Source organism: Mesorhizobium sp. WSM4848 (assembly GCF_055811375.1).
Window position 1 is genome coordinate 1 of sequence record NZ_JBVVPX010000033.1, and the last position, 88579, is coordinate 88579.

Sequence of the window (88579 nt, forward strand, 5' to 3'; positions counted from 1 at the left end):
AACCGGATGGCCATCTGGTTCGAGGCTCAGTCGCTTACATCGCACAAAAAACCTTCCGTGCAGATACAAGGGGTGCTCCAGCTTGGCACCGACGCACTCCGTCCAACACCCCTCTTCCGTCTCGGCGCTGCGCGCCGATCCACCTTCTCCCACAGGGGGAGAAGGGGAGGCGCGCGTCCGCAGAAATCAGTCTGTAACTATCCGACTTTGCAGTCGAACGGTGACCGCGGCTCTAGTCATCGGGATCGTTTGCACCGCGACTACATTGTTGTTTGAATTAGCTTTTCCATTTCTTGAAAAGCTTGTTGCTTTCCTACATACTTCGGCGAGCAGGCAAGCGATGCGCAAACATGGTCAAGTTCCACGAACGGCAGGGGAATGATCCATGACCGAAGCTGACGGCCAAGGACGGCCGACCTCGGACGGCGACCCGGATGGGCGCGATCATGTCAGGCGCATCCCCGACATCATTTCGCTGGTCAAGGACTCCTACAAAGAATTGCGCCCGGCGGAGCGGCGCGTCGCCGATGTCGTGCTCGACGACGTCAGGTTCGCCGTCGACGCCTCCAATGCCGTGCTCGCCCAGCGCGCCCAGGTCAGCGAGCCGACGGTGACCCGGTTCTGCCGCGCCATCGGCTGCGAGGGGGTGCGCGATTTCAAGCTGAAGCTGGCGCAGAGCCTGGTCGTCGGCGCGCTCTATCTGAGCAAGCCGCCGCCGGTGAGCAGCGACAATGGCATGCCGTTCTGGAATGCCGTGTTCGGCGAGGCACGCCGGGCGCTGCAGGAGGCCGAACGGCAGCTTGATCCGGCGCAGCTGGTGAAAGCCGCCGATCTCATCGCCAAGGCGCGCCAGGTCACGGTGTTCGGCCTCGGCGGCAGCTCTTCGGCGCTGGCACAGGAGACCCAGTACCGGCTATTCCGCTACGGCATCACCGTCAGCGCCCAGTGCGACCCCTACCTGATGCGGATGACCGCCTCGACCCTGAAGCCCGGCGACCTGGTGATCGCCATTTCGGCGACCGGACGCACCCGCGAAGTGATCGAGGCCGTCGAGCTGGCCAGGGATTACCGCGCCAACGCGATCGGCGTGACCGCGCCCGACACCGAGCTTGCCCGCGCCTGCGACGTCAGGCTGACGGTGGCGGTGCCCGAATATCCCGACACACTGAAGCCGACCGCCTCGCGCTTCGCCTTTCTGGCCGCGATCGACCTGATGGCGGTGGCGGCCGCCTACAAGCTCGACGGCTCGGCCCGCGAAACGGTCCGCCGCATCAAATACAACGCCCAGATCCACAGGACGGGCAAGGAGATGGAGCCGCTGGGAGATTGAAGGCCCCCTCATCCGGCCGCTTCGCGGCCACCTTCTCCCCGTTGGGGAGAAGAGGGTTGGCGCCGGCGTCGACAGCCTCCTCTCCCCTCGGGGAGAGGTCAGCCGAGCGAAGCGGAGGCTGGGTGAGGGGGCAGCGCCGACTTGGAAAGGTAGAAGGACCACAAATGCTCGACATGGCACCCTCAAAACAGGCGGCCAGCTGGCTTTCCTCGCTCTCCCGCGCCCTCGAGGCGGGCGACGCCGCGGCCGCGACCATTCTGTTCGCCGAGGACTGCTACTGGCGCGATCTGCTGACCTTCACCTGGAACATCAAGACGATGGAAGGCCGCGCGGCGATCCGCGACATGCTGGAAGCCACGCTGGCGGCGACCAAGCCGACTGCCTGGCAGCTCACTGGCGAAGCAAGCTCGCACGAAGGCACGATAGAAGCCTGGTTCAGCTTCGAGACGTCGGCGGCGTGGGGCCAAGGCATCATGCGCTTGGCAGAAGGCAGATGCCGGACGCTGTTCACGGCGATGAGCGACCTCAAGGGTTTTGAGGAGCGCAAGGGACCGGCGCGGCCGCTGGGTGTTCGCCACCAGGCCGACCCGGACCGCGAGACCTGGGCTGAGGCGAGGGCGCGCGAGGCGCGTGATCTCGGTGCCCTTGAGCAGCCCTATTGCCTGGTCATCGGCGGCGGCCAGGGCGGCATCATGCTGGGCGCACGGCTACGGCAGCTCGGTGTGCCGGCCATCGTCATCGAGAAGAATGCGCAGGCCGGCGATTCCTGGCGCAACCGCTATCGCTCGCTCGTGCTGCACGATCCGGTCTGGTACGACCATCTGCCCTACATCCCGTTTCCGGAAAACTGGCCGGTGTTCACGCCCAAGGACAAGATGGGCGACTGGCTGGAAATGTATACGCGCGTCATGGAGCTCAATTGCTGGACCTCCACGCGATGCGTCAGCGCGTCCTATGACGCGGCGGAAAAAATCTGGACGGTTGAGGTCGATCGCGCCGGCGAGCGCATCACGCTGATGCCAAAACACATCGTCTTTGCGACCGGCGCCTATGGCCCGCCGCGGCAGATCGACCTGCCCGGCGCCGAGGCGTTCCACGGCGAGATCCTGCATTCCAGCCAGTATTTTAGCGGCGAGAAATTCCGCGGCAGACGCGTCGCGGTCATCGGTGCAGCGAGTTCGGGGCACGATGTCGCCGTCGACCTCTGGGAGAGCGGCGCTGCGGTGACCATGATCCAGCGCTCGCCGACGACCGTGGTCAAGTCAGACACGCTGATGGAGGTCGGCTTCGAGATCTTTTCGGAAAAGGCGCTGGCCCGCGGCATCACCACCGAAAAAGCCGACATGATCGTCGCCTCGACGCCGTTCGCACTGCTGCCGCAAGGCCAGCGGGCGCTCTACGACATCATCAAGGCACGCGACGCGGCCTTCTACGACCGCTTGTGCGGCGCTGGCTTCGCCATCGATTTCGGCGACGACGAGACCGGGCTGCTGATGAAGGCCTACCGCACCGGCTCGGGCTACTACATCGACGTCGGCGCTTCCGATCTGATCATCGACGGCGAGATCGGCATCCGCAGCGGTCTCGAGATCAAATCGCTGACGCCGACCGGAATCCTGTTCGACGACGGCAGCGAACTGGCGGCCGACGCGATCATCTCCTGCACCGGCTATCAGTCGATGAACGAAACCGTGGCGGCGATCGTCTCGCGCGAGGTCGCCGACAAGGTCGGACCGTGCTGGGGACTCGGCTCTGGTACCAGGGGCGACCCGGGACCATGGCAAGGCGAATTGCGCAACATGTGGAAGCCGACGGCACAGGAAGCGCTATGGTTCCACGGCGGCAATCTGGCGCTGTCGCGTTTTTACTCGAAATATGTGGCGTTGCAGATCAAGGCAAGAATGGAAGGGGTTGCGACGCCGGTCTATGGTGCGCCTCTTCCTTCTCCCCATGTGGGAGAAGGTGGCCGAGCGAAGCTCGGTTGGATGAGGGGTGCTCCAGCTTGACACTGCGGCATTCCGTCCAACACCCCTCAACCGTCTTGGCGCTGCGCGCCAATCCACCTTCTCCCACAAGGGGAGAAGGGTAGCCGCCCAGCCTTCACCCACGCCCGAAATGCCGGCTCACCACATCGACATGCGTCTCATGCGCATGCGCTTCGAAGCGTTCGGTATCGCCAAAATCGTTAGCCGCTTCGTTCGGCCACCAGGTGCCGCCAATCACGATGCCGTCCGAGACCAGCCGCTGCTCGGCGACCAGCGAGGCGCCGACCGCATCGACAAAGGTAAAACGGCCCGGACGCAGCCGCAGCACCGCGATGTCGCCGACGGCCCCGACCTTAAGCGTGCCAAGCTCTGGCCTTGCGATCGCCTCGGCCGGCCGTTGTGTCGCCGCGCGCAGCACCTCGACCAGCGGCATGCCGAGTGCCAGCAATTTCGACATGCAGACCAGAATGTCGAAGGCCGGACCGTCGACGCAGTAGAGATGCACGTCGCTGCTGATCACGTCAGGCGCCAACCCTTCGCTGAGCATCGCCCTGGCGACCGCGAAATCGAACGAGCCCATGCCGTGGCCGATGTCGAAGATGACGCCGCGCTCGCGCGCCAGCCGCATGTCGGGCCGCACTGCGCCCGAGGCGAAGACCGGCGCGTTGGGAAACGGCCGGAAGCAGTGGGTCAGGACATCGCCCTTGCGCAGCCGCGGCAGCACTTCCGAGCGGCCCGGCGGCGGCTCGTCGATATGCGCCATCAGCGGCAGGCCGGCCTGGTCGGCGGCCTCGAGCGCCAGATCGACCGGCGCGATGCCGCTGCTGCCGCCGGCATGGCGACCCGAGCGTACTTTTACGCCGACGACCACGTCTGCGTGCTCGCGCACCGCCGCCACCGTCTCGCGCGGTTCGCAGAGGCGCAGATCGCTGCACTCGCCGACCGAAACGGTCTGCGAGAAGCCGAAAATGCCGGCAAAGGAAATGTTGACATAGGCCAGGATGCGGACTTTCGAGCGCTCGATGACGTGGCGGCGAAAGCCGAGGAAGTTGCCGGCGCCAGCACTTCCGGCGTCGATGAAGGATGTGGTGCCGCTTTTTGCGGCGAGGCGGTCGGCATCGACGCCGAGCGAGGTGCCGCCCCAATAGACGTGGCTGTGCAGGTCGATGAGGCCGGGCGCGACGATGGACCCGGTCGCATCGATGACGCGCGCGGCGCGCTCGAAGGGAATGTCGGCATCGATCGCGGCGATGCGGCCGTTGGCGATGGCCAGATCGCGTCGCGCGTCGAGGCCGGACCCCGGATCGATGAGGCGGCCGCCCTTCAGCAGGAGGTCAAATTGCATCGGCGTCCGGCTCCTGTCTGTTCTCGTTCAAACCGGCCTGTCCGAGCAATTCTCATACAGCCCGTGTTGGAAAGCAACATTTTTCGGATTTCATGTTGCTTTATTACAGGAGCACCAGCATCCTATTCGTGAGCGGTGCGTGGGGATCCCACAAACAGGCAATTCATATAGGCCGGCGATCCTTCGCGCCCCCCTCTGTCCTGCCGGACATCTCCCCCACACGGGGGGAGATCGGCCGTCATCACTGATTTCGCCAACCACCAACCTTGCAAGACGGGCGCTGTCGGCGAAACTGCCGATGTCCCGCCGACTTCCCGCAAGGTTCTGCCCGGCAGCAGCATTTTGGAAGGAGGGAAGCGGGCGCCATGCTCCGCCCGAACCACTCACCGATCAATCCGCGTCGACAGGATGATCGACGACGATGTCCGCTCGACCCCGTCCATCGCGCCGATCTCATCGAGGAGCGTGTCGAGGTCCTTGATCGACGGCGCGTCGACGATGACGATCATGTCGAAATTGCCGCTCACCGAATGCAGCGTGCGCACTGGCGGCAGCGCCTGCAGGCTGCGCACCACCTTGTCGGCAAGTTTTGGCGTGACGGTGAGCAGGACATGCGCCCGCACCAGTCCCTGTTCGTAGTCGGGTGAAAGCCGGACGCCATAGCCGGTGATGATGCCGCGCTGTTCCAGCCGCTCGATCCGGCTTTGCACCGTTGTCCGCGACACGCCGAGTCGCCGCGCCAGCTCGGCCGTCGAGGCGCGCGCATTCGCGCGCAGCAGGGAGAGCAGGGCCTGTTCGGCGTTGCTAAGCACTTTCGACGAGCCTCTTCGGCATATCGTTCAATTTGGCACTTCGTTTCGAACAGTTCAACGCTTCCTTTCGACAGGCAGGCTGCGATTCTATCGCTCTGAGAAGGCAAGGGCGAGGGAACTGTCATGAAGAACATCATCGTTGTCGGCGCCGGCAAGATCGGCTCGACCATCGCCGAGATGTTGGCTTCCACCGGCGACTATCACGTCACCCTCGTCGATCGCTCGGCGGCACAGCTCGGCGCGGCCGAACTGCCTGAAACGGTCGAGACGCTGCAACTCGACATCGAAGCACCAGGCACGCTCGAAACGGCCCTGGCCGGCAAGTTCGCGGTGCTCAGCGCCGCGCCCTTTCACCTGACCACGCGCATCGCCGAAGCGGCGGCCAGCGCCGGTGTGCATTATCTCGACCTGACCGAGGACGTCGTCGCGACCCGGCGCGTCAGGCAATTGGCGCGTACCGCCAGCAGCGCCTTCATCCCGCAATGCGGGCTGGCGCCGGGCTTCATCTCGATCGTCGCCGCCGATCTCGCCAGCCGCTTCGACACGCTGGAAAGCGTGCGCATGCGGGTCGGCGCGCTGCCGCAATACCCGTCGAATGCGCTGAACTACAATCTGACCTGGAGCACGGACGGCGTCATCAACGAATATTGCGAGCCTTGCGAGGCGATCGTCGAAGGCGAGCTGATCGAGGTGCCACCGCTGGAGGAGCGCGAGGAATTCTCGCTCGACGGCGTCACTTACGAGGCGTTCAACACATCCGGAGGGCTCGGCACGCTGGCCGAAACGCTGAAGGGCAAGGTGCGCACGCTGAACTATCGCACCATTCGCTACCCCGGCCACGCCTCGATCATGAAGGCGCTGCTCAACGACCTCGGCCTGCGCCACCGCCGCGACGTGCTGAAGGACATTTTTGAGAGCGCCCTGCCGGCGACGCTGCAGGACGTGGTCATCGTCTTCGTCACCGTCAGCGGCCGCAAGAACGGCCGCCTGCTGCAGGAGACCTACGCCAACAAGATCTACGCCAAGCGCGTCGGCGACAAGGTGCGCAGCGCCATCCAGATCACCACCGCCTCCGCCATCTGCGCGGTGCTCGACATGCTGGCCGACGGCACCTTGCCGGCGAAGGGTTTTGTCAAGCAGGAAGACATCGCGCTCGACGCCTTCCTCGCCAACCGCTTCGGCCGCGCCTACGCGCAGCACGAGATGGTTAGCCGGCTTGCGGGATGAGCTGTTTAATCTCCCCTCGAGGGGGAGATGTCGCCGAAGGCGACAGAGGGGGTCGCCTCGCGTAGAGCGCTAACCTCCATCTGTCGCAAGGGAGGTCGCATCCAGTCGAACCGACCCCCTCTGGCCTGCCCTCTTTGCCCACCACTTGGCATCTCCCCCTCAAGGGGGGAGATCACCTGCCCTCAAACATGCAGCGCGTGCCCAAGCGCCTTCAGCGCCGCTTCCTGAAAACCCTCGCCCTGCGTCGGGTGGGCATGGATGGTGCCGGCGATGTCCTCCAGCCGCGCGCCCATCTCCAGCGCCAGGCCGAACGCCGTCGACAGTTCCGACACGCCCTGGCCGACCGCCTGGATGCCGAGCACCAGATGGTTGTCGGCGCGGGCGACGACCCGGACGAAGCCATCCTCACTCATCTTGGTCATCGCCCGGCCGTTGGCGGCGAACGGAAACAGGCCGACCTTGACCTCGCCGCCAAGCCTCTTGGCCTCGTCCGGCGACAGGCCTGCGGTGACCAGCTCCGGATCGGTGAAGCAGATGGCGGGAATTGAGCGCTTGTCCCAGCTGCGCTTGTGGCCGGCGACGATCTCGGCGACCATTTCGCCTTGCGCCATCGCCCGGTGCGCCAGCATCGGCTCGCCGGTGACGTCGCCAATGGCAAAGATGCCGCGCATCGAGGTGCGGCAGTGGTCGTCGATGCGGATGAATTTACCCGCCATATCGAGGTCGATCTGCTCCAGCCCCCAGTCTTCGACCACCGGCTTGCGCCCGACGGTGACCAGGATCCTGTCGGCGGCGATCTTGACATTCTTGCCGCTCGCCGTTTCTACCAGCAGCGCATCGCCCTTGGTCGACAGGCCCTTGGCCTTGGCGTTCACGAGCACCTCGATGCCGAGCTCGGTGAGCCGCTTCACCACCGGCCGGGTCAGCTCGGCATCATATAGCGCCAGCACGCGCGGCAAGGCCTCGACCACGCTCACTTTGGCGCCCAGCTTGGCGAAGGCGATGCCGAGCTCAAGCCCGATATAGCCGCCGCCGACGACGGCAAGCCTTTCCGGCACTTCGCTCAGCGCCAGCGCTTCGGTCGACGAGATCACCGCGCCGCCAAACGGCAGGAACGGCAGCTCGACCGGCGCCGAGCCGGTGGCGATCACCACCGTCTCGGCGCGGACGACCTGCATGCCGGTCTCGGTTTGGACCTCGACGGTCTTGCCGTCGCGGAATTTCGCCCAGCCATGCACGGTCTTGACCCCGGCCTTCTTGAGCAGGCCGGCAACGCCGCTGTTCAGCCGGCTAACGATACTATCCTTCCAGGCGATGGTCGCTTCGAGGTCAATCGACGGCGTGGCGCCTGAAATGCCAAGCGGGCTCTTGCCGCCGGCCATGTGCGAGATTTTCTCGAACTCCTCGGCCGCATGGATCAGCGCCTTGGACGGGATGCAGCCGACATTGAGACAAGTGCCGCCCGGCTTGCCGAACTCGACGATCACCGTGTCGATGCCGAGCTGGCCGGCGCGGATGGCGCAGACATAGCCGCCCGGACCGGCGCCGATGACGAGCAGCTTGCAGGATATTTCCTTCATCATGGCTGTCCTTGCGCCGATGGCCGTTGCGCGCCTTTCCTTCTCCCCTTGTGGGAGAAGGTGGATCGGCGCGCAGCGCCGAGACGGATGAGGGGTGTTGGACGGAGTGCGGTCGGTGCCAAGCTGGAGCGCCCCTCATCCGTCGCCTTCGGCGACACCTTCTCCCACAAGGGGAGAAGGGGGAGCCAGCGTCCTGACGCCCCGAACGGCCTCCGATTGAGGGCGCGCTTTAACCTCATATCATCAATCCACAAAAATCAGCGCCGGGGTCTCCAGCAGCGTCTTGATCCGTTGAATAAACACCGCTGCGTCCCAGCCGTCGATGACGCGGTGGTCGAAGCTGGAGGACAGGTTCATCATCTTGCGCGGCATGAACTGGGTGCCGTCCCACACCGGCCGCACCATCATCTTGTTGACGCCGAGGATCGCCACTTCCGGATGATTGATCACCGGCGTCGTCGCCACGCCGCCCATGGCGCCGAGCGAGGTGATGGTGATCGTCGATCCCGACAGCTCGTCGCGCGTCGCCGTGCCTGACCTGGCCGCCTCGGCGAGCCTGAAAACCTCGGCGGCGCAGTCCCAGATGTCGCGTGCCTCGGCGTGCCTGACCACTGGCACCACCAGCCCGGAAGGTGTCTGCGCGGCAATGCCGATATGGACGCCGCCATGCTGGTGGACGATGCCGGCCTCGTCGTCGAACAGCGCGTTGATATTGGGCTGGTCGGCGATCGCCTTGACCATCGCCCGCATCAGGAACGGCAGCAGCGTCAGCTTCGGCCTCTCGACGCCGCTGCGCTTCTCCTTGTTGAGCGCCGCGCGCAAATCCTCCAGTGCCGTAACGTCGATCTCCTCGACATAGGTGATGTGCGGGATGCGCGACTTGGCCAGCGCCATCTTCTCGGCGATCTTGCGCCTGAGCCCGATGATCTTGATGTCCTCGACAGCCTCGTTGCGGGCGAGGCTGGAGACCTTCGCAAGCTGCGGTCCGCGCGCCAGGAAGCCGTCGATGTCCTCGTGGAGAATGCGGCCGGCCGGGCCGCTTCCCCTGAGCTGTCGGAGATCGACGCCGGCCTCTTTTGCCCTGAGGCGGACGGCCGGCGAGGCCAGCGGCTTTTCACCTTCGGGGCGCGGCGCGGCGGATAAAGCCGAACGGGGAGAATGGGTACCCCCACCCCTGGGGGAGGGGGATTCCCTCGCCGTGGCAGATTCATCCTCACGCGCGGGGGCTTTTGCGGACGGGTGCGAGACAGGTTTGGCTTCAGTGGCCGAACCGCGTCCCCCTCCCCCTTGTGGGGAGGGGTTAAGGGTGGGGGTAGCGCCGGTAGAGATTACCTCGCCGCCCAACTCCGCAGCTGCCTTCACATTGCCCTCGCCGGCCACTTTCAACCTGACAATGGGCGAGCCGATCGCCACCGTGTCGCCGATCTCGGCACCGAGCCAGACGATCTCGCCGTCGACTGGCGAAGGAATCTCGACCGTCGCCTTGTCGGTCATGACGGCGGCAAGCACCGCGTCCTCGCGCACGAGATCGCCGACCTTGACCTGCCACTCGACCAGCTCGGCCTCGGCGACGCCTTCGCCGACATCGGGCAGCTTGATCACATATTCGCCCATCGTCGTCTGGCCTCCCTCCTACAGCGCCGCGCGTCCTTTTGGACGCGCAAAGGACGCTGTAGCACTTTTGAATCTGCGCATGATCCTTTCCGAAAATCGATCTGATTTTTCGGGGTCATGCGCTAGGCTTCCATCGTTTCGACGAGCGCGCGGCCGAGCCTGGCCGGACCGGGAAAATAGTCCCACTCCTGCGCATGCGGATAGGGCGTGTCCCAGCCGGCGACCCGCACCACGGGCGCTTCCAGATGATAGAAGCAGTTTTCCTGCACCAGCGCCGACAACTCGGCGCCGAAGCCGGATGTCAGCGTCGCCTCGTGCACGATCACGCAGCGGCCTGTCCTGTTGACCGAGTCGACGATCGTCTCGAGATCGAGCGGCAGCAGCGTCCTCAGATCGATGATCTCGGCGTCGATGCCGGTCTCCTCTGCCGCCGCCTGCGCGACATAGACCATCGTGCCGTAGGCCAGCACGGTGACCGCGGCGCCCGGCCGACGAATCACCGCCCTGCCGAGCGGGACCGTGTAATGCCCGTCGGCGACCTCGCCGAGCTCATGCTTCGACCACGGCGTCACCGGGCGCTCGTGATGGCCATCGAACGGGCCGTTGTAGAGCCGCTTCGGCTCCAGGAATATCACCGGATCGGGATCCTCTATCGCCGCGATCAGAAGACCCTTGGCGTCATGCGGATTGGATGGCACGACGACCTTCAGGCCGGAGACATGCGTGAACAGCGCCTCCGGGCTCTGGCTGTGGGTCTGGCCGCCAAAAATGCCGCCGCCGGTCGGCATCCGCACCACGATCGGGCAGGTGAAATCGCCGTTCGAGCGGTAGCGTAGCCGCGCCGCCTCCGAGACGATCTGGTCATAGGCCGGATAAACATAGTCGGCAAACTGCACCTCGACGCAAGGTTTCAGGCCGTAGGCGGCCATGCCGATGGCCGAGCCGACGATGCCCGCTTCGCTGATCGGCGTGTCGAAGCAGCGGCTCTTGCCGTATTTCGCCTGCAGGCCTTGCGTGCAGCGAAACACGCCGCCGAAAAAACCGACATCCTCGCCGAACACGATGACGCGTTCGTCTCGCCCCATCGACACGTCCATGGCGTCGCGGATCGCCTCGATCATGGTCCGTCTTGGCATGGTCAGACCCCCGCCTGCTGGCGCTGGCGTCTGAGATGCGGCGGCATCTCGCCATAGACGCCCTCGAACATGTCGCGCGTCGAGGGCTTGCCGCCGGCATGCAGCGTGCCGTGGCGCTCGGCCTCCCTTTGCGCCGCGATCACCGTTTCGAGGATTTCCGCCTCGGCCTGGGTGTGGCGCTCGTCCGACCAGACACCGCGCTGGATGAGATGGTTCTTCAACCTTACTATCGGGTCGCCGAGCGGCCAGGCGTCGGATTCGGCCTTCGGCCGGTAGGCTGACGGGTCGTCGGAACTCGAATGCGCGCCGACCCGATAGGTGACATATTCGACCAGCGTCGGCCCGAGGTTTTTCCGCGCGCGCTCGGCGGCCCATTTGGCCACCGCATGGACGGCCAGATAATCGTTACCGTCGACCCGCAACGATGGAATGCCGAAGCCGAGGCCGCGGGCGGCAAATGTGCCGGAGCCGCCGCGGGCGATGCCCTGGAAGGTCGAGATCGCCCACTGGTTGTTGACGACGTTGAGCACGACCGGCGCCTTGTAGGTCGAGGCGAAGACCAGCGCCGAATGGAAGTCGGACTCAGCGGTTGAGCCGTCGCCGATCCAGGCGGCGGCGATCTTCGAATCATTGCTGATCGCCGAAGCCATCGCCCAGCCGACCGCCTGGATATATTGCGTCGCCAGATTGCCGGAGATCGAGAAGAAGCCGTGCTCCTTCGACGAATACATGATCGGCAGCTGGCGGCCCTTCAGCGGGTCGGCCTCGTTCGAATAGATCTGGTTCATCATCGTGACCATCGGATAGCCGTCGGCGATGAGCAGGCCGGCCTGCCGATAGGTCGGAAAGTTCATGTCGCCCGGCGCCAGCGCCTTGCGAAAGGCGCAGCTCACCGCCTCTTCGCCCAGATGCTGCATGTAAAAGGAGGTCTTGCCCTGGCGCTGCGCCATCTGCATGCGCGTGTCGAAGCTGCGCAGCGTCATCATGTGGCGCAGCCCTTCCAGCAACTCGTCGTCGGAAAGCAGCCCGGCCCACGGCCCGACGGCTTCGCCGGCGCGATTGAGCACGCGGATGATCGAAAACGCCAGATCGCGGATATCACGCGGATCGACATCGATCTCGGGACGCGGCACCGAGCCGGCCTTGGGAATGGTCACATCGGAGAAATCCGGCGTCCCGCCCGGCCGCACCTCGGGCTCCGGCACATGGAAGCGCAACATTCCCGCATCAGCCATGACCTTCGTCTCTCCCATGTTGCCCGACGCGATACTTGCACACCGGCAGACCAGTGCCAATTGGTCGGGCAAGGCTTCCGGCCAACCACCGCGCCGCCAGCAGCACGCGTCAGGATGAAGATATGTCAGCGAAATTTCTTGTCGATCTTCCGGCTCTGCGCGCAATTTGGCGCATGATTGCGCCGGGTTTCCCGCCAGATTGGACAAATGCGCGGCGTCTCCTTCTCCCCTTGTGGGAGAAGGTGTCGCCGAAGGCGACGGATGAGGGGTGTTCCAGCTTGGCACCGACGGCACTCCGTCCAACACCCCTCTTCCGTCTTGGCGCTGCGCGCCAATCCGCCTTCTCCCACAAGGGGAGAAGGAAGAAGCCGTTCACCCGGCGCTCGCATCATGCTAACCCGTAGCCCATGGCACAGAAGAAAGGTTACGAGGTCGATTCGTGGTTGGCGCGGCCGGACCCGCGTGTCTCGATCGTCCTGCTCTACGGGCCCGACCGCGGGCTGGTCGCCGAGCGCGCCCGCGCCTTTGCCGGCAAAACCGGCCTGCCGCTCGACGATCCGTTCTCGGTGGTCAGGCTGGACGGTTCGGAAGTCGATCGCGACGAGGGCCGCCTGCTCGACGAGGCACGCACCGTGCCGATGTTTTCGGACCGGCGCCTGCTCTGGGTGCGCAATGCCTCCGGACAGAAGGCGCTTGCCGACGACGTCAAGGCGCTGACCGCGGAGCCGCCGCGTGACGCCATCATCCTGATCGAGGCCGGCGACCTGAAGAAGGGCGTCGGGTTGCGCGCCATCGTCGAGGCGGCGGACATTGCCATGGCGCTGCCATGCTACGCCGACGAGGCGCGGGACATCGATACGGTCATCGACGACGAATTGCGCAAGGCCGGCATGTCGATGACGCTGGAGGCCCGCCAGGCGCTGCGCCGCAACCTCGGTGGTGACCGGCTGGCCTCGCGCGGCGAGATCGAAAAGCTGGTGCTCTATGCCCACGGCCAGGCCGAGATCGGCCTCGACGACGTCAAGGCGACGTCGGGCGACGTCTCCGGCCTGTCCTTCGACGACGCCGTCGATGCCTTGCTCGACGGCAAGGTCGGCGACTTCGACATCGCCTTCACCCGTCACTGCCAGTCCGGCGGTCAGCCTTTTCTGGTGCTGTCGTCGGCGATGCGGCAGCTGCAGGTGCTCCAGGCGATGCGCGGCCTGATGGATACCGGCGGCCGCAACGCCGCTTCGGTCGTCGCCGCGGCGCGGCCACCGGTTTTTTTCGCACGGCGCAAGCTGGTGGAAAAAGCCCTCGAACGCTGGAGCAGCGAGGCGCTCGGCCGCGCGCTCAACCGCTTGCAGACGGCGGTCCTGCAGACCCGCCGGCGGCCGGACCTCGCGGTCGCGCTGGCCCGGCAGGCGCTGCTCGGCATTGCCGTGGAGAGTGCAAGGTTGGCGCAGCGCACCTGATCTCCCCCCTTGAGGGGGAGATGTCGCCGAAGGCGACAGAGGGGGTCGCGGCGCGTGGAGCGCCGACATCTTCTTCGCTTCAGCAAGGTGCCGGCGCTTGATGTGAGACGACCCCTTCTGGCCTGCCGGCCATCTCCCCCTCGAGGGGGGAGATCAGCAGCCTCGGCGATTTCGCCAATCACCAGTGCTGAAAAAGGGAAGGGCGGCGGAAACGCTACAGCAGGTAGGCTGTAAGAACGCCTATCCGCGCCTAAAACAAGCAGGACCCTGAGGTCCCTTTGCCGGCTAATCAACCCTCCTGCTTCAGCCGCCGGCAAAGCTCATCGAGTTGCTCCAGCGTCCGATAGGCGACGCTGATCACGCCGCCGCGCTCGTTGTGCTCGATGGTGACGAACATGCCGAGCGTGTCGGTCATAAACTTTTCCAGCGCCCGCGTATCAGCATCCTTTTGCACCGGGGCTGCAGGCTGTCGCTTCACGGTCGGCGCACCCGCCGGCATCTGCGCCAATGCTTCAGCCTGGCGCACCGAAAGCCCGTCCTCGACGATGCGCTTGGCCAGACCCGCCGGATCCTGCGCCGTCACCAATGTACGGGCATGGCCGGCCGACAGCGCGCCGTCGACCAGCATGTCGCGGATCACCTCCGGCAGCTTCAACAGCCGCAGCGTGTTGGCGACATGGCTGCGGCTCTTGCCGATCACCTGGCCGAGATCGGCCTGGGTGTAGCCGTGATCGTCGATCAGCTGCTGGTAGCCCATCGCCTCCTCGACCGGATTGAGGTCGGTGCGCTGGACGTTTTCGATGATCGCCAGTTCGAGCGCGGTGCGATCGTTGACATCGCGCACGATGATAGGGATCTCGCTCAGTCCGGCGCGCTGCGCCGCGCGCCAGCGCCGCTCGCCGGCGATGATCTCGTAGCGGCCAGCCTGCGTCGGCGATGGCCGCGCCACCACCGGCTGCACCACGCCATGTTCGCGGATCGACTGGGCAAGATCGGTCAGGTCGGCGTCGCCAAAATGCCGGCGCGGATTCTTTGGGTTCGGGCTCAGGAACTCGATCGGCACATTGCCGTCGGCATTCATGCCCGGCTTTTCCGGCACTGCCGGACGATCGATTTCGCCGATCAGCGCTGCCAGTCCCCGGCCCAGTCTTTTTCTTGAAAGGTCTTCGCTCATCGTCTGTCCAGATCGTTTCAATTCGGCTTCTAGGCGGCGCGCAGTTTGCGCTCGCGGCGGATCACCTCGGAGGCAAGCTGCAGATAGGCCTGGCTGCCGGAGCATTTGAGGTCGTAGAGGATCGCCGGCTTGCCGTAGGACGGCGCCTCGGAGACGCGCACATTGCGCGGGATGACGGTTTCATAGACCTTGTCGCCCATGTGTGCCCGCACATCCTGCACCACCTGGTTGGCGAGGTTGTTGCGCCCGTCGAACATGGTCAGCACGATGCCCTGGATGGTCAGCTCGGGATTGATCGAGCGGCGGACCTGCTCGACCGTCTCAAGCAACTGGCTCAAGCCTTCGAGCGCGAAGAACTCGCATTGCAGCGGCACCAGCACCGAATCGGCTGCCGCCATCGAGTTCAGCGTCAGCAGGTTGAGCGACGGCGGGCAATCGATCAGCACATAGCCAAAATTCGCCGAGCGCTCCGCCGAGGCGCGCAAGGCGTTGCGCAGCCGCAGCACCCGGTCCGGCGCCGAGGCGATCTCCATCTCGATGCCGAGCAGGTCGAGCGTCGACGGCACGATCGACAGGCCCGGCACCGCCGTCGGGATCGCCGCCGCCTCCAGATCGAGTTCGCCGGTCAGCACGTCATAGGAGGAAACGGTGCGGTCGCGCCGGTCGATGCCGAGACCGGTGCTGGCATTGCCTTGCGGATCGAGATCGACGATCAGCACCCGCTCGCCGATCGCCGCCAGTGCCGTCGCCAGATTGATGGCCGTCGTCGTCTTGCCGACGCCGCCCTTCTGGTTGGCTACGGTGATGATTCGGGGGCCGTTCTTCATCATGGGTCTATGCCAGAAATTCATGCCGAGGTCGCCGATCTAAGTCAGTTGGCGCAAATCAGACAGTTCGAGGATGACGCCATGAGCGTCGGTCGCGCTGGCATGTTCTACCAGATCGAACGACCATCGTTGAGCGCTTTCTGCCACCTCGGTGCGGTAATCCCGGCCTTTGTGGAACAGGCCGAAGGCGCCCGTCGTCAGCCATGGCGCCGACAGTTCGAGCAACACCGGAAGCGCCGCCAGCGCTCTGGCAGTGACGATTTGGGGTGTCGAAACAAACGCATAGGCGTCATCAATGCGCCGCGCGACGACCCTGGCCGGCAGGTTGAACTGGCCGACGACCGCTTGCAGGAACGATGCTTTTTTCCGGTTGCTTTCAACCAGATCGATGCTGGCGCCGTCGCGCTCGGCAAGCAGGAAGGCCAGCACCAGGCCGGGAAAACCGCCACCGGAGCCGAGATCGAGCCAGCGCTTCGCGCTTGGCTTGATTCGCGCCAGCTGCGCGCTGTCGAGGATGTGGCGGCGCCAGACATCGTCCTGCGTCGACTGCGCCGCCAGGTTTATCCGGCGGTTCCATTTCTGAAAAACCGTCTCGAACTCTGCCAAGCGTTCGAATGTTTCACGTGAAACCGGACCGGCAGCCGCTTGCAGGCTCGCCCATGAGGCAGCGCTCACGCAACATTCCTTCGCGCAGCGGCTTCGGCGTTGCGGACATGCGCAACGATGATCGCCAGCGCCGCCGGCGTCATGCCTTCCATACGCTGTGCGTCGGCGATCGAGCGTGGCTGGCGCGCCAGCATCTTTTGCTTCAGCTCGTTGGACAGCCCCGGAACAGAAGCAAAATCGAGTGAAGCCGGGATCAATCGGCTCTCCTCATGCCTGATCTGCGTGACGTCAGCTTGCTGGCGATCGAGATAGACCGAATATTTCGCTTCCGTTTCAAGGCGTTCAGCCGTTTTGCTGTCAATACCCGCAAACTGCGGGGCGATTCTGGCCAGCCAGGCGACGTCGACACCGGGATAGGCCAGCAACTCATAGGCCGAGCGGCGCACCCCGTCCCGGTTGATCTCCAGCCCATGACGCGCCGCTTGGTTAGGGGTCATGGTAAAGCCAAGCGCAAGGTCCCTCGCCTTTTCAAGGTTCTGCACGACATCGCTAAACCGTTGCATCCGCTCCTGTGAGGCAATCCCGAGCTTCATCGCCAGCGGCGTCAGCCGCTCATCGGCATTGTCGGCCCGCAGCGACAGCCGGAACTCGGCGCGCGAAGTGAACATCCGATACGGTTCGGCGATGCCACGGCTGGTCAGGTCGTCGACCATCACCCCGATATAGGCCTCGGTGCGACTGAGCACGATTTGATCGCTTGCCGACGTTTTGCGCGCGGCGTTGAGGCCGGCCAACAACCCTTGCGCCCCGGCCTCCTCGTAACCTGTAGTGCCGTTGATCTGCCCGGCCAGAAAAAGACCGGCGATCCGCTTGGTTTCGAGCGTCGGCTTGAGCTCGCGCGGATCGACATGGTCGTACTCGATGGCATAGCCAGGCTGCAGCATGGTTGCGCGTCCAAGGCCCGGAATGGTTTTTAGAATGTCGAGCTGCACGTCCTGCGGCAGCGAGGTCGAAATGCCGTTCGGGTATACGGTATCGTCGTCCAGCCCTTCCGGCTCGAGAAAAATCTGGTGGCCTTCGCGGTCGCCGAACTTGACGATCTTGTCCTCGATCGACGGGCAGTAACGCGGTCCCACCCCTTCGATCGATCCGGAATACATCGCGGAACGGCCAAGATTGGCGCGGATCAGCTCGTGCGTCGCTCCAGTTGTGCGCGTGATGCCGCAATGGATCTGCGGATTGTCGATGCGGTCGGTCATCAGCGAGAACGGCACCGGGCGGTCGTCCGCCGCCTGGCTCTCCAGCGAGGCCCAATCGATCGTTCGTCCGTCCAGCCGCGGCGGCGTGCCGGTCTTCAGCCGTCCGAGCTTGAAGCCGGCGCGGCTCATCGTCGCCGACAGGCCAAGACTGGCCTGTTCGTTCATGCGGCCGGCAACGATTTTCTTCTCGCCGATATGGATCAGCCCGCGCAGGAAAGTGCCGGTGGTCAGCACCACGGCGCCGCAGGCAAGCCGGCGGCCCTCCGCCAGCAGCACCGCCGCCAGGCGCCCATTGGCGATTTCGAAATCCAGGACCTCGCCCTCGACCACGTCGAGACCGGCCTGTTCGCGAATCGCCGCTTGCATGGCGAGCCGATAGAGTTTTCTGTCGGCTTGCGTGCGCGGCCCGCGAACTGCCGGGCCCTTGCGGCGGTTGAGCAGGCGGAACTGGATGCCGGCCGCATCGGCGACGCGCCCCATCAGCCCGTCCATGGCGTCGATCTCGCGAACCAGATGGCCCTTGCCGAGCCCGCCGATCGCCGGATTGCACGACATGACGCCGATCGTCTCGAAGCGCAGCGTCACCAGCGCGGTCTTCGCGCCAGCGCGCCCGGCAGCACTGGCCGCCTCGCAACCAGCATGGCCGCCTCCCACCACAACCACATCATAGTGATCGGTCATTTCAGTGTTCCAGGTTCAGGTTGACCGACACATGTCCCCGCCAGGACGTGCTGTCAAGAACACGAAGTAGAGTCGTGTCAAGTGAGACTATGCGATGAAGCTATTGCGGCGCTGCCTCACGTGAGCAACGCTTGGTGAGTTTCCCTTCCTGTTAGACGCCGCCCCTCATCCGCCTGCCGGCACCTTCTCCCCGTATAGTGACGGGGAGAAGGGGGCTGTATCGATGGTTTCGCCAATGTCCAACGTTGCAGAATGTGCGCCGAGGCTGCGGCCAGCTTCTTTCTCCCCGTCGCTATACGGGGAGAAATGCCCGGCAGGGCAATGAGGGGCAGCGCTAAGTCAGAAATCGATCCCGCCTCGGGACCGCACCTCGACAGCCGGCGGATCGTTTCACGTGAAACAGTGCTTTTCGAGCAAACGCCTGGTGTTTCACGTGAATCATCCACATCTCCGTTTCCCAAGTGTTTCACGTGAGTCACTTGCCAATGCAGAACTGTGAGAAAATAACGTCCAGCATGTCCTCGACATCGACGGCGCCGACGATCCGGCCAAGCCTGTCCGCTGCCAGCCGCAATTCCTCGGCCCGCAGCTCCTGCCCACGCTCCTCCCCCTTCACCGCTGCACGCAGGAAACCTATCGTCTCGTTGAGCAGTTCGACGTGCCGGAGCCGCGACGGCAGGATATCGCCGGCCTGGCCGACTTGTGCTGCGGCGCGACGGCCGATCTCGGCCAGCAACTCCGCCAGCCCGGTGCCGTCCTTGGTCGAGATTACCGCGTCGTAGCGCGCCGTAAACGCCGGCGATTTATCCTGCAACAGATCGGCCTTCGTCCCAACCCGCAACACCGGAACATCGGGTGGTATTGCGCCGATCGGGACCGGCTCCACCATATCGCCCAGCACCAGCAACAGATCGGCAGTCCCGGCCTTGCTCCTCGCCCTTTCAATGCCGATCGCCTCGATCCTGCCGGGCGTCTCGCGCAAGCCGGCGGTATCGGTCACTCTTATGCGCATCCCCTCCAGGTCAAGCACCACTTCAAGCAGATCGCGGGTGGTGCCGGGCTCTTCGGTGACGATCGCCGCCTCGCGCCGGGCCAGAGCGTTGAACAGGCTCGATTTGCCGGCATTCGGCGCACCAAGAATGACGACCTCAAAGCCGTCACGGATGATTTCGGCGGCCCGGAACCCTTGGACATGACGCTCGATCTCGCCGATCATCGCGCCGACGTCCGACCAGACCGTCTCTGCAACGGAACCGGGCACATCGTCTTCGTCGGCAAAATCGATTTCGGCCTCGATCATCGCCCGCGCATGAATCAGCCGACGGCGCCAGTTGAGGTAGAGCTCGCTCTGCACGCCTTCGGCATTCTGCACGGCAAAGCGCCGTTGCGCCTCGGTCTCGGCATTGACGAGATCGGCCAGCGCCTCGGTCTCGACCAGATCGACCTTGCCGTTGAGAAAAGCGCGGCGGGTGAACTCGCCCGGCTCGGCATGTCTGACGCCGTCAAAGCCGGCGATCACATCCAGCATCTTCGCCACCACGGCCCGCCCGCCATGGACGTGGAACTCGGCGATATCCTCGCCGGTAAAGCTGTTTGGGCCGGCAAAGAAAACGACCAGGCCGCTGTCGAGCACCGATCCGTCGGGCGCCCTGAACTGGCGATAGGTGGCAACACGGTTCTGAACCATGGAACCGGCAATCGATTCTACGACGAATCGACTTTGCGGGCCGGAAATGCGGATCACGGCAACCCCGGCGGGCAGGCGGCCGCTCGACAGGGCAACAATGGAATTACCTGAAATCATTTGCCGGCCCAGCACAACCGCCCTAGCTTCGCTTATTCACCGACAGATTGCCGAGTTATCGACAGTGACGTTTCCCGCGAAAAATCTGCTTGCCGAAGAGGCCAGCCCCTACCTGCAGCAGCACAGTGGCAACCCTGTGCATTGGCGGGCGTGGTCGCCGGCATCGCTCGCCGAAGCAAGGGCGCTCGAGCGGCCGATCCTGCTCTCGGTCGGCTACGCCGCCTGCCACTGGTGCCATGTCATGGCGCACGAAAGTTTTGAGAACGACGACGTCGCCGCCGTCATGAACCGTCTGTTCGTCAATATCAAGGTCGATCGCGAAGAGCGGCCGGACATCGACCAGATCTATATGGCCGCATTGTCGGCGATGGGCGAGCAGGGTGGTTGGCCTCTGACGATGTTTTTGACGCCGGACGGCAAGCCTTTCTGGGGTGGCACCTATTTTCCGCGCGAAGCCCGCTACGGCCGCCCGGGCTTCGTCCAGGTGCTTGAGGCGGTCGACAAGGCGTGGCGGGAGAAGAAACAAAGCGTTAGCCAAAGCGCCGACGGCCTGACCACGCATGTCGAGGCGCGGCTGGCGGGCAGCCATGCCAAGGCGGTGCTCGACCGCGACACGCTGGCGACCCTCGCCAACGGCATCGACGGCATGATCGACAGGGACCTGGGCGGCCTGCGCGGCGCGCCCAAATTCCCCAACGCACCATTCATGCAGACGCTGTGGCTGTCCTGGCTGCGCGACGGCGCCACAGCCCATCGCGACGCTGTCCTGCTCAGCCTCGAAAAGATGCTGGCGGGCGGCATCTATGACCATATCGGCGGCGGCCTCAGCCGCTACTCGACCGATGCCGAGTGGCTGGTGCCGCATTTCGAAAAAATGCTCTACGACAACGCGCAGCTCATCCGGCTGTGCAACTGGGCTTATGCGGCAACCCGCAATGAATTGTTCCGGATACGAATCGAAGAGACGATCGACTGGCTGTTGCGCGAGATGCGCGTCGAAGGCAGCGCATTCGCTGCCAGCCTGGACGCCGACAGCGAGGGCGAGGAGGGGTTATTCTACACCTGGAGCCGGGATGAGATCGAAACCGCTCTCGGCGACGAATCAGCCTTGTTTTTCCAATACTTCACGCTTTCCAGCCCGCATGGCTGGGAAGGCAAGCCGATCATCCACCAGACTGCGGCCCAGCAAAGACAAAGCGTCGCCGATCGCGCCCGGCTCATTCCCCTCAGAGAAACACTGCTGGCAGCCAGGGAGCAGCGCGTCAGGCCCGGGCGTGACGGAAAAGTCCTGACCGACTGGAACGGACTGGTGATCGCGGCTCTCGCCGAAGCCGGGCGCGCCCTGAAACGGATTGACTGGATCGAGGCGGCGGAACAGGCGTTTGCTGCCATTGCCAGTGCCGGCCGAGACGGCCGCCTGCCGCATTCGATGCTTGGCGCAAAGAAGCTGTTTCCGGCGCTGTCGAGCGACTACGCCGCCATGGCCAGCGCCGCGATCTCCTTGTTCGAGGCCACCGGCACATCGACTTATGCCGAACTGGCCGGCCAATTCATTGCGCAACTCGATCAATGGCATAGCGATGAGGATAACACCGGCTACTATCTGACCGCGTCGGACAGCAGCGACGTGCCGATCCGCATCAGGGGCGATGCCGACGAGGCCATTCCTTCAGCCACCGGCCAGATCATCGAGGCCATGGTTCGATTGTCCTCGCTTTCGGGCGATCTCGAATTGCAGGAAAAGACCTGGAAGATCGCCGAACACGCTGCCGGCCGCGCGGCGCAGCAGGCCTATGGCCAGGCCGGCATCGTCAACGCCTGTGCCTTGGCAATCGAGCCGTTGAAACTGGTGCTGGTGGATAGTCCAGACAATCCCAGGCTTGTTCCGGTTGCGAATCGAAATCCCGACCCCCGCCGGATCGACACTATCGTGCCGGTCGGCTCGGCAACAAACCTGCCAACGCTGCCAGGCGGCGTCTTGCCGCCAACGACAGAGCCCGGCGCCTGGCTGTGCACCGGGCAAGTCTGCCTGCCGGTGATAACGGACGCCGAGGAGTTGGAGCGCCTGTTACATCGTCAGTAGGCGCAAAGGTGCGTAGAGCCGGGAACGCTGGAGGGACAGCGCCCCCCTCTGTCCTGCCGAACATCTCCCCCACTTGGGGGGAGATCGGCAGCTTCGCCAACAGTGTCCCTCTTTGCAACGTTGACGGTTGGCGAAATCAGTCATGACAGCCAATCTCCCTCCTTGTGGGGGAGATGTCCGGCAGGACAGAGGGGGGCGCGAAGGATCGCCGCGCCTTTGCCCTTACGTATTCATCGAATCGAAGAAATCCGCGTTGGTCTTGGTCTGCTTGAGCTTGTCGATGAGGAACTCGATGGCGTCGGTCGTTCCCATCGGCGCCAGGATGCGGCGCAGCACGAAGATTTTTTGCAGGTCCTGGCGGGCGACCAAAAGATCTTCCTTGCGGGTGCCGGACTTGAGGATGTCCATGGCCGGATAGATTCGCTTGTCCGCCACCTTGCGGTCGAGCACGATTTCCGAGTTGCCGGTGCCCTTGAACTCTTCGAAGATGACCTCGTCCATGCGGCTGCCGGTATCGATCAGCGCGGTGGCGATGATGGTCAGCGAGCCGCCTTCCTCGATGTTGCGGGCGGCGCCGAAGAAGCGCTTCGGCCGCTGCAGCGCATTCGCGTCAACACCGCCGGTCAGCACCTTGCCGGATGACGGCACCACAGTGTTGTAGGCGCGGCCGAGGCGGGTGATCGAATCCAGCAGGATGACGACGTCGCGCCCGTGCTCGACCAAGCGCTTGGCCTTCTCGATCACCATTTCGGCGACCTGGACGTGGCGCACCGCAGGCTCGTCGAAGGTCGACGAGACGACCTCGCCCTTCACAGAGCGCTGCATGTCGGTGACTTCTTCCGGCCGCTCGTCGATCAAGAGCACTATCAGGTAGCATTCGGGATGATTGGTGGTGATCGAATGGGCGATGTTCTGCAACAGCACCGTCTTGCCGGTGCGCGGCTGCGCCACGATCAGGGCGCGCTGGCCTTTGCCGAGCGGCGCCACCAGGTCGATGACGCGGGCCGAAATGTCCTTCGAGGTCGGAACGTCCATTTCCATCTTCAGCCGCGAGGTCGGGTAAAGCGGCGTCAGATTGTCGAAATGGATCTTGTGGCGGATCTTTTCCGGGTCGTCGAAATTGATCGTGTTGACCTTGAGCAGGGCGAAATAGCGCTCGCCCTCCTTCGGGCTGCGGATCGGGCCTTCGACGGTGTCGCCGGTCTTCAGCGAGAACCGGCGGATCTGCGATGGCGAGATATAGATATCGTCCGGACCCGGCAGATAATTGGCGTTGGCCGAACGCAGGAAGCCAAAACCGTCCTGCAGCACTTCGACGACGCCGTCACCGATGATCTCGATATCCTGGGTCGCCAGCCGCTTCAGGATCGCGAACATCAGCTCCTGCTTGCGCATCACGCTTGCGTTCTCGACCTCGAGCGATTCGGCATAAGCGATCAGCTCTGGCGGTTTCTTGTTCTTGAACTCTGTGAGTTTCATTTCTTGCATCATTAGACGGACTCTGAGTGAGTAAGTATGGGGAAAATAATCGGCGGGATGCGACAAATGCCGGGCGCGGCCGAAGCGATGAATGGGGCGGCGCATGACGGGAAGGAAGACCCGTCTTTTATCGTTGGTCGACTGAAAGAGCAAGCCGCCTTTTGTGGCCGCCAATCGCATCAGGTTTGCGCTACCCCTCACCTGCCTGCCGGCATCCTCTCCCGGTATAGTGACGGAGAGAGGGGGCGCTCTCATTGATGGATTCGCCAATCATCGGCGTTACAGAAAATCCGTCAAGCACGAGGCTCAAAACGGCTTCACGATGACCAGCACGACGATGACGATCATCAGCAATGTGGGGATCTCATTGACGATCCGCCAGTGCTTCGCGGGCTTTTCATTGCGGTCCTGGGCGAATTTGCGTACCGCGCCGGCCAGATAACCATGAACGGCCGAGAGCCCGAGCACCGCGGCGATCTTGGCATGCAGCCAGCCGCCCTGAAAGCCAAAACCTTTCCAGGCCAGCCAGAGGCCGAACGCCCAGGTGATGATCATGGCTGGATTGATGATGCCGCGCAGCAGGCGGCGCTCCATCACCTTAAAAGTCTCCGACTGGACGGAGCCTTTTTCGGAGTCGGCATGATAGACCAGCAGCCGCGGCAGATAGAGCATGCCCGCCATCCACGAGATGACGGCGACGACATGGATCGCCTTTGCCCAGGGATAGAAATCATCCGGCCCAAACAGGAACAGAAGCGCCGCCAGGACGAGGAAGATGACGATGGCGATCGCCGCTCGACGCATTGCGCCCGCCCCGCTGCTGCCCGCACCACTGTTGGCGTTGTTCGTGTCGGTCATCGATGTGCCCGTACCAGTTTCACCATCGCCTCGACATGCGCGATCGGCGTCTCCGGCGTGATGCCGTGGCCGAGATTGAAGACCAGCGGCCCATCGCCCAGTGCTTTCAGGATCGCGTCGACACCGTCGGAAAGCGGCTTGCCGCCGGCCACCAGCCGCAACGGATCGAGATTGCCCTGCACGGCGCCGTCGCGCTGCAGTTCCTTCGCCGTCGTCAACGGCACGGTCCAGTCGAGCCCCAGCCCGGTCACGCCGGTTTTTTGGCGATAGCTGTGGTAGTGGGCGCCGGCGCCCTTGGGAAAGCCGATGATCGGAATGTTGGGATGGACGGCCCGGACCTGCCTGACGATCTCCGCCACCGGCCTGACGCAAAACGCCTCGAAAGAAACTTCGTCGAGCACGCCGGACCACGAGTCAAAGATCTGCACCACATCGGCGCCGGCTTCGATCTGGCGGATCAGATAGGCAGCAGAGTGATCGGCAAGCACGTTCAGCAATTGTAAAAAAGCCGCCGGCTCCCGATAGGCAAAAAGCCGCGCTGGCGCCTGGTCCGAGGTGCCGTGGCCGGCGATCATATAGGTCGCCACCGTCCACGGCGCGCCGCAGAAGCCGATCAGTGTCGTTGCATCAGGCAGTTTCGTCCGCAATCGCCTGACCGTCTCGTAGACCGGTTCGAGATTCACGTGAAACGTTTCGCCGTCGAGAGCCGCAATCTCCGTCGCCGAGATCGGCGTCAACAGCGGTCCGCGGCCCTCCTCGAAGCGCACGTCGCGGCCCAGCGCATGCGGCACGACCAGGATATCGGAAAACAGGATCGATGCATCGAAGCCAAAACGCTCGATCGGCTGCAGCGTCACTTCCACGGCAAGATCGGGATTATAGCAAAGGTCGAGGAACGATCCGGCTCGCCTGCGTGTCTCGCGATATTCCGGCAGATAGCGGCCGGCCTGCCGCATCATCCAGAGCGGCGGCGGGGATACCGTCTTGCCTCTGAGCACGTCCAGCATGATGCGGTTTTCAGGCATTCAGCGCTCGCCTCTCCAGGCTTCTCTATAATTAAATATTCTATTTCTAGGAATCTTATGATTCTAAGAGTCTGTTGGTATCGGTGGTTGTCTCCTGTCCCGCCTTGCCCCGGAAAAGGCCAGCCAGCATATTGTCGCGTGCTTCTTCTGCCGGATAGGAGGAGTTTGGGGACAGTTGGAAATTTCCAACTGGGAACAATACGTTACCGCCCACCTGGAGAAAATGGTCCTGTGGATGGGGCCGAGTCGAAAAAGCCCGTCCCCGGACTTGTCCCCAGCCGCCCGACGAAGTCGGCAGCGCAGCGAATTGTGGACAAACTGGCATCTGATACAGTCGCCCCGAACCGGCCGATCTTTCCGACCGACCTTATCCACATCGGCCCACAGCTTGGAACGAACCCCTGTGAACAAACCCCAGAGCTTCTTTCACCTACACCTGATTTCCGATGCCACCGGTGAAACGCTGCTGGCGGCCGGGCGCGCGGCTTCGGCGCAATACAAGGATGCGCGCGCCATCGAGCACATCTACCCGCTGATCCGCACCGAAAAGCAGGTGACGAAAGTGTTCGAGGACATCGAGGAGGAGCCGGGCATCATCCTTTATACGGTCGTCGACCAGAAGCTCGCCCGCGGCATCGACGAGCGCTGCGCTGCCATGGGCCTGCCTTGCGTCTCCGTGCTGGAACCGGTGCTGACCGTGTTCCAGTCCTATCTCGGCACGCCGGCCGGCCGCCGCGTCGGCGCCCAGCATGTGTTGGACGCCGAATATTTCCGCCGCATCGACGCGCTCAACTTCACCATGGAGCATGATGACGGCCAGCTGCCTGCCAATATGGACGACGCCGACATTGTGCTCGTCGGCATTTCGCGCACCTCGAAGACGCCGACCAGCATCTATCTCGCCAATCGCGGTATCAAGACCGCCAACATCCCGATCGTCATCGGCGTGCCGGTGCCGGAAAGCCTGGTCAACGCCACGAAGCCGCTGATTGTCGGGCTGATCGCCACCGCCGAGCGCATCTCGCAGGTTCGCCAGAATCGCATCCTCGGCAACACCAGCGCCTACGAGCCGACCGACTATGTCGACCGCGCCGCGATCAGCGAGGAACTCGCCTACGCCCGCCAGATCTGCACGCGGCATGGCTGGCCGATGATCGACGTCAGCCGCCGCTCGATCGAGGAGACGGCGGCGGCCATCGTTGCCCTGCGCGGCAAGACGCGCTAGGGCGTGTGATATTCAGGTGATGCCGGCCTGCAAACGGCGGCTTCCTGCGCTTCCGGTGCTCACGTACGAAAAGTACGCTCCGCTCCGGTTCTCGGAAGCCACCATTTTCGGCGCGGCCTGACCTGAATCTCGACACACCCTAGTGGGCGTCAGAAATCGGGCGATAAAAATGGCCGAAAAAATCATCCTTGCCTCGGGCAGCCCGTTCCGCAAGGCGCTGCTTGTCAATGCCGGCGTGGCGGTCGAGGCGGTTCCGGCGGAAGTCGACGAGCGCGCGCTCGAAGCACCCTTGCAGGGCAGCGGTATCTCGCCCGAGGACGTTGCCCTGGTGCTGGCCGAGGCCAAGGCCACCGAGGTCAGCGAGCGAAAGCCGGGCGCCCTGGTGCTCGGCTGCGACCAGACGCTGTCGCTCGGCGACGAAGTGTTTCATAAGCCGGCCGACATGGAAGCCGCGCGCCGCCATCTCCTGGCGCTGTCGGGCAAGACCCATCAGCTCAACAGCGCCGTGGTGCTGGCCCGCGACGGAGCGGTCCTGTGGCGGCATGTCGGTGTCGCCAGCCTGACCATGCGAAAGCTCGATCCGGCCTTTATCGGCCGCCATCTGGCACGGGTCGGCGCCAAGGCGCTGTCCAGCGTCGGCGCCTACCAGATCGAAGGCGAGGGCATCCAGCTGTTCGAAAGAGTAGAGGGCGACTATTTCACCATTGTCGGCCTGCCGCTTCTGGCCGTTCTGGCCAAGCTGCGCGAGCTCGGAGCCATCGATGGCTGAGGCCGCGAAAAAGGCCTTCGTCACCGGCCACCCGGTCGCGCATTCGCGGTCGCCGAAGATCCACGCCTATTGGCTGGCGAAATACGGTATCGACGGCAGCTACCGGGCGATCGACGTTGCGCCGGAGGCTTTTGCCGAATTCGTCGAAACGCTCGAGGCGAATGGCTATCGTGGCGGCAACGTCACCATCCCGCACAAGGAGGCCGCCTTCGCGCTGGCGACGTGCCGCGACGACGCGGCCGAACAGATCGGCGCCGTCAACACGCTGTGGTTCGAGGGCGGAAAACTGTGCGGCGGCAACACCGACGCCCATGGCTTTGCCGCCAATCTCGACGAGCATGCGCCGGGCTGGGCCACAAACGGCCCGGCGGTGGTGCTCGGCGCCGGCGGCGCCGCCCGCGCGGTCATCCAGGCGCTGAAGCGGCGCGGGATTGGCGACATCCGCATCGTCAACCGGACGCTCGCCCGAGCCGAGGAACTGCGCCACCGCTTCGGCGCCGGGGTCTCGGCCCACGGCACGGCGGCGACCGGCGAGTTGCTTGCCGATGCCGGCCTGCTGGTCAACACGTCAGCGCTTGGCATGCATGGCAATGAAGGCCTGTCCGCCGATCCGGCCAGGCTGCCGGACCATGCCATCGTCACCGACATTGTCTATGTACCGTTGGAAACGCCATTACTGGCCGCAGCCACAGCACGGGGCCTGAAGACCGTCGACGGGCTCGGCATGCTGCTGCACCAGGCGGTGCCCGGCTTCGAACGCTGGTTCGGCATCAGGGCTGAGGTCACTGCCGAATTGCGGCAGATGATCGTCGCCGATCTCGGCGCCAAGGAGTAAAAAGAATGATCGTGCTGGGCCTCACCGGATCGATCGGCATGGGCAAGTCGACGACGGCCAGGATGTTTGCCGAGGCCGGCGTGCCTGTCCACGATTCGGACGAGGCGGTGCATCGCCTCTACGCAGGCAAGGCGGCTCCACTGGTCGAGGCGGCGTTTCCCGGAACGACAAAATCCGGCTCGGTCGATCGCACCAAGCTGGCCGAGCGGGTGCTCGGCGATGCAGCCGCACTGAAACGGCTGGAAGCAATCATCCACCCGCTGGTCCGCGCCGACGCCGACGCTTTCCTGGCCAGGAATCGGGCTGCCGGCGCGCCGCTTGTCGTTCTCGATATCCCGCTGCTATTCGAAACCGGCGGCCGCGACCGCGTCGACAAGGTCGTGGTCGTCAGCGCGTCGCCCGACATCCAGCGCGCCCGGGTGCTGGCGCGGCCGGGCATGAGCGAGGAGAAACTGGCGTCGATCCTGGCCAGGCAGGTTCCCGACGCCGAAAAGCGCGAGGCCGCCGATTTCATCATCGACAGCGGACAGGGTTTTGATGCGGCGCGCGCGGCGGTCAATGCGATCGTCGCGAAACTGGTCGGGGATAAAGCCGGCAAGCTTGGTTAACGGCGCTTGCGCCCGGCGTAATATGTTGCCAATTTGTTCCCATCATGATTCGGCTGGATTAACGCCGGACCCAACGGACTGATTCGATGCGTGAGATCATCTTCGATACGGAAACCACCGGCCTCGATTTCCGCGATGACCGCGTCATCGAGCTCGGCTGCATCGAGCTGGTCAATCGCTTCCCGACCGGCCGCAGCTTCCACCACTACCTCAATCCGCAGGGACGACCGATTCATGCCGAGGCGCAGGCGGTTCATGGCATCAGCGCCGCCGACCTGATGGGCAAGCCGACCTTCAGCGACATCGCGGAGGAGTTTCTTGCCTTCATCGACGGCGCCAAGCTGGTCGCCCACAATGCGACTTTCGATATCGCTTTCCTCAATGTCGAATTCGGCCGGCTTGGCCACCCGGTCGTTGACCCCGGACTTGTCGTCGACACGCTGGCGCTGGCGCGCCGCAAGCATCCGATGGGGCCCAATTCGCTGGACGCATTGTGCCGGCGCTATGGCATCGACAATGCCCGCCGCACCAAGCACGGCGCGCTGCTCGATTCGGAATTGCTGGCCGAGGTCTATATCGAGCTCATCGGCGGCAAGCAGGCGGCGCTCATCCTCGACAGCGCTACGGCGCCGGCCGGCGGCAGGAGAAACGTCGACGATATTGACATCAGCATCGGCGCGCGGCCAATAGCGCTGCCGTCTCGCCTGACCGAAGCAGAGCGCGCCGCGCATGCGAGCATGGTCGGCACATTGGGCGAAAAAGCGCTCTGGCTACGCGTCGCCCGGGAAGCGAGTTCCGCGGCATAGTGATTTTTGACGGGTGCGGCAGGGGCGTTCAGGACCAGCCGACCCGCAGCGATCCTTCGCGCCCCCCTCTGTCCTGCCGGCTTCTCAACAAAAAGCCCGGCTTCGCGCCGGGCTTTTCAAACCTACCGAGATAGCCTTCTCAGCTCACCTTGACCTTGCTGGCGGCCTGGTCCTCGGCCAGCTTCTGCTGGAACATCTGCGCAAAATCGATCGGATCGAGCATCAGCGGCGGAAAGCCGCCATTGCGCGTCGCCTCGGCGATGATCTGCCTGGCGAACGGGAACAGCAGCCGCGGGCATTCGATGAACAGCAGCGGCAGCATGTGCTCCTGCGGGAAGCCGCTGATGGCGAACACGCCGCCATAGACCAGCTCGACGTTGAACAGCACTTCCTTGTCGAAGGACGCCTTGGCGTTCAGCGTCAGATTGACGTCGAACTGCTTGTCCGAAAGCGGGTTGGCGTTGACATTAACGTTGATGGCGATGCCGGGAGCCTTGTCGCGGCCGCGCAGCGAGTTCGGCGCGCCGGGGCTTTCGAAGGAAAGGTCCTTCACATATTGGGCAAGCACGTTGAGCGAAGGCTGCGTCGCGTCGCCGTTGCCACTGGCCGCACCGGTTGGCGCGTCGTCTTTGCTGGCCATAAGCCTTTGTCCTTTTGCCTCGGCAGCGTTGCTGACCGGATTGAAATCGGGCGTTCGCTACCATGGCCGGCATGACAAGACAAGGTTTGCCCGCTTTGCGGGGCAGGAGCCTCCTTCTCCCCTTGGCGCGTAGCGCCCAGACGGTTGAGGGGTGTTGGACGGATCGCCGTCGGTGCCAAGCTGGAACACCCCTCATCCGTCCGAGCTTCGCTCGGCCACCTTCTCCCACAAGGGAGAAGTGAGAGCCGCGCCGAGCTGCTCGTGCTTAAAGGCGATCTACTCGTCCTTGAGGCGGCGCCAGGGGGAATTGCGATCGGGGCCGCGCTCGTCGCCGCGCGAATAGTCGCTGTCGTCGAGGTCGATGGTCTTGTCGCGTTGCCGCGCCCGGAATCCGCCGGTGCCGAAACTGGTCGCCATCACGATGCGGCCTTTCAGCCGGCGCCAGGCGAGGTCGCGGACCGGCGGCAGCAGCAGCAGAATGCCGAGAATGTCGGTGATGAAGCCGGGAATGATGAGCAGGATCGCCGCCAGCACGATCATGGCGCCATGCGCGAGCTGACGGCTTGGATCACGTCCGGCGTCCATTTCGGCGCGGACCCGGGTCATCACTCCAAATCCCTGGTATCGCAACAACAGCGCGCCGGCGATGCTCGAAGCCAGCACCAGGCCGACCGTCGCCAGGGCGCCGACCTGGCGGCCGACAACGACGAAACCAGCGATCTCCAGCAGCGGAAGCGCGAGGATGAACAGGGGAAGCAGCGAAATGCGCAAATCTTGACCGATCGTTTCGACGTTTTACCAGCCGGCGGGCAATCGCCGCTGGCACTGAAGCTTTTAGATAGGTATGGCTGCCTTTAATTTGAATGATTGCAGCTTGCGTTCTATATGCTTTGGATGTTGAACGCTATGCGACCGCAGCCATTGCCTGGCCGGGCGGTCCGGCCGGAGTAGGGATTGATTGGCGGAAGATATGGGATTCTTCGACTTCGGCACGATTTTTTTTCTGGTTGCGGCGGTTGTGATCTTTTTCCAGCTGCGCAATGTGCTCGGCCGCCGCACCGGCAGTGAGCGCCCGCCCTTCGATCCCTATACGGCGGGCCGCAGCCGCGACGACGCCCAGAAGCCCGAGAATGTGGTCTCGCTGCCGCGCAAGCGAGCGCCGGGAGAGCCGGCAATCGACGCCTATGCGGCGATCGACGCCTTCGCCAAGCCTGACACCGATCTCAACAAGGGCCTGCGCGCAATCAAGGACAATGATCCGGCATTCGACCCCAAGACCTTCGTCGACGGCGCCAAGATGGCCTATGAGATGATCGTCATGGCCTATGCCGATGGCGACCGCAAGACGCTGAAGAACCTGTTGTCGCGCGAGGTCTATGACGGCTTCGTCGCGGCGATCGGCGACCGCGAGGCGAAGTCGGAAAAGATCCAGTCCTCCTTCGTCGGCATAGACAAGGCCGACATCGTTTCCGCCGAGATGAAGGGGAGCGAGGCGCATATCACGCTGCGCATTGTCAGCGAACTGATTTCGGCAACGCGCGACAAGGCCGGCGCCGTCATCGATGGCGACCCCGAAACCGTCGCCGAGGTCAAGGATGTCTGGACTTTTGCCCGCGATACGCGCTCGCGCGACCCGAACTGGAAGCTCGTCGCCACCGAAGAAGAAGACTGAGCCCGGACCAAGGCGGGGTCTGTCGTGTCGCTTTCTCAGGCGTTCCGTGAAAAATCCTTTGACGATCTGCCCGGCTGGGACGAGGACGACCATCTGGCTGCGTTCGCCGCTTTCCGGCGTTCGGCTTTTCAGGTCCTGGCGAAACCCTATCGCTCCGGCGGGCTCGGTGTCGACTTCAATGCCTTCACCGAGGCCTATGCTGCAGCCCGCACCGTGTCGCCAACCGACCGGCGCGAAGCCCGCGCCTTCTTCGAGCGACATTTCATGCCGGCGCACATTGCAGCGGAAAGCGGCGCCGGCCTCGTCACCGGCTTCTATGAACCGGTGGTCGACGCTTCGCCGGTGCGAACCGAACGATTTACGGTGCCGCTGCTGTCGCGTCCGGCCGATCTCGTCGACATCGGGGTCGCCAACCGGCCCGTCGGCATGGATCCCTATCTCGCCTTCGGCCGTGCCACGCCGGACGGACCGGTCGAGTATTTCGACCGTAGTGAGATCGAGCGCGGCGCGCTCGTCGGCAAGGGGTTGGCGGGCAGGGGATTGGAAATCGCCTGGCTCGCCGACAAGGTCGATGCCTTCTTCATCCACGTACAGGGTTCCGCGCGGCTCACCATGACCGACGGCCGGCTTTGCCGCGTCACCTATGCCGCCAAATCCGGCCAGCGCTTTACCGGACCGGGCAAGATCCTGAGTGAGCTTGGCGAAATCCCGCTGGAAGCGGTAACCATGCAGTCGGTCCGCGCCTGGTTCAAGGCGCATCCTGAGCGCGTCGACGAGCTCCTGTGGCGCAACCGCTCCTATATTTTTTTCCGCGAGATTTCCGCCAGCGAGGCGGCTGCGATCGACGACCCGGAACTCGGGCCGATCGCCGCCGCAAAGGTGCCGCTGACGCCGGGCCGCTCCGTCGCTGTCGACCATCTGCTGCATACATTCGGCACGCCGTTCTACATCGACGGGCCGTCGCTGACCGCCTTCGACAACAAGTCGTTCCGGCGGCTGATGATCGCGCAGGACACCGGCTCGGCCATCACCGGCCCGGCCCGCGGCGACCTGTTCATTGGTACGGGAGATGCGGCCGGCGAGATCGCCGGCGTTGTCCGCAATCCTGCCGATTTCTACGCGCTGATCCCGCGTCGGCTTGTGCCGGGAGCGGGGCGATGACCCGGCGCATCGACAGGCTGAGCGAGGACGACCGGGTGCTGTGGAACCTGGTGGCGCGCACCGCCAGGCCGCTAAAGGGCAAGTCCGCCATCGACATCCCGGCGGACATCGCTGATGACACCAAGCCACCGCTGCGTGACCAGGCGATGGCTCCTGCTGCGGCCACGAAAGCCAGGACGCAGCATGTTTCGCATGCGCTCGACGAGCCGACGCTGGAAAAACTGTCGAAGGGCCGGCTGCCGATCGAAGGCCGCGTCGATCTGCACGGCCTGAGCCAGGACGAAGCCTATTCGCTGCTGTTTTCCTTCCTGCACCGGGCGCATGCCGGCGGCATCCACTATGTGCTGGTGATCACCGGCAAGGGCTCCTCGTCGGGCGGCGACGGCATCTTGCGGCGCGCCGTGCCGGCCTGGCTGTCGACACCCGCATTCAGGCCGCTGGTCTCCAGCCACGACCACGCCGCCCGCAAGCATGGCGGCTCGGGCGCGCTCTATGTCCGCCTGCGGCGCGCGCGCTGATGCGGATGCACCCCACGAGGATGGCCTTGTGACCCCGTTCGGCGAAAAGCTTCGCGCCCTGCGGAGCGAACGCGGCGTCAGCCAAAAGGCCATGGCCAGGGCGATCGGCGTCAGCGCCGCCTATCTGTCGGCGCTGGAGCACGGCCGCCGCGGCGCGCCGACCTGGACGCTGATCCAGAAGATCATCGGCTATTTCAATGTCATCTGGGACGATGCCGAAGAACTGGCGCGGTTGGCCGAGACCTCGCACCCGCGGGTAAAACTCGACACGTCGGGCCTCAGCCCCGCCGCCACCGAGCTTGCCAATGTCCTGGCCGAAAACATCGAAAAACTAGACGAGGCGGAGCTTCGCCGCATCACCGCATCGATCCGCGCCGCGCTGGGGCGGACGTAGTGTTTGTCCGACTCGTGTGGTGGCGATCAATTGTCGATTTTGGCGCCGCCCCTCATTGCCCTGCCGGGCCTTTCTCCCCGTAAACGGGGAGAAAGAGGCTGGCCGTAGCCTCGGCATCCCTCCGGCAACGCCGGATATTGGCGAAACCTTCGATGACAGCACCCCTCTCCCCGTCCCTATACGGGGAGAGGATGCCGGCAGGCAGGTGAGGGGCAGCGCAAACGCCTGGAACAGGTAGCGCGAAAACCAGCGATCCAGTGGTCGCTTGCAAAAACCCTACTGGACCGCGCCGACCAGAACCGGCTGGCCATCACGGATCGACACCCAGCGACCGGTATTGTCGATCGCCTGCCGCTTGAGGAAGCGGTAGCCGGTCCGGTCCCATGAGCGGACCTTTCCGTCCAGATTGTCGAGGACGTAGTCGCCCTTGCTTGTGCGCACGGTCAGCACGGCATGGCCCTCGCCGTCCGGCTTGCGCACGACGGTCATCAGAAGATTGGCGTAGGACACGCCCAAGCGGTTCAATTCGCGGCGCTTTTCCAGGACATAGTCCTCACAGTCGCCAACACCCCTGACGGGGTAGGCCCAGACCTCGTCCTTGCCATAAATGTCGATGTCGCTTATCGGCTTGACGGCGTTGTTAACCCTGGCGTTGACGCTGAGAATCTTGCGCCAGAGCGCGCCGGTCATGGTGGCGGGGGTGAGATTGCCCGGGTGGATCGAGCATTCGGCCGGACTGGTCTTGCAGAAATCGTAATGGCCGATCGGCTGCGATGTCGGGCCGCCGGTCGCCATTGGTCCGGCCGCCGAAGCCGCCGTAGACCAGCCTGTCGCAAGAGCCAGCCCTAACAGGGCGCACACGCGCAGCCCTCTCGCCATTGGTGAGGAAATCATTGTCCCCCTCGTCCCTTGTTGTTAACGAAACGTTAAGGGCGATCTACAGTCCCTGTCAATTATACCAACGGCCAGTTTTGCGATATGGTTACCCGCGCGGCCGAAAGCGCGGCTATTGTGCAACAGGTCGACTTGAACGGCGGCTGCCATCCGGGACATCTTTATTTTTTGGCGGTGCGAACCAGCTTCGGCCTCACCGCAACGCGGGTCTGGCGGCCATAGCTGGTGATGAAGTCGACGATGCGCGGCACGATTTCGGAGCGAAAGCGCGAGCCGTTGAAGACGCCGTAATGGCCGACCGCCGGCTGCATGTAGTGAGCCTGCCTGTCCGCGGGGATGTTGATGCAGAGGTCGTGCGCGGCCCGCGTCTGGCCGAGGCCTGAAATGTCGTCGTTTTCGCCCTCGACCGTGAACAGCGCGACATTGCGGATATCGGCGGGATCGATGGCGACGCCGCGATGCATCATTTCGCCCTTGGGCAGAGCATGGCGCACGAACACGGTGTCGACCGTCTGCAGGTAGAACTCCGCTGTCAGATCCATCACCGCCATATATTCGTCGTAGAAGTCGCGGTGCTTCTCGGCACTGTCGCCGTCATTCTTCACCAGATGCATGAAGAAGTCCTTGTGGGCGATGATGTGGCGGTCGAGATTCATGCTCATGAAGCCCGAAAGCTGCAGGAAGCCGGGATAGACCTCGCGGCCGAAGCCCGGCACCGGCCACGGCGCCTGCATGGTGACGTTGTCGCGGAACCAGTCGGTGCCCTTTTCCTCGGCCAGAAGGTTGACCGCGGTCGGATTGCGGCGGGTGTCGATCGGCCCGCCCATCAGCGTCATCGTCGAGGGAACGAACGGGTCGCCCCGCGTTTCCATCAGCGCCACCGCCGCCAGCACCGGGACCGACGGCTGGCACACCGCCATAACATGGGTGTCGGGGCCTAGCGCATGCAGCATGTCGACGATGTAGTCGATATAGTCGTCGAGGTCGAAGCTGCCCTCGCTGATCGGCACCATGCGGGCGTCGACCCAGTCGGTGATATGAACGTCGGCATGCGGCAGCATCGCCTCGACCGTGCCGCGCAGCAGCGTCGCGTAGTGGCCGGACATCGGCGCCACGATCAGCAGCTTCGGATCAGGCCGGCGGCCGGCGGGAACCGCCCGCTCGAAACGGAGCAGATTGCAGAACGGCCGCGACCACACCGTCTTTTCGGTGACATCGACGCTTTTCCAGTCGACGACGGTCTTGGTCAGGCCGAACTGCGGCTTGCTGTAGCGGCGCGTCGTGCGCTCGAACAATTCGGCCGTCGCCGCGACTGAGCGGCCCCAGGACGTGTGCGCAAACGGATTGAGCGGATTGGTGTAGAACATCCGCACCGCATCGGCATAGACGCGGGCCGGCTGCACGGCGGCTTGGTTCAATTCGTAGAGCTGGTAGAACATTGAGAACTCCGCTGCTGCGACCGAAGGGACGACAGCAGTGCCGAGCCTTGAATCTCTCGCGCGAAGGTTAACAACAAACTGCTGCGATGCAATAGTTCAAGTGAATTGATTAATCCTGATACTTTCGTCTAAGGCGTTGAAAACCGGTTTTGAACGGCGGCAGCCGGCTTATTGTGCAACTGCGAAAGGTGCCGGAGAGAGCATGGGCAATCGCTTCAGGTTTGCGCTGCCCTCATCCGCCTGCCGGCACCTTCTCCCCGTATAGTGACGGGGAGAAGGGAAGCTGGCCGCAACCTCGGCACCCTTCTGCAACGCTGGAGATTGGCGAAATCCTTGGCGAAGGCGTCCTTCTCCCCGTCACTATACGGGAGAGTGCCCGGCCGGGCGATGAGGGGCAGCCCGGCCATTCGGCCGTGAAGACCGCATCTCAGACGCGTGGCATCACACGCGGTCGGTGCACACAGCAGTATGGCCCGAGCTGATGAAGCCGAGCCGCCCTGCGGCGCCCTTCGACAGGTCGATCACGCGCCCCTTGATGAACGGGCCGCGGTCGTTGATGCGCACGACGACGCTGCGGCCGTTCTTGCGGTTGGTGACCCTGAGCTTGGTGCCAAAAGGCAAGGTGCGGTGCGCGGCCGTCAGCGCCGACGGGTTCATGCGTTCGCCGGAAGCGGTCTTCGAGGTCAGCGCGTACCAGGAGGCGCGGCCGCATTGCGCGGCGGCAGGGGAGGTGGATACGCCGACCATCAGGCCAGCCGCAATCGTCGCCGCGACAAGCGCGGTCTGGTTGGGTTTCTTCATCTGCGCCTAGCGGCTCCGTTTGACAGACCCGGCCGTTACGGATGGAATGAGGCACCAAATGCGGCAGTCGTCTGGCGGTTCCATGACTACAGTACACGTTTGGAGTCGGCGGGAAACAGTCTGTCATGGAATGTCTGGATTGCGCCGATGTATGTCTGGTGGTCTTCGCACCAGCACCGGGTTTTTTCCGGCAAGACCCGGCCCTGTCATGCAAGTAGATGTGAGAGCGATCGGGTCATGTCCTTTCGCTTTGCCATCGCGGTCATGGCTGAATTGAAGATCGACTTGGGAAGGGAATTCCGACGATGAGATTGATCAAAAATCTGCTGGCGTTGATTGTGTTCGCCATCGGTGCGCTGTGGTCGCTGCAGGGCATCGGCCTCGTCGGCGGCAGCTTCATGACCGGCCAGTCGCAATGGCTCTATATCGGCATCGTCACTGCGCTGGTCGGCCTGGGCGGACTGGTGTGGGCGAACCGTTCGCTCCCCTGACACTCGAACTACCTCTGGCGGCGTTTCGGTCGACTGGCGAATCCGCGCCCGCCGCAAACAAGCATTTCCTGTTTTGCGCGCAGCTTCGGCAAATGAATGCTGCGAATGGCCGACGTTTTAAAAACCGGTCCCTGTAATAGGGCTTAGTATAGTAGTCTTATCGACATTGCAGGAATTTCGAGAACGAAGAGCGATGCCCATATCGCGGCAATCGCGCATGAAGATAGTGCGCAGGCTGTCCCCTTTGGCGTGCCTCGCGGCTTCAGGAGGAAAGAACGTCCGGCAAGTAGTCGCAGCGGCTTGAAAATCAAGCAAAATCAATGGTGCCCGTCTTGTATATCATGTCACTAGAATTTATGTGTCTTGAAAGCCTGGACGCGGACGCGGTGGGGACGCACGCTAGGCGGTTCGCACCCGGTGGCCCTGCGCCATCGCATGACAGAGAAACGTTCGGTCCATGCTCACAAAAAAGGGCAAGTACGGCCTCAAGGCGCTCATCCATCTGGCGCGGCTGCCGGTTGGTCAGCTCGCCTTCGTTGGTGATATCGCCACCGGAAACAACATCCCGAAGAAATTTCTCGACGCCATCCTCGGCGAACTGCGCAATGCCGGTTTTGTCCAGAGCCGCAAGGGCAAGGAGGGCGGTTACCGCCTGGCGCGGCCGGCGGATGAAATCAAGATCGGCCACGTCGTGCGCGTGCTCGACGGTCCGCTTGCCCCCATTCCCTGCGCCAGCCGCACCCGGTATCAGCGCTGTGAAGACTGCAACGAGGCGACATGCCAAGTCCGACATCTGATGCTGGAGGTCCGGCAAGCGATCGCCGAGGTGCTGGATCAGCGCAGCCTCGCCGAGATGCGCGATATGGCCGGCGACGACGAGCTTTCGGCTGCGTTGAAAATCCAGGCCTGAGCCGGAACCGACGGCTCCTCAGGCACTTGGTGCGCGCATGACCGGCCGCGCAAATTCAATCGTCCCAGGTTCGATCATTATCATCGGCGGCGGCGCCAGCGGCGTCGTCCTTGCCGCGCATCTGTTGAAGTCCCCCAATCCCGATCTCCGTGTCACGCTGATCGAAAAGCGCCCGCATTTCGGCCAGGGCATCGCCTATTCCACGCTGCTGTCGGCGCATGTGCTGAATGTCAGCGCGGCCGGCATGAGCGCGTATGCCGACGACCCCGGCAATTTCTGGCGCTGGCTGCTTGAGCGCGGCCTGGCAACCCCAGAGCAGGCGCCGGTCTACGCACCGCGCAGCGTCTATGCCCGCTATCTGAAGGAACTGCTGGACGACCTCGAGGCGCGCGAGACGGGGCGTCTTCGCCTGATCCGCGAGGAGAGCCTGTCGATCTCGCCGACCGGATCCGGGGTCGAGGTGGCGCTGGCCAACGGCACCAGCGTCGTAGCCCACCTTGCCGTGCTGGCGACCGGGCATGACGAGGAGCCGGGCGCCGGCCACGGCCATGCGATCAGGATGGGATCCGAGGCCGACACCGTGCTCGACGGGGAAGCCCGAGTCCTGGTGCTGGGCACGGGGTTGAGCATGGTCGATGCCTTCCTGTCGCTCGAACAACGCGGCCATCGCGGCGAGATTATTGCGGTGTCGCGGCGCGGCCTGCTGCCTTCGCCGCACCGCAAGGGCAATCCGATCAGGCTCGACGTCGCCGACATTCCGCTCGGCACCCAGCTCTCCTATTTCGTCGGCTGGTTCCGCGACCTGATCCGGGAAAACCAGAAGGCCGGCATCGACTGGCGCGACGTCGTCGACGGTCTCAGGCCGTTCAACCAGAAGATCTGGCAAAACTGGCCGTCTTCGGCCAAGCGCCGCTTCGTCGAGCACACCAAGGCGTGGTGGGACATCCACCGCCATCGCATGGCGCCGGAAGTCTATGGCCGTGTCACCGAGGCGGTGCAGTCGGGCCGCATCCGGCTTGTCGCCGGACGCGTCGTCGGCATCACGGCGGGCGACGAATTCAGCGTGCAGGTCCAGTCGCGCCACACGCAAAACATCGAGACGTTCGACGTCGCCCGCATCTACGATTGCACCGGCATCGCCAGGGACATCTCGACAACGTCGAACAGCGTGGTGCGGTCGCTGGTCGACCGCGGGCTGGCCCGGCCGGACTCGCTGCGCCTTGGCCTCGACGTATCAGACAGTTGCGAGGTCATCGCCAGCGACGGCACCGCATCGGCCAAGATTCTCGCGGTCGGGCCGCTGACGCGCGGCACCTTCTTCGAGATCGACGCCATTCCCGATATTCGCGTCCAGTGCGCGCGGCTGAGCCGGCGGCTGCTGGGGTAGGGCGAGGTCGGCGCTCTACTGCGCCCCCCGCGGGTTCCTTCCTCGGGGACTTTCGTACGCCTGCCGGCGCCCGAAACTCTTCACGGGAGCAGTAGGTCCGCTTGTGGTGCAGGGAAGAATCTCCAGTATCCGATGTCCTGAGTTAACACAACTCGGACTTGACGGTGCTCGAAGGTGAACGTCCCCTAGATGGAGCCAAGCGGTCGTCGGCAGCTTCCCGAAAGGACAATATGCGGGGTTCAGGTTTTGGCGGACTATTCGGCCCACTGAGCTTGCGTGGTGATCTTGAGATGAAGTGGTTCAAGCCGAGGCAACACATGGTCGGTGCACTGGCCGTCGGCACGTTGCTTGTTGCTCATCCGATGCTTGTAGCCACGGCGTCAGCGCAGCAATCGAAGCCTAACATCCTTTTCATTCTCGCCGACAATATCGGGTACGGCGACATCGGCGTCTACGGCGGCGGTGAACTGCGCGGGTCGCCAACGCCGCGTATCGACCAGCTCGCCTCAGAGGGTCTGCGGCTGACGCAGTTCCTGGTCGAGCCATCCTGCTCGCCCTCACGCGCCGCATTGATGACCGGGCGCTACTCCATCCGCTCCGGGCTATCGCTAGTTGCGGTCGCGGGCACGCCTTTTTCGCTGCCGGCGAAAGAAGTCACCATGGCCGAAATGCTGCGCGACGCCGGGTATGCCACTGCGATTTTCGGCAAGTGGCACCTCGGTGCGCAAACCTATAGTCAGCCGCAGAACCAAGGCTTCGATGAGTTCTACGGCATCCCTCCAGGTGACACCTGGGACGCGTTCGGCATGATTCGTCAGGGCCTCCAGACCAAGTCCGTCGACATTCCCCTCGACATGGGGCCGCAGATCGTCGAGGCCAAACGAGGAGAGCCGCTAACGCCGGTGAAACCCTATACCGAGGAAGTGCGACGCGAGATCGACTGGGAACTGGTGGACCACGGCGTCGATTTCATGACGCGCCAGAAGGCAGCAGGCAAGCCGTTCTTCCTCTATTTGCCGATTTCTCGGACGCACTTTCCGAACCTGCCATCGAAGCGCTTCGAAGGGGCATCACGCATCGGGCAATTCGGCGATTCCTTGATGGAGGGGGACGCCATTGTGGGCAAGATGCTTGATTCATTGAATGAGCTCGGCCTGGAGAAAGACACCATTGTGGTCTTCGCCTCCGACAACGGCCCTGATGGCCCCGGTACGATCGCATTCGGAGGCGATATGCCGGACATCGGAACGAGCGGGCCCTATCGCGGCGCTCTCGGTGACGTCAGCGAGGGGGCTATCCGCACTGCCGCCATGATCCGCTGGCCGGAGCATATAAAGCCGCGATCGTCATACGCCATGTTGTCGATCATGGATTTCTTCCCTACCTTCGCGCAGCTTGCGGGCGGCAAGGTGCCGGACGACAGGCCAATCGACGGTGTCGATCAAAGCGATCTGCTGCTCGGCAGCAATGACGGCGAACAGCGCGAGCATTTGTTGACCTTTGTCGGCCCCAATCTGGTCGCGGCCCGGTGGAAGCAGTTCCGTGCCTATTTCGCCGATGTGGCACCCGGCCGCAGCGGTGCAGGCGGCGCCATGCTGATGGGCGGAATCGGAGCAGCGCGGCACCGATGAACGGCTATCCAAAGGTGTTCAACATCGAGTCAGATCCACAGGAGGAGCACAACATCGGCGAGATGTACAATTGGGTCCTCGGGCCGTTGTTGAAGGTGGTAGCGGAGTACAAGGCGAGCGTCGAGCAATCGCCTAATCCGCCTGCCGCGAACATGACGAGATTCTGAATGAAAGCGGCCTCAGGACGGGCGCCTGGCAGTGTCAAACTCTGGCGCAATCGCGTCCTTGCTCAGCGCGAAATCGTGACCCAATGTGGTCACCGCCGACCCTGCTGCGAATATCTCGAATTGAGACCCATAACGGACAAGCCGCAAAAGCCCTTATTTCATCGGTGATACGAGCGGCGTTAGAATCTCCACCAAAGGCCCGCCGAAGGCGCCAGAAGGCGGTTTGGCGCCAACGACCGCCGCAAGCGTCGGCGCTACATCGACCGTCTGCACTTTTCGAAAGACAGTTTGAGCTGGCACGGTTGCCCCAGCGAAGATGATGGGAACAAAGGTGTCGTATGTCCACGGGGAACCGTGAGTGGCTGCGACTTCTAGCCCATCAAAGTCGTTTAGAAACCACTGCGGCTCGAACACCACATAAATATCGCCGGAGCGCTGCGGGTTGAAGTTGTTCAATACGGCCCGGGAAATTGCCGTGTCGGGTAGGCCTGCCTGACTAAGGGCCGTGCTGGAAATAGCGAATGCTACGCCGGGAAATTTGACAAGCTCGACCGCCACCGCACTTTCGACCGTTGCCATGTCCAGGCCTTTCTCCTCAATGACCTCGCGGTTGAGGGAAATGTATGGATGGGTGTAGCCCTCGATGAGTTCCTTATCGATTCCGAACCTCTTCTTGAGAGCGGCGAGAGCCGGTTGCCTATCCCACGTGTCAGGCTTGATATAGGCACCAGGTATTCCGAACGTGTTGAGATAGGCGGGGATCTCCGGGCCGCCATGATCGGCCGACAAGACAATCAGAGTGTTGGCAAGCCCAACTGTCTTGTCGACATATGCGAACAGATCGGCAAGGACGCCGTCGAGTCGTAGGAGATTGTCCTCGCTCTCCAGACTGGAGGGACCAAAAAAATGCCCGACGTAGTCGGTTGAGGAAAAGCTTATGGCTAGATAGTCAGGAATGGCGTCTTTGCCGAGACCCTCATTCTCGATCAGTGCTTTCGAGAACTCAAGCGTCATGGCGTCACCCGCAGGGCTGACCGTCAGCAGTGTCGAAAAATACTTCCCGTCCGGCGGGCCGTAAGAATGTGGGAAGACGCGTCCGTAGGTTTCGCCTGTATCTTTGTTGATCGGGAAATCCAGCTCCCACGGTCGGTCGTCCGCGTCAGCGAACAAATACGTCGAACGATCGTGCAGCAATTCCCATGAGGTACCGGCATATTGCTGAGTGGGGCGCTTGCTGTTGAAGTCGGCGACCCATGCCGGGTAGCTGTCGTAGTAGTAGCTGCTGGTCACCCAGTCGGCAGTGGCCTTCGAAAACCAGAAAGCCTTTCCCGCATGGCCGGCCATGGGGACAGCCCCGCGATCTTTGACCGAAACGCCGAATATTTTGGCTCGGCCAGCCGTCGTCAGCGCCAACTCGTCACTAAATGTCGTTACGAGGATCGCGGCTGGCGAACGACCGTCGGCCTTGGCGACCTTCTGAGTTGGATCGAGCTCTGTTGATTTGTCTATCCCGGCGCCGACGCTAAGAAGATGATATCGGGGGTCCTCAATGTTGTAGACATTCGCACCGCTCGCACGATCAAACCAGACGTTGCTTACCATGCCATGGATTGCCGGTTGCGCGCCCGTCGCCAGTGTTGTGTGGCCGACGATGGTTTCCGTGTTGGCGTGGGAGTGGTGGGCCGCCGCGAAGACCGTCCCCTTGTCGAGCAGATAGCGAAACCCTCCACTACCCAGGCGATCATAATAAAGAGACGGCAGGTCGCCTCGCAGCTGGTCGACGGTTAGCTGCAGTATGAGACGAGGCTTTGCCGCGATGTCCTGAGCGGCAACGATTGTAGGTGCAATCGGAAGCGCCGTGATCGCTACCGCAAGACAGGCCGAGATATGCGGCGGAAGCCCAGTCGTCTGGCTACGATGGCAATGCCTTGTCATGACGGTCCCTCACTCGGTCTATTGTGCCTAGTTAACAGCCCTTAGGCCGTCTCCGACTACTGAACCAAAACTCCCGGGCGCGTTTCACGGCCGTCTCCTGCGCCCTCCCACCATGACGGAAGGTCAGGATGACGCAGGACTCCGCGAAGTGATATTGTCCTTATGGGAAGCGGCCGACGACGGATTATCCCCAGTTGAAGACATTCCTTCTGATCACAGGCTACGTCACAGATTGTGAAGGGTTGCGGATGCCGGCCATTCCACGTGGTGCCTGACGCTGGGGCCGGCGTCCGGAAGCCTCCAGGGAAAGAACCCGCGGCCGTATCGTGATTAGCGTGACGGATCGGCCCTACGGCCGAACAACTGGAATCCCATTCCCAGTCTGGCCAACGGATTGGCACGATCTATCTTCTTTCAGACTGCAAACGGCTGGAAAAGAAGCTAGGCTGACAGCCTGCCCAAGGCGGTCGCTTGACCATGGAGCATCAGCATGAGCGTGCACAAGATCGCCCTCCCGGACAGGGCAATGTCCCGCCTGCGCCCGCCCTACGCGTCGGTTCTCGACCTGATCGGACAGACGCCGGTTGTCGAGCTGAGCAAATTCGACATCGGCAAGTGCCGGCTGTTCATCAAGCTCGAAAGCCAGAACCCCGGCGGCTCGATCAAGGACCGCATTGCGCTGTCGATGATCGCCGACGCCGAAAAACAGGGCAGGCTGAAGCGCGGCGGCGCCATCGTCGAGGCGACCGCCGGCAACACCGGCCTTGGCCTGGCCCAGGTCGGCATCCCCAAGGGCTACCGCATCATCCTGGTCGTGCCCGACAAGATGTCGCGCGAAAAGATCCAGCATCTGCGGGCGCTCGGCGCGGAAGTGCGCATGACCCGTTCCGATGTCGGCAAGGGCCACGCCGAATATTATCAGGACATGGCCGAAAAGATCGCCGCCGAGCTGCCTGGCGCCTTCTATGCCAACCAGTTCGCCAATCCGGCCAATCCGGACGCCCATGAAACCACGACCGGTCCGGAGATCTATTCGCAGCTCGACGGCGACGTCGATGCAGTGGTCGTCGGCGTCGGCTCCGGCGGCACGCTGACCGGGCTTGGCCGCTATTTCGCAAAAATCTCGCCGAAGACCGAGATGATTCTTGCCGATCCGGTCGGCTCGGTGCTGGCGCCTCTGATCAAGACCGGCAAGATGCAAGAGGCCGGCAGCTGGACCGTGGAGGGCATCGGCGAGGATTTCGTCCCGCCCAATGCCGACCTGTCGCTGGTCAAGAAGGCCTACTCGATCCCCGACAAGCAGAGCATGCTGGCGGTGCGCGACCTGCTTTCCAAGGAGGGCATCCTCGCCGGCTCGTCGTCCGGCACGCTGCTTTCGGCGGCACTGCGCTATTGCCGCGAGCAGACCGTGCCGAAGCGGGTCGTCACCTTCGTCTGCGACAGCGGCAACAAGTATCTGTCGAAAGTGTTCGACGATTTCTGGCTGATCGAGCAGGGCCTCGCCGAGCACGAGCAGCATGGCGATTTGCGCGACCTGGTGATGCGCACGCACCGCACCGGCGACATCGTGTCTGTCGGCCCGGACGAAAGCCTGCTCAACGCCTATGGCCGCATGCGCCGTTCGGACGTCTCGCAGCTGCCGGTGCTGGACGACAGCAAGCTCGTCGGCATCGTCGACGAAAGCGATATCCTCGCCCATGTCGAAGGCCCCTATGACAGCCGCTGGGACCGTTTCAAGGCACCGGTGCGCACAGCGATGACCGCTAATCTGCACACGCTGCAGGCCAGCCAGACGCTGGACGCGCTGTTGCCGGTGTTCGACCGCAACGAGGTCGCCATCGTCTTCGACGGCGACGAGTTCATCGGCCTGATAACCCGCATCGACCTGATCAACCATCTGAGGCGCCGCGCAAGATGACCATCAAAGCCACCGTATCGGGCAGCAACCGCCTGGCCTTCTCGACGCGCACCATCCATGGCGGCCAGAGCCACGACCCGACGACCGGCGCGGTGATGGTGCCGATTTATGCGACCTCCACCTACGGCCAGCAGAGCCCGGGCGTGCACAAGGGTTTTGAATATGCCCGCAGCCAGAACCCGACCCGCTTTGCCTTCGAGCGCGCCGTCGCCGATCTCGAAAGCGGCGCAGCCGCCTTCGCTTTCGCCTCGGGGCTGGCTGCGATCGCCACCATTTTCGAACTGCTCGATTCCGGCGCCCATGTCGTCGCCACCGACGATATCTATGGCGGCACGTTTCGGCTGCTGGAGCGGGTGCGCAAGCGCTCGGCCAACCTCCAGGTCGACTTCGTCGACTTCACCGATCTGGACGCGGTCGAGGCGGCGATCCGCCCAGAAACCAAACTGCTCTGGGTCGAGACGCCCACAAATCCGCTGCTGCGCGTCGTCGATCTCGAAGCGGTCGCAGCACTGGCCCGGCGCAAAGGCGTGCTCTCGGTCGCCGACAACACTTTTTGCAGCCCCTACCTGCAGCGGCCGCTGGAGCTCGGCATCGACATATCGGTGCATTCGACGACCAAATACCTCAACGGCCATTCCGACATGGTCGGCGGCGTCGCCGTGGTCGGCGACAACAAGGATCTGGCCGACCGGCTGAAATTCCTGCAGAACGCGATTGGCGCCATTTCCGGGCCGTTCGACAGTTTTCTGGCGCTGCGCGGCCTCAAGACGCTGGCGCTGAGGATGGAGCGCCATTCGTCGAACGGCCAGAAGATTGCGCACTGGCTGGAAAGCCGCCCCGACATCCGCCGCGTCATCTATCCCGGTCTCCCCAGCCATCCGCAGCACGCCATCGCCAGAAAGCAGATGCACGCCTTCGGCGGCATGATCACGGTCGAGCTCGACCGCGACCTCGCCGGCACCAAACGCTTCCTCGAACACACGCAACTGTTCACGCTGGCCGAAAGCCTCGGCGGCGTCGAAAGCCTGATCGAGCACCCGGCGCTGATGACGCACGGCTCGATCCCGGCCGGGAAGCGGGCCGAGATCGGGATTTCCGATTCGCTGGTGCGGTTGTCGGCCGGGATCGAGGACGGCGATGATCTGATCGCGGATCTGGACCAGGCGCTGGGCGGCTAGAAGGCGCCAATTGACCGTCGAAGCTTGCGCTGCCCCTCATCGCCCTGCCGAGGCCGCGGCGTCGATTCCAGATATTCCGGCGTGACCGCGAAGGTTTTGCGATGCGCTGAAGCATCCCTGACTAGGATCAGGACCTATTAATTTGGCATTCAGCAGTCGATTGCAACGGCCGCCAGCCATCGCTCAAGCGATGGACCAGAAGCCCTTGTGTGAGCTCCTGCTCGCCAGGAGTTAGGCTGCGACTTCCCGGATCGCTCGCGCAAAGACGGGCAAAGAGCGCTCCACCATGCCGTCGTTTGCAGTCAAACTGATCCGCAGACGTCCAGGCAATTGGGCGACGCTGCCGGGCAGCACCCAGACACCGTCAGTTGCGAGGCGTGCCGCGAAGGCCATGTCGTCCGGTATTGGGGAGCGTGGAATGAGATAGAAGGTACCTTCAGGCACCGGCAGGTCGTATCCCGCTGCCCTCAAGCCTTCGACCATGCGATCGCGGCGCCGCGCGAGGGCTGCGACATCTATGCTGAGCTTCTCGAGATCAGGCAGTGCCCGCTGCAGGGTACGGCCGGCGAAAGCCCAACCGTGCGAAACCTGCGCTATGTCGACAGCCTCGCGCAACAGTATGCGATCGGCCTCGGGCATGTCCGCCCCGAGTGCGAGCCAGCCCAGGCGCTCGCCGGGCGCGAGCAAGGTCTTGCCGAAGGAATAGGCGATCAGCGTGTGCGGGTAGCTCTCGGCCGGACTGATATGCGCATGGCCGTCAAACACCAGTCGTGCATAGGGCTCGTCGGCAAGGAGATAAATCACCTTGCCAAATCTTTCGGACGCGGCCGCGAGCTTGTCGGCGAGCGCGTCGAGTTGAGCGCGGGGAAAGATGCGGCCGGTCGGGTTGTGCGGCGTGTTGACCACCACCACGCGGGTGCGCGGGGTGATCGCTGCCTCAATCCTTTCGAGATCGAGGTCATAGGTTCCCGGTGCTAGGTCGACGGCGACGGGTGTCCCTGCCGCGCCGCGAATCTGGGCACCATAGGCGAACCAGCCGGGACGCGGATAGATGACCTCCTCTCCCACCTCGAGCACGGCGAGCAGCGCAGCCGCTATCGCGCCGAACCCTCCCGCGGTGATCGCAATGTCGTCTGGCTTGTAGTTCCGGCTTCGCGCCTGGCTGAGCGAACGGGCCACCGTTTCGCGCGCCAGCGCATCGTACTTTTTATAACCGAACCAGTGAACATCCTGTGGCTCGACGTGGCGGATCAATGCATCGACAAATCCACGCAACGGCGTTTCCTGCGGATTGCCGAACATGAAATCGCAGGCATCGGGCCCCAGGCCGTCGCCCTCCAGGACGTTTCGCGCAAAATCCATGACCGTGCGCATTTCCTCGGTGACGGCGAGCATCCGGCTGGACACGGTGGCGATTGGCACGACGCACTCCCCCTGCTGCAGGCGGCGCATGTTGAGCGTTTCTTCGAAAGCCATGCCGGAGGATTTTGGCGTCGCGTCCATGGTGGTTTCTCCCTCTCCCGCTACTCGGCCGGGAACTGGCCGCTGGGTGTCGACTGCGAAAGAGCCATTTCCTCCGCATCCATCTCCGCCTCGATGCCGTCGAACAGCGGCGTCGTCATGTAGCGTTCGCCGGTGTCGGGAAGCATGCACAGGATCACCGAGCCGGGTGCGGCTTTTTCGGCGATCTGGCGCGCCACCGCAAAACTGGCTCCGCCGGAAATGCCGGTGAAAATCCCTTCCTTTTGCGCCAGCGCCTTGGCCCATTTGATGCCCTCCGGCCCGGCAATCGGCACCACCTCGTCATAGAGGCTGGCGTCGACCGCCTCCTGCAGGACGTTGGGAATGAAATCCGGCGTCCAGCCCTGGATCGGGTGCGGCTCGAAGGCCGGATGGCTGGCGGCGGGTGCGCCGTCGGCGCCGCGCTCCTGCGCCTTGCCGCTGCCGATCAACTGGGCGTTGGCGGGTTCGGCCAGCACGATCCGGATTTCCGGACGCTCGCGGCGCAGCACGCGCCCGACACCGACGACGGTGCCGCCGGTTCCGTAGCCGGTGACGAAGCAGTCGAGCCGCGATCCGGCGAAGTCGTTGATGATCTCGCGCGCCGTCGTCGCCTCGTGAATGGCGGCATTCGCCATGGTCTCGAACTGGCGGGCCAGGAACCAGCCATTGGCCTCGGCGAGCTCGACCGCCTTGTTGTACATGCCAAAACCCTTCTGGGCGCGCGGCGTCAGCACCACCTTGGCGCCCAGCATGCGCATCAGCTTGCGGCGCTCGATGGAGAAACTGTCGGCCATCGTCACCACCAGCGGATAACCCTTCTGCGCGCAGACCATGGCCAGCCCGATGCCGGTGTTGCCGCTGGTCGCCTCGACGACGGTCTGGCCCGGCTTCAAGGCGCCGCTGCGCTCGCCCTCCTCGATGATGTTGAGCGCCAGCCGGTCCTTCACCGACGCCGCCGGATTGAAGAACTCGGCCTTCACATAGATCGTCACGTGATCGGGGCCGAGATTGTTGATCCTGATCACCGGCGTATCGCCGACCGTGTCGATAATGCTGTCGAACAGGCGGCCGCGGCCGGCTGTGGTCCTGATTTTCCGTTGCTGCAACATGTCTGCTCTCCCCTTATTGTTGTCGTCACGAGGTGTTCGTTGTCACGAGCCGGTTACAAACCGGTGGCTTGGGCGGCGAGGTTTCGAGACCTTGCCGCGATACGGTCCGTTGCCGTCAACGCGGCCCGCAAAGCTGGCAATGCCGGCAACCGGCGCGGAAAATTCGTTGCCGGATGCACTCGATCGCTTTCGATGGTAAAACAGAGGACAACCGGCCAGCGTGGGAGCAAGCGTGGAAACGCACGTGGAATCCGCTCGATCGAGCCTGGACGGCGCAGCGGCCGGGCTGTCCGTGCGGCTGCTCGGGCCGCTGACGGTCATCCGTGACGGCGCTACCGTGCAACTGCCGGCATCGCGCAAGCTGCGCGCGCTCTTCGCCTATCTGGCGCTGGCGCCGCATGCCGTCGGCCGCAGCCGTCTGTGCGAGCTTTTGTGGGATGTGCCGAACGATCCGCGCGGCGAGCTTCGCTGGTGCCTCAGCAAGCTCAGGGGCATTTTTGACGAACCGGGTCGCCACAGGATCGAAACATCAGGCGACACGGTCGCGCTCGATCTGAAGGGCGTTTCCGTCGACGCCTTCGATGTCGCCTCGGCCGCCGCCGGGGGCATCGAGACGCTCGATCTTGAGCGGCTACAGGCCCTGTCCAGCCTGCTTGTCGGCGATTTCGTCGACGGGCTGGAGATCGACCGCAGCCCGCATTTCAACAGCTGGCTGATCGCGCAACGCCGCCGCTTCAGCTCGTGGCACGCCGCCATTCTGGAACATCTCGTCAGCAAGCTGCCGGCGGATGCCGACGAAATGTCCGCGCATCTGGAGAATTGGCTGGAACTCAATCCGTTCGACGAGCGCGCGCACGTGGCTCTTCTGACAAGCCTCGCACGGCGCGGCCAGATCGCCGCCTGCGAGGACCATCTTGCTTCGGCGGCGCAGCTGTTTGCTTCGGAGGATCTGGATTTCGGACCCGTTCGTGAGGCATGGCGATCGATCCGCAGCGAACGACCAGCCGCGATGCTCCGGGCGCAGCCGGCGCTCTTGGCCGCAGCCCCGCAAGCGTCAATTGTGCTTCCCCATTCCGATACTGCTACGTCGAAGGCGTCGCTGGCGGTAATGCCGTTTGTAGAGGAAGCCGGGATCGGCCTCTCTCGCGGCGGATTGGCCGACGGCCTCACCCACGACATTATCACCCGCCTGGCCAAGCTCAGGGATTTCTTCGTCATCGCCCGCGGCTCGGTCTTTGCGCTGGCCGAAAAAAACATCGCGCCGGAAGATGCCGGCCGGCGGCTCAACGTCGACTACGTCGCCACCGGGACGGTGCGCAGCCAGGCTGGCCGTGTCGCGGTCAGCGTCGAACTTGTCGAGGTGAGCACGGCCAGGATCGTCTGGGCCGAGACCTTCGAACGCAGGCCCGACGACATCTTTGCCGTCCTCGACGACATCGGCGACAGCATCGTCTCGTCGATCTCGGCCGAGATCGAGATGGTCGAGCGCAACCGCGCCGTGCTGAAAGCTCCCAGCTCGCTGAATGCCTGGGAGGCTTACCATCGCGGCCTCTGGCACATGTATCGCTTCACCCGCACGGAAAACGAGCAGGCCCGGCATTTCTTCGACATGGCCCTGAAGCTCGATCCGACCTTCGCCCGCGCCTATGCCGGCCTGTCCTTCACCCATTGGCAGAATGCATTTCAGCGCTGGGGAGACCGCGACCAGGAAAGCGCGCTCGCCTTCGAGACCGCCGGCCAAAGTCTTCTGGTCGACGATCACAACCCGGCCGCGCACTGGGCCATGGGCCGGGCGCTGTGGTTGCGCGGCGAGCAGGACGGCTCCCTCATCGAGCTGGAACGGGCCGTCGACCTCAGCCCCAACTTTGCGCTCGGTCATTACGCGCTTTCGTTTGTCCACTCGCAGTCGGGTGATCCGAACGCGGCGATCGGTTCATCCGATCACTCGCGCCATCTGAGTCCGTTCGATCCGCTGCTGTTCGGCATGCTCGGCGCCAGGGCGATGGCGCATGTCCGCCTCGGCCAGTTCGACGAGGCCGCCGAATGGGCGCTGAAGGCCGCCGCCCGTCCCAACGCCCACGCCATCATCCTGGCGATCGCGGCGCACTGCCTTGCGCTGGCGGGGCGGCTTGACGAGGCCCGCACTTTCGCGGCCGCCATCCGCAAGACGCTGCCGAACTACTGTGCCGACGATTTCATCGGCACCTTCCGCTTCGAGCCGGACGCCGCAGCCCTGTTCCGGCAAGGCGCCAGGCGCATCGGGCTGGGGTGATCACGCGGCCCTGACGGTGCTTCGGTCGAAAGCTTCCCTTCTCCCCTTGTGGGAGAAGGTGGATCGGCGCGTAGCGCCGAGACGGTTGAGGGGTGCTGGACGGATCGCCGTCGGTGCCAAGCTGGAACACCCCTCATCCGACCTCGCTTCGCGAGGCCACCTTCTCCCACAAGGGGAGAGGGGGGAGCAATTATATGCCGAGGATCGACTTGGCTTGGTTGAGCGCAGCCTCTGATCCTGCATGATCGCCGGCGGCGTGCAATTTCTCGCCCTGAGCGCGCAGTTCCATGACTTTGGTCTTGTCCGCCTCGGCGATGGTCGCTGTCGGCAACGCCGCGTCGATCGCGGCCATGATGGTCGGGCATGAATTCGCAAAGGCTGTCGCAGGAACGACCGCCAGGAAAACCGCAAGCGAAATTGATCGTAACATGGACGTTTCTCCCTTGCCGGAACACGCAATTTCGGCGACCGGCGCAGGAATGGTACAGCCAATGCCCGAACGTGCCAATCACGATGATGCCGCTGGGTTTTTGAGGCACGCCGCGGTCGGCCGGGCTTTTTCTCGTGGTTTCTGAACCTTTCAGCACGACAGGTCGCCAACTTCGTCACGTCAAAAGTCGACGCCAGGTTCGCGGCAATCATCAGATCGCCGCAAAATCCTTCGACCGGAGCCGATCAGGTGGGCTGAACGGATTTGACATTGCCGTCCGTATCGACAAGGCAGCTTGTCTTCTTGCCGCTGGCATCGAGTTCGACCTGATAGGTTTTGGGATCGATCTTGCTCGATGAAACCGGAAGTATTTTGGTGCTATCGGCGCCGCTCGCCTTGGCGACCGCGTCGGCGCAAAGCAGCTGAAGGTCGGCCGGGGCCGTCTCGACCTGGGTCCTGGACATCTGGTCCTGAGGCGGCGGCGGCGGCGCGCTGACGCAAGCGCTCAGGGCCGCCACCAATAATCCAATTGCTGTTGCCCGGATCGAAGTTCTCACTGCAGGTTTTGCCGACATTGCTTGGTCCCTCTCCGAATGCCGCTTCACACGCCCGGCTTCACACACCCCGGGCTTCACACACCCTTGTAAAGTGCCGCCCCCTGCATGAGGACGATGACCTTGGCGCCAACCTTGACGCGCGATGCCAGATCGGTGATGTCGTCGTTCCGCATCCGGATACACCCTGATGACACGTCGAGCCCGATCGTCCACGGCTCCGGCGTGCCGTGTATCCGGTAGATCGTGTCCTGGTCGCGCTCATACAGATAGAGCGCCCTGGCGCCGAGCGGATTGTCAGGCCCTCCCGGCATGCCTGCCGCATGTTTGACCGCATTCGGATCACGAGCGATCATTTCGGCCGGAGGTGTCCAGGTCGGCCATTCCGCCATGCGGCCGACGCGCACGATTCCGGCCCATCCAAAGCCTTCCCGGCCGACGCCGATGCCGTAGCGCATGGCCCGCTGACCCGGCTGCACAAGGTAGAGAAAATGCTGGTTGCCGTCGATGATGATCGTACCAGGCACTTCCGCGGTGCGGAACTTGACCATCTGCGGGCGAAACGCCTCTGGCACTTCATTATGCGCGGCATAGTATTTGCGCGCCTTGGTGCGGTCGTAGTCCACCCATTTGCGGGTTTTCGGATCGAAAACCTGGGTTCCAGCAGCCAGCGCCGCCACCGCGACAAGACCGAGCGCTACCGCGACAATTGCCGTCAGCGAGCGCCGCTGGAGAGTGGCGCGTCCCGCGATCGTCAGCTTTCCGGTCATGGATTTGCCCACCCTTGCACCCGAGCGCCCTGCGCGGCAACCCATTGTTTGGCGAACTCGTAAGGATCCTGACGCTCCACCTGGAGCGCATAACTCATCTTGGTGACGTCCTCCGGCTTGAGGTCTACCTTTTCCAGGAACGCGACCACGTCAGGATATTTTTTGCGCAGTAAGCTGGCGTAAGCGATATGGAAATGTGCGGTATCCCATGACACCGGCGCGCTGGACTTCGAGACCCAGAGCGGGTCCTCGGAAGGCAGCACGATCCTCCACTTTGCCGGGTCGAAAGGCGGCTCGGTAAGCCGGACAATTTCGTGCAGTTTAAACACGTGATGCGGCGCATAGCAGGCAAACACCATCGGTTGAGCCGTGGCAACCGCGGCATCGACAGCCGCCATTCCGACATCCTCCGGCGTCTCCAGCAATGTCATTGTCTCGGCATAGCCATAGCTGTTGGCGCGGACACGCTCGATAGCTGTTGAGGACCAGCCCTCGGCGCCAATCCAGAGTTCTCCGCGTCCGTCCCGATCAGTGTCCAACGCGGCGGTTTTGCGCGGGTCGGTGAGATCCGAAATGTCGCGAATGCCAAATTTGTCGGCAGTTTCGCGGGTAGCGCATATGCCTTGCCATGCCGGCACACCGATGGGACTGATGGCTACCGTGCCGGCGCCGTCGACATACTTCTTCACCAGATTGTCCAGGTTGGGCAGCCAGATTTCGGGATGAATATCCACCTCGCCCGAATCGAGGCCGGCAAAGGCAATAAGCGTCCCCATCTCGCGCACATCGGCATCGAGCCCGAAATGTTGCTTCAGGCTGACCTTGAGGATGTTCGCCGTCGCCTGGCCCGACGGCCAGTTCGGCATCGCAATGACGAGATCAGCCGCGTGGACCGGGACCGCCAGCATCGTCAATGCCGCCAGCGACAATCTTCGCAGGCACTGCCGAAATCGGTTGTGCATTTTCTTTCCCCTCGCTTCGGTGCTGAAAACGAACCGGGACGGGAACAATCTGTCACGGCAAGCACCGGGTTGTGACAGCAGCCCGATGGTCTGACGGCAACTGCTCAAGATGCAGCAGTGCATTCGCCAAGGAGAGCGCCGTCACATGCCGCCCCTGCACGCTACTCGATGACATTCCGTATGGGAAGATGCTCACAACGCGGCCGCCACGCGCCAACCGTCAAGATGTCCGCAGGCTTACGAACCAGGGGGCCTATCAGGACGCCTTGTTGGGTGAGGTCATTCGCAAGGCGACAGCACCTTTGTGCAGCAGCCGATGACCCGGAAACCTAAGGTTTCCAGGAAATCAAGAGCTTACAAAGGGATTGGTGCCCAGAAGAGGACTCGAACCTCCACTCCTTGCGGAACACGGACCTGAACCGTGCGCGTCTACCAATTCCGCCATCTGGGCTGGTGCGGGCTCTTTAGGCGGGCAAACGGTGAGTGTCAACGCGCTTTTTTGAAAGCTGCCCGGCCGGCTCAGCCCTCCAGCACTTCCTTGGATGCCACCGTCGAATCGGCATTGAGCTTGTAGATGACCGGCACGCCGGTGCCGAGCTCCAGTCTGACGATCTCCTCGCCCGACTTGCCGTCCAGCGCCATGATCAGCGCGCGCAGCGAATTGCCGTGCGCCGCGACCAGCACTGTACCGCCGCGCAGCACATGCGGCTGCAGGTCGTGCAGATAATAGGGCCAGACGCGCGCGCCGGTGTCCTTCAGGCTTTCGCCGCCGGGCGGCGGCACGTCGTAGGAGCGGCGCCAGACATGCACCTGCTCCTCGCCCCATTTCTGGCGCGCGTCGTCCTTGTTGAGGCCGGAGAGGTCGCCATAGTCGCGCTCGTTCAGCGCCTGGTCGCGGATCGTCTCGAGATCGCTCTGGCCGACGGCGTCGAGAATGTGCTGGCAGGTCTTCTGCGCCCGGATCAGCGACGAGGTGAAGGCGATGTCGAATTTCATGCCGCGCGCCTTCAGCTTGGCGCCCGCCTCCCTGGCCTCGGCGTGGCCCAATTCGGTCAGGTCGACATCGCGCCAGCCGGTGAAAAGGTTCTTCAGGTTCCATTCGCTCTGGCCATGGCGCACGAGCACGAGAGTTCCCGACATTTTTGCTCCTTAGGTTTGGTGGATCAGATCGTCTCAGGCGAGTCCGAGCACGTCGCGCATAGAATACAGTCCCGGCTTCCTGCCGCGCGCCCACAGCGCGGCCTTGACCGCGCCGCGGGCGAAGATCGCCCGGTCCTCGGCGTGATGGGCGAGCGTGATGCGCTCGCCGGTGCCGGCCAGCACCACACTGTGGTCGCCGACCACCGAACCGCCGCGCAGCGTGGCGAAGCCGATCGAGCCGGTCCTGCGCACGCCGGTATGGCCGTCGCGCGACCGCACGCTGTTCTCGTCAAGATCGATGCCGCGCCCAGCGGCGGCGGCTTCACCGAGCAGCAGCGCCGTGCCCGACGGCGCATCGACCTTGTGCCGGTGATGCATTTCCAGGATCTCGATATCGAAATCGTCGGCATCGAGCGCGCGCGCCGCCTGCTCCACCAGCACCGCCAGCAGATTGACGCCGAGGCTCATATTGCCTGCCTTGACGATCGTCGCGTGGCGCGCCGCCGCCGCAATCTTTGCATTGTCGTCCGCCGAGCAGCCGGTGGTGCCGATGACATGGGCGATGCGCGCCTGCGCCGCGTAGCCGGCGAATTCGACGGTCGCCGCCGGGCTGGTGAAATCGAGGACGCCGTCGGCCCTGGCGAAAGCCGGCAGCGGATCGTCGCCGATCACCACGCCGATAGTGCCGATGCCGGCCAGTTCGCCGGCATCCTTGCCGAGATGCGGCGAGCCGGCCCGCTCGATCGCGCCGGCGACGCGGGCGCCCGGAATGGTGTGGATGGCGCGAATCAGCGCCTGGCCCATGCGACCGGCGGCACCGACCACCACCAGGCCCATTTCATTGACGTCGTTTGTGGCCGTGCCGCTCATAAAATTCTCCCGACCGCCTTCTTCGCGCGTTGTCCCGGAGTTTGGATTGGCTTGCCGTCGTCGACAAGCCCCAGCCCCTTGTTGCCCTGCACCCGGTGGAACCGGGCATAGACGCTGTGCGGGTCGGCCATTAGCGAGGCATGCGTGCCTTGCTCGACCAGCCGGCCCTGTTCCAGCACGATGATATGGTCGGCATTGACCACGGTCGACAGCCGGTGCGCAATGACGATGGTCGTGCGCCCCGCCATGACCTGGGTCAGCGCCTGCTGGACGCGCGCTTCCGCTTCGTTGTCGAGTGCTGAGGTTGCCTCGTCGAGCAGCAGGATCGGCGCCTGCCGCACGATGGCGCGGGCGATCGACAGGCGCTGGCGCTGGCCGCCCGACAGCGTCAGGCCGCCTTCGCCGACAGGGGTGTCATAACCCTGCGGCTGCTGGCGGATGAAGCCATCGGCCTCGGCCTGTTGGGCGGCCAGCTCGATCTCGGCGTCGCTGGCGCTCAGCCGCCCGTAGCGAATGTTGTCGCGAATGGTGCCTTCGAACAGATAGGGCTGCTGCGAGACATAGGCGATGGAGCGGCGCAGCGACTGCTTGGTGACTTTCGAAATGTCCTGGCCGTCGACCTCGATGCTGCCCGCCTCGACATCGTAAAAACGCTGCAGCAGCGCCACCAGCGTCGACTTGCCGGCGCCCGAGGCGCCGACGATGGCCGTCATCTTGCCGGCGGCGGCAACGAAGCTGAGATCCTGCAGCACCGGAGCGTCGGCGACATAGCCGAACGACACATTGTTGAAGCGCACCTCGCCGCGGGTTATCTTCGCTTCGGCCGCTCCGGGCGCGTCGCCCTGCTTCGGCTCGAGGTCGAGCAACTCGTAGATCATGCGCGCATTGACCAGCGCCCGTTCCATGCCGACCTGCATGCGCGCCAGCCGCCGGGCCGGGTCGTAGGCAAGCAGCAGTGCGGTGATGAAGGAGAAGACCGCACCGGGCGGCTGGCCGCCGACGGCTGCCCGGTAGCCGGAATAGGCGATGACGCCGGCGACGGCGAAACCGGCCAGCATGTCGGAGATCGGCGATAATCGTTCCGAGACGCGGGCGATGCGGTTTGCCCGCTGCTCGGCGCCGGCGACAAGATCGCTGATGCGGCGCGACAGCTCGTCCTCCAGCGTAAACGCCTTGACGATGGCGATGCCTTGCGTTGCTTCCTGCATGGCACCGATCAGCCGCGCGTTTATCTGCACGGCTTCGCGCGTGGCGCGCCTTATTCTGCGGGTCAGATAGACGACGGTGTAGATCAGCGGCGGCCCGATCAGCAGCGACATCAGCGACAGCATCGGATCCTGCCAGATCATGACGCCGATCAGCGCGATCAGCGATACGGCGTCGCGTGCCAAGGATGTCAGCGTCATCGACAGCAGGTCGCGGATGCCGTTGACGTTCTCGTTGATCTGGGCGGCCAGCCGTCCCGAGCGCGTGTCGTTGAAGAAACCGATGCCGAGCTTCATCAGATGAGCGAAGATGCGGCGCTGGTAGCGCGCCACCAGATTGTTGCCGATCCTGGCCAGCGTCACCGCCTGGCCGTAGGTGGCCAGCCCGCGCAGCATGAAGGCGCCCAGGATCAACAAGCAGATCAGCGCGATGAGATCGCCGCGCTGCTGGTAGAATATCTGATCGACGACATCCTTCATGATCCAGGCTGTGAAGGCGGTCGTGGCCGCAACCATCACCAGGCACAGAACGGCCAGAACATAATACCAGCGATAGTCGCGGCCGTTCTCGGCGAGGATGCGGCGGATCACCGCCACGACCTCGCCGGGCCGGGCTTTGGCCTGGTGGTTTTTGGCTTGCTGGTTTGTGGCCTGGTTCAAGTCGGGATCGTTCCGTGATGTCGGTCCGGCTGCGCGGCCGGGCCAATTCGGCAATCCTCTTAGCGCCCCGGTGCCGGCTTGCCTATGGCAGAGGCCGGCAAAACTTCGCCGCGGCTTCGGTCGTCATCTAGGCCCGCCAGCGCCGCCCCGCGGTCTGGACGCCGAACAGCGATGGGTTTCTGGCATAGGCGGCAAGGCCGGAAAGTGCTGCCAGCGGATGGGTGATCACATAGACGGGCATGCTGCGCATCAGCTCGCTGTGCGGCGCCTTGTCCTCGAAGGCGGCGCGGAAATTGCCGGTTTTCAGCGCCGGCAGGACTTTCTGGGCGATGCCGCCGGTCAGGAAGACGCCGCCGCGGCTCATGAACACCAGCGCAAGGTCGCCGGCGGTACGCCCGAGGCAGGTGACGAACAGCGACAGCGCTTCCTCGGCCACCGGATCTGACTTCGCCAGCGCCGCGGCGGTGATCTCGGCCGGCGTGGTGAACGGCGCCGGCTTGCCGTCCGCCTTGGCCACCGCGCGGTAGGCATTGACCAGGCCGCGCCCGGACAGGATCTGTTCGCCGGAAATTCTGCCCTCGAGCTTCTCGATATGCGCAAACACCTGGAAATCGCGCGGCGAGCGCGGGCCGATATCCATGTGCCCGCCCTCGCCGGGCACCGGTATCCAGTGGTTCAGCGCGTGGACCAGGCCGGCGACGCCAAGCCCGGTCCCGGGACCGAGCACCACGCGCCCGGCATTGGGCTCCGGCGCATCGCCGCCGATCTTTTCCATATGCTCTTCGCCGAGCGCCACGACGGCCAGCGCCTGCGCCTCGAAATCATTGAGCACCACAACGTCGCTGAGGCCGAGGCTGGCAAACATCTTTTTCGGCTTGACGATCCACGGGCAGTTGGTGAGCGGGATCTCGTCGCTGTCGACCGGGCCGGCCACCGCCAGCACGGCGGAGTTGGGCCGCACCGACGAGCGGTCGAGCACCGCCGCCTGGATCGCCGCGTCGATCGTGTTGAAATTGGCGGTCTGGACGATTTGCGGTTCGGTTGGTTCCGAATTCGCGTCGAGCACCATCGAAAAGCGCGCATTGGTGCCGCCAATGTCGCCGATCAGGACCGGAAACTGCAGCACTGTGTCGTCGTCGCTTGGCATGCTCTCGTCCGTCCCGGTTCCAGTGGCGTTCCGCTGTTCTTTCGTTGACTAGCGCATGACCCGGGAAAGGGAAAGTCGCTTCAGGGTCAGTTCCGGAGCAATCACTTCCGGTCCGAAATTGGCGCTGGCCAAGTCAGCGTTGGCGCTGCCCCTCACCTGCCTGCCGGCATCCTCTCCCCGTATAGTGACGGGGAGAGGGGGCTTTCATCGGTGATTTCGCCAATCCCCGGCGTTGCAAGAAGGGGTGCCGAGGCTGCGGCCAGCCTCCTTCTCCCCGTCACTATACAGTCCCTATACGGGGAGAAAGGCCCGGCAGGGCAATGAGGGGCGGCGCCGACCCCAACAAGTTGGTCGTCCCCTGGCCTCAGCCCCCCGGCCGCGGTCGCGGCAGCGGAATGCCGATCTCGGGCGTTTCGGCGTAGGCGTTGGCCGTGGCCGGCAGCGCTGCGGCGCCGCTTGCCGATGCTCGCGCCGGCGACGGAGCCTTCGTGAGAACGGGTGCAGCCGCGACCGGCGCCCCGTCGCCATAATAGGTGACCGCCTCCGCCGAAGCCGGATCTGGCCCGTCGAGCACCGCCTGGCATGCTGCGGGCAGGCTCGCCATCGTCATCAGGTCGCGCGCTTTCGGCCTGTCCGGGTTCTTGTTGGGGCGCCACGGCTCCTCGGTGAACCACCATGCCAGCGACTGGTCGCAGCCGTCGCCTGGCGCGGTGTTTTCCTGCGCTTTGCATTTGGGCGAGCCGGGCTGGCAGCCGATGCGGATGTGGAAGTGATAGTCGTGGCCCCAGAACGGCCTGACCTTGGGCAGCCATCCACGGTCGCCTTTCACCGTGTCGCAGAGCTTCTTCTTGATGCCGGGATTGACCAGGATTCGCTCGACTTCCGCATAGCTTGCCGCGCGCTTCAGCAGCCGCGTATGCGCCGGTGTCCAGAGCGCATCTTTCACCAAATGGGTCTTTTCGTCGACAAGCAAGGTGGCGCTCATGTTTTCGCGCTGCTCGAGCGAAAGCTTGCGGTCGGGCATTGGGGTCAGCCAGATGTCGGCGTCGAGGCCGATCTGGTGCGAGGCATGGCCGGTCAGCATCGGGCCGCCGCGCGGCTGCGAAATGTCGCCGACCAAAAGGCCAGGCCAGCCATCGGCCGCGGCGTCGCGCGACAGTTTCTCGATCAGCGCGATCATCGTCGGATGGCCCCAGCGGCGGTTTCGCGAAGGCCGCATCACCTCCCATTTCGGGCCGTTCAGGGGTATGGCGACGCCGCCGGCAAAGCAGCCCTTGGAATAAAAACCGATCGACTGCGGCGCAGCCACGGCCGGCAGCTTTTTGGCGCCGAACAGGTTTTTTGCCAGTTCCTCGGCCGTCGCAGGTCGCGCTGCAAGCCCCGCTAGGGCGAGGACCGCGAGCGCTGCTGTCAGTAGCAGCCTTTTGCCGCGCAATGATCGCTTCAACATCGTCATGAAAGCAGAACCCCTCTGCAAATTTGGTCGGATCATATCACGCCCGGCGCGCAATTTCGATCACGACCGCTTCATCGGGCTGCGCGCCTCGCCGTCGCGCCAGTTGCCCTCAGCCCACATATGGTCGAATGCCCTGCGGTAATCGGGAAAGCGGAAGCGATAGCCGGCCGCCTTGATCGCCGTGTTGGCGACACGCTTGTTCTCGCCATAGAAGGACCGCGCCATCGGCGAAAGCCGAGCGGTCTCGAACGGAATTTCGGGCGGCGGTGTGACGCCCATCAGCCCCGCGGCATAGGCGACGACGTCCTGCGGCGGCGCCGGCAGGTCGTCGGTGACGTTGAAGATGCCGCCGCGATTGTCCTTGAGCAGATGCCAGAGCGCCCCCGCAATGTCGTCGCAATGGATGCGGTTGAACACCTGGCCCGGCTTGACCAGCCGCCGCGCGGTGCCGTTTTCCAGATTGACCAGCGCATTGCGGCCCGGCCCGTAAATGCCGGAAAGCCGCAGAATCGCCACCGGCCGGCCGATGTCGCGACCCAGCTTCAGCCAGTCCTGTTCGGCGGCGACACGCAGCATCGAGCGCTTCGACACCGGCCTGCATTCGGCGGTTTCGTCGATCCAGCCGCCGCCATGGTCGCCGTAGACACCGACGGTGGAGAGATAGGCGATCCATTCGAGTGCCGGCATCTTCGCCGCGATTACCTGGCGCGCCGCGTTCAGCACCGGGTCGCCGGCCTCTTCCGGCGCCACCGAGACGACGAGGTGGGTTGTTTTCTCGAGCGCGTCGCTGATTTCAAGCGTCAGCGCGCCATCGAAAAGCAGCGGCTGGATTCCGGCTTGCCGCAGCGCTTCGAATTTCCCCGCTGCGCGTGTCGTGCCAAAGATCGTGCAGGCATCCTTGCTGGCGCGGGCAAATGCCTTGCCCGAATAGCCGGCGCCGAAAATGAAGATCCGCTTCTCGCTCATGCATGCGCCTCGATCTGGTCTGCCAGCGCCAGTCGCCATTCGCGTCGCACGGCCTCGTCGCCTTCTGCTTCCACCGCAGCGGTGGCCGATTTGGCGAATTCCGAAGCCGGCACAAGCCGTGACAGCGCCCAAACCGCTGCGCCGCGCACCAGCGGCGAGGCGTCACCGAGCAGCGCCCGCACGGCGTTGCCGAGCGAGGGTTCGCCGGAATTGCCGGCGGCGATCAGCACGTTGCGGACAAAGCGGTCGCGACCGATGCGCTTGACCGGCGAACCGCTAAAGAACGACCGGAAAGCAGCGTCGTCGAGCGCCAACAGATCGGCGAGCGGCGGCTCGCGCAAGTCGGCGCGGGCGACGAGCTTTGCCTCGGACGCTGCCCGGGCAAACTTGTTCCATGGGCAGACGGCCAGGCAATCGTCGCAGCCAAAAATGCGGTTGCCGATTTTTTCGCGGAACTCGTGCGGGATCGGCCCCTTGTTCTCGATGGTGAGGTAGGAGATGCAGCGTCGCGCATCGAGCCGGTAGGGAGCCGGAAAGGCGTCGGTCGGGCAGACGTCGAGACAGGCGCGGCAGGAGCCGCAATGGTCGTCTTCGGGCGTATCGGGTGCAAGCTCGGCCGTCGTGAAGATGCTGCCAAGGAACAGCCAGGAGCCGTGCTCGCGGCTGACCAGATTGGTGTGCTTGCCTTGCCAGCCGAGGCCGGCGGCTTCTGCCAGCGGCTTTTCCATCACCGGGGCGGTGTCGACGAACACTTTCACGTCGCCCCCCGAGCGCGCCACGATCTTGCCGGCGATCTCTTTCAGCCGGCCCTTCATCACGTCGTGGTAATCGCGGTTTTGCGCATAGACGGAGATCGCGCCGCGCTGGCGCTTGCCCAGCACCGCGCGCGGGTCGTGGTCGGGGCCGTAGTTCATGGCCAGCACGACGATCGAGCGAACCTCGGGCCAAAGTGCCGTCGGCTCGCCGCGGCGCTCGAGCGTCTCGGCGATCCAGCCCATCGAGCCGTGGAAGCCGTCGGCGACGAATGCGGCAAGCCGGGCCGGCGCCTGCGGGATGGCATCGGGCGTGGTGACGGCAACGGCATCGAAACCGGAGCGCCGCGCCTCGCGGTCGATCAGCGCGCGCAGGTTTTGCGCTCTAGAAATCGAGGTCCGCATAATGTGACACCGGCGACAGGCCGCGCACCCGGTCGGACAAAAGCGGCCGGAACGATGGCCGTGATTTCACCCGTGCATACCATTCGCGCGCGGCAGCGTGTTCGCGCCAGTCGATCTCGCCGAGATAATCGAGCACCGACAGCGCAGCCGCAGCCGCGAGGTCGGCATAGGTGACCTTGCTGCCGGCCAGCCAATGGCGGGTGCCGGCCAGCCAGTTGGTGTATTTCATATGCTGGCGGATGTTGGCGCGCGCGGCGCGGATCGCCGCCGAATCGGGCGAACCGCCGCCTGCCGTTTCCGGCATGACCGGCTTCAGCACGCGCTCGCGCACCAGGTGCCGCGTCACCTCGCTATCGGCCTTGTTGAGATACCAGTCGGTCAGCCGGCGGATTTCGGCGCGCTCCATCGGGTCCTCGGCGAACAGCCGCTTGTCGCGCTTGAGCACGCCGCGCGTTTCGTCGAGATATTCGCCGATGACCATGGCGCCGACGATCGGCACGTCGCCCTCGGCAAGCAGGATCGGCAGCGTGCCGGCCGGGTTCAGCGCCAGGAACTCCTTGCGCCGCATCCACGGCTTTTCCTCGATCAGCGCTAGCTCCTCGCCATACTCGCCGAAAGCGAGGCGAACGAAGCGGCAGGTGGCGAACATCGGGTGGTGGAAAAGCGTCAGCATGGTCCCGCGATAATAGAGCGCACTGGCAAATCGCCGGCTGCGCCGGTAAGTCTTGGTCGCCCCGATTCAGGGGGCCGCCCCGATTCAGGGGGCCGTCAGGGTGCTGCGACCTATAGGAGGAGTTCCGCGCCATGACAAGCAAGCCGTTCTACAAGCCCACACTCGAACGCCGAGGTTTCCATGGAAAGCCAGACCATTGTCGAAGCGCTGCTGCTCGGCATGATCGAGGGCATGACCGAGTTCATTCCGGTCTCGTCAACCGGCCATATCCTGCTTGCCGGCCATTTTCTCGGTTTCCATTCGACTGGCAAGGCCTTCGAGATCCTGATCCAGCTCGGCGCCATACTGGCGATCCTCAGCGTCTATTTCCATCGCCTGTGGCAGATGCTGGTCGATCTGCCGCGTGATCGGGTGACGCGGCATTTCGTTCTCGGCATCCTCGTCGCCTTTCTGCCGGCGGCCGTCATCGGCGCGCTGGCGCATGGCTTCATCAAGACGGTGCTGTTTGAATCGCCGAGGCTGATCTGCATCATGCTGATCATCGGCGGCCTGGTCCTGCTGTGGGTGGATCGCTTCAAGCCGAAGCCGCTCTATCACGACGTCGAGCGGTTTCCGCTCCGGCTCTATCTGCAGATCGGGCTGTTCCAATGCCTTTCGCTGATCCCCGGCACATCGCGTTCCGGTTCGACGATCGTCGGTGCGCTGCTTCTGGGCGTCGACAAACGGGCGGCTGCGGAATTCTCCTTCTTCCTCGCCATGCCGACGATGGTCGGCGCCTTCGCCTTCGACCTGTTCAAGAACCGCAACGTGCTGACCAGCGCCGATCTGCCGATCATCGCCGCCGGTTTCATCGCCGCCTTCGTCGCAGCACTTATCGTCGTGCGCTTCCTGCTCAACTACGTCTCGCGCCACGGCTATTCGCTGTTCGGCTGGTGGCGGCTGGTCATCGGCACCGTCGGCCTGGCGGCGCTGTTCGTCTGGGGGTGAGGCGGCACGTGCGTCCGACAGCCAAATCGACTGCGGTCACCACTCTTCAGAACTTTTTCACGCCGATATCATGACTTCGAACGAGCCCTCGCGTCCTCTCTCCCACGACGTTCCCACACGGTTCGGGCGTTGAACAGAGGAGATAAAGGATGATCAACCGCATCTTGGGAGTTCTCGTGATCGGCGCCGCGACCACAGCGTCCGCTGGTGATGGTCTGAGCCGCCACATTCTCGAACGGGCAGCAAGCTGTTGGCCTACGCAGACGGCGATGCGCGGGATCAGCTTCAGTGCAGATGTCCACGTCAGCTTCACCCGCAAGGGGCACGTCAGTGCAATCCAAATCGTCGATGTTGCGCCGCAGACCGAGACATTCAAGGGCTTGGCCAAGGATTTCGCGGACGCATTGAAGCGCTGTGGTCCCTACGTCACCGAAGGCATGAGCGAAATGAACCTCAATCTCTCATGGCCGCTGTAAACGCAGCGAAGTGCTGCTACTTCGTCACCGAGAATTCGTAACGCTTGATGCGAGACAGCAGGATGTATTCGTTCGGGGCTCCGGGTGCGACGCTCAGGTTGCGGAACACGGCGCCACAGCCCGTCAGTTTACGCGGATAGGCGCTGCACAAGCTGTCGCCCTGCACCCACATCCGACCGGTCACGACCTCCTCACCAACTGTTCGGGTCACGCTGCCGTCTGCCGCAATCACAGAATGGTACGCTAAGACATCGGGCAGAACCTGGCGTCCCGTCAGCTCGTGTCCGATTATGAGATTGCCGATGTCGACGCCCTTCATCCGTTCAGCGGATTCGGGTTCCATTCCGGCAGGAAGCTCGGAAACCCCTGCCTTCCTCAAGCCATCGAGCAGGCGAACGATATCCTCCGGTCGCTTGTAGACGAAGAACTGCTGCGCGGTCAGCAGGTTCGGTTGCCCCTCCTGCCTTTCCGACAGCACGCTTCGGAGCTGCTCCAGGGCTGAGGCCGCTTCCGGCAGGCGATCGAGATAGGCAAGCGCTGCGACAAGAACATGCAGGCCGTAGAACTTCGTCCAGGGATTGGGCGACCGAACATCAACCTGCTCAAGCTGCGCGACCGCCTCCTCGTAGCGGCCTTGGCCGAATGCCGCCAAGCCAGCCTGGTAGTGTCGCCACTCCGTCCACCCGGGATCGACGCGCAGGGCCGTCTCGAGAAAGGTTCGCCCCTCCGCCGGCCTGCCGTTGAAGATGAGGGCCTGGCTCAGCCCTTCGTAGGTCCAGGAATCGCTCGGGTCGAGCGCTATCGCCTTTTGCAGGGCAGCCACCGCCTCGTCGGACCTATGCTCCCGGACCAGAAGCTCGGAAATCAGCTGATAATAACCGGGAGACGGATTTCGGGCAGCGATGGCCAGATTGCCGTAGAGCTCGTCGTCGATTTCGGTCCAACCAAGCCCGAGAGCCTGTCTCCTCGCGTCGTCGGCATCCCAGTGGAGCCATGCCAGTTCCGCGGCCGCCGCGCCGAAATCCGCATCCAGCGCCAGGGCCTGGCGCAGGTAGCCAGATGCTTCCGCCGTGCCTGATGGTGTATCCGTTCGTCGCGCCTCGATAGCGCGCCGAAAAGCCTGGTAAGCTTCCGGATCGTCAGTATCGCCGGACACGGCCAGGTTTGCTTTTCCCGGGACGAGCTTTAGTTGCAGCGCGGCGACAATCTGACCGGCCACCTGGTCCTGGAGCTTGAACACATCGCTGAACGGACCTTCGAACCGCTCGGCCCAGATCTGGCCAACCGTCGAGGCATCGACCAAGTGCGCATTGATGCGCACTTCATCGCCAAGACGTCGAACCGAGCCCTCCAGCAGGTAGCGGACGCCGAGCTCTTTCGCGATCTTCGCCGGCGGCAGATCGCTGTTGCGATATGCACGCGCGGCATTGCGCGAGACGACGAACAGGCCGGGAACACGCGCCAGCTCTGTCGTCAGATCCTCCGCGAAACCGTTGGCAAGATAAGCCTGCTCCTCGGCTTCGCTGAGATTTGCGAACGGCAGAACCGCGATCGAGAGCGAGGTCGGCACTTCCGTTTCAAAAGTTGGTCTCCATATGAACGCCGCGACTGCGGCAACGATTGCCAGTACAGTGCTTGCAAATATCAGTGTTCGCCGGCTTTTGGTCTCGTGCTGGTCAGGAGAGGCAGTGCGGTGAACCTGCGGGTAGCGATCGTGAGGTACGCCGGTCGCTTGGCTTTCGGGGACAAAGCGATATCCGCGTCGCGCGACTGTCTTGAGCAGGCTCTGCTTCTCGTCGCCGATGGCTTTCCTGATTTCGCTGATGCACTGGGAAAGACTGTTTTCCGTCACCGCGATGCCGGGCCAGACAGCGTCCAGGAGCTCCTCCTTGGTCACGACACGGTTGGCGTTGGCGACCAGATGCTTCAGCACCGCGAGCGATTGAGGCCTCAGCGGGACATCTTCACCATGCTCGCCGTGCAGGAGACCGGCGTCGAAATCGAACTCGACACCGTTTAGAACAAGGCTCGGCGGATTGACCAGGCTCAAAGTTGCTCTCGATCATCGTGCTGATCGTTCGGGCGGCATGTTGCTCGGCAGGCCGCCTCGGACTTGAGAATCTGCGCCTGTCGCCGAAAGTCAACTAGCGTTTGAAAGTCGGCACTGCTTCCCGGGACGAAACCTTGGCGCTGCGACCGCAAACGTCCGGAAATTCGCGATCGAGCCGGCTGGCGCATCGACTTGGATTATGCCGCAATGGAGCGTTCTACGTGGAATAGTCAGTGCGCTGCGATCCGGATCCCATCGGCGACTTCCAGAGCCTAGCTCCGCCCGTAAAAAACATTCTCGACATGCACCGGCCAGCGCCACGGCAGCACCGCGACCATGTCGAAGCGCACCGACAATCTGCCATAGTCGGACTGGCGTGACAGCCAGAGATCGGCGGCACTTTCGATGCGGCGCTCCGATTCGCAGCGAACAGCTTCCATCGCTTCCACCAGCGTGCGGCGCGCCTTCACCTCGACGATCAGCACCAGGTCGCCGCGCCGCGCGATCAGGTCGATCTCGCCGAACCGCGTGCGGTGGCGGCGGGCCAGGATCCGATAGCCCTTCACCATCAAAGCCGCAGCCGCCAGCCACTCGCTGCGGTGGCCGCGCCGATAGGCCCGCTGGCGGCTGGCGACCGGGCGTTCAGCCATCGCCCTCTTTCCCGGTGTCGCCGTCTTTGCCAGTATCGCCCTTTTTCCCAGTGTCCTTGAGTTCGAGCAGCCGCCGGTAGAGCGCTTGCTTCTGGCCGCCGGTCATCTTGGCGGCTTCCGCCGCCGCCTTGGAGGCCGGCATCTCGGCTGCAAGCGAAAGCAGAAGCCGGTCGATGTCCGCCGGCTCGTCGGCCGTTGCGTCCGACGGGCCGACGCAGATGACGATCTCGCCCTTCGGCGTGTCGGCCGCCGCGTAATGATCGGCGAGCGACTGCAAGGTGCCGGTCCGTATTTCCTCGAAGGTCTTGGTCAACTCGCGGCCGATCGCGGCCTTGCGGGTGCCACCCAGCGCCTCGACCATGGCACCGAGCGTCTCGGCCAGCCGGCGCGGCGATTCGAAGAAGATCAGCGTCGCCGGCACGGTCTTAAGCGCTTCCAGCCGCGTCAACCGCTGGCCGGTCTTCACCGGCAGGAAGCCGGCGAACAGGAAGGCGTCGGAGGGCAGGCCGGATGCCGTCAGCGCCGCGAGTGGCGCCGACGGGCCGGGGATCGGCACGACGCGAATGCCCTGGTCGAGCGCATCGCCGACCAGTCGGTAGCCGGGATCGGAGATCAGCGGCGTGCCGGCGTCCGAGATCAGCGCCACACTCTGCCCGGCCAGCAAGGCTGCGATCAGTTTTGGACCGGCCTCGCCGGCGTTGTGCTCGTGATAGGCTGACGTGCGGCGGCGGATGCCATAGCGGTCGAGCAGCACGCGACTGACACGCGTGTCCTCGCAGGCGATGATGTCGGCGGCGGCGAGCGTTTCAAGCGCGCGTAATGTGATGTCGGCGAGATTGCCGATCGGCGTCGCCACCAGGTAGAGCGCCGGCTCGAGCGGCCGGGCCGATATCTCGGTCTGGCCGATCACATAGCTGCGTTTTGCCGACTCGCCGGTCACCGGTGTCCCCCGTCAGGCTCTGACCTTGAATGCATTCGGCCCTGTTTGGCACGGCTCACGCCGGGTTGCAAAACCCATGCCGAAGTGACGCGGCTGTCATGCCTTTGCCACACTACGGAACGAAACCGTGCCCGGCGGATTTATGCCTGATCTCGGGAGGAGCAGGATGGACAGCCTCAAGATACAGGACGTTTTCGAACCCTACTATGCAGGCCGCAAGCGCTTTGCCGTGCGAAAGGACAAGGGCCAGCCTGCCAAAGCCGGCGCCGGCTTGGCTAAAAAGCCGCGAAAGCGTCGTCCGTCAAAGGCAACCAAGCTTGAGATCGAGCCCTCGACCGGCACCGGCAGCACGATGGAGCACTGACCAGACGATGCCCAATCGCTTCGACATTTTCATCACCCGCCTTGAAACCAAAAGCTCCCGCATTGGAGCGCCCCCACATCCGACAAGCGATCGATACCGCGCCCGCCGCGACAAGGGTGAGGCCAAGCCGGCTCGCGACGGTGAGACGGACGCCGAGAAAGACCACGCCAAGCGCCGCACCAACCACGACGCCTGACTACCGCGACCTTCGCGATTGGCCGAGACACTTGCCTCTAAAGCGCGGCGCTCCCCATGTAACTCGGGCCGCAATTCCGCTCGCTAAGCCTTTTGTATGATGGGCCGCCAGCCTCTGTTCGTAACGTGCTAATATTGGACCTGCGTGCGCGCTTGAGCGTACGGGAGACGATCATGTCGGCAACTTTAACCGCACTGAGCAACAGAGAGGCCTATAGGCTAGGAGATTTCAACCTGATTGGTCGTGGCGAACATGCCACCATACGCTTGGAAGACGGGGAAGTTTCGCGCCAGCATGCAACAATCCGGCGCGACGGCGCGAACTACTGGGTTGTTGATGTCGGCAGTGCAAATGGCAGTTATGTGAATGACGTGGCGCTCACAACCGCGCGTGTGCTGCACACCGGCGATCGCGTCCAGTTCGGCAAATCGATTTTTCTTTTCGACCAGGGCACGACTGCGCCCGATCTAGAGTCGCAAGTGGCGAACACAAAAACTCAATGGGGCAACCCGGCAGCCCCTAAGAGCCGGCCGGCCACCCTGTTCGTTGCTGATTTGAAGGAGTTTACCGGAATTAGCGCAAGGCTATCCCCGGAACAGGTGGCGGCCCTCTTGGCCGAGTGGTATATGGACTGCAATATGATTTTGAAGCACTACGGTGCCTCGATCGACAAATTCATCGGTGATTGTGTATTTGCTTATTGGCACGGGACGGCAGCGGATGTCTGTGTCTCTGCGGTTCAGGCTGCCCAGGCGCTCCGCGCTGCGGAAGACGCGGCTACGTCGCCAACCCGAGTACTGGTCAGGGAACAACAAGACATCGTACTCGACTGCCGCATTGGCCTTCATGTGGGTGAAGTTGCTATCGGCGCTATGGGCAAAGGTATCAACACCGCGCTGGGCGATGCCGTGAATTTGGCCTTTCGTATTGAGGGATTGACGCGAAAACTGGACAAGCCACTGTTGGTCAGCGCCCAATTCGTCGAGCACTGGCCTGAAGGTAGGCAATATTTCAAGTCCTGCGGCTATCACGAGGTCAAAGGGCGCGCCGAGATGGTCGAGGTATTCAGCCTGAACTAGGCGCGCCAGCAGTAGCCAGCATAGCTCTCGGCTGCCGCTTGCCGGTTCTCGCCGGCTTCAAAAGGGCACGTGGCCGCTGAGCGACGCCAGATCGGCAATTTCTGCCGAGGCAAGTCACTCGCAAATTGTAATTGGATCGCGGCAGAAGCCGCTGCCCCGGCGAGCCCCGGCGGCCCGCGCTCTGACCCTGCACTCATCGCGGGTTTCTGCCCTGCAGACGCGAGCTGGCCTGCTCGCGCTCGGAGAAGCGGCGGCACGCTTCTGTTCCGTTGTCGGTCGTGGCCGGGTGTTCGGGTTATTCGCATGGTGGGGTTCTTCTATCGAATTCGGCCGGGCAACCACCGGACACACGCGAGCTGTGCTTCCTTCCAATTTCTTCAAAGCAATTGTTGTCGGTTTCGCCATGTCGACCTCAGCGCCGGAGTAGCGAGCGAAACGGCGCAACGCCTCCCGGGTTCTTCCACCCCAGATGCCGTCTGGGTTTCCCGGATTACACCCAACGCGGTCAAGCTCGCGCTGTATCCGCTTCGCCAGCTCGTTAGGGGCATCTTCCTGGCTGGCGTCCGATTGATGATCCGCATTCTCCAACTGTTGAATTTGGAGTCTGGCGAGAGCCACAAACAGGCCGTCCGGGTACAGTTGAAGATAATCCTTTAACGCTCCGCTGCTTTTGGAGCCGCGGATTGAGGTCCACAACTCGATTTCCGTTAGGCTCGCATCTCGGCTGCTGTTGTTGGCTGGCGAGACTGCCGTTGCGCCACGAGGAGGGGCAATGAAAATTTCCCTGCCAGGCAGCGATCCATACGTGAATGGTTCCTGCTTGCCGCCTGTCGCGGCCAGAACAGTGTCGCGAACCTTGCGGAACACGAATTGGATGTCTACCCCGGGTTCACCCAAATGCGCCAACAGCCCTGCAGTGTAGGGACTGTTCCGTCCCTCTCCATCGAATGCGGTTGTACCTTCCTTCGCAGCGTACCCGACCAAGGTTCCGGCTGCCGGTTCAATCGCAGCCAGGCCTCTGCCAATGGAACGCGTTGCATTTGATCTTCGCATGGCCGCGATAAAAGGGTTGTCCCGACAAGCATCAAGTAGAACCACCCGCACGCCGGAGACACGGGACAACGCGTTCATGACCAAGTCCAGCGGGATTGCCTCAAACTCCACGTCGGAATCAGCGCTCAGGCTGACATCTGTAGGAACGAGAAAATTTCTATTCTCAACCTCAACCCCATGTCCCGCGAAGAAAATTATTGCGAAATCAGCACCTTCCGCCTCGCGACCGAACTCCTGCAGAGCTTTCCTGAACGCGGTATGGTTCAAGTCTATCTTGCGAGATACTTTGAACCCTACCTTTGAGAGCAAGGTCGCCATGTCAGCAGCGTCATTGTTCGGATTGGGAAGTCTAGCGACCCGTTGATAGTTCGAATTGCCGATCACCAGCGCAACGCGTTTTTCAGCCGACGCCACCTCCAGCCCGCCGATCAGAGCAATCACAGCAAGCGCGATGTTGAAGAGGCGCATTTTAGCCCCGTGCTGTGCTTCAGCCGCAGATTAGCGGCACCCGACCGAAGCTTGACCAGTCAGGCCCGCGCTTGCAAGTCACTATCGGTTGGCAGGCCCATATTGGATGCGGTGGGATGGCCTTTCGACCAAGCAAGCCGAATTTCCAGCATCCTTGCGTGAGCCGATAAATTGTCTGTGACAGTTCAGCTCCTGGCCTGCTTTACCGCGCCAGATCCGCCACCACCGCGTCGAGCACGATCATGCCGGCCGGCGTGGCGCGCAGGCGGGCATTGCCGATCGGCGCCACCAGCCCCTCGCCCTGCAGCATCGACAGCCGCGCCGTCGACAGGCCACGGCCGGAAAACGCTTCGTAGCGGGAGAGGTCGATGCCCTCGGCCAGCCTCAGCCCCATCAAGAGGAACTCGTCGGCCTCTTCCGAGCGCGTCAGGATCTCGCCGCCGGTGACGCCATGGCCCTTGGCCTCGACCAGATTGGCCCAGGTTTCCGGCATTCGTTCGGCGATCGTCACCACACGACGGCCGTTTTCGACGAAGCGGCCATGCGCGCCGGGACCGACGCCGACATATTCGCCATAGCGCCAATAGGTGAGATTGTGCCGGCTTTCGGCGCCTGATCTGGCGTGGTTGGAAATCTCGTAGGCCGGCAGCCCATGCGCGGTGGTGATCTCCTGCGTCAGCGCATAGAGATCGGCGGCATGGTCATTGTCGGGAATTGCGAATTTCCTGGCCGCATGCAGCGCGTGGAACGGCGTGCCTTCCTCGATGGTCAGCTGGTAGAGCGACAGGTGGTCGGCGGCGTGGCCGATCGCCTGCTCGAGCTCCGCCTGCCACGCTTCCGGTGTCTGGCCGGGCCGTGCGTAGATCAGGTCGAACGACAGCCGCGGGAAAATCTCACGCGCCAGGCCAATCGCATGCAGCGCTTCATCGACATTGTGCAGCCGCCCGAGAAAGCGCAGATCCTTGTCGTTCAGCGCCTGCACGCCGAGCGACACCCGGTTTACGCCTGCCGCCCGGTAGCCGCGAAAGCGCTCGGCCTCGACCGAAGACGGGTTGGCTTCCAGCGTCACCTCGATGCCGGCGGGCACCGTCCAGTTCTTCGCCACCGCGTCCAGCACCGTCGCCACGGTTTGCGGCTTCATCAGCGATGGCGTGCCGCCGCCGAGAAAAATGCTGGTCACCTCGCGCGGTCCGGTGCGGTTGCGCATTGTCGCAAGCTCGGTCTCGAAGGCGCGCGCAAAACGCTCCTGGTCGACCGGCTGGTGGCGGACATGGCTGTTGAAGTCGCAATACGGGCACTTGGCCGCGCAGAACGGCCAGTGAACGTAGACGCCGAAACCGGGGCTGCGGTCGAGCAGCATGGTCATTTCACCGCCGATCGCGCCAAATCCAGTCTGGCCTGCGCGAATTTCTGGAACGCGCGAGCCCGATGCGACAATGCCGTCGGCTGGCCGGGCTTCCAACCATGTTTCTCCTCAGCGGTCATCTCGCCGAAGGTCTTTTGGAAACCGTCCGGCACGAACACCGGGTCGTAGCCGAAGCCGAGTTCGCCGCGCGGCGGCCATACCAGCGTGCCCTGGACTTCGCCACGGAAATATTCGGCCGCGCCGTCGGGAAAGGCCAGGCAGATGACGGCGACGAAGCGACCCTTGCGCTGCGCAGGCGCGACCGCGCCGACTTCCTGCAACGCCACTTCGGCTCGCTGCATCGCCATGCCGAAATCGCGGGACCCGTCCGGCGCGTCGGCCCAGTTGGCGGTGTAGACGCCGGGCGCTCCGCCCAGCGCATCGACACAGAGGCCGGAATCGTCCGACAATGCCGGCAGGCCTGTCGCCTTGGCGGCGGCAAAAGCCTTGATATAGGCGTTCTCCTCGAAGGTGGTGCCGGTCTCGTCCGGCTCCGGCAGGCCATATTCCTTGGCCGACTTCGCTTCTATGCCGAACGGCGCCATCAGATCGGCGAATTCGCGCAATTTGCCGGCATTGTGGCTGGCGACAACGATCTCATGTCCATCAAGCGAATGCATCAGATGCCCCAGATTCTTGGTTCGGCGAATTCGATCGAATTGCCGGAGGGGTCGCGAATATAGATCGAGCGGCCACCCTGCGGCCATTCGAACTCGCTTTCGATGGCGATTTTCTTCCGCTCAAGATGCGCTCTCCAGCGCACGATCTCGCCCGCGCTCGCCGCAAAGCAGAGATGGCCGTCGCCGACCGTGCCGTGCGGCGGCACTTTCAGCTTGGCATCGGGCGCCGGCGGCACCTTGGTCGCCTCGGCGTTGAAGATGAGCAGCACGCCGTCCCCGCAACGGAAGAAAAGATGCCTGCCGTCGACCTTGCCCAGCAGATCGAGCCCGAGCACATCGGTGTAGAATTTTTCCGCGGCAGCGAGGTCCGTGACGTATAGCGCTGACTCAAGGATAGCGGAGGGGGTCACGAAGCACCCCCCTCTGGCCTGCCGGCCATCTCCCCCTCAAGGGGGGAGATTGGCAGCTTCAGCGCTTCCGCACATCCCACGCCGCCGACAGTTGGCGAAAGCCGATTGGATACCCGATCTCCCCCCTTGAGGGGGAGATGGCCGGCAGGCCAGAGGGGTGTGTGAAGGATCGCTAGCCTCATCGATTCAGCCAAAAGCTACGCCACGGCCATCTGCTGCAGGCTGACCAGTCGCGTAATACCTTTCTTGGCCAATTCCATCAGCGCCGCAAATTGCTCTTCCGAGAAAGGCTCGCCCTCGGCCGTGCCTTGTATCTCGACGATGCCGCCCTTGCCGGTCATGACGAAATTGGCGTCGGTGCCGGCCGATGAATCCTCGAGATAGTCGAGGTCGATAACCGGTTGGCCGTCGTGGATGCCGCAGGAGATAGCCGCGACATGGTCCTTCAGCACCTTGGCGACACTGGCCATCTGCCGGGCTTCCATCCAGCGCAGGCAGTCGTAAAGCGCCACCCAGCCGCCGGTGATCGAGGCGGTGCGCGTGCCGCCATCGGCCTGGATCACGTCGCAGTCGACGGTGATCTGCTGCTCACCCAGCGCCTGGAGATCGACCACTGCGCGCAGCGAACGGCCGATCAGCCTCTGGATTTCCAGTGTGCGGCCGCCTTGCTTGCCAGCCGAAGCCTCGCGGCGCATGCGCTCGCCGGTCGAGCGCGGCAGCATGCCGTATTCCGCCGTCACCCAGCCCTTGCCGGAATTGCGCATCCAGCCCGGCACCTTTTCCTCGAGGCTGGCGGTGCACAGCACGTGGGTGTCGCCGAACTTCACCAGGCACGAGCCTTCCGCGTGCTTGGAGACGCCGCGCTCGAAGGAGATGGCGCGCATTTCGTCGAATTGGCGTTTGGAAGGGCGCATTCAGGCTTCTTTCTTGTCGTTTTAGGATTCGTGGCCGGCTTGTAGCCGCACGCGACGAGAGGCGCAAAGGAAAATGGACCAGTTGCGCGGGCGCGGCCGAAGTCTATATCTTTGGGCCGGAGGTATTTGGCTCGAAATGACCAAGGCAGTCGATCCCAGTTCCCAGTCGGCGGCAGCGCTCCAATCGCCCGCCCTTCAATCACTCGACATGCGCTCGCGCGACATCTTTCGGCGCATTGTCGATTCCTATCTGAAGGACGGCGGGCCGGTCGGCTCCCGCAGCCTGTCGCGTATCCTGCCGTCTTCGCTGTCGCCGGCCACCATCCGCAATGTGATGAGCGATCTCGAGCATCTCGGCCTGATCTACGCGCCGCATATCTCGGCCGGCCGATTGCCGACCCAGGCCGGCCTGCGCTTCTTCGTCGATGCCTTCATGGAACTTGGCGACCTCTCCGACGAGGAGCGCCGCACCATCGAGGCGCAGGTGCGCGCCTCCGGCTCTGGTGCGACGCTGGAGCAGATGCTCACCGAGGCCAGCCAGATGCTGTCCGGCATGTCGCGCGGCGCCGGCCTCGTGCTTGCCGCCAAGAACGAGGTGGCGCTCAAGCATATCGAATTCATCCAGCTCGAGCCGAACAAGGCGCTGGCCGTTCTTGTGTCGCAGAACGGCGACGTCGAAAACCGCGTCGTCGACCTGCCCGCCGGCATCACCGTCTCGCAACTGCACGAAGCCTCGAATTTCCTCAACGCCCATATCCGTGGTCGCACGCTGGCCGAGGCGCGGGTCGAGATCGCCCGCATCAAGGAAGAGACCAAGGCCGCCCTCGACACGCTGTCGCAGGATTTGGTCGAGAAGGGCCTTGCGGTCTGGGCAGGCGCCGAGAGCGGCTTGCCGGCGCGTCTCATCGTGCGCGGCCGCGCCAATCTGCTGGAAAATGTCACCGCCCAGGCCGACATAGAATTGCTGCGGCATTTGTTCGAGGATCTGGAGACGCAGGACGGGCTGATCCAGCTTCTCGACCTCGCCGAGGAGGGCTCCGGCGTGCGCATTTTCATCGGCTCGGAAAACAAGCTGTTTTCGCTGTCGGGGTCGTCGCTGGTCGTGGCGCCCTATCGCGACAAGGACGCCCGCGTTATCGGCGCGCTCGGCGTCATCGGCCCGACCCGGCTGAACTATGCACGCATCGTGCCGATGGTCGACTATACCGCGCAGCTTATTTCCCGCATGCTGCGATAATGCATGTCGCCCAAAAAACCGAAGCGCGTCGCACGGATACCCTTCCAACGCGACACGTTTAAGGGAAACCTCAAGGAGAAAAAAATGGCGCTGGAATCATTCAAGGCTCAGATCAGCCTGTTGCTCGAGCAGATGATCAACCAGCCCGAGGATCAGCATGAAGTGCAGGAGCAGTTGCGCGAAAAGCTGGGGGAGATGCGCGCCATGGGCCTGCCGCTGCCGGCCGATCTCGTCGCGCTGGAAAAGCGCCTCGACGACGATTTCTACGCCGCCGGAAACTGAGCCCGAAAGGTTCAAGGACGGCAAGCCGACCGGCGAACATTGGGATTTCATAACGGCTTCGTCGTCTCCGGCGACGCGGCCTGGGGCCGACCGGCCGGCGCTGCGGTGGCCAAAGGACGGCGCTGGCCATCGCCGAGGACGGCAGCGGTTGGATCTGGCGCGTCACCTACGGGCGAGGATGTATTCAGCATGCGACCCGTCGGATATTTTCAAACGGCAGACTAGCTTGCGCGGCCGAAGGCTTTATCCTGCCTGGTCGAGAGCTGGTTGCCTGACTCACTTAATTGCCTGACTCTTGCCCATCTGACCTCTCGGGAGCGAAACCAATGAACAAGCCCGCCACCACCGCGCACTTGCCCGGCCGCGGCCGCATCTACAATTCGATCACCGAGACGATCGGCGACACGCCGCTGGTGCGGCTCGACAAGTTCGCCAATGAAAAGGGCATCGTTGCCAATCTGCTGGCCAAGCTCGAATTCTTCAACCCGATCGGCTCGGTCAAGGATCGCATCGGCGTCTCGATGATCGAGGCGCTGGAGGCATCGGGCAGGATTGCGCGTGGCAGGACCACGCTGATCGAGCCAACCTCGGGCAACACCGGCATCGCGCTCGCCTTTGCCGCCGCCGCCAAGGGCTACAAGCTGATCCTGACCATGCCGGAAACCATGTCGGTCGAACGCCGCAAGATGTTGGCGCTGCTCGGCGCCGAGCTGGTACTGACCGAAGGGCCGAAAGGCATGAAAGGCGCCATCGCCAAGGCCGACGAGTTGGCCGCGACGCTGCCCGACGCCATCATTCCGCAGCAGTTCGAAAATCCCGCCAATCCGGAAATTCACCGCCGCACCACTGCCGAGGAAATCTGGAACGACACTCATGGCGAAGTCGACATTTTCGTCGCCGGCATCGGCACCGGCGGCACCATCACCGGCGTCGGCCAGGTGCTGAAGCAGCGCAAGCCCTCCGTGCATGTCGTCGCCGTCGAGCCGGAAGCCTCGCCGGTGCTGTCGGGCGGCCAGCCCGGCCCGCACAAGATCCAGGGCATCGGCGCCGGCTTCGCGCCGAAGATCCTCGACACGACCATCTATGACGAGATCGTCAAGGTCTCCAACGAGGATTCGGTCGCCAATGCGCGGCTCGTCGCCCGCCTCGAAGGCGTGCCGGTCGGCATCTCGTCGGGCGCTGCCCTGCAGGCGGCGATCGTCGTCGGCTCGCGGCCGGAGAACGAGGGCAAGAACCTGGTGGTCGTTATTCCGTCCTTCGCCGAACGCTATCTGTCGACGATCCTGTTCGAAGGGCTGGGGGCTTAGGGCCTCGACACGGTAGCGATCCTTCGCGCCCCCTCTGCCCTGCCGGGCATCTCCCCCAGTTGGGGGAGATTAGCAGCTTCAGCGCGCCGCTCGTTTCTGCGACGTTGGTGATTGGCGAAAGCCTGAATGAGGGCCGATCTCCCCCCAAATGGGGGAGATGTCCGGTAGGACAGAGGGGGGCGCTGTCCCGCCGGCATCAACAAAGTTCTGCATCGTCTCTGCGGCACGAACCACTGGCCTGGTGGGATTGCGCGGGCTAGGTCTTCGCCGTCCTTTCGCCGAGCCCCGCCCGTCGGTCCTGCAGGTACCGGCGCACGGCCGGATCGCGTTCGAGGCCGATCGCCCGGTCATAGGCCTCAGTAGCCTCCCGAGTTTTGCCGAGCCTGGCCAGAAGGCCCGCGCGGGCGGCCCAATAAGGCTGATAATCATGCAGCCGTTTGTCGTCGCCAAGCTCATCAAGTGCACTCAATCCCGCCGTGGCGCCATCGACCTCGGCAATGGTCACCGCGCGGTTGATCGAGACCACAGGCGAGCCGGCAATCACCGACAGCGCATCATAGAGCTGTTTGATCGCGGCCCAGTCGGTCCGGCCGGTCAGCCGCCTTGTCGTATGGGCGGATTGCACGGCTGCCTCGAGTTGATAGCGGCCGACGACGCCCTTGGCCGCGGCGTGCTTCAGCAATGTCTCCGCTTCGTCAATCAAGGCACCGTCCCACAGCCCAAGCTCCTGCTCGGCTAAAGGCACATAGTCTCCGGCGGCGTTGCGCCGCGCCGCACGCCGCGCCTCGGCAAACAGCATCAGGGCCAGCAGGCCAAGCGCTTCCGGCTCATCCGGCATCAGCGAGGCTACCAGCCGGCCGAGCCAGATCCCTTCGGTCGCGAGATTGCGGCGGCGGGTTTCGGTGCCGGCCGGGTCGGACCAGCCTTCGGCGAACGCGGCGTAGATCGCTTCCAGCACCGCATCCAGCCGCTCGCCGAGCTCGATTCTTTCAGGCACCCGGAACGGAATGCCGGTCTCGCGGATGCGGCTTTTGGCGCGCACCAGGCGCTGGCCCATCGTTGCCGGTGACACCAGGAAGGCCGAGGCGATCGTCGCTGCGTCGAAGCCCAGAACGGACTGCAGGATCAGCGGCGCGCGCACGCCAGCCTCGATCGCCGGATGGGCACAGGCAAACATCAGCCGCAGCCGCTCATCGGGCAGGTCTTCATCGATCATGCGGGCCTCCATCTCCTCGGCGATCAGCCTGAGATGGTCGCGGCTCGCCTCGCTGGTCAGTCGCCGCCGGATCGCGTCGACGCGGCGTCTGCGCGCCACCGCCAGCAGCCAGGCTTCCGGCTTCTGCGGCACGCCGGTTTGCGGCCAACGCTCCAGCGCCGCCGCAAAGGCGTCGGCCAGCGCGTCCTCGGCGCCGGCCACGTCGCGCGTACGGGCGGCGAGGAAGGCGACGAGCTTGCCGTAGCTTTGCCGGGCGGCCGCTTCCGCCGCCGCCCGGGCGACCTCCAGGTCATTCGTCATCACATGGTTTGTTCCCAGATCGGCCGCACCTCGACCGTGCCGGTGCTGGCAGCTGGGCATCGCGCCGCCCAGGCAATAGCCGCGTCGGCGTCCTCCGCCTCGATCATGTAGAAACCGGCGAGCTGCTCCTTGGTATCGGCATAGGGACCGTCGAGCACGTTGGTCTTGCCGTTGGCCATCCGCACCGAGGTCGCGGCCTGGGTCGGCTTCAGCCGGTCGCCGGCCAACCAGGAGCCGGACTTCTTTAACGCCTCGGTATAGGCGCCATAGGCTGCGCTGATCTCGTAGGTCTTCTCTGTCGGAGCGGCCGCCATCGCGGCTTCGTTCACGTAGATCAAAAGCATGTATCGCATGGTCTTCTCCATTTTCGAAGGCCGCATCGTTGCGAGCCGAACGCATGTCGCGCGGCCTCGCGCGATTTCGACAGGCTCAGCGAAAATCTTTCGGCTCCGATCGCACATCGCGCAAGCGGCCATGCGTTGCGGCATCACTCAGCCGTTCGTCTAATGGATATTATTGCGGGTTGGCATTTCCCGCCCGCTGTCTAAACTTGCGTCGGTTCGTGCTTGGCGAGGGCGGTACGGCCTTTGATATTTCAGGGAGGAAATCAGATGCACAATTTCAGGACGAAGTTTATTGCTGCCGGCGCGCTGGCCCTGTCGCTGGGGCTTGGCGCGGTGTCGGCCAAGGCGCAGGAATTCATCAACGTGCTGACCGGCGGCACCTCGGGCGTCTATTATCCGCTCGGCGTCGCACTGTCGGAAATCTACGGCAAGGGCATTGAGGGCGCCCGCACCCAGGTGCAGGCGACGAAGGCCTCGGTCGAGAACCTCAATTTGTTGCAGCAGGGCAAGGGCGAGATCGCCTTCGCGCTCGGCGATGCCGTCAAACTGGCCGCCGAGGGCAACACCGAAGCCGGCTTCCCCGGCAAGCTCGACAAGCTGCGCGGCATCGCCGCCATCTATCCCAACTATATCCAAATCGTTGCCAGCAAGGAGTCCGGCATCAAGACGCTTGCCGACCTCAAGGGCAAGAGCCTGTCGGTCGGCGCGCCGGCCTCCGGCACCGAGCTCAACGCCCGCGCCATCTTCGCCGCCGCCGGGCTGAAATACGAGGATCTCGGACGGGTCGAGTATCTGCCCTTCGCCGAATCGGTCGAGCTGATCAAGAACCGCCAGCTTGACGCCACGCTGCAATCGGCCGGCCTCGGGGTCGCCTCGATCCGCGATCTCGCCACGTCGGTGCCGATCAACGTCGTCGCCGTACCGGCGCAGGACGTCGCCAAGATCGGCTCGCCCTATCTTTCGGTGACCATTCCCAAGGGCACCTATGAGGGCCAAACCGAGGACGTCGCGACGGCCGCCGTCGGCAATTTCCTCATCACCCACGCCGACGTCTCCGACGAGACCGGCTATCAGATGACCAAGCTGCTGTTCGAAAGTCTCGACCAGCTCACTGCTGCCCACGCCGCCGCCAAGGCGATCGACATGGCCAAGGCGCTCGACGGCATGCCGGTGCCGCTGCATCCCGGCGCCGAGCGGTATTACAAGGAAAAGGGATTGGTGAAATAGGGCCGCTCCCTCCCCCTTGAGGGGAGGGTGGCCCGCTAGGGGCGGGAGGGGGTCCTCGGCGACGCGTTCCATCGCTCCGGCAAAAGTCGAGGCAGTTGAGGTTACCCCACCCGTCCATCCGCCTTCGGCGGCTGTCCACCCTCCCCTCGAGGGGAGAGGCCCCGCCAGGAACCCGCCAATGACCGACGCCCGTCCCGAAACGCCGACCGTTCTTTCCCCCACCGCCGAAGCCCCGGTCGAAGGCCTGCCGCCGGGTTTCGGCGACGGCATCGCCGGCAAGGCGGCCTTTCTCATCGCCATCGCCTTCTCCGTCTTCCAGATCTACATAGCCGCCTATGGCAGCCTGCCGAGCCAGGTGGTGCGCGCCATGCATGTCGGCTTCTTGCTGCTGCTCGGCTTCGGCCTGATCGCCAACCTGCGCGCCACAAGCACACCGGCAAAAGCAGCATTCTGGACGCTCGGCCTGCTCGGCTTTGCCACCGGCCTCTACAATTGGGTGTTCTATGTCGATCTCATCCGGCGCTCCGGCTTCCTCACCACGCCGGACCTGATCGTCGGCACGGTGCTGGTCGTGCTGGTCTTCGAGGCCGCGCGGCGGCTGATGGGGCTGCCGCTTGCCCTGATCGCCTTGATCTTTCTCGCCTACGCTTTCTTCGGCAATCACCTGCCGCCGCCCTTCATCCATCGCGGCTATGATTTCGCACAGCTCATCGACACCTTCGCCTTTGGCACCGAAGGCATCTACGGCACGCCGGTCTACGTCTCGGCCGCCTATATCTTCATCTTCGTCGTCTTCGCTGCCTTTCTCGAACGCGCCGGCATGATCGCACTGTTCAACGATTTCGCGCTTGGCCTGGTCGGCACGTGGCGCGGCGGCCCGGCCCAGGTCTGCGTACTGTCCTCGGCGCTGATGGGCACCATTTCCGGCTCCGGCGTCGCCAATGTGGTGGCCAGCGGCCAGTTCACCATTCCGCTGATGAAGCGCTTCGGCTTCCGTTCGGCTTTCGCCGGCGCGGTCGAGGCGACCTCTTCGATGGGCGGCCAGATCATGCCGCCGGTGATGGGCGCGGTCGCCTTCATCATGGCCGAGACGCTGAACATCCCCTATGCCGAGGTGGTCAAGGCAGCGATCATCCCGGCGCTGCTTTATTTCGGCGCCTGCTTCTGGCAGGTGTACCTGGAAGCCGGCAAGGCCGGCCTGCAGGGCATGGCCAAGGCGGACCTCCCCAATCCGTGGGACGCGGTGAGAAGACATTGGCCGCTGGTGCTGCCGCTGGCCGCGCTTATCTATCTGCTGTTTGCCGGCTATACGCCGATCTTCGCCGGCACCATGGGGTTGGCGCTGACCATCGTGCTCATCCTCGGCACGCCGCTGGCGGCTTTGATCGGGCCGCTTGCCTTCCGCATCGTCTTTTGGCTGGCGCTGGGGCTTGCCGCCGCCTCTTTCATGAGGTTCGGCGTCAACATCCTCAGTTTTGTCATCGCCGGGCTCGTCATCGCCTGCGTCACCTTCAGGGGCGGACGCGAGACGCTGCAGATATGCATTGATTCGCTAGCCGAGGGAGCAAAGAACGCGCTGCCGGTCGGCATCGCCTGCGCCATCGTCGGCATCGTCATCGGCACCTTGACGCTCACCGGCATCGCCTCCACCTTCATCGGCTGGATCATCTCCATCGGCGAGAACAATCTGTTCCTGTCGCTGGTGCTGACGATGCTCACCTGCCTGGTGCTCGGCATGGGCATACCGACGATCCCCAACTACATCATCACCTCGTCGCTGGCCGGGCCGGCACTGCTGTCACTCGGCGTGCCGCTGGTGGTCAGCCATATGTTCGTCTTCTATTTCGGCATCATGGCCGACCTCACTCCGCCGGTGGCGCTGGCCGCCTTCGCCGCCGCGCCGATGGCCAAGGAAAGCGGCCTCAAGATCGGCATCCAGGCCACCAAGCTTGCCGTCGCCGGCTTCGTCGTGCCGTTCATGGCGGTCTACACCCCGGCGCTGATGCTGCAGGACCCCGGTCCGATCGCCGCCCAGTTCGGTTATCCCGTCGAGGTCGCCTATATCGTTGCCAAGGCCTGCATGGGCATTGCCCTGTGGGGCGCCGCCGCCGTCGGGTTCCTGGCCCGGCGCATGGCTTGGTGGGAACGTCTCGTCGCCTTCGCCGCCGGCGTGCTGCTGGTTGCCGCACTGCCTGTCACCGACGAAGCCGGCTGGGCACTCTCTGTCGCCTGGATCGGCTGGCACTGCTGGCGTGCGCGGCAGGCCACCGGCACCGCATGAGTCTCTGTATCCTCGCCGCTGGCAAGACCGTGACGCTCACGGTGGCCGCCTTCACGCTCGCCTGGACGCATTCGGTGGAAAAGACGCATTGGCAGGAGGACTGGAAGGTGACGCCTTCCGGCTTGGAGATCGCCGAGGCGCGGATCAAGGGCTCGGGCGCCGGCATGGAACCGCCGGAAGGCTCGGTCCTGCGGGACGGCTGGTGGGCCTATAAACCCAAGATGGCGCCGCAGCGGCGCCTTGTGCTCGCGGCCTCCGGCGCGACGGGTGAAGGCTGGACGCTGTGCGCGGCTCAGGGCTGCCGCGAACTGGGCAAGGCGGCAGGCGACACGACGGTGCTGGAGCCGTGCAAAGGTTAGAGCCAGCCGCGGCAGCGGACGAGCGGCAAGCGGGTGCGGGACCTCATCCTCCAGGGCCTTGTCGGATGTCGAGTGCCGGGCACCGCCACATCGGCGGGCCGAAGACGCTCTATCGTTAGCCGCCAAAACCGGATTCCGACTGAGCAAGCCGACGCTCTTCGTTGCGGAAGAATGCTTTGAAAAACAGAATATCGGAAGCCGAACTGATTGCCCGGGCGATCAACGCGGTTGCGAGCACGGCAAAGATCAGGCGAACGAAAAATACACTGGTGAAGTCTGCACCCAGAGCGATGACAACCAGCGTGTCCTCTATGAGACTGTGGGCAAAGCCCATGAACACGCAAGCGAGGAAGATCTGGCGCGGCTCTACGCTGGTCGTGCGCGCCTCGCGGATCAGCAGTCCCGCGCCATAGGAAATTCCAAGAAGCAGACCGACCGCAGTGAACGGCACCGCCTGTGACTGGATGCCGGCAAGACGAAAGAGCGGCGCAAGCCCCTTGTTCAGCCAACCGAGGATGCCCGACATCTTGAGTAGCTCGATCAACCAGCTTAGTGCGAGGAGAATGACGAGCATAGTTGCCAGGGTTTTGAGCATGCCTAGAAAAAAACTGCTCCAATCAGCGCCTTCGCCCATTGGTATCCACGCCGGCTTCAGCGACTCGGATAGCCATCCGGTTGCTGCGAATATCTGGTGCAGGAGCATGGCAAGGATCAGTCCGCCGCCAATGCGAAGCGCCGCAGTGACCAAGAAGCTTGGCCCAACCTTCTGAATGATGCGTTGCTCAATCGGAATGGCATGCGCAAATAGCAAAAGGGTTGAAAGAACGGTCATGTCGGCAGTGCTCAACGTCGAAACCGGGGCCAGAGTGAACACGGTCACCACCGCGCCCCAAATTCCCACCAGCAATCCTGTCAGCCAGGCAAGAGCGAGCTCGGGCGGCAGTCCAACCAGCGTCATCAGAGGCGCGAAGAACGGAGAGATCGCCCGGATGACGCCAAGATCCTGCAGGATCTGTGTGACTATCGTGACCGGACCGATGATGCGGACCAATTCCCAATAGATTTCAAGCGTTTCCAGCGTCTTTCGATAGAGGGCGGCCTGCACTGCCATGGCGATCTCTCCGTGATTGACGCCAAATGACTACCGTGAGACGGTTCGCATTTGTGGTCAAAATTTGCGGACTTGTGCAATAAAATTGCAGACCGGTAGACGACGACGGAGGACCGGAATGGACCGGATCGACAGGAAGCTTCTCAAGCTTTTGCAAGAAGACGCTTCGCGCACCAATGCCGACCTGGCGGCGGAGGTCGGGCTTTCGCCCTCCAGCTGCTTGCGCCGCATTCGGCGGCTCAAGTCAGTCGGGGTCATCGACCGCGTAGTCGCGCTTCTTAATCCAGCCAAGGCCGGCAGGGCGATGAAGGCTATCGTCACGGTCGAGCTGGAGCGCCACGGCGAGCAACACATGCGCCGTGAGCGGCTCGACCGACGCTGTCCTTATGCTGCGCCTGATGGATATGGACGAGTTTGACAGTTTGTGCGAGCGGCTGTTCCGAGATCGGACGAATGTGGCGCGGTATTACACCATATTTGTGATTCGAACCGCCAAGGAGACGACCGCAATCCCGCTCTAGATTCTCGGAGGCCAACTCGGCGGAAGGGATCTCGCAGTTACTAGGCGATCACGCGAGTCCCGGCTACTTGGTGTCAAACGGCACTAAGCTCGCCGGCGGCGAGATCAAAGCCCCAAAATCTCAGACCCTTGGCGTTGTCGCCCACCTCCTGTCGGCGAGCCCAGGACGTTCCGTGCGATAGGTGGTCGCGCGGTGATCGGCGGCCGGCTTGCAGATCCGGCTGTCGTGACGGCTTTCCATGGTCGTCATCAGTGCGCGCTGATGCCGAGCGTGTGGCCTCGCCGTGCGCAAGCGGGGCCTGGGCCGCGCATGTAATAGCGCTCGGGCCGATAGGTCGGCGCGACGAATTCGCGGATGGCGGCAGCGTAGCCGATGAGGCGCGTCAAGAAGTTCATTTTCCCTGTCCCTGTCCCGATTTCGGATGTCCCTTCCGAATTACGTGGGATCATAGCGTCGAGGCGTGAATACTCGGTGAACACGATGTTAATCTTTGCTCAAAAAGGCCTTGGTTCGTGGCTGGAATGCGGCTGATTCGGGGTCTTTCCATGCAGTTCGTCGGCATTCCGGTTAGTGTGACTTTTGCATCACATATGTTTCGTTTGGATGTCGCTCCGACGCGCTTGTGTTTCAACTTTGGCCGGTGCCGCGAAATTTCCGTGCTCGCTCGGGAAAGCCAGGAACCCGTCCGATAGATGCACGTTGACGCTGAGAGCCGGGATCAACCCGGCCCAGCGGCTTCCGAGCGGAATCGCCGCCGGAACCCCCAACACAGCAATGGAAAGGCAAAGCCATGGGTTTCTTTTCGAAAGACATCAAGACGCTGGACGACCTCTTCGTCCACACGCTGCGCGACATCTATTACGCCGAGAAGCAGATCGAGAAGTCGCTGCCGAAGATGATCGACAAGGCGACCGATCCGCAGCTGAAAGCCGGCCTTGAAAAGCATCTCGGCCAGACCAAAGGTCATATCGAGCGGGTCGAGAAGGTGTTCGAACTGCATGGCGTGAAGGCCAAGACGGTCAACTGTCCGGCCATCGACGGCATTCTCGAGGAAGCCGATGAAGTCAGCGGCGACATCGACGACAAGGACGTTCTCGACGCTGCTTTGATCGCATCCGCGCAGGCGGTCGAGCACTACGAGATAACCCGCTACGGCACGTTGATCGCCTGGGCCAAGCAGCTTGGCCGCACCGACTGCGCCAATGTCCTGGCCAACAACATCAAGGAAGAGCAAGCGACCGACCGCAAGCTCACCGAGATTGCGGAAGCCAAGGTCAACCTTCAGGCCGCCGAGTAGACTCCCGATCGAGGCAACGCCGAACCGGCTTTGCCTCACTTTCCGTACCTGGACGTCGACCTTACAATGCGCCACGCTCGTTCCAGGGATTGCGCAACCGGCGGAGGAAGTCGTGCAGGAAAAGCCGAAAGCACCCGCTGGCAAGGTCGACAGCAAGGCAAAGCCTGCCAGCGGCAATGGCCAGATATCCACCCCTGTCAAATCCGCCGCGGCGGCAGACACCGTTGTAAAGCTTTCTCATCCGGACAAGGTTCTGTGGCCGCAGGAGAAAGTATCGAAGCAGGGCCTGCTCGATCATTACGCTTTGGTCTGGCCGCGCATGCACCAATTCGTCGTCAATCGGCCGCTCAGCCTGGTGCGCGCGCCGGACGGCGTCGGTGGCCAACGCTTTTTTCAGAAGCATGCCTCCGCGGGCATGCACGAAAAAATCGCCAGGATGAAGGATCCGACCGACGGCGAGGAGATCCTGTTCATCCACGATTTCGACGGTGTCGCTGCCTTGGTCCAACTCGGCGTGGTCGAGATCCATATCTGGGGCTGCACCGTCGACGAACTGGACAAGCCGGACCAGATCATCTTCGATCTCGATCCCGACGAAGGCGTCGACGTGAAAGCAGTGCGCGCGGCGGCGCTCGAAATTCACGGCCGGCTCGATGCGCTGTCGTTGCCGAATTTCGTCAAGACGTCGGGCGGCAAGGGCTACCATGTCGTCGTGCCGCTGAAACCGTCGGCGGATTGGAATAAGGTGAAGGACTTCGCCCATGATTTCGCCGGTGCCCTCGAGCGGGGCGCCCCTGATCGGTATACAGCGACGCTGTCGAAGAAGGCGCGTACCGGCAAGATCTTCGTCGACTATCTGCGCAATGGCCGCGGCTCGACCACGGTGGCGCCCTATTCGTCGCGCGCCAAGAAAGGCGCTACGGTATCGATGCCGGCGACCTGGACGGAAATTGATGCCGGGTTGGCGCCGAACGCATTTCCGATCGGCGACAAGACGACGCTAAATCAGTTGGCGAAAGCCGATCCCTGGGTGGATTTTTTCAAGCAGCGCAAGCCGCTCAAGCGCGTGTAGTTCATTGGCGTCTTCCCAGGCTGAGTGAACGCGAGAACGAGCGCCCCCTCCGTCCTGCCGGACATCTCCCCCACGAGTGGGGAGATCGGCCGTCATCCCTGCTTTCGCTAACCTCTAACGCTGAAAAAAAGAGCTGGACGGCGAAGCTGCTGATCCCCCTTGTGGGCAGGGGAATCGCATTTGAGTAGATGGGAAATGGCTTGCCATTTGCCGGGTTGTGGATTCTTGGGATGACTCCGTAATTGTGGAGTTCTCGATGGAAACGATCCAGGCTGTGTTCGGTCATCTCGATCCGCGCGACCAGAACGCTCGACACGATTTTTGCGAGATACTGTCCATTGCCTTCGCCGCGATGCTGTGCGGCGCCAAGAATTGTTCCGACATCTGGCGCTTTGGGCAGGAAAAGGAAGCGATGCTGCGAAATGTGCTCACTCTGGCGCATGGCATCCCCTCGCACGACACCTTCTCGACGCTGTTTCGCAAGCTTGTCCCTACGGCGTTCGCCGAGGCCTTCGCCGGCTTCATGCGCCATGTCGCGAGCGCTCCCGGCGGCGCGGGGCAGATCGCCCTCGACGGCAAGTCGATGCGTGGCGCCTTCGAGAAGGGCCGCCAGTTCGCGCCGCGCATGATGGTGTCGGCCTGGGGC

The 88579-nt window shown here is 63.5% G+C and carries 81 protein-coding genes, 1 tRNA gene and 3 pseudogenes; 37 read left to right on the forward strand and 48 right to left on the reverse strand.

Annotated elements, in window-relative coordinates; translation table 11 throughout:
- The first annotated feature begins 385 nt into the window (after nt 1–385).
- Together AC0L16_RS25255 and AC0L16_RS25260 are read left to right on the forward strand one after the other, a co-directional pair.
- Nucleotides 386–1330, forward strand: coding sequence for a MurR/RpiR family transcriptional regulator (locus tag AC0L16_RS25255; RefSeq protein ID WP_473623973.1), 945 nt, complete (start codon nt 386–388; stop codon nt 1328–1330).
- Nucleotides 1331–1494: 164 nt separating this feature from the next.
- The gene (locus tag AC0L16_RS25260; protein ID WP_473623975.1) at nt 1495–3336 is read left to right on the forward strand and encodes a flavin-containing monooxygenase; all 1842 of its coding nucleotides are present in this window, start codon (nt 1495–1497) and stop codon (nt 3334–3336) included.
- Between the two features lie 94 nt (nt 3337–3430).
- On the opposite strand, the gene AC0L16_RS25265 is transcribed toward AC0L16_RS25260, so the two are convergent.
- Both AC0L16_RS25265 and AC0L16_RS25270 read right to left on the reverse strand, forming a co-directional pair.
- Nucleotides 3431–4660, reverse strand: coding sequence for an amidohydrolase/deacetylase family metallohydrolase (locus AC0L16_RS25265; protein ID WP_473623976.1), 1230 nt, complete (start codon nt 4658–4660; stop codon nt 3431–3433).
- A gap of 383 nt (nt 4661–5043) precedes the next feature.
- Nucleotides 5044–5472 (reverse strand): Lrp/AsnC family transcriptional regulator, encoded by a 429-nt coding sequence (locus AC0L16_RS25270; protein WP_027153643.1) that lies wholly within the window; start codon nt 5470–5472, stop codon nt 5044–5046.
- 123 nt (nt 5473–5595) lie between these two features.
- Between AC0L16_RS25270 and AC0L16_RS25275 the strand changes: the two genes are divergently transcribed.
- Nucleotides 5596–6699 carry a saccharopine dehydrogenase family protein gene (locus tag AC0L16_RS25275; protein WP_473623978.1) on the forward strand — a complete coding sequence of 368 codons (1104 nt, stop codon included), beginning with the start codon at nt 5596–5598 and terminating at the stop codon, nt 6697–6699.
- A 182-nt stretch (nt 6700–6881) separates the two neighbouring features.
- Here the strand turns inward: AC0L16_RS25275 and lpdA are convergent, their stop codons facing one another.
- From lpdA to AC0L16_RS25295, 4 genes are all read right to left on the reverse strand, one after another.
- A complete protein-coding gene (gene lpdA, locus AC0L16_RS25280; protein ID WP_473623979.1) occupies nt 6882–8279 on the reverse strand; it encodes a dihydrolipoyl dehydrogenase in 1398 nt (465 codons plus the stop codon).
- Between the two features lie 243 nt (nt 8280–8522).
- Entirely contained in the window at nt 8523–9893 is a 1371-nt protein-coding gene (locus tag AC0L16_RS25285) for a dihydrolipoamide acetyltransferase family protein (protein ID WP_473623980.1), read from the reverse strand.
- A gap of 122 nt (nt 9894–10015) precedes the next feature.
- The gene (locus AC0L16_RS25290) at nt 10016–11029 is read right to left on the reverse strand and encodes an alpha-ketoacid dehydrogenase subunit beta (protein WP_027153639.1); all 1014 of its coding nucleotides are present in this window, start codon (nt 11027–11029) and stop codon (nt 10016–10018) included.
- Between the two features lie 2 nt (nt 11030–11031).
- Complete coding sequence (locus AC0L16_RS25295) at nt 11032–12264, reverse strand: thiamine pyrophosphate-dependent enzyme (RefSeq protein WP_473623982.1); 1233 nt, start codon at nt 12262–12264, stop codon at nt 11032–11034.
- A 407-nt stretch (nt 12265–12671) separates the two neighbouring features.
- On the opposite strand from AC0L16_RS25295, the gene holA reads away from it, so the two are divergent.
- Complete coding sequence (gene holA / locus AC0L16_RS25300) at nt 12672–13718, forward strand: DNA polymerase III subunit delta (protein ID WP_473623983.1); 1047 nt, start codon at nt 12672–12674, stop codon at nt 13716–13718.
- Between the two features lie 289 nt (nt 13719–14007).
- Here the strand turns inward: holA and AC0L16_RS25305 are convergent, their stop codons facing one another.
- From AC0L16_RS25305 to mnmE, 5 genes are all read right to left on the reverse strand, one after another.
- A complete protein-coding gene (locus AC0L16_RS25305; protein ID WP_473623984.1) occupies nt 14008–14892 on the reverse strand; it encodes a ParB/RepB/Spo0J family partition protein in 885 nt (294 codons plus the stop codon).
- A gap of 29 nt (nt 14893–14921) precedes the next feature.
- Nucleotides 14922–15722, reverse strand: coding sequence for a ParA family protein (locus AC0L16_RS25310; RefSeq protein WP_084646769.1), 801 nt, complete (start codon nt 15720–15722; stop codon nt 14922–14924).
- A 36-nt stretch (nt 15723–15758) separates the two neighbouring features.
- Nucleotides 15759–16394: a 16S rRNA (guanine(527)-N(7))-methyltransferase RsmG gene (gene rsmG, locus AC0L16_RS25315; RefSeq protein ID WP_473623985.1), complete on the reverse strand. Its 636-nt coding sequence runs from the start codon at nt 16392–16394 to the stop codon at nt 15759–15761.
- Entirely contained in the window at nt 16391–18265 is a 1875-nt protein-coding gene (gene mnmG, locus AC0L16_RS25320; RefSeq protein ID WP_473623986.1) for a tRNA uridine-5-carboxymethylaminomethyl(34) synthesis enzyme MnmG, read from the reverse strand. Before mnmG ends, rsmG begins: the two co-directional genes overlap by 4 nt.
- Before the next feature lie 475 nt (nt 18266–18740).
- Nucleotides 18741–20069 (reverse strand): tRNA uridine-5-carboxymethylaminomethyl(34) synthesis GTPase MnmE, encoded by a 1329-nt coding sequence (mnmE, locus tag AC0L16_RS25325; RefSeq protein WP_473623987.1) that lies wholly within the window; start codon nt 20067–20069, stop codon nt 18741–18743.
- A 64-nt stretch (nt 20070–20133) separates the two neighbouring features.
- Here mnmE and AC0L16_RS25330 point away from each other — a divergent pair, with 64 nt between their 5' ends.
- The gene (locus AC0L16_RS25330) at nt 20134–22152 is read left to right on the forward strand and encodes a thioredoxin domain-containing protein (RefSeq protein ID WP_473623988.1); all 2019 of its coding nucleotides are present in this window, start codon (nt 20134–20136) and stop codon (nt 22150–22152) included.
- A gap of 222 nt (nt 22153–22374) precedes the next feature.
- Here AC0L16_RS25330 and rho read toward each other — a convergent pair whose 3' ends face one another.
- From rho to hemE, 3 genes are all read right to left on the reverse strand, one after another.
- On the reverse strand, nt 22375–23640 hold the full coding sequence (gene rho, locus AC0L16_RS25335; RefSeq protein ID WP_027153631.1) for a transcription termination factor Rho: 1266 nt from the start codon (nt 23638–23640) through the stop codon (nt 22375–22377).
- Nucleotides 23641–23937: 297 nt separating this feature from the next.
- Nucleotides 23938–24489 carry a protoporphyrinogen oxidase HemJ gene (hemJ, locus tag AC0L16_RS25340; RefSeq protein ID WP_473623989.1) on the reverse strand — a complete coding sequence of 184 codons (552 nt, stop codon included), beginning with the start codon at nt 24487–24489 and terminating at the stop codon, nt 23938–23940.
- Complete coding sequence (gene hemE / locus AC0L16_RS25345) at nt 24486–25514, reverse strand: uroporphyrinogen decarboxylase (RefSeq protein ID WP_473623991.1); 1029 nt, start codon at nt 25512–25514, stop codon at nt 24486–24488. Before hemE ends, hemJ begins: the two co-directional genes overlap by 4 nt.
- Before the next feature lie 403 nt (nt 25515–25917).
- Here hemE and AC0L16_RS25350 point away from each other — a divergent pair, with 403 nt between their 5' ends.
- The 5 genes from AC0L16_RS25350 (at nt 25918) to dnaQ (ending at nt 29757) form a co-directional block, all read left to right on the forward strand.
- Entirely contained in the window at nt 25918–26739 is an 822-nt protein-coding gene (locus AC0L16_RS25350) for a pyruvate, water dikinase regulatory protein (RefSeq protein WP_023802686.1), read from the forward strand.
- Between the two features lie 169 nt (nt 26740–26908).
- Nucleotides 26909–27508 carry a Maf-like protein gene (locus tag AC0L16_RS25355; RefSeq protein WP_473623992.1) on the forward strand — a complete coding sequence of 200 codons (600 nt, stop codon included), beginning with the start codon at nt 26909–26911 and terminating at the stop codon, nt 27506–27508.
- Entirely contained in the window at nt 27501–28343 is an 843-nt protein-coding gene (locus tag AC0L16_RS25360) for a shikimate dehydrogenase (protein ID WP_473623993.1), read from the forward strand. The genes AC0L16_RS25355 and AC0L16_RS25360 overlap by 8 nt, the downstream gene beginning before the upstream one ends.
- A gap of 5 nt (nt 28344–28348) precedes the next feature.
- Complete coding sequence (gene coaE / locus AC0L16_RS25365) at nt 28349–28951, forward strand: dephospho-CoA kinase (RefSeq protein WP_473623995.1); 603 nt, start codon at nt 28349–28351, stop codon at nt 28949–28951.
- Between the two features lie 86 nt (nt 28952–29037).
- Complete coding sequence (gene dnaQ, locus AC0L16_RS25370) at nt 29038–29757, forward strand: DNA polymerase III subunit epsilon (protein ID WP_473623996.1); 720 nt, start codon at nt 29038–29040, stop codon at nt 29755–29757.
- Nucleotides 29758–29896: 139 nt separating this feature from the next.
- On the opposite strand, the gene secB is transcribed toward dnaQ, so the two are convergent.
- Nucleotides 29897–30397 carry a protein-export chaperone SecB gene (gene secB / locus AC0L16_RS25375; protein WP_027153623.1) on the reverse strand — a complete coding sequence of 167 codons (501 nt, stop codon included), beginning with the start codon at nt 30395–30397 and terminating at the stop codon, nt 29897–29899.
- A 276-nt stretch (nt 30398–30673) separates the two neighbouring features.
- A complete protein-coding gene (locus AC0L16_RS25380; protein ID WP_473623997.1) occupies nt 30674–31168 on the reverse strand; it encodes an FxsA family protein in 495 nt (164 codons plus the stop codon).
- A 199-nt stretch (nt 31169–31367) separates the two neighbouring features.
- On the opposite strand from AC0L16_RS25380, the gene AC0L16_RS25385 reads away from it, so the two are divergent.
- From AC0L16_RS25385 to AC0L16_RS25400, 4 genes are read left to right on the forward strand one after another with little or no spacing between them, the layout of a single operon-like run.
- On the forward strand, nt 31368–32069 hold the full coding sequence (locus AC0L16_RS25385) for a Tim44/TimA family putative adaptor protein (protein WP_287250437.1): 702 nt from the start codon (nt 31368–31370) through the stop codon (nt 32067–32069).
- A gap of 24 nt (nt 32070–32093) precedes the next feature.
- A complete protein-coding gene (gene mltA, locus AC0L16_RS25390) occupies nt 32094–33230 on the forward strand; it encodes a murein transglycosylase A (protein ID WP_473623999.1) in 1137 nt (378 codons plus the stop codon).
- The gene (locus tag AC0L16_RS25395) at nt 33227–33748 is read left to right on the forward strand and encodes a Smr/MutS family protein (RefSeq protein ID WP_473624000.1); all 522 of its coding nucleotides are present in this window, start codon (nt 33227–33229) and stop codon (nt 33746–33748) included. The genes mltA and AC0L16_RS25395 overlap by 4 nt, the downstream gene beginning before the upstream one ends.
- A gap of 28 nt (nt 33749–33776) precedes the next feature.
- Nucleotides 33777–34142 carry a helix-turn-helix domain-containing protein gene (locus tag AC0L16_RS25400; protein ID WP_023802676.1) on the forward strand — a complete coding sequence of 122 codons (366 nt, stop codon included), beginning with the start codon at nt 33777–33779 and terminating at the stop codon, nt 34140–34142.
- 276 nt (nt 34143–34418) lie between these two features.
- On the opposite strand, the gene AC0L16_RS25405 is transcribed toward AC0L16_RS25400, so the two are convergent.
- The 3 genes from AC0L16_RS25405 to AC0L16_RS25415 form a co-directional block, all read right to left on the reverse strand.
- Entirely contained in the window at nt 34419–35036 is a 618-nt protein-coding gene (locus AC0L16_RS25405; RefSeq protein WP_473624001.1) for a transglutaminase-like cysteine peptidase, read from the reverse strand.
- 161 nt (nt 35037–35197) lie between these two features.
- Nucleotides 35198–36475 carry a polyhydroxyalkanoate depolymerase gene (locus AC0L16_RS25410; RefSeq protein WP_473624003.1) on the reverse strand — a complete coding sequence of 426 codons (1278 nt, stop codon included), beginning with the start codon at nt 36473–36475 and terminating at the stop codon, nt 35198–35200.
- A gap of 441 nt (nt 36476–36916) precedes the next feature.
- Nucleotides 36917–37276, reverse strand: coding sequence for a septal ring lytic transglycosylase RlpA family protein (locus AC0L16_RS25415; RefSeq protein ID WP_473624004.1), 360 nt, complete (start codon nt 37274–37276; stop codon nt 36917–36919).
- A gap of 305 nt (nt 37277–37581) precedes the next feature.
- Between AC0L16_RS25415 and AC0L16_RS25420 the strand changes: the two genes are divergently transcribed.
- From AC0L16_RS25420 to AC0L16_RS25440, 5 genes are all read left to right on the forward strand, one after another.
- Nucleotides 37582–37767, forward strand: coding sequence for a hypothetical protein (locus tag AC0L16_RS25420; protein WP_473624006.1), 186 nt, complete (start codon nt 37582–37584; stop codon nt 37765–37767).
- Nucleotides 37768–38224: 457 nt separating this feature from the next.
- The gene (locus tag AC0L16_RS25425; RefSeq protein ID WP_473624007.1) at nt 38225–38677 is read left to right on the forward strand and encodes an RrF2 family transcriptional regulator; all 453 of its coding nucleotides are present in this window, start codon (nt 38225–38227) and stop codon (nt 38675–38677) included.
- Between the two features lie 37 nt (nt 38678–38714).
- Nucleotides 38715–40064: an FAD/NAD(P)-binding protein gene (locus AC0L16_RS25430; protein ID WP_473624008.1), complete on the forward strand. Its 1350-nt coding sequence runs from the start codon at nt 38715–38717 to the stop codon at nt 40062–40064.
- Nucleotides 40065–40354: 290 nt separating this feature from the next.
- Entirely contained in the window at nt 40355–41695 is a 1341-nt protein-coding gene (locus AC0L16_RS25435) for a sulfatase-like hydrolase/transferase (protein WP_473624010.1), read from the forward strand.
- Nucleotides 41692–41862: a hypothetical protein gene (locus tag AC0L16_RS25440; protein ID WP_473624011.1), complete on the forward strand. Its 171-nt coding sequence runs from the start codon at nt 41692–41694 to the stop codon at nt 41860–41862. The genes AC0L16_RS25435 and AC0L16_RS25440 overlap by 4 nt, the downstream gene beginning before the upstream one ends.
- Nucleotides 41863–42015: 153 nt before the next feature.
- On the opposite strand, the gene AC0L16_RS25445 is transcribed toward AC0L16_RS25440, so the two are convergent.
- The gene (locus tag AC0L16_RS25445) at nt 42016–43797 is read right to left on the reverse strand and encodes an alkaline phosphatase family protein (RefSeq protein ID WP_473624012.1); all 1782 of its coding nucleotides are present in this window, start codon (nt 43795–43797) and stop codon (nt 42016–42018) included.
- Nucleotides 43798–44287: 490 nt separating this feature from the next.
- Between AC0L16_RS25445 and AC0L16_RS25450 the strand changes: the two genes are divergently transcribed.
- On the forward strand, nt 44288–45715 hold the full coding sequence (locus AC0L16_RS25450) for a pyridoxal-phosphate dependent enzyme (RefSeq protein ID WP_473624014.1): 1428 nt from the start codon (nt 44288–44290) through the stop codon (nt 45713–45715).
- Entirely contained in the window at nt 45712–46893 is a 1182-nt protein-coding gene (locus AC0L16_RS25455) for a cystathionine gamma-synthase (RefSeq protein WP_473624015.1), read from the forward strand. Before AC0L16_RS25450 ends, AC0L16_RS25455 begins: the two co-directional genes overlap by 4 nt.
- A 231-nt stretch (nt 46894–47124) precedes the next feature.
- Here AC0L16_RS25455 and AC0L16_RS25460 read toward each other — a convergent pair whose 3' ends face one another.
- Both AC0L16_RS25460 and AC0L16_RS25465 read right to left on the reverse strand, forming a co-directional pair.
- Entirely contained in the window at nt 47125–48396 is a 1272-nt protein-coding gene (locus tag AC0L16_RS25460; protein ID WP_473624016.1) for an aminotransferase class I/II-fold pyridoxal phosphate-dependent enzyme, read from the reverse strand.
- A 20-nt stretch (nt 48397–48416) separates the two neighbouring features.
- Nucleotides 48417–49505, reverse strand: coding sequence for a PLP-dependent cysteine synthase family protein (locus AC0L16_RS25465; RefSeq protein ID WP_473624018.1), 1089 nt, complete (start codon nt 49503–49505; stop codon nt 48417–48419).
- A 244-nt stretch (nt 49506–49749) separates the two neighbouring features.
- On the opposite strand from AC0L16_RS25465, the gene AC0L16_RS25470 reads away from it, so the two are divergent.
- On the forward strand, nt 49750–51777 hold the full coding sequence (locus AC0L16_RS25470) for a BTAD domain-containing putative transcriptional regulator (protein ID WP_473624019.1): 2028 nt from the start codon (nt 49750–49752) through the stop codon (nt 51775–51777).
- Nucleotides 51778–51967: 190 nt separating this feature from the next.
- Here AC0L16_RS25470 and AC0L16_RS25475 read toward each other — a convergent pair whose 3' ends face one another.
- From AC0L16_RS25475 to AC0L16_RS25535, 13 genes are all read right to left on the reverse strand, one after another.
- Nucleotides 51968–52207 carry a hypothetical protein gene (locus AC0L16_RS25475; RefSeq protein ID WP_473624062.1) on the reverse strand — a complete coding sequence of 80 codons (240 nt, stop codon included), beginning with the start codon at nt 52205–52207 and terminating at the stop codon, nt 51968–51970.
- A gap of 245 nt (nt 52208–52452) precedes the next feature.
- Nucleotides 52453–52671, reverse strand: a complete 219-nt coding sequence (locus AC0L16_RS25480; protein ID WP_374120331.1) for a hypothetical protein — start codon at nt 52669–52671, stop codon at nt 52453–52455.
- A 167-nt stretch (nt 52672–52838) separates the two neighbouring features.
- On the reverse strand, nt 52839–53531 hold the full coding sequence (locus AC0L16_RS25485; protein ID WP_473624020.1) for a L,D-transpeptidase: 693 nt from the start codon (nt 53529–53531) through the stop codon (nt 52839–52841).
- Nucleotides 53528–54493, reverse strand: coding sequence for an ABC transporter substrate-binding protein (locus tag AC0L16_RS25490; protein ID WP_473624021.1), 966 nt, complete (start codon nt 54491–54493; stop codon nt 53528–53530). Before AC0L16_RS25490 ends, AC0L16_RS25485 begins: the two co-directional genes overlap by 4 nt.
- Before the next feature lie 366 nt (nt 54494–54859).
- Nucleotides 54860–54944: transfer RNA gene (locus AC0L16_RS25495), tRNA-Leu, on the reverse strand.
- Between the two features lie 68 nt (nt 54945–55012).
- Complete coding sequence (locus AC0L16_RS25500; protein ID WP_029347970.1) at nt 55013–55633, reverse strand: 2,3-bisphosphoglycerate-dependent phosphoglycerate mutase; 621 nt, start codon at nt 55631–55633, stop codon at nt 55013–55015.
- Between the two features lie 33 nt (nt 55634–55666).
- Entirely contained in the window at nt 55667–56503 is an 837-nt protein-coding gene (dapB, locus tag AC0L16_RS25505) for a 4-hydroxy-tetrahydrodipicolinate reductase (protein WP_473624022.1), read from the reverse strand.
- Nucleotides 56500–58368, reverse strand: coding sequence for an ABC transporter ATP-binding protein (locus tag AC0L16_RS25510; protein ID WP_473624024.1), 1869 nt, complete (start codon nt 58366–58368; stop codon nt 56500–56502). The genes dapB and AC0L16_RS25510 overlap by 4 nt, the downstream gene beginning before the upstream one ends.
- Before the next feature lie 127 nt (nt 58369–58495).
- The gene (locus AC0L16_RS25515) at nt 58496–59515 is read right to left on the reverse strand and encodes a glucokinase (protein WP_473624025.1); all 1020 of its coding nucleotides are present in this window, start codon (nt 59513–59515) and stop codon (nt 58496–58498) included.
- 364 nt (nt 59516–59879) lie between these two features.
- Nucleotides 59880–60971 (reverse strand): penicillin-insensitive murein endopeptidase, encoded by a 1092-nt coding sequence (gene mepA, locus AC0L16_RS25520; RefSeq protein WP_473624027.1) that lies wholly within the window; start codon nt 60969–60971, stop codon nt 59880–59882.
- Nucleotides 60972–61031: 60 nt separating this feature from the next.
- Complete coding sequence (locus tag AC0L16_RS25525; protein ID WP_473624029.1) at nt 61032–61937, reverse strand: SDR family oxidoreductase; 906 nt, start codon at nt 61935–61937, stop codon at nt 61032–61034.
- Nucleotides 61934–63094 carry a tRNA epoxyqueuosine(34) reductase QueG gene (queG, locus tag AC0L16_RS25530; RefSeq protein WP_473624030.1) on the reverse strand — a complete coding sequence of 387 codons (1161 nt, stop codon included), beginning with the start codon at nt 63092–63094 and terminating at the stop codon, nt 61934–61936. Before queG ends, AC0L16_RS25525 begins: the two co-directional genes overlap by 4 nt.
- Nucleotides 63075–63767, reverse strand: a complete 693-nt coding sequence (locus AC0L16_RS25535) for a glutathione S-transferase family protein (protein WP_473624031.1) — start codon at nt 63765–63767, stop codon at nt 63075–63077. Before AC0L16_RS25535 ends, queG begins: the two co-directional genes overlap by 20 nt.
- A gap of 180 nt (nt 63768–63947) precedes the next feature.
- Here AC0L16_RS25535 and AC0L16_RS25540 point away from each other — a divergent pair, with 180 nt between their 5' ends.
- Both AC0L16_RS25540 and AC0L16_RS25545 read left to right on the forward strand, forming a co-directional pair.
- Entirely contained in the window at nt 63948–64754 is an 807-nt protein-coding gene (locus tag AC0L16_RS25540) for an undecaprenyl-diphosphate phosphatase (RefSeq protein ID WP_473624032.1), read from the forward strand.
- A gap of 149 nt (nt 64755–64903) precedes the next feature.
- On the forward strand, nt 64904–65230 hold the full coding sequence (locus tag AC0L16_RS25545) for a hypothetical protein (RefSeq protein WP_473624034.1): 327 nt from the start codon (nt 64904–64906) through the stop codon (nt 65228–65230).
- Nucleotides 65231–65246: 16 nt separating this feature from the next.
- On the opposite strand, the gene AC0L16_RS25550 is transcribed toward AC0L16_RS25545, so the two are convergent.
- From AC0L16_RS25550 to rsmI, 4 genes and pseudogenes are all read right to left on the reverse strand, one after another.
- Nucleotides 65247–66551 carry a tetratricopeptide repeat protein gene (locus AC0L16_RS25550; protein ID WP_473624063.1) on the reverse strand — a complete coding sequence of 435 codons (1305 nt, stop codon included), beginning with the start codon at nt 66549–66551 and terminating at the stop codon, nt 65247–65249.
- A 486-nt stretch (nt 66552–67037) separates the two neighbouring features.
- Nucleotides 67038–67163: pseudogene (locus AC0L16_RS25555) on the reverse strand (winged helix-turn-helix domain-containing protein); the annotation flags it as partial.
- A gap of 389 nt (nt 67164–67552) precedes the next feature.
- Nucleotides 67553–67930, reverse strand: coding sequence for a YraN family protein (locus AC0L16_RS25560; RefSeq protein WP_287213594.1), 378 nt, complete (start codon nt 67928–67930; stop codon nt 67553–67555).
- Nucleotides 67923–68870, reverse strand: coding sequence for a 16S rRNA (cytidine(1402)-2'-O)-methyltransferase (gene rsmI, locus AC0L16_RS25565; RefSeq protein WP_473624036.1), 948 nt, complete (start codon nt 68868–68870; stop codon nt 67923–67925). The genes AC0L16_RS25560 and rsmI overlap by 8 nt, the downstream gene beginning before the upstream one ends.
- A 166-nt stretch (nt 68871–69036) precedes the next feature.
- On the opposite strand from rsmI, the gene AC0L16_RS25570 reads away from it, so the two are divergent.
- The 3 genes from AC0L16_RS25570 (at nt 69037) to AC0L16_RS25580 (ending at nt 70509) form a co-directional block, all read left to right on the forward strand.
- Nucleotides 69037–69234 carry a hypothetical protein gene (locus AC0L16_RS25570; protein WP_473624038.1) on the forward strand — a complete coding sequence of 66 codons (198 nt, stop codon included), beginning with the start codon at nt 69037–69039 and terminating at the stop codon, nt 69232–69234.
- A 7-nt stretch (nt 69235–69241) separates the two neighbouring features.
- Nucleotides 69242–69430 (forward strand): hypothetical protein, encoded by a 189-nt coding sequence (locus tag AC0L16_RS25575; RefSeq protein ID WP_473624040.1) that lies wholly within the window; start codon nt 69242–69244, stop codon nt 69428–69430.
- Nucleotides 69431–69603: 173 nt separating this feature from the next.
- On the forward strand, nt 69604–70509 hold the full coding sequence (locus AC0L16_RS25580) for an FHA domain-containing protein (RefSeq protein WP_473624042.1): 906 nt from the start codon (nt 69604–69606) through the stop codon (nt 70507–70509).
- A 114-nt stretch (nt 70510–70623) separates the two neighbouring features.
- Here AC0L16_RS25580 and AC0L16_RS25585 read toward each other — a convergent pair whose 3' ends face one another.
- The 5 genes from AC0L16_RS25585 to rph all read right to left on the reverse strand — a co-directional run bounded on the left by AC0L16_RS25585 (nt 70624) and on the right by rph (nt 75379).
- Entirely contained in the window at nt 70624–72030 is a 1407-nt protein-coding gene (locus tag AC0L16_RS25585; RefSeq protein WP_473624043.1) for a caspase family protein, read from the reverse strand.
- Between the two features lie 202 nt (nt 72031–72232).
- Nucleotides 72233–73396, reverse strand: coding sequence for a radical SAM family heme chaperone HemW (gene hemW / locus AC0L16_RS25590; protein WP_473624045.1), 1164 nt, complete (start codon nt 73394–73396; stop codon nt 72233–72235).
- The gene (gene rdgB, locus AC0L16_RS25595; RefSeq protein ID WP_473624047.1) at nt 73393–74055 is read right to left on the reverse strand and encodes an RdgB/HAM1 family non-canonical purine NTP pyrophosphatase; all 663 of its coding nucleotides are present in this window, start codon (nt 74053–74055) and stop codon (nt 73393–73395) included. Before rdgB ends, hemW begins: the two co-directional genes overlap by 4 nt.
- Entirely contained in the window at nt 74055–74465 is a 411-nt protein-coding gene (locus AC0L16_RS25600) for a VOC family protein (RefSeq protein WP_473624049.1), read from the reverse strand. Before AC0L16_RS25600 ends, rdgB begins: the two co-directional genes overlap by 1 nt.
- Nucleotides 74466–74662: 197 nt before the next feature.
- Complete coding sequence (gene rph / locus AC0L16_RS25605; RefSeq protein WP_027155898.1) at nt 74663–75379, reverse strand: ribonuclease PH; 717 nt, start codon at nt 75377–75379, stop codon at nt 74663–74665.
- 136 nt (nt 75380–75515) lie between these two features.
- Between rph and hrcA the strand changes: the two genes are divergently transcribed.
- The 3 genes from hrcA (at nt 75516) to cysK (ending at nt 78205) form a co-directional block, all read left to right on the forward strand.
- Entirely contained in the window at nt 75516–76616 is a 1101-nt protein-coding gene (hrcA, locus tag AC0L16_RS25610) for a heat-inducible transcriptional repressor HrcA (protein WP_473624050.1), read from the forward strand.
- Between the two features lie 84 nt (nt 76617–76700).
- Nucleotides 76701–76898, forward strand: coding sequence for a hypothetical protein (locus AC0L16_RS25615; RefSeq protein WP_023803672.1), 198 nt, complete (start codon nt 76701–76703; stop codon nt 76896–76898).
- 326 nt (nt 76899–77224) lie between these two features.
- Nucleotides 77225–78205: a cysteine synthase A gene (gene cysK, locus AC0L16_RS25620; protein WP_473624052.1), complete on the forward strand. Its 981-nt coding sequence runs from the start codon at nt 77225–77227 to the stop codon at nt 78203–78205.
- 256 nt (nt 78206–78461) lie between these two features.
- On the opposite strand, the gene AC0L16_RS25625 is transcribed toward cysK, so the two are convergent.
- Both AC0L16_RS25625 and AC0L16_RS25630 read right to left on the reverse strand, forming a co-directional pair.
- On the reverse strand, nt 78462–79721 hold the full coding sequence (locus tag AC0L16_RS25625) for an RNA polymerase sigma factor (RefSeq protein WP_473624053.1): 1260 nt from the start codon (nt 79719–79721) through the stop codon (nt 78462–78464).
- Nucleotides 79721–80074, reverse strand: a complete 354-nt coding sequence (locus AC0L16_RS25630; RefSeq protein WP_027155901.1) for a YciI family protein — start codon at nt 80072–80074, stop codon at nt 79721–79723. The genes AC0L16_RS25625 and AC0L16_RS25630 overlap by 1 nt, the downstream gene beginning before the upstream one ends.
- A 258-nt stretch (nt 80075–80332) precedes the next feature.
- On the opposite strand from AC0L16_RS25630, the gene AC0L16_RS25635 reads away from it, so the two are divergent.
- The 3 genes from AC0L16_RS25635 (at nt 80333) to AC0L16_RS25645 (ending at nt 83932) form a co-directional block, all read left to right on the forward strand.
- Nucleotides 80333–81292 (forward strand): TAXI family TRAP transporter solute-binding subunit, encoded by a 960-nt coding sequence (locus AC0L16_RS25635; RefSeq protein WP_473624054.1) that lies wholly within the window; start codon nt 80333–80335, stop codon nt 81290–81292.
- A 178-nt stretch (nt 81293–81470) separates the two neighbouring features.
- On the forward strand, nt 81471–83573 hold the full coding sequence (locus tag AC0L16_RS25640; protein ID WP_473624056.1) for a TRAP transporter permease: 2103 nt from the start codon (nt 81471–81473) through the stop codon (nt 83571–83573).
- Nucleotides 83570–83932 (forward strand): DUF1850 domain-containing protein, encoded by a 363-nt coding sequence (locus tag AC0L16_RS25645; RefSeq protein ID WP_473624057.1) that lies wholly within the window; start codon nt 83570–83572, stop codon nt 83930–83932. The genes AC0L16_RS25640 and AC0L16_RS25645 overlap by 4 nt, the downstream gene beginning before the upstream one ends.
- Nucleotides 83933–84047: 115 nt before the next feature.
- Here AC0L16_RS25645 and AC0L16_RS25650 read toward each other — a convergent pair whose 3' ends face one another.
- The gene (locus AC0L16_RS25650) at nt 84048–85043 is read right to left on the reverse strand and encodes a nucleoside recognition domain-containing protein (RefSeq protein ID WP_473624058.1); all 996 of its coding nucleotides are present in this window, start codon (nt 85041–85043) and stop codon (nt 84048–84050) included.
- A gap of 118 nt (nt 85044–85161) precedes the next feature.
- On the opposite strand from AC0L16_RS25650, the pseudogene AC0L16_RS25655 reads away from it, so the two are divergent.
- Nucleotides 85162–85564: pseudogene (locus AC0L16_RS25655) on the forward strand (Lrp/AsnC family transcriptional regulator).
- Nucleotides 85565–85812: 248 nt separating this feature from the next.
- On the opposite strand, the gene AC0L16_RS25660 reads toward AC0L16_RS25655, so the two are convergent.
- Nucleotides 85813–85959 (reverse strand): hypothetical protein, encoded by a 147-nt coding sequence (locus AC0L16_RS25660; RefSeq protein WP_254017643.1) that lies wholly within the window; start codon nt 85957–85959, stop codon nt 85813–85815.
- Nucleotides 85960–86354: 395 nt separating this feature from the next.
- On the opposite strand from AC0L16_RS25660, the gene AC0L16_RS25665 reads away from it, so the two are divergent.
- The 3 genes and pseudogenes from AC0L16_RS25665 to AC0L16_RS25675 all read left to right on the forward strand — a co-directional run.
- Nucleotides 86355–86861 carry a YciE/YciF ferroxidase family protein gene (locus tag AC0L16_RS25665; RefSeq protein WP_027154740.1) on the forward strand — a complete coding sequence of 169 codons (507 nt, stop codon included), beginning with the start codon at nt 86355–86357 and terminating at the stop codon, nt 86859–86861.
- 40 nt (nt 86862–86901) lie between these two features.
- A pseudogene (gene ligD / locus AC0L16_RS25670) lies at nt 86902–87933 on the forward strand (non-homologous end-joining DNA ligase); the annotation flags it as partial.
- A 256-nt stretch (nt 87934–88189) separates the two neighbouring features.
- On the forward strand, nt 88190–88579 hold a 390-nt coding region (locus tag AC0L16_RS25675), incomplete at its 3' end, for an ISAs1 family transposase (protein WP_473624060.1).

Excerpts from the sequence above, each read along its gene's own strand:
- AC0L16_RS25255 (WP_473623973.1), top strand. The coding sequence starts at position 386 with ATGACCGAAGCTGACGGCCAAGGACGGCCGACCTCGGACGGCGACCCG.
- AC0L16_RS25260 (WP_473623975.1), top strand. The coding sequence starts at position 1,495 with ATGCTCGACATGGCACCCTCAAAACAGGCGGCCAGCTGGCTTTCCTCG.
- AC0L16_RS25265 (WP_473623976.1), bottom strand. The coding sequence starts at position 4,660 with ATGCAATTTGACCTCCTGCTGAAGGGCGGCCGCCTCATCGATCCGGGG.
- AC0L16_RS25275 (WP_473623978.1), top strand. The coding sequence starts at position 5,596 with ATGAAGAACATCATCGTTGTCGGCGCCGGCAAGATCGGCTCGACCATC.
- lpdA (WP_473623979.1), bottom strand. The coding sequence starts at position 8,279 with ATGAAGGAAATATCCTGCAAGCTGCTCGTCATCGGCGCCGGTCCGGGC.
- AC0L16_RS25285 (WP_473623980.1), bottom strand. The coding sequence starts at position 9,893 with ATGGGCGAATATGTGATCAAGCTGCCCGATGTCGGCGAAGGCGTCGCC.
- AC0L16_RS25290 (WP_027153639.1), bottom strand. The coding sequence starts at position 11,029 with ATGCCAAGACGGACCATGATCGAGGCGATCCGCGACGCCATGGACGTG.
- AC0L16_RS25295 (WP_473623982.1), bottom strand. The coding sequence starts at position 12,264 with ATGGCTGATGCGGGAATGTTGCGCTTCCATGTGCCGGAGCCCGAGGTG.
- holA (WP_473623983.1), top strand. The coding sequence starts at position 12,672 with ATGGCACAGAAGAAAGGTTACGAGGTCGATTCGTGGTTGGCGCGGCCG.
- AC0L16_RS25305 (WP_473623984.1), bottom strand. The coding sequence starts at position 14,892 with ATGAGCGAAGACCTTTCAAGAAAAAGACTGGGCCGGGGACTGGCAGCG.
- AC0L16_RS25310 (WP_084646769.1), bottom strand. The coding sequence starts at position 15,722 with ATGATGAAGAACGGCCCCCGAATCATCACCGTAGCCAACCAGAAGGGC.
- mnmG (WP_473623986.1), bottom strand. The coding sequence starts at position 18,265 with ATGACCGATCACTATGATGTGGTTGTGGTGGGAGGCGGCCATGCTGGT.
- mnmE (WP_473623987.1), bottom strand. The coding sequence starts at position 20,069 with ATGATTTCAGGTAATTCCATTGTTGCCCTGTCGAGCGGCCGCCTGCCC.
- rho (WP_027153631.1), bottom strand. The coding sequence starts at position 23,640 with ATGCAAGAAATGAAACTCACAGAGTTCAAGAACAAGAAACCGCCAGAG.
- hemJ (WP_473623989.1), bottom strand. The coding sequence starts at position 24,489 with ATGACCGACACGAACAACGCCAACAGTGGTGCGGGCAGCAGCGGGGCG.
- hemE (WP_473623991.1), bottom strand. The coding sequence starts at position 25,514 with ATGCCTGAAAACCGCATCATGCTGGACGTGCTCAGAGGCAAGACGGTA.
- AC0L16_RS25355 (WP_473623992.1), top strand. The coding sequence starts at position 26,909 with ATGGCCGAAAAAATCATCCTTGCCTCGGGCAGCCCGTTCCGCAAGGCG.
- AC0L16_RS25360 (WP_473623993.1), top strand. The coding sequence starts at position 27,501 with ATGGCTGAGGCCGCGAAAAAGGCCTTCGTCACCGGCCACCCGGTCGCG.
- coaE (WP_473623995.1), top strand. The coding sequence starts at position 28,349 with ATGATCGTGCTGGGCCTCACCGGATCGATCGGCATGGGCAAGTCGACG.
- dnaQ (WP_473623996.1), top strand. The coding sequence starts at position 29,038 with ATGCGTGAGATCATCTTCGATACGGAAACCACCGGCCTCGATTTCCGC.
- secB (WP_027153623.1), bottom strand. The coding sequence starts at position 30,397 with ATGGCCAGCAAAGACGACGCGCCAACCGGTGCGGCCAGTGGCAACGGC.
- AC0L16_RS25385 (WP_287250437.1), top strand. The coding sequence starts at position 31,368 with ATGGGATTCTTCGACTTCGGCACGATTTTTTTTCTGGTTGCGGCGGTT.
- AC0L16_RS25395 (WP_473624000.1), top strand. The coding sequence starts at position 33,227 with ATGACCCGGCGCATCGACAGGCTGAGCGAGGACGACCGGGTGCTGTGG.
- AC0L16_RS25405 (WP_473624001.1), bottom strand. The coding sequence starts at position 35,036 with ATGATTTCCTCACCAATGGCGAGAGGGCTGCGCGTGTGCGCCCTGTTA.
- AC0L16_RS25410 (WP_473624003.1), bottom strand. The coding sequence starts at position 36,475 with ATGTTCTACCAGCTCTACGAATTGAACCAAGCCGCCGTGCAGCCGGCC.
- AC0L16_RS25415 (WP_473624004.1), bottom strand. The coding sequence starts at position 37,276 with ATGAAGAAACCCAACCAGACCGCGCTTGTCGCGGCGACGATTGCGGCT.
- AC0L16_RS25420 (WP_473624006.1), top strand. The coding sequence starts at position 37,582 with ATGAGATTGATCAAAAATCTGCTGGCGTTGATTGTGTTCGCCATCGGT.
- AC0L16_RS25425 (WP_473624007.1), top strand. The coding sequence starts at position 38,225 with ATGCTCACAAAAAAGGGCAAGTACGGCCTCAAGGCGCTCATCCATCTG.
- AC0L16_RS25430 (WP_473624008.1), top strand. The coding sequence starts at position 38,715 with ATGACCGGCCGCGCAAATTCAATCGTCCCAGGTTCGATCATTATCATC.
- AC0L16_RS25435 (WP_473624010.1), top strand. The coding sequence starts at position 40,355 with ATGAAGTGGTTCAAGCCGAGGCAACACATGGTCGGTGCACTGGCCGTC.
- AC0L16_RS25440 (WP_473624011.1), top strand. The coding sequence starts at position 41,692 with ATGAACGGCTATCCAAAGGTGTTCAACATCGAGTCAGATCCACAGGAG.
- AC0L16_RS25445 (WP_473624012.1), bottom strand. The coding sequence starts at position 43,797 with ATGACAAGGCATTGCCATCGTAGCCAGACGACTGGGCTTCCGCCGCAT.
- AC0L16_RS25450 (WP_473624014.1), top strand. The coding sequence starts at position 44,288 with ATGAGCGTGCACAAGATCGCCCTCCCGGACAGGGCAATGTCCCGCCTG.
- AC0L16_RS25455 (WP_473624015.1), top strand. The coding sequence starts at position 45,712 with ATGACCATCAAAGCCACCGTATCGGGCAGCAACCGCCTGGCCTTCTCG.
- AC0L16_RS25460 (WP_473624016.1), bottom strand. The coding sequence starts at position 48,396 with ATGGACGCGACGCCAAAATCCTCCGGCATGGCTTTCGAAGAAACGCTC.
- AC0L16_RS25465 (WP_473624018.1), bottom strand. The coding sequence starts at position 49,505 with ATGTTGCAGCAACGGAAAATCAGGACCACAGCCGGCCGCGGCCGCCTG.
- AC0L16_RS25475 (WP_473624062.1), bottom strand. The coding sequence starts at position 52,207 with ATGTTACGATCAATTTCGCTTGCGGTTTTCCTGGCGGTCGTTCCTGCG.
- AC0L16_RS25480 (WP_374120331.1), bottom strand. The coding sequence starts at position 52,671 with ATGTCCAGGACCCAGGTCGAGACGGCCCCGGCCGACCTTCAGCTGCTT.
- AC0L16_RS25485 (WP_473624020.1), bottom strand. The coding sequence starts at position 53,531 with ATGACCGGAAAGCTGACGATCGCGGGACGCGCCACTCTCCAGCGGCGC.
- AC0L16_RS25490 (WP_473624021.1), bottom strand. The coding sequence starts at position 54,493 with ATGCACAACCGATTTCGGCAGTGCCTGCGAAGATTGTCGCTGGCGGCA.
- AC0L16_RS25500 (WP_029347970.1), bottom strand. The coding sequence starts at position 55,633 with ATGTCGGGAACTCTCGTGCTCGTGCGCCATGGCCAGAGCGAATGGAAC.
- dapB (WP_473624022.1), bottom strand. The coding sequence starts at position 56,503 with ATGAGCGGCACGGCCACAAACGACGTCAATGAAATGGGCCTGGTGGTG.
- AC0L16_RS25515 (WP_473624025.1), bottom strand. The coding sequence starts at position 59,515 with ATGCCAAGCGACGACGACACAGTGCTGCAGTTTCCGGTCCTGATCGGC.
- mepA (WP_473624027.1), bottom strand. The coding sequence starts at position 60,971 with ATGACGATGTTGAAGCGATCATTGCGCGGCAAAAGGCTGCTACTGACA.
- AC0L16_RS25525 (WP_473624029.1), bottom strand. The coding sequence starts at position 61,937 with ATGAGCGAGAAGCGGATCTTCATTTTCGGCGCCGGCTATTCGGGCAAG.
- queG (WP_473624030.1), bottom strand. The coding sequence starts at position 63,094 with ATGCGGACCTCGATTTCTAGAGCGCAAAACCTGCGCGCGCTGATCGAC.
- AC0L16_RS25535 (WP_473624031.1), bottom strand. The coding sequence starts at position 63,767 with ATGCTGACGCTTTTCCACCACCCGATGTTCGCCACCTGCCGCTTCGTT.
- AC0L16_RS25540 (WP_473624032.1), top strand. The coding sequence starts at position 63,948 with ATGGAAAGCCAGACCATTGTCGAAGCGCTGCTGCTCGGCATGATCGAG.
- AC0L16_RS25545 (WP_473624034.1), top strand. The coding sequence starts at position 64,904 with ATGATCAACCGCATCTTGGGAGTTCTCGTGATCGGCGCCGCGACCACA.
- AC0L16_RS25560 (WP_287213594.1), bottom strand. The coding sequence starts at position 67,930 with ATGGCTGAACGCCCGGTCGCCAGCCGCCAGCGGGCCTATCGGCGCGGC.
- AC0L16_RS25570 (WP_473624038.1), top strand. The coding sequence starts at position 69,037 with ATGGACAGCCTCAAGATACAGGACGTTTTCGAACCCTACTATGCAGGC.
- AC0L16_RS25575 (WP_473624040.1), top strand. The coding sequence starts at position 69,242 with ATGCCCAATCGCTTCGACATTTTCATCACCCGCCTTGAAACCAAAAGC.
- AC0L16_RS25580 (WP_473624042.1), top strand. The coding sequence starts at position 69,604 with ATGTCGGCAACTTTAACCGCACTGAGCAACAGAGAGGCCTATAGGCTA.
- AC0L16_RS25585 (WP_473624043.1), bottom strand. The coding sequence starts at position 72,030 with ATGCGCCTCTTCAACATCGCGCTTGCTGTGATTGCTCTGATCGGCGGG.
- hemW (WP_473624045.1), bottom strand. The coding sequence starts at position 73,396 with ATGACCATGCTGCTCGACCGCAGCCCCGGTTTCGGCGTCTACGTTCAC.
- rdgB (WP_473624047.1), bottom strand. The coding sequence starts at position 74,055 with ATGCATTCGCTTGATGGACATGAGATCGTTGTCGCCAGCCACAATGCC.
- rph (WP_027155898.1), bottom strand. The coding sequence starts at position 75,379 with ATGCGCCCTTCCAAACGCCAATTCGACGAAATGCGCGCCATCTCCTTC.
- hrcA (WP_473624050.1), top strand. The coding sequence starts at position 75,516 with ATGACCAAGGCAGTCGATCCCAGTTCCCAGTCGGCGGCAGCGCTCCAA.
- AC0L16_RS25615 (WP_023803672.1), top strand. The coding sequence starts at position 76,701 with ATGGCGCTGGAATCATTCAAGGCTCAGATCAGCCTGTTGCTCGAGCAG.
- cysK (WP_473624052.1), top strand. The coding sequence starts at position 77,225 with ATGAACAAGCCCGCCACCACCGCGCACTTGCCCGGCCGCGGCCGCATC.
- AC0L16_RS25625 (WP_473624053.1), bottom strand. The coding sequence starts at position 79,721 with ATGACGAATGACCTGGAGGTCGCCCGGGCGGCGGCGGAAGCGGCCGCC.
- AC0L16_RS25630 (WP_027155901.1), bottom strand. The coding sequence starts at position 80,074 with ATGCGATACATGCTTTTGATCTACGTGAACGAAGCCGCGATGGCGGCC.
- AC0L16_RS25635 (WP_473624054.1), top strand. The coding sequence starts at position 80,333 with ATGCACAATTTCAGGACGAAGTTTATTGCTGCCGGCGCGCTGGCCCTG.
- AC0L16_RS25640 (WP_473624056.1), top strand. The coding sequence starts at position 81,471 with ATGACCGACGCCCGTCCCGAAACGCCGACCGTTCTTTCCCCCACCGCC.
- AC0L16_RS25645 (WP_473624057.1), top strand. The coding sequence starts at position 83,570 with ATGAGTCTCTGTATCCTCGCCGCTGGCAAGACCGTGACGCTCACGGTG.
- AC0L16_RS25650 (WP_473624058.1), bottom strand. The coding sequence starts at position 85,043 with ATGGCAGTGCAGGCCGCCCTCTATCGAAAGACGCTGGAAACGCTTGAA.
- AC0L16_RS25660 (WP_254017643.1), bottom strand. The coding sequence starts at position 85,959 with ATGAACTTCTTGACGCGCCTCATCGGCTACGCTGCCGCCATCCGCGAA.
- AC0L16_RS25665 (WP_027154740.1), top strand. The coding sequence starts at position 86,355 with ATGGGTTTCTTTTCGAAAGACATCAAGACGCTGGACGACCTCTTCGTC.